Annotated in this window: 71 protein-coding genes, 1 tRNA gene and 32 pseudogenes (1 of these 104 running past the window's edge); 47 read left to right on the top strand and 57 right to left on the bottom strand. The window is 62.4% G+C overall.

Features of this window, described 5'->3' with window-relative positions; translation table 11 throughout:
• The 9 genes and pseudogenes from ACFQJD_RS08580 to ACFQJD_RS08540 form a co-directional block, all read right to left on the bottom strand.
• Positions 1-1,136: pseudogene (locus ACFQJD_RS08580) on the bottom strand (amidase); it reaches 300 nt to the left of the window's first position.
• Between the two features lie 82 nt (positions 1,137-1,218).
• Entirely contained in the window at positions 1,219-2,196 is a 978-nt protein-coding gene (locus tag ACFQJD_RS08575) for an isocitrate/isopropylmalate dehydrogenase family protein (protein WP_379797562.1), read from the bottom strand.
• Positions 2,193-2,806 (bottom strand): annotated as a pseudogene (gene leuD / locus ACFQJD_RS08570) (3-isopropylmalate dehydratase small subunit). Before leuD ends, ACFQJD_RS08575 begins: the two are co-directional and overlap by 4 nt.
• Positions 2,796-4,223 carry a 3-isopropylmalate dehydratase large subunit gene (gene leuC / locus ACFQJD_RS08565; protein WP_379797560.1) on the bottom strand — a complete coding sequence of 476 codons (1,428 nt, stop codon included), beginning with the start codon at positions 4,221-4,223 and terminating at the stop codon, positions 2,796-2,798. Before leuC ends, leuD begins: the two are co-directional and overlap by 11 nt.
• On the bottom strand, positions 4,216-4,473 hold the full coding sequence (locus tag ACFQJD_RS08560; RefSeq protein WP_379797558.1) for a hypothetical protein: 258 nt from the start codon (positions 4,471-4,473) through the stop codon (positions 4,216-4,218). The genes leuC and ACFQJD_RS08560 overlap by 8 nt, the downstream gene beginning before the upstream one ends.
• Positions 4,466-5,506, bottom strand: coding sequence for a ketol-acid reductoisomerase (gene ilvC / locus ACFQJD_RS08555; protein ID WP_379797555.1), 1,041 nt, complete (start codon positions 5,504-5,506; stop codon positions 4,466-4,468). Before ilvC ends, ACFQJD_RS08560 begins: the two co-directional genes overlap by 8 nt.
• A 3-nt stretch (positions 5,507-5,509) precedes the next feature.
• Complete coding sequence (gene ilvN, locus ACFQJD_RS08550) at positions 5,510-6,100, bottom strand: acetolactate synthase small subunit (protein WP_379797553.1); 591 nt, start codon at positions 6,098-6,100, stop codon at positions 5,510-5,512.
• A gap of 31 nt (positions 6,101-6,131) precedes the next feature.
• Positions 6,132-7,890, bottom strand: a pseudogene (ilvB, locus tag ACFQJD_RS08545) (biosynthetic-type acetolactate synthase large subunit).
• A 308-nt stretch (positions 7,891-8,198) separates the two neighbouring features.
• Entirely contained in the window at positions 8,199-9,437 is a 1,239-nt protein-coding gene (locus tag ACFQJD_RS08540) for a LeuA family protein (protein WP_379800459.1), read from the bottom strand.
• Positions 9,438-9,661: 224 nt separating this feature from the next.
• On the opposite strand from ACFQJD_RS08540, the gene ACFQJD_RS08535 reads away from it, so the two are divergent.
• Positions 9,662-9,958: a DUF5779 family protein gene (locus ACFQJD_RS08535; RefSeq protein ID WP_379797551.1), complete on the top strand. Its 297-nt coding sequence runs from the start codon at positions 9,662-9,664 to the stop codon at positions 9,956-9,958.
• Here ACFQJD_RS08535 and ACFQJD_RS08530 read toward each other — a convergent pair.
• Positions 9,945-10,647, bottom strand: a pseudogene (locus ACFQJD_RS08530) (VOC family protein). The gene ACFQJD_RS08535 and the pseudogene ACFQJD_RS08530 overlap by 14 nt on opposite strands.
• Positions 10,648-10,721: 74 nt before the next feature.
• On the opposite strand from ACFQJD_RS08530, the pseudogene ACFQJD_RS08525 reads away from it, so the two are divergent.
• Both ACFQJD_RS08525 and ACFQJD_RS08520 read left to right on the top strand, forming a co-directional pair.
• Positions 10,722-11,407, top strand: a pseudogene (locus ACFQJD_RS08525) (hypothetical protein).
• Positions 11,404-11,841 (top strand): hypothetical protein, encoded by a 438-nt coding sequence (locus tag ACFQJD_RS08520; protein ID WP_379797550.1) that lies wholly within the window; start codon positions 11,404-11,406, stop codon positions 11,839-11,841. Before ACFQJD_RS08525 ends, ACFQJD_RS08520 begins: the two are co-directional and overlap by 4 nt.
• Here ACFQJD_RS08520 and ACFQJD_RS08515 read toward each other — a convergent pair.
• Both ACFQJD_RS08515 and aglJ read right to left on the bottom strand, forming a co-directional pair.
• Positions 11,829-12,038, bottom strand: a complete 210-nt coding sequence (locus tag ACFQJD_RS08515; RefSeq protein ID WP_379797548.1) for a ribbon-helix-helix domain-containing protein — start codon at positions 12,036-12,038, stop codon at positions 11,829-11,831. The genes ACFQJD_RS08520 and ACFQJD_RS08515 overlap by 13 nt on opposite strands.
• A 385-nt stretch (positions 12,039-12,423) precedes the next feature.
• Positions 12,424-13,344, bottom strand: coding sequence for an S-layer glycoprotein N-glycosyltransferase AglJ (gene aglJ / locus ACFQJD_RS08510; protein ID WP_379797546.1), 921 nt, complete (start codon positions 13,342-13,344; stop codon positions 12,424-12,426).
• A 314-nt stretch (positions 13,345-13,658) separates the two neighbouring features.
• Here aglJ and ACFQJD_RS08505 point away from each other — a divergent pair, with 314 nt between their 5' ends.
• The 12 genes and pseudogenes from ACFQJD_RS08505 (at position 13,659) to ACFQJD_RS08450 (ending at position 26,258) form a co-directional block, all read left to right on the top strand.
• Positions 13,659-14,051, top strand: a complete 393-nt coding sequence (locus ACFQJD_RS08505) for a sugar phosphate nucleotidyltransferase (RefSeq protein WP_379797544.1) — start codon at positions 13,659-13,661, stop codon at positions 14,049-14,051.
• Complete coding sequence (locus ACFQJD_RS08500; RefSeq protein ID WP_379797542.1) at positions 14,042-14,827, top strand: sugar phosphate nucleotidyltransferase; 786 nt, start codon at positions 14,042-14,044, stop codon at positions 14,825-14,827. Before ACFQJD_RS08505 ends, ACFQJD_RS08500 begins: the two co-directional genes overlap by 10 nt.
• A pseudogene (gene glmS / locus ACFQJD_RS08495) lies at positions 14,827-16,621 on the top strand (glutamine--fructose-6-phosphate transaminase (isomerizing)). Before ACFQJD_RS08500 ends, glmS begins: the two are co-directional and overlap by 1 nt.
• Before the next feature lie 135 nt (positions 16,622-16,756).
• Entirely contained in the window at positions 16,757-17,680 is a 924-nt protein-coding gene (locus tag ACFQJD_RS08490) for a hypothetical protein (protein WP_379797540.1), read from the top strand.
• A 313-nt stretch (positions 17,681-17,993) separates the two neighbouring features.
• Entirely contained in the window at positions 17,994-18,629 is a 636-nt protein-coding gene (locus tag ACFQJD_RS08485) for an FkbM family methyltransferase (RefSeq protein WP_379797538.1), read from the top strand.
• Positions 18,630-18,748: 119 nt separating this feature from the next.
• Positions 18,749-20,221 (top strand): flippase, encoded by a 1,473-nt coding sequence (locus tag ACFQJD_RS08480; protein ID WP_379797536.1) that lies wholly within the window; start codon positions 18,749-18,751, stop codon positions 20,219-20,221.
• Between the two features lie 166 nt (positions 20,222-20,387).
• Positions 20,388-21,416: an SDR family NAD(P)-dependent oxidoreductase gene (locus ACFQJD_RS08475; RefSeq protein WP_379797534.1), complete on the top strand. Its 1,029-nt coding sequence runs from the start codon at positions 20,388-20,390 to the stop codon at positions 21,414-21,416.
• Positions 21,409-22,355: pseudogene (locus ACFQJD_RS08470) on the top strand (dTDP-glucose 4,6-dehydratase). Before ACFQJD_RS08475 ends, ACFQJD_RS08470 begins: the two are co-directional and overlap by 8 nt.
• A complete protein-coding gene (locus ACFQJD_RS08465; protein ID WP_379797532.1) occupies positions 22,352-23,539 on the top strand; it encodes a DegT/DnrJ/EryC1/StrS family aminotransferase in 1,188 nt (395 codons plus the stop codon). Before ACFQJD_RS08470 ends, ACFQJD_RS08465 begins: the two are co-directional and overlap by 4 nt.
• A gap of 100 nt (positions 23,540-23,639) precedes the next feature.
• Positions 23,640-24,391 (top strand): annotated as a pseudogene (locus ACFQJD_RS08460) (cytidylyltransferase domain-containing protein).
• Entirely contained in the window at positions 24,392-25,498 is a 1,107-nt protein-coding gene (locus ACFQJD_RS08455) for an N-acetylneuraminate synthase family protein (protein WP_379797530.1), read from the top strand.
• Between the two features lie 64 nt (positions 25,499-25,562).
• Entirely contained in the window at positions 25,563-26,258 is a 696-nt protein-coding gene (locus ACFQJD_RS08450; RefSeq protein WP_379797528.1) for a PIG-L deacetylase family protein, read from the top strand.
• Here ACFQJD_RS08450 and ACFQJD_RS08445 read toward each other — a convergent pair.
• From ACFQJD_RS08445 to ACFQJD_RS08435, 3 genes are all read right to left on the bottom strand, one after another.
• Complete coding sequence (locus tag ACFQJD_RS08445; protein WP_379800457.1) at positions 26,236-27,213, bottom strand: methionyl-tRNA formyltransferase; 978 nt, start codon at positions 27,211-27,213, stop codon at positions 26,236-26,238. The genes ACFQJD_RS08450 and ACFQJD_RS08445 overlap by 23 nt on opposite strands.
• A 294-nt stretch (positions 27,214-27,507) precedes the next feature.
• Positions 27,508-27,825 (bottom strand): hypothetical protein, encoded by a 318-nt coding sequence (locus tag ACFQJD_RS08440; RefSeq protein WP_379797526.1) that lies wholly within the window; start codon positions 27,823-27,825, stop codon positions 27,508-27,510.
• Positions 27,825-28,352 (bottom strand): hypothetical protein, encoded by a 528-nt coding sequence (locus tag ACFQJD_RS08435; protein ID WP_379797524.1) that lies wholly within the window; start codon positions 28,350-28,352, stop codon positions 27,825-27,827. The genes ACFQJD_RS08440 and ACFQJD_RS08435 overlap by 1 nt, the downstream gene beginning before the upstream one ends.
• Before the next feature lie 345 nt (positions 28,353-28,697).
• On the opposite strand from ACFQJD_RS08435, the gene ACFQJD_RS08430 reads away from it, so the two are divergent.
• The 4 genes and pseudogenes from ACFQJD_RS08430 to ACFQJD_RS08415 all read left to right on the top strand — a co-directional run bounded on the left by ACFQJD_RS08430 (position 28,698) and on the right by ACFQJD_RS08415 (position 32,657).
• Entirely contained in the window at positions 28,698-29,546 is an 849-nt protein-coding gene (locus ACFQJD_RS08430) for an LpxD N-terminal domain-containing protein (protein WP_379797522.1), read from the top strand.
• 205 nt (positions 29,547-29,751) lie between these two features.
• Positions 29,752-30,756 (top strand): sugar phosphate nucleotidyltransferase, encoded by a 1,005-nt coding sequence (locus ACFQJD_RS08425; RefSeq protein WP_379797520.1) that lies wholly within the window; start codon positions 29,752-29,754, stop codon positions 30,754-30,756.
• Positions 30,753-31,720: pseudogene (locus ACFQJD_RS08420) on the top strand (NAD-dependent epimerase/dehydratase family protein). Before ACFQJD_RS08425 ends, ACFQJD_RS08420 begins: the two are co-directional and overlap by 4 nt.
• Positions 31,713-32,657, top strand: coding sequence for a glycosyltransferase family protein (locus ACFQJD_RS08415; RefSeq protein WP_379797517.1), 945 nt, complete (start codon positions 31,713-31,715; stop codon positions 32,655-32,657). Before ACFQJD_RS08420 ends, ACFQJD_RS08415 begins: the two are co-directional and overlap by 8 nt.
• Here the strand turns inward: ACFQJD_RS08415 and ACFQJD_RS08410 are convergent.
• Positions 32,652-33,713, bottom strand: coding sequence for an NAD-dependent epimerase/dehydratase family protein (locus ACFQJD_RS08410; RefSeq protein WP_379797512.1), 1,062 nt, complete (start codon positions 33,711-33,713; stop codon positions 32,652-32,654). The genes ACFQJD_RS08415 and ACFQJD_RS08410 overlap by 6 nt on opposite strands.
• Positions 33,714-33,803: 90 nt before the next feature.
• Here ACFQJD_RS08410 and ACFQJD_RS08405 point away from each other — a divergent pair, with 90 nt between their 5' ends.
• A complete protein-coding gene (locus tag ACFQJD_RS08405) occupies positions 33,804-34,715 on the top strand; it encodes a hypothetical protein (RefSeq protein WP_379797510.1) in 912 nt (303 codons plus the stop codon).
• Here ACFQJD_RS08405 and ACFQJD_RS08400 read toward each other — a convergent pair whose 3' ends face one another.
• From ACFQJD_RS08400 to aglG, 3 genes are read right to left on the bottom strand one after another with little or no spacing between them, the layout of a single operon-like run.
• Entirely contained in the window at positions 34,716-35,147 is a 432-nt protein-coding gene (locus tag ACFQJD_RS08400; RefSeq protein WP_379797508.1) for a hypothetical protein, read from the bottom strand.
• Positions 35,144-36,310 carry a hypothetical protein gene (locus tag ACFQJD_RS08395; protein ID WP_379797506.1) on the bottom strand — a complete coding sequence of 389 codons (1,167 nt, stop codon included), beginning with the start codon at positions 36,308-36,310 and terminating at the stop codon, positions 35,144-35,146. The genes ACFQJD_RS08400 and ACFQJD_RS08395 overlap by 4 nt, the downstream gene beginning before the upstream one ends.
• Positions 36,307-37,248: a glucosyl-dolichyl phosphate glucuronosyltransferase gene (aglG, locus tag ACFQJD_RS08390; RefSeq protein WP_379797504.1), complete on the bottom strand. Its 942-nt coding sequence runs from the start codon at positions 37,246-37,248 to the stop codon at positions 36,307-36,309. Before aglG ends, ACFQJD_RS08395 begins: the two co-directional genes overlap by 4 nt.
• A gap of 108 nt (positions 37,249-37,356) precedes the next feature.
• On the opposite strand from aglG, the pseudogene ACFQJD_RS08385 reads away from it, so the two are divergent.
• Both ACFQJD_RS08385 and ACFQJD_RS08380 read left to right on the top strand, forming a co-directional pair.
• Positions 37,357-40,562: pseudogene (locus ACFQJD_RS08385) on the top strand (oligosaccharyl transferase, archaeosortase A system-associated).
• Between the two features lie 4 nt (positions 40,563-40,566).
• On the top strand, positions 40,567-41,523 hold the full coding sequence (locus ACFQJD_RS08380; RefSeq protein ID WP_379797502.1) for a DUF368 domain-containing protein: 957 nt from the start codon (positions 40,567-40,569) through the stop codon (positions 41,521-41,523).
• 1 nt (position 41,524) lies between these two features.
• Here ACFQJD_RS08380 and ACFQJD_RS08375 read toward each other — a convergent pair whose 3' ends face one another.
• Complete coding sequence (locus ACFQJD_RS08375; RefSeq protein ID WP_379797500.1) at positions 41,525-42,079, bottom strand: class I SAM-dependent methyltransferase; 555 nt, start codon at positions 42,077-42,079, stop codon at positions 41,525-41,527.
• A gap of 112 nt (positions 42,080-42,191) precedes the next feature.
• Between ACFQJD_RS08375 and ACFQJD_RS08370 the strand changes: the two genes are divergently transcribed.
• Together ACFQJD_RS08370 and cutA are read left to right on the top strand one after the other, a co-directional pair.
• On the top strand, positions 42,192-42,380 hold the full coding sequence (locus ACFQJD_RS08370; RefSeq protein ID WP_379797498.1) for an HEWD family protein: 189 nt from the start codon (positions 42,192-42,194) through the stop codon (positions 42,378-42,380).
• A complete protein-coding gene (cutA, locus tag ACFQJD_RS08365; RefSeq protein WP_379797495.1) occupies positions 42,380-42,688 on the top strand; it encodes a divalent-cation tolerance protein CutA in 309 nt (102 codons plus the stop codon). The genes ACFQJD_RS08370 and cutA overlap by 1 nt, the downstream gene beginning before the upstream one ends.
• 24 nt (positions 42,689-42,712) lie before the next feature.
• Here the strand turns inward: cutA and ACFQJD_RS08360 are convergent, their stop codons facing one another.
• Positions 42,713-43,378 (bottom strand): phosphoglycolate phosphatase, encoded by a 666-nt coding sequence (locus tag ACFQJD_RS08360; RefSeq protein ID WP_379797493.1) that lies wholly within the window; start codon positions 43,376-43,378, stop codon positions 42,713-42,715.
• A 67-nt stretch (positions 43,379-43,445) separates the two neighbouring features.
• A pseudogene (gene glpK / locus ACFQJD_RS08355) lies at positions 43,446-44,923 on the bottom strand (glycerol kinase GlpK).
• Here glpK and ACFQJD_RS08350 point away from each other — a divergent pair.
• The 3 pseudogenes from ACFQJD_RS08350 to aglM all read left to right on the top strand — a co-directional run.
• Positions 44,901-45,308, top strand: a pseudogene (locus ACFQJD_RS08350) (FAD-dependent oxidoreductase); the annotation flags it as partial. The pseudogenes glpK and ACFQJD_RS08350 overlap by 23 nt on opposite strands.
• A 46-nt stretch (positions 45,309-45,354) precedes the next feature.
• Positions 45,355-46,220, top strand: a pseudogene (locus ACFQJD_RS08345) (FAD-dependent oxidoreductase).
• 52 nt (positions 46,221-46,272) lie between these two features.
• A pseudogene (aglM, locus tag ACFQJD_RS08340) lies at positions 46,273-47,567 on the top strand (UDP-glucose 6-dehydrogenase AglM).
• Positions 47,568-47,597: 30 nt separating this feature from the next.
• On the opposite strand, the gene ACFQJD_RS08335 reads toward aglM, so the two are convergent.
• Positions 47,598-48,368: a DUF5915 domain-containing protein gene (locus ACFQJD_RS08335; protein WP_379800455.1), complete on the bottom strand. Its 771-nt coding sequence runs from the start codon at positions 48,366-48,368 to the stop codon at positions 47,598-47,600.
• Positions 48,323-50,759 (bottom strand): annotated as a pseudogene (ileS, locus tag ACFQJD_RS08330) (isoleucine--tRNA ligase); the annotation flags it as partial. The gene ACFQJD_RS08335 and the pseudogene ileS, both read right to left, overlap by 46 nt.
• A gap of 314 nt (positions 50,760-51,073) precedes the next feature.
• On the opposite strand from ileS, the gene ACFQJD_RS08325 reads away from it, so the two are divergent.
• Positions 51,074-51,433: a hypothetical protein gene (locus tag ACFQJD_RS08325; RefSeq protein WP_379797491.1), complete on the top strand. Its 360-nt coding sequence runs from the start codon at positions 51,074-51,076 to the stop codon at positions 51,431-51,433.
• Between the two features lie 6 nt (positions 51,434-51,439).
• Here the strand turns inward: ACFQJD_RS08325 and ACFQJD_RS08320 are convergent, their stop codons facing one another.
• The 11 genes and pseudogenes from ACFQJD_RS08320 to ACFQJD_RS08270 all read right to left on the bottom strand — a co-directional run bounded on the left by ACFQJD_RS08320 (position 51,440) and on the right by ACFQJD_RS08270 (position 59,141).
• Complete coding sequence (locus ACFQJD_RS08320) at positions 51,440-51,895, bottom strand: hypothetical protein (RefSeq protein WP_379797489.1); 456 nt, start codon at positions 51,893-51,895, stop codon at positions 51,440-51,442.
• Positions 51,896-51,935: 40 nt separating this feature from the next.
• The gene (locus ACFQJD_RS08315) at positions 51,936-52,433 is read right to left on the bottom strand and encodes an acyl-CoA thioesterase (protein WP_379797487.1); all 498 of its coding nucleotides are present in this window, start codon (positions 52,431-52,433) and stop codon (positions 51,936-51,938) included.
• Positions 52,434-52,488: 55 nt separating this feature from the next.
• Positions 52,489-52,950: a bifunctional nuclease family protein gene (locus ACFQJD_RS08310; protein WP_379797485.1), complete on the bottom strand. Its 462-nt coding sequence runs from the start codon at positions 52,948-52,950 to the stop codon at positions 52,489-52,491.
• A 329-nt stretch (positions 52,951-53,279) separates the two neighbouring features.
• Positions 53,280-53,771 (bottom strand): aspartate carbamoyltransferase regulatory subunit, encoded by a 492-nt coding sequence (gene pyrI, locus ACFQJD_RS08305; RefSeq protein WP_379797483.1) that lies wholly within the window; start codon positions 53,769-53,771, stop codon positions 53,280-53,282.
• Positions 53,768-54,668: pseudogene (gene pyrB / locus ACFQJD_RS08300) on the bottom strand (aspartate carbamoyltransferase). Before pyrB ends, pyrI begins: the two are co-directional and overlap by 4 nt.
• Positions 54,669-54,756: 88 nt before the next feature.
• A pseudogene (locus ACFQJD_RS08295) lies at positions 54,757-56,009 on the bottom strand (Glu/Leu/Phe/Val family dehydrogenase).
• Between the two features lie 72 nt (positions 56,010-56,081).
• Complete coding sequence (locus tag ACFQJD_RS08290; protein WP_379797481.1) at positions 56,082-56,936, bottom strand: HpcH/HpaI aldolase/citrate lyase family protein; 855 nt, start codon at positions 56,934-56,936, stop codon at positions 56,082-56,084.
• Between the two features lie 47 nt (positions 56,937-56,983).
• Complete coding sequence (locus ACFQJD_RS08285) at positions 56,984-57,130, bottom strand: hypothetical protein (RefSeq protein ID WP_379797478.1); 147 nt, start codon at positions 57,128-57,130, stop codon at positions 56,984-56,986.
• A complete protein-coding gene (locus tag ACFQJD_RS08280; RefSeq protein WP_379797476.1) occupies positions 57,127-57,375 on the bottom strand; it encodes a hypothetical protein in 249 nt (82 codons plus the stop codon). The genes ACFQJD_RS08285 and ACFQJD_RS08280 overlap by 4 nt, the downstream gene beginning before the upstream one ends.
• A gap of 123 nt (positions 57,376-57,498) precedes the next feature.
• A pseudogene (locus ACFQJD_RS08275) lies at positions 57,499-58,344 on the bottom strand (class 1 fructose-bisphosphatase).
• Complete coding sequence (locus tag ACFQJD_RS08270) at positions 58,344-59,141, bottom strand: class I fructose-bisphosphate aldolase (protein WP_379797474.1); 798 nt, start codon at positions 59,139-59,141, stop codon at positions 58,344-58,346. The pseudogene ACFQJD_RS08275 and the gene ACFQJD_RS08270 overlap by 1 nt, the downstream one beginning before the upstream one ends.
• A gap of 85 nt (positions 59,142-59,226) precedes the next feature.
• On the opposite strand from ACFQJD_RS08270, the gene ACFQJD_RS08265 reads away from it, so the two are divergent.
• The 5 genes and pseudogenes from ACFQJD_RS08265 (at position 59,227) to ACFQJD_RS08245 (ending at position 64,356) form a co-directional block, all read left to right on the top strand.
• Entirely contained in the window at positions 59,227-60,087 is an 861-nt protein-coding gene (locus ACFQJD_RS08265; RefSeq protein ID WP_379797472.1) for a 3-hydroxyacyl-CoA dehydrogenase family protein, read from the top strand.
• Between the two features lie 146 nt (positions 60,088-60,233).
• Positions 60,234-61,120, top strand: a pseudogene (locus tag ACFQJD_RS08260) (ATP-binding cassette domain-containing protein).
• Positions 61,117-62,898, top strand: a complete 1,782-nt coding sequence (locus tag ACFQJD_RS08255) for an ABC transporter permease (protein ID WP_379797470.1) — start codon at positions 61,117-61,119, stop codon at positions 62,896-62,898. The pseudogene ACFQJD_RS08260 and the gene ACFQJD_RS08255 overlap by 4 nt, the downstream one beginning before the upstream one ends.
• Positions 62,891-63,934, top strand: coding sequence for an ABC transporter permease (locus tag ACFQJD_RS08250; RefSeq protein WP_379797468.1), 1,044 nt, complete (start codon positions 62,891-62,893; stop codon positions 63,932-63,934). The genes ACFQJD_RS08255 and ACFQJD_RS08250 overlap by 8 nt, the downstream gene beginning before the upstream one ends.
• A 101-nt stretch (positions 63,935-64,035) precedes the next feature.
• On the top strand, positions 64,036-64,356 hold the full coding sequence (locus ACFQJD_RS08245) for a DUF5798 family protein (RefSeq protein ID WP_379797466.1): 321 nt from the start codon (positions 64,036-64,038) through the stop codon (positions 64,354-64,356).
• Here ACFQJD_RS08245 and ACFQJD_RS08240 read toward each other — a convergent pair.
• Both ACFQJD_RS08240 and ACFQJD_RS08235 read right to left on the bottom strand, forming a co-directional pair.
• Positions 64,357-64,778, bottom strand: a pseudogene (locus ACFQJD_RS08240) (CoA-binding protein). It lies immediately after the preceding gene.
• A 60-nt stretch (positions 64,779-64,838) separates the two neighbouring features.
• Positions 64,839-65,449: pseudogene (locus ACFQJD_RS08235) on the bottom strand (RAD55 family ATPase).
• Between the two features lie 209 nt (positions 65,450-65,658).
• On the opposite strand from ACFQJD_RS08235, the gene ACFQJD_RS08230 reads away from it, so the two are divergent.
• A tRNA-Arg gene (locus ACFQJD_RS08230) sits at positions 65,659-65,733 on the top strand.
• 612 nt (positions 65,734-66,345) lie between these two features.
• Here the strand turns inward: ACFQJD_RS08230 and ACFQJD_RS08225 are convergent.
• From ACFQJD_RS08225 to ACFQJD_RS08210, 4 genes are all read right to left on the bottom strand, one after another.
• Positions 66,346-66,810, bottom strand: a complete 465-nt coding sequence (locus tag ACFQJD_RS08225; protein WP_379797464.1) for a hypothetical protein — start codon at positions 66,808-66,810, stop codon at positions 66,346-66,348.
• Positions 66,811-66,989: 179 nt separating this feature from the next.
• Positions 66,990-69,107 carry a hypothetical protein gene (locus tag ACFQJD_RS08220; RefSeq protein WP_379797462.1) on the bottom strand — a complete coding sequence of 706 codons (2,118 nt, stop codon included), beginning with the start codon at positions 69,105-69,107 and terminating at the stop codon, positions 66,990-66,992.
• Complete coding sequence (locus ACFQJD_RS08215; protein ID WP_379797460.1) at positions 69,080-71,728, bottom strand: hypothetical protein; 2,649 nt, start codon at positions 71,726-71,728, stop codon at positions 69,080-69,082. The genes ACFQJD_RS08220 and ACFQJD_RS08215 overlap by 28 nt, the downstream gene beginning before the upstream one ends.
• 1,182 nt (positions 71,729-72,910) lie before the next feature.
• Positions 72,911-73,402 (bottom strand): hypothetical protein, encoded by a 492-nt coding sequence (locus ACFQJD_RS08210; RefSeq protein WP_379797458.1) that lies wholly within the window; start codon positions 73,400-73,402, stop codon positions 72,911-72,913.
• Between the two features lie 121 nt (positions 73,403-73,523).
• On the opposite strand from ACFQJD_RS08210, the pseudogene ACFQJD_RS08205 reads away from it, so the two are divergent.
• A pseudogene (locus tag ACFQJD_RS08205) lies at positions 73,524-74,107 on the top strand (helix-turn-helix domain-containing protein).
• A 3-nt stretch (positions 74,108-74,110) separates the two neighbouring features.
• Positions 74,111-74,650: a hypothetical protein gene (locus tag ACFQJD_RS08200; RefSeq protein WP_379797456.1), complete on the top strand. Its 540-nt coding sequence runs from the start codon at positions 74,111-74,113 to the stop codon at positions 74,648-74,650.
• A 29-nt stretch (positions 74,651-74,679) separates the two neighbouring features.
• On the opposite strand, the gene ACFQJD_RS08195 is transcribed toward ACFQJD_RS08200, so the two are convergent.
• On the bottom strand, positions 74,680-75,690 hold the full coding sequence (locus ACFQJD_RS08195) for a tyrosine-type recombinase/integrase (protein WP_379800453.1): 1,011 nt from the start codon (positions 75,688-75,690) through the stop codon (positions 74,680-74,682).
• Between the two features lie 579 nt (positions 75,691-76,269).
• Here ACFQJD_RS08195 and ACFQJD_RS08190 point away from each other — a divergent pair.
• Positions 76,270-77,285: pseudogene (locus ACFQJD_RS08190) on the top strand (LLM class flavin-dependent oxidoreductase).
• Positions 77,286-77,827: 542 nt separating this feature from the next.
• Here ACFQJD_RS08190 and ACFQJD_RS08185 read toward each other — a convergent pair.
• The 8 genes and pseudogenes from ACFQJD_RS08185 to ACFQJD_RS08150 form a co-directional block, all read right to left on the bottom strand.
• Positions 77,828-78,100, bottom strand: coding sequence for a CRISPR-associated endonuclease Cas1 (locus ACFQJD_RS08185; RefSeq protein WP_379800451.1), 273 nt, complete (start codon positions 78,098-78,100; stop codon positions 77,828-77,830).
• Between the two features lie 67 nt (positions 78,101-78,167).
• A complete protein-coding gene (locus ACFQJD_RS08180; RefSeq protein ID WP_379797455.1) occupies positions 78,168-81,074 on the bottom strand; it encodes a helicase-related protein in 2,907 nt (968 codons plus the stop codon).
• Positions 81,075-81,080: 6 nt separating this feature from the next.
• Positions 81,081-83,246: a BREX-5 system phosphatase PglZ gene (gene pglZ, locus ACFQJD_RS08175; RefSeq protein WP_379797453.1), complete on the bottom strand. Its 2,166-nt coding sequence runs from the start codon at positions 83,244-83,246 to the stop codon at positions 81,081-81,083.
• A gap of 2 nt (positions 83,247-83,248) precedes the next feature.
• Positions 83,249-87,563, bottom strand: a pseudogene (pglX, locus tag ACFQJD_RS08170) (BREX-5 system adenine-specific DNA-methyltransferase PglX).
• A 139-nt stretch (positions 87,564-87,702) separates the two neighbouring features.
• A pseudogene (locus ACFQJD_RS08165) lies at positions 87,703-91,582 on the bottom strand (hypothetical protein).
• Between the two features lie 10 nt (positions 91,583-91,592).
• A pseudogene (locus ACFQJD_RS08160) lies at positions 91,593-92,198 on the bottom strand (BREX protein BrxB domain-containing protein); the annotation flags it as partial.
• Positions 92,195-95,940: pseudogene (locus ACFQJD_RS08155) on the bottom strand (hypothetical protein). The pseudogenes ACFQJD_RS08160 and ACFQJD_RS08155, both read right to left, overlap by 4 nt.
• Positions 95,940-96,702 (bottom strand): annotated as a pseudogene (locus tag ACFQJD_RS08150) (hypothetical protein). The pseudogenes ACFQJD_RS08155 and ACFQJD_RS08150 overlap by 1 nt, the downstream one beginning before the upstream one ends.
• Positions 96,703-97,129: 427 nt before the next feature.
• Here ACFQJD_RS08150 and ACFQJD_RS08145 point away from each other — a divergent pair.
• The 3 genes from ACFQJD_RS08145 to ACFQJD_RS08135 all read left to right on the top strand — a co-directional run bounded on the left by ACFQJD_RS08145 (position 97,130) and on the right by ACFQJD_RS08135 (position 100,045).
• Positions 97,130-97,777 (top strand): helix-turn-helix domain-containing protein, encoded by a 648-nt coding sequence (locus tag ACFQJD_RS08145; RefSeq protein ID WP_379797451.1) that lies wholly within the window; start codon positions 97,130-97,132, stop codon positions 97,775-97,777.
• A 64-nt stretch (positions 97,778-97,841) separates the two neighbouring features.
• Complete coding sequence (locus tag ACFQJD_RS08140) at positions 97,842-98,648, top strand: response regulator (RefSeq protein WP_379797449.1); 807 nt, start codon at positions 97,842-97,844, stop codon at positions 98,646-98,648.
• 14 nt (positions 98,649-98,662) lie between these two features.
• On the top strand, positions 98,663-100,045 hold the full coding sequence (locus ACFQJD_RS08135) for a PAS domain-containing sensor histidine kinase (protein ID WP_379797447.1): 1,383 nt from the start codon (positions 98,663-98,665) through the stop codon (positions 100,043-100,045).
• Positions 100,046-100,063: 18 nt separating this feature from the next.
• Here ACFQJD_RS08135 and ACFQJD_RS08130 read toward each other — a convergent pair.
• The 4 genes and pseudogenes from ACFQJD_RS08130 to ACFQJD_RS08115 all read right to left on the bottom strand — a co-directional run bounded on the left by ACFQJD_RS08130 (position 100,064) and on the right by ACFQJD_RS08115 (position 107,387).
• Positions 100,064-100,884: pseudogene (locus ACFQJD_RS08130) on the bottom strand (IS5 family transposase).
• Between the two features lie 60 nt (positions 100,885-100,944).
• A pseudogene (locus tag ACFQJD_RS08125) lies at positions 100,945-103,856 on the bottom strand (UvrD-helicase domain-containing protein).
• Positions 103,853-106,436 (bottom strand): annotated as a pseudogene (locus ACFQJD_RS08120) (PD-(D/E)XK nuclease family protein). Before ACFQJD_RS08120 ends, ACFQJD_RS08125 begins: the two co-directional pseudogenes overlap by 4 nt.
• 390 nt (positions 106,437-106,826) lie before the next feature.
• Positions 106,827-107,387, bottom strand: a complete 561-nt coding sequence (locus tag ACFQJD_RS08115; RefSeq protein ID WP_379797445.1) for a DoxX family protein — start codon at positions 107,385-107,387, stop codon at positions 106,827-106,829.
• 114 nt (positions 107,388-107,501) lie between these two features.
• On the opposite strand from ACFQJD_RS08115, the gene ACFQJD_RS08110 reads away from it, so the two are divergent.
• The 4 genes from ACFQJD_RS08110 to ACFQJD_RS08095 all read left to right on the top strand — a co-directional run bounded on the left by ACFQJD_RS08110 (position 107,502) and on the right by ACFQJD_RS08095 (position 110,917).
• Positions 107,502-107,852 (top strand): ArsR/SmtB family transcription factor, encoded by a 351-nt coding sequence (locus tag ACFQJD_RS08110; RefSeq protein WP_379797443.1) that lies wholly within the window; start codon positions 107,502-107,504, stop codon positions 107,850-107,852.
• 3 nt (positions 107,853-107,855) lie between these two features.
• The gene (locus tag ACFQJD_RS08105; RefSeq protein WP_379797441.1) at positions 107,856-108,131 is read left to right on the top strand and encodes a DUF7521 family protein; all 276 of its coding nucleotides are present in this window, start codon (positions 107,856-107,858) and stop codon (positions 108,129-108,131) included.
• A gap of 159 nt (positions 108,132-108,290) precedes the next feature.
• A complete protein-coding gene (locus tag ACFQJD_RS08100) occupies positions 108,291-108,488 on the top strand; it encodes a heavy-metal-associated domain-containing protein (protein ID WP_379797439.1) in 198 nt (65 codons plus the stop codon).
• Between the two features lie 413 nt (positions 108,489-108,901).
• Complete coding sequence (locus ACFQJD_RS08095) at positions 108,902-110,917, top strand: heavy metal translocating P-type ATPase (protein ID WP_379797437.1); 2,016 nt, start codon at positions 108,902-108,904, stop codon at positions 110,915-110,917.
• A 321-nt stretch (positions 110,918-111,238) separates the two neighbouring features.
• Here the strand turns inward: ACFQJD_RS08095 and ACFQJD_RS08090 are convergent, their stop codons facing one another.
• Positions 111,239-112,126, bottom strand: coding sequence for a hypothetical protein (locus ACFQJD_RS08090; RefSeq protein ID WP_379797435.1), 888 nt, complete (start codon positions 112,124-112,126; stop codon positions 111,239-111,241).
• Positions 112,127-112,179: 53 nt separating this feature from the next.
• Positions 112,180-112,476: a PadR family transcriptional regulator gene (locus ACFQJD_RS08085; RefSeq protein ID WP_379797433.1), complete on the bottom strand. Its 297-nt coding sequence runs from the start codon at positions 112,474-112,476 to the stop codon at positions 112,180-112,182.
• 134 nt (positions 112,477-112,610) lie between these two features.
• On the opposite strand from ACFQJD_RS08085, the pseudogene ACFQJD_RS08080 reads away from it, so the two are divergent.
• Positions 112,611-112,763: pseudogene (locus ACFQJD_RS08080) on the top strand (DUF1931 domain-containing protein); the annotation flags it as partial.
• Between the two features lie 341 nt (positions 112,764-113,104).
• On the opposite strand, the gene ACFQJD_RS08075 reads toward ACFQJD_RS08080, so the two are convergent.
• Positions 113,105-113,902 carry a hypothetical protein gene (locus tag ACFQJD_RS08075; RefSeq protein WP_379797431.1) on the bottom strand — a complete coding sequence of 266 codons (798 nt, stop codon included), beginning with the start codon at positions 113,900-113,902 and terminating at the stop codon, positions 113,105-113,107.
• A 380-nt stretch (positions 113,903-114,282) separates the two neighbouring features.
• Between ACFQJD_RS08075 and ACFQJD_RS08070 the strand changes: the two genes are divergently transcribed.
• Together ACFQJD_RS08070 and ACFQJD_RS08065 are read left to right on the top strand one after the other, a co-directional pair.
• Entirely contained in the window at positions 114,283-114,681 is a 399-nt protein-coding gene (locus ACFQJD_RS08070) for a hypothetical protein (RefSeq protein WP_379797429.1), read from the top strand.
• A 38-nt stretch (positions 114,682-114,719) separates the two neighbouring features.
• A complete protein-coding gene (locus ACFQJD_RS08065; RefSeq protein WP_379797427.1) occupies positions 114,720-115,157 on the top strand; it encodes a hypothetical protein in 438 nt (145 codons plus the stop codon).
• Positions 115,158-115,343 lie beyond the last annotated feature (186 nt).

Genomic DNA, 115,343 nt, shown 5'->3' with positions numbered 1-115,343 from the left:
AAGCCCGTCGAAGACGTGGGTCCGGACCACGTCCGCTCGCTTGTACTCCCGGGTGCTCGGCTCGTCCGCGTCCATGATCAGATCGACGAGGTAGGGTCGAAGCCGGTCGCGGTCTTCGCCCCGGGGGTCGAAGCCCTGCTCTTCGAGGTTGTCGAACAGCGACTGCCAGCGGACGGTCGCCATCGTGTAGAACGCGTCCAGTATCTCCTCCTGTGTGTGGCCCAGGTCGGGATCGACCTCGTCGACCGTCGCTCCCGCCCGTTCGAAAGCGCTGATGGCGTCGTCCAGCACGTCCCGGACGGCCGGTTCGACGGGGTAAATACCCATGTCCGGACTGTACGCGATGGTGAGTTCGTCGATAGGACGGTCGACTGCCTCGTGATAGCTCGCTTGCGCAGGAACCGAGAAGGGATCGCGCGGGTGCTCCCCGCCATCACGTCGAGCGAGAGCGCCGCGTCCTCGACCGTTCGGGCCAGCGGTCCCTCGTGTGTCATCGGCGTGTGGCTCACGAACGCGTTCGGACGGTCGACGTTCGGCACCAGTCCGTACGTCGGCTTGAGTCCGTACACGCCGCAGAAGCTGGCCGGAATACGAATCGATCCCCCGGCGTCCGACCCCGGTGCGAGCGGAACCAGCGAGTCGGCGAGCGCCGCGGCAGCGCCGCCGGACGATCCACCGGACACGCGGTCGGGATCGAACGGCGTTCCGGTCGGGCCAGCGATCCGGTTGTCCGTCGTCGTTCCGAGTCCGAACTCCGGCGTGTTCGTCTTGCCGACGATCACCGCTCCCGCTCGCTTGAGACGTTCGACGAACGGTGAATCCGATTCGGCGACGCGGTCCTCGAAGAGCAACGACCCCGACGTCGTGCGGACGCCCGCGACGTCGTCGAGGTCCTTGATCGCCACCGGAACCCCGTGGAGCGGCCCGAGCGTGTCCCCGTTTTCGATCGCTCGTTCCGCATCCCGAGCCATCTCCTCGGCGAGTTCGTCGGTGATGGTGACGAAGGCGTTCGTCCTGTCGTTGCGCTCCCGGATTCGGTCGAGATGCGCTTCGACGACCTCTACGGGCGAACAGTCTCCGTCCCGTATTCGTCTCGCGAGTCCGGCGGCGGTCAGTCGAGTCAGTTGACTTCCCATACCGACCCCACTCAGAGACTACACAAAAAGATACGCACGGCCGCATCCGACAACGGTCCGTTTTCGGCGACGGGGCGTCGTCTCAGAGACGGTCGACGACGGCGTCGCCCACCTCGTCGGTGGTGGCGTCGCCGCCGAGGTCTGGCGTCCGCGGTCCGTCCGAGAGGACGCCCTCGACGGCGTCGCGCACGGCCTGACCCGCATCGTCGTAGTCGAGGAACTCCAGCAACATCGCACCGGAGAGGATGGTCGCCAGCGGATTGGCGACGCCCTCGCCCGCGATGTCGGGCGCACAGCCGTGGACCGGCTCGAAGATGCCGCGCTCGGAGCCGACGTTCGCACTCGGCAGCAAGCCGAGGCCGCCGACCAGCCCGGCCGCGAGGTCCGAGAGCATGTCGCCCGCGAGGTTCGGACAGACGAGGACGTCGTACTCCTCGGGGTTCATCGCGAGGAACATCGCCATCGCGTCCATCAACACCGGGTCGGTGTCGACGCCGCGTTGCTCGGCGACGTCCTGGACCGTCTCCTTGAACAGGCCGTCGGTGACGCGCATCACGTTCGACTTGTGGACGACGGTCAGTTCGTCGACCCCGCTCGTTTCGGCGTAGTCGCAGGCGAACTCGGCGAGGCGCTCCGACGCCGACTTCGTCACCAGACGGGTGAGCGTCGAGACGCCGTCGGTCAGGCGGTTCTCCATGCCGGCGTAGACGCCCTCCGTGTTCTCCCGGAGGATGACCAGATCCGTCTCCGGTTGGACCGCGTCGACGCCCGGATACGTCCGGGCGGGCCGGACGTTGACGAAGGCGTCCACCGCTCGGCGAAGCGGGATGATGACGTCGGCCGAGGTGTCGCCCGTCGCGCCGAACAGCGTCGCGTCCGCCTCCGTGACGGCGTCGTACGTCTCGTCGGGGAGCGGGTCGCCGGTGCGCGCTTTCACCGCGTCGCCCGCCTCGACTTCGACGTACTCGAAGTCCGCGACCGCGTCGAGGACGCGAATCGCCGGCGGGACGACTTCGTGGCCGATGCCGTCGCCCGGGATGACCGCGATCTGCTCCGTCATCGTTCGTCCACGTAGGGGAGGCTCGCGGCCGTCTCGTCGATCGCATCCATGTTCGATCGGAGGAGAGCAACGGTGTCCCAGATGCCCTTGACGAGCGCCTGACGCATCGACTCGTCGATGTCGACGTCGACCTCCTCGCCGTCGTAGACGAGGCGTTCGTTCTCCACGTCGAGTTCGATGCCGGCGCTCGGATCGGCCTCGACGAAGTCCTGCAGACTCTCGACCACGTCGGCGTCGGCGACGGCGGCCGGCATCCCCAGCGACTTGCAGTTGTCGGCGAAGATCTCGGCGAACGACTCGCCGACGATGGCCTCGACGCCCCAGCGTCGGAGCGCCCGCGGCGCGTGTTCCCGCGAGGAGCCACAGCCGAAGTTCTCGTTGACGACGAGGATGTTCGCCCCCGATACTCGTTGAACGGGTGGTCGTTGAGGTTCCCCTCCTCGTCGCGGCGCGCGTCGTAGAAGGCGTACTCGTCCAGCCCCTCCCACGTCGTCGACTTGAGGAAGCGCGCCGGGATGATCTGGTCGGTGTCGATGTCGTCGCCGCGGAGGGGACGCCCGTCCCCGTCACGCGATTGACCTTCATGTCGTCGTTGCCGCTCATCGGCCACCTCCGACGCCGTCGAAGTCGCGGACGTCCGTCACCGCGCCCTCGACGGCCGCGGCGGCGACCATCGCCGGACTCATCAGGATGGTCCGGCCGTCCTTGCTCCCCTGCCGACCGATGTAGTTGCGGTTGGACGAGGAAGCACAGCGCTCGTCGCCGTGCAGGGAGTCGTCGTTCATCGCGAGACACATCGAACAGCCGGCCTCGCGCCACTCGAAGCCGGCGTCCTCGAATATCTCGTCGACGCCGTCGGCTTCGAGTTTCTCCTTGACCGTCATCGACCCGGGGACGGCCAGGGCGCGCACGCCGTCGGCGACCTGCCGGCCCTCGACGACCGCCGCCGCCTCGCGGAAGTCGCTGACGCGCCCGTTCGTACAGGTGCCGATGAACGCCACGTCGACGTCGTAACCCTCCATCGTCTCACCGGGCGTGACGCCGGTGTGGGCCTGGGCGTTGCGGGCGGCGTCGCGCTCGTCTTCCGGTAGATCCGCCGGTGCCGGGACGGGTTCGCCGACGCCGACGGCCTGTCCGGGGTTGGTTCCCCACGTCACCATCGGCTCCAGGTCGTCGGCGTCGATCTCGACCACGTCGTCGTACTCGGCGTCCGGGTCGGTCCTGATGGACTCCCAGTACTCCTTTCGCTCCTCGAAGGCCTCGCCCTCGGGGACGTACTCGCGGCCGCGCAGGAACTCGTAGGTGGTCTCGTCGGGGTTGATGTAGCCCGCGCGAGCGCCGCCCTCGATGGACATGTTACAGACGGCCAGTCGGCCCTCCATGTCCAGTTGCTCGATGGCGGAGCCGCCGTACTCGTAGACGTAGCCGACGCCGCCGTCGACGCCGAGATCTCTGATGATCTTGAGGATGACGTCCTTCGAGTAGACGCCGTCCCCGAGCGTCCCGCTCACCTCGACGCGGCGGACGTCCGCTTTGTCGGCGGCGATGGTCTGTGAAGCGAGGACGTCGCGCACCTGACTCGTCCCGATGCCCATGGCGAACGCGCCGAACGCGCCGTGAGTAGCGGTGTGGGAGTCGCCACAGACGACGGTCATGCCCGGCTGGGTCAGTCCCAGTTCGGGGGCGACGACGTGAGCGATGCCCTGTTTATCCGAGTCGAGGCCGTAGAAGGTGATCCCGGACTCGGCGGTGTTGCGTTCGAGCGCCGTCAGCATCCCCTCGGCCGCCTCGTCTTCGAGCGGTCGGTCCCGCCCCTCGGAACGGGTCGGGACGATGTGGTCTACGGTCGCGACGTTGCGCTCGGGGTAGGGCACCTCGATGCCGCGTTCCCGGAGTTCCGAGAACGGCTGCGGGCTCGTCACCTCGTGGATCAGGTGGAGGCCGACGAACAGCTGGTCCTGCCCGTTCGGTAGTTCGCCCACCTTGTGTCGGTCCCACACCTTGTCGTACAGCGTTCCGCTACTCATCGGATACCTCTACGACGCGCTCTACGTGGCCGTCGGCGTCCTCGCCGCGGCCCCGTCCGCGTTCCCACACGTCGTTCGCGCCGTCCCCGTGCGGGGGCGTGTGGTCGACGTCTTTCATCTCGTCGGCCTCGCCTTCCGTCGGCCGCTCGCCGCCGTCGGCGACGGCGGGGACGCGGCGATACACCGCGCCGAACGTCTCGCCCGTGTGGGGGTGTGTGTGGCTCACCGCCTCCATCGTCTCGTCAGTCATCCGCCGGGGCCTCGGCTTGCTGCTCCTGTTCGTCCGCCCAGGAGAACAGCGCTCGCAGCCGTTCGCCGACCTCTTCGATGTCGTGGTTCTTCTCGGCGTGACGGAGCTGGGTGTAGTTCGGTCGGCCCGCCTGATTCTCCAGAATCCACTCGCGGGCGAAGGTCCCGTCCTGCACCGCTTCGAGGGTCTCCTCCATGTTCTCGCGGACGCCCTCGTCGACGATCTCGTCGCCCTGCGCGAGGCCGCCGTACTCGGCGGTGTCGGAGACCGAATCCCACATCGCGCCGAGGCCGTCCTCGTACATCAGATCGACGATGAGCTTCATCTCGTTGAGACACTCGAAGTAGGCCATCTCGGGGCTGTAGCCGGCGTCGACGAGCGTCTCGTAGCCCTGCTTGATGAGCGACGTGATGCCGCCACAGAGGACGGCCTGTTCGCCGAACAGGTCCGTCTCCGTCTCCTCGCGGAACGACGTCTCGACGACGCCCGCGCGGGTGCAGCCGATGGCCTGCGCGTACGCGAGGGCCTCGTCTGTCGCCTCGCCCGTGGCGTCCTGGTAGACGGCCAGCAGCGCCGGCGTCCCCTCGTCGGCGACGTAGTTCCGGCGCAGGAGGTGTCCCGGCGTCTTCGGCGCGATCATCGTCACGTCGACGTCCGCCGGGGGCTGGATCTGGTTGTAGTGGATGTTGAATCCGTGGGCGAACTGGAGCGTATCGCCCGCGTCGAGTTCGCCCTCGATGGCGTCGAACACCGACGGCTGGACCGTGTCGGGGACGAGCATCGAGACGACGTCTGCCTGTGCCGCCGCCTCGACGGGCGTGGCCACGCGCAGGCCGTCCTCCTCGGCCGCGGCCCGCGAGGAAGAGTCCTCGCGCAGGCCGACGACCACGTCGACGCCGCTGTCGGCGAGGTTCTGTGCGTGGGCGTGGCCCTGGCTGCCGTAGCCCAGAACGGCTACGGTCTTGTCGTCGATGTCGTCGCTGCTTGCGTCTTCGTCGTAATACACCGGCGTCGTGAATTCGCTTTCACTCATGGGTTATGTCGTCTTGCGTGTGCCGCGTTCGAGCGCGGCGGTCCCGGTTCGCACGATCTCGTGCACGCCGAACCGTTCGAACGCGTCGACCGCCGCGTCGATCTTCTGCTCGCTTCCCGTGATCTCGACCGTCACCGACTCCTGGGAGACGTCGACGGCCTTGCCGTCGTACATCTCCGCGACGGCACCGACCTGGTCGGGTGCCGACCCGTCCACCTTGATGAGCGCGAGTTCGCGCTCGATGGCGGACGGTTCGAGTTCGGTCACGGCGATGACCGGGACGAGCTTCTGTAGCTGTTTTTTCGCCTGTTCGATGCCCGGGTCGGTCTCCTCGACGACCAGCGTTATCCGGGCACGATCCTCGTCAGTGGTCGGACCGACCGTGAGACTTTCGATGTTGAACTGCCGTCGGGAGAACAGCCCCGACACCCGGGCGAGGACGCCCGGTTCGTGTTTCACCAGCGCCGAGAGCACCGCCTGCCGCTCCGGGGCTTTCGCCTCGATCTCCGGGTCGATGCGGATTCCCAGTTCGTTGCGGCGGCCCTCCGGATGGGGGCGTTCCTCCGGCGGCGGGCCCTGTAGTCCGTCGCTCATCGTCGGTCACCTCGCGTGTGTGCGCTCGTGGTCATAGTTGTTCCTCCGTGAGGGCGAACTTCGCGTTCGCGCCCCCGCTCGGCACCATCGGGTAGACGTTCTCCGCCGGATCGATGTGGAAGTCGATGACCGACGGACCGTCGTAGGCCACCGCCTCCTCGATGGCGTCCGCGACCTCGTCGTAGTCGTCGACGCGCCAGCCGCGCGCGCCGAACGCCTCGGCCAGTTTGTCGAACTCGGGGATCCAGTTGTAGTCGGCGGCCATGTGTCGGCCCTCGAAGAAGGCGTCCTGCCACTGGCGGACCATCGATGTACTCGTTGTTCAGGATGGCGACCGTGATATCGAGGTTCTCGCGAACCGCGACCGAGAGCTCCTGCATGGTCATCAAAAAGGAGCCGTCGCCGTCGACGCAGACGACGGTCCGGTCGTCGTCGGCCGCAAAGCGCGCGCCGATGGCCGCGGGCAGCCCGTAGCCCATCGTCCCCAGGCCGTGCGAGGAGATCCACTGGCGCGGCTCGCGGTAGGTCCAGTACTGCGCCGCCCACATCTGGTGTTGGCCGACGCCCGTCGTGACGATGGTGTCGTCGGGCGTCGCCTCGTCCAGCGTCTCGACGACGAACTGCGGTTTCAGCGGTTCGTCGTCCGGCGCGGCGTAGGTCATTGGATACTCCGACTTCCACGTCTGACACTGCTCGCGCCACTCGTCGGCGTCGGGCGCGGCGGTCAGTTCGTCGTCGATCTGTTCGACGACCCGCCCGGCGTCGCCGATGAGCGGGTAGTCCGCGTGGACGTTCTTCGAGATCTCGGCGGGGTCGATGTCGACGTGGACGATCTCCGCCTCGGGCGCGAACGTGTCGATGCCGCCCGTGAGTCGGTCGTCGAACCGGGTGCCGATGGCGACGAGCAGGTCGGTGTGCGTGATGGCCATATTGGCGTAGCCGGTGCCGTGCATTCCCGCCCACGACAGACAGAGGTCGTGGTCCTCGGGCATCGTCCCGATGCCGGGCATCGTCGTCACCACCGGAATCTCGTAGTCGATGGCCAGCTTGCGCGCCTGCTCGGAGGCACCGGCCTTGACGACGCCGCCGCCGAACAGGAGCAAGGGACGTTCCGCGTTTTCGATGGCGCGGGCCGCCTCCGCGACGGCTTCCTCGTCGGCCTCGGACTGTGGCGTGTACGTCTCCGGCGTTTGCGCCGGGCCGGGGTCGCGGTCCGTCTCCGCGTTGGTCACGTCTTTCGGCAAGTCGACCAGCGTCGGGCCGGGGCGTCCCGCGCCCGCGAGGGCGAACGCCTCGCCGACGTCGTCGCCGACGGTGTCGGCGGAGGACGCGAAGTAGTTGTTCTTCGTGATCGGCGCGGTGACGCCGGTGGTGTCCGTCTCCTGGAAGGCGTCGCTGCCGACCATGTCCGAGGGGACCTGTCCGGTCAGAGCGACGACGGCGTCGGAGTCCATGTTGGCGTCGGCCAGGCCCGTCACGAGGTTCGTCGCACCGGGGCCGGACGTGGCGAGACAGAGCCCCGGATCGCCGGAGACGACGTTGTACGCGTCGGCGGCGTGGGCGGCCCCCTGCTCGTGGGCCATCGTCACGTGGTCGATCTCCGAGTCGTAGAGGGCGTCGTAGACGGGCATGATCGCCCCGCCCTGGACGCCGAACATCACTTCGGCTCCGGCGTTTTCGAGCGCCCGGACGACGGACGTCGCGCCGGTCGTCACGGACGTCGGCGTCGATGCGGAGTCGGAGCCGGACGGTTCCGCTGCCTCGTGTGTGGGTGTGGGGTGTTCGCTCATCGGTAATTCTCCGTCGGTCGGTGTCGGTTCGTCGGTCGCTGTCTGGTTGTGTACTGCATGGTCCGGGGTGTGAAACGGCCGGTAAACGGTGCGGTCGGGGCGGAAGTGAGGTGGTGAGGGGCTGGCCGCCCCTACGATAATGAGGCTGCGTACGGCGGCGTCGCTGGTCGACCGCCGACCACGGACGCTCGCTCGCCGTCGCATCGTACTCGACATGTTCGCCTCTGAGAGTATAATCCTTTCCGTCCGACGCGGCCGTTTGGACCCCCGCCCGCCGCCCCCGCGTGGAGCGAACGGGCCGGAGGACATCAGGCGCTGACCTCCTCCCGGCGGGTCACGCCGATCTCGCGGGCGAACCGTCGCAGGTCGGCGACGGTCACGCGCTGTTTCTCCGCGCCGTAATCCTTGACGCGACGGGTGACCTCGCGCACTTCGTCGTCCGTGGGTTCGTAGCCCGAGTCCTCCAGCCGCTTGCGTACCGAGTGGGTCCCGGTGTGTTTGCCCAGTACGAACTCCCGGGTCGCACCGACCATCTCCGGCGTCATCACGCCCGGTTCGAACGTGTCCGTGTTCTCGATGACGCCCGCGGCGTGGATGCCGCTCTCGTGGGAGAACGCGTTGCGACCGACCACGGGCTTGTTCGCCGGCACCGGCATCTCGCTGTACTCCTCGACCATCCGGGAGAGCTCCGTGATGCGGGTCGTGTCGATGCCCGTGTCGACGTCGTACAGCGACTCGGCCGCCATGACCACTTCCTCGTAGGCGGCGTTGCCGGCGCGTTCGCCGATGCCGTTGACCGACACCTGCGCCTGCGTCGCACCGGCCTCGTAGCCGGCCATCGCGTTCGCGGTGGCCAGCCCGAAGTCGTCGTGTGCGTGGACGTCTACCTGTGCGTCCGTGTTTTCCCGAACCATCCGGACGAGGTCCATGAACCGCGTCGGCGTCGCGACCCCGCAGGTGTCGGGAATGTTGATCCAGTCGGTGCCTGCCTCGCTGACGGCCTCCACCACTTCGACGAGGAAATCGTCGTCGGTACGGGTGGCGTCCATCGGCGAGAACATACACTCGACGCCCGCTTCCTTGACGCGTTCGACGCTTTCGACGGCGCGTTCGACCGCCTCCTCGCGGGAGGCGTGCATCGAGTCCTGCAACTGCACGTCGCTCGTGCTCACGAAGACGTGAACGAGTTCGACGCCCGAGTCGAGGGCCGCCTCGATGTCCTTGTCGACGACGCGGGCCAGGCCACACGTCGTTCCGCTCGTCGCCTCAGCGATGTCGCGAACGGCCTCGAACTCCGCGTCCGAGTTCACCGGGAACCCCGCCTCGATGACGTGTGTCCCCATGTCGTCGAGCAGTTGCGCGATGTCGCGTTTCTCGTCGTAACTGAACGAGGTGCGCGGTGACTGCTCGCCGTCGCGAAGCGTCGTGTCGAAAATTCGTGCGGTGTCTATCTCACCGCTGCGGGCTAATGTGCCCTGGAAGAACTCGATCCGCCGGGGTATCCGACGTCTCCTCCATGTCGTTGGAAGACATTGTACCCAAAGCAAGCCCGGTTTCGCATATAAATCTGCCCCTTCGACAGTTGGTGTCAGCGCGCGGAGCGTCCCGGCGGCCCCGCGGCGTCGCGGCGATCGAGATTCGACGGCTGCTTCGGGACGTTCGATCGACGATTCGTGTGACGAACTCACACGAACTAGAGACGTTCCACCGGCGCTTAAGAATCCACCCCGCCGACCGAACGCTTTTCTCGACACCAGCCGAGAGACGTGACATGAGCGAATTCGACCTCGACCTCCGGGGCGCGGAGGAACAGCTCGAGAGCGACGAGGGGACGCCGGAGATCGTTCTCGGCGTCCTCGACGGGAGCACGGACCCCGCGGAGTGGGTCGAGACCGTCGAGAACGGGAACGCCCTCTGTCTCGCCATCGACGGCGACCTGAACCGACTCGCGTCCGGGTTCGCCCGCGAGGTCAAGGACGCGGGCGGGACGCTGATGCGCTTTCGGGGCTTTCTCATCGTGACGCCCGACGGCGTCAGCATCGACACCGACCGTCTCAGGAGAACGTGACGACGTGGCCGTCGCGGTCGCGGACGCGTCTCCCGCCCGCCGCTCGCTCCGATTCGATCGTCCACTCCGCGAACGCCTCCGCCGCCGCCTCGGGGTCGTCGGTCCGGAATCCCACGTCGACGTGGACGCCGCCGCGGGCGTCCGCGATCCCGAGTTGGGGCTCCCACAGTTCGAGGTCGATCGGTCCGCGCAGTCGTACCCGGCGTCGCTCCTCTCCCCGGTCCACGACCTCGAAGCCGAGTCCGCGGTACGCCGTCTCCGCCCGTTCGAGGTCCGCGACTTCGAGAACGAGTTCGAAGATGCCCGTCAATCCGCCGTCCGCCGCGTCGTCTCCTCGCCACCGGCGTCGGGTGCGCCGTCGCTGCCGATCTCGACGCAGTGTCCGTCGGGATCGTCGACGTAGAGCGAGCGGTACGCCCCGAAGTCGTACACCGCCGGATCGAGATCCGACAGTCGGTCCAGCCAGTCGTCGAACTCGTCGACCGGCGTCGTGAACGCGTAGTGGGTGTGGAGGCCACCGCGCGGGACGGTGGTCGGCCGGCGGAGAATCAGGTCCGTCTCGCCGACCCGGAACGCCAGTTCGGCGTCGCTCTCGCGAACCGGCGACAGACCGAGGCGACCGACGTAGAACGCTCGCGCGCGGTCGAGGTCGGCGACTTCGAGGGCGAGGAGTCGAGGCCGGTGAGCATGTCCGCCGATACGACACGGAGCGTATTATCAGTCGGGTCCACCTTTTATCCGTCCCCCGGCCTTCGGGTCGGACATGCCGTTTAAGGGCGGCGCGGAGAGCGTGACCGAAATCGACCGCTGGGACGGCGGAGTCGGCTGGTTCGCCCATCCCGACGAACGGATGGAACGCGCCAGCCACGCCCTCGTCGTCGACGGCGACGTGTGGGCCGTCGACCCGGTAGACGCCACGGGCGTTGACGAACTGCTCGCGGACCTCGGAGACGTGGCAGGCGTCGTCGTCTGTCTCGACCGACACAAGCGCGACGCGGCCGCCGTCGCGACCCGACACGACGTCCCCGTCACCGTCCCGGAGTGGATGACCGGCGTGGCGTCGCAACTCCACGCCCCGGTCGAACGCGTCGACGACGAACTCGGCGACACCGGCTACCGCGTCCTGCAGGTGCGGAAATCGACGCTCCCGCCGTGGCAGGAGGCCGCCCTCTACCACGAGTCGGCGGGCACCCTGCTCGTCCCGGAAGCCGTCGGAACGGCCCCGTTTTCCTCGCCGGGGGCGAACGCCTGGGCGTCCATCCGATGCTCCGCCTGTTCCCGCCCCGCGAGGCACTCGCCGGCCTCGACCCGGACCGCGTCCTCGTCGGCCACGGCGCTGGCGTCTTCACGGACGCGGCGGCCGCCCTCGACGACGCACTCGACGGCTCCCGGCGGCGGGCGCTCTCCCTCTACGCGAACGTCGCGCGGTCGTTCCTCTCGAACCGATGACGGAGTCCGCCCCCGCGACGGTGCACGCCACGAGCGGCCTCGCGGACGTCCTGCTCGACATGGCCGTCGACGCCGAACCCGACTCGACCAACGTCGTCCTCGGGTCGACGCCCGCCGACGAGTTCGACACCGACCTCGGCATCGACGCCGAGAAGCCGGTGTTGACGCATTTCTATCTCCCCGACGCCGGTCGGTCGGTCGAGGCCGTCTTCGGCGTCGACCTCGGCACGCCCGTCGGTCGCGGCCGGGCCCGCTTTCTCAGCCACCCGCAGGGACCGGACGGGCTGACCAAACGCGACGACCTCGCGGCCGTCGTCCTCCTCGCGGTGCCGCCGTGGGAGGCGATCCGCGCGTTCGATCGGCGCGGACGACGGCTCGATCTCCGGGTGTTGGACGCCGAACCGCCACGGGAGTCGCTCGACTACTCCAGGTAGCCCAGATCCACGAGCTGTTCCGCGATCTCCTCGAACTCGGCTTCCGTCAGGCGACCCTGTTTCTCGTGCTGGATGACGATGCTGCGGAGCAGAAAGCGGACGAGATCGCTCGTGCTCGAGAAACTCGTCCCCTCGATGGTCTCCTCGACGCGGACGGCGAGATCTTTCGGGATGGAGACGGTCGTGTAGTCGGTCACGTCTCACGACAGGCGGTCCCACGGCATAAACGCGCTGGATGGAGTTTTTGAAGGTGGAGTCCGTAGCGGGGTTCGATGGCAGTCAGGCCCCCCAGCAGGATTCGTCGGACCCCGAGTCGATAGAGTTCGGTATCGCCGCGCTCAACGCCCGTCTCGACGAGTCGGAGGTTCAGTTTCCGGCCACGAAAACCGAGATCATCCGCCAGCTAGACAACACGGACATCCCCTGCGACGCGTCGGGGCACACCGTTTCGCTCGCGGAGGCGTTCGAGTCGATTCCGAAGGATCGATTCGAAACCGAGACGGAACTGCTCGACGTCCTTCACCCGGTGTTCGAGGAGTACCGCGCCTCCGCGTCCGGGGGCTGTTCGGCCGGCTGCGGGCGCTACTCCCCTTTTAAATTTTCGAGTTCGTGCATCCGCTCGCGGTGCAGCGACAGGACGAGGTCCGCCAGCACGCCGAACATCAGCAACTGGACGCCGACGAGGACGCTGAAGGCGGCGACGACGGCGATCACCTCGTGTGAGACGGATCGCGTGACCCACTCGACGCCGACGTAGACGGCGAGGACGAGGCCGAACAGCGTCGAGACGCCGCCGACGCTCCCGAAGTAGAACAGGGGGTTGTTGGTCTTTGCCCGCCGGAACAGTTCGAGGAGAATGATGCCGCCGTCGCGGAACGGCCGGAGGTTGGTGTCGGACCCCGAGGGCCGGGGGAGATAAGTGACGGGGACGACGGCCGTCGGGATGTCGCGTTTGACACACTCGACGGACATCTCCGTCTCGATGCCGAACCCCTTCGCCGTGAGTCGCATCCGGTCGAACGACTCGCGAGCGAACGCGCGATAGCCCGAGAGGACGTCTTCGAGGTCGTCGCCGTGGATGGTGGCGAACGCGCGATTGATGAGGCGGTTGCCGACGCGGTTGAGTCGCGTCATCGCACCGGACCGCATGTCGGCGAAGCGGTTGCCGATGACGTGGTCGGCGTCGCCGGAGCGGAGCGGTTCGAGCAGTTCGTCGGCGTCTTCCGGGCGGTAGGTGCCGTCGCCGTCGACCAGCAGGACGTACGGGGTCTCCACGTACTCCGAGACGGCCTCGCGGACGGCCTGTCCCTTCCCCGATCCGGACTGTTCGACGACGCGTGCGCCCCGGTCGTCGGCGATCGACCGCGTCGCGTCCGTGGACCCGCCGTCGATTACGAGGACGTTCTCGAAGCCCGCCTCCCGGAACCCCTCGACGACATCGCCGATGGTCTCGGCCTCGTCGAGCGTCGGGACGAGGACACAGACGTCCGCGTAGTCGGCCATTACCGTTGGCGTGGACGCCGGGACGGCAAAAGGATTCCCTCTTCCGGTTACGGAGACGCCGACAACGCCCACCGACGACGCGCCTCGCGTGCGAACGAACCGGCGACGGGTCGCGTCCACTACACTCTTTTAACGCAGCGAGTACAGTTGCAGACGAATGAAGGTAGTCGTGCTGGCCGCAGGCGAGAGCGCTCGAACGCGACCGGCGACGCCCGCGAGGCCCGTCGCCGGCGACAGATCGGTTCTCGCGCGCGTCCCCGACGCCCGTCGGATCGCCGTCGACGACGTCGTCGCACGCGATAGGGGGTGTCTCTGTGAAGGCGATCATCATGGCCGCCGGCGAGGGCCGGCGGCTGGAACCGCTCACGAATCGCCGTCCGAAGCCGATGATTCCGGTCGGGAACCAGCCCGTGCTCGAATACGTCGTCGAGGCCGTCGCCGACGCCGGTATCGACGACATCGTCCTCGTCGTCGGCTACAAGCGCGACCGCATCCAGACGTACTTCGGCGACGGCAACGACTGGGGCGTGGACGTCTCCTACGCGGTACAGGAGAAGCAACTCGGCACGGGCCACGCCGTCCTGCAGGCCGAACCCCACGTCGACGGGGCGTTCGTCGTCCTGAACGGCGACCGGATCATCGAACCCGGCGTGGTCGAACAGGTGATCGACGCCCCCGCGAGGCGGGCGACGCCGTCATGGCCGTGACCCGGTCGAAACGCCCCGGCGACTACGGCGTCGTGACGACCGACGGCGACCGAGCGACGGACATCGCAGAGAAACCGGGTCCCCACGGCTCCGCCTCCGAGATCATCAACGCCGGCGTCTACGGGTTCGACGACTCCGTCTTCGCGGCGATCCGCGCGTGTGACGTCGGCCCGGACGGCGAACTGGCGATAACGAGCGCGCTCGACAGACTCATCTCCCGGGCGACGGTGCGGTGTGTCCGGTATCGCGGCCAGTGGGTCGACCTCACTCACCTCTGGGACGTCGTCAGCGTGAACGCCTCGGTCCTCGACTGGTTCGGGGCCGGGATCGCCGAAACGGCGACGGTAGAATCGGGTGCCGTCGTCGCGGACGCCGTCGACGTGGGCGGCGACGCCCGCATCGGGGCGAACGCGGCGCTGCGGCCGAACGTGACGCTCGGCGACAACGTCGTCGTCGGGTCCAACGCCGTCCTCTCGAACGCCGTCGTCTTCCCCGGCGCGGTCATCGACGACGGGGCCGTCGTTCGAGACGCCGTCGTCGGCGAGGACGCGCGCGTGGGCCCGAACACCACCGTCGTCGGGGGCGACGCGGACGTCGTCGTCGACGGAACGTACCACGAGGGGGTCACGTTCGGTGGCGTCCTCGGCGACTACGCGGACGTCGGCGGCGGCGTCCTCGTCGAACCGGGGACGAGACTCGGCGACGACGCGATCGTCGAGTCGGGGGCGACGCTCACCGGGGCGATCAGCCCCGAGACGGAGGTGCGACGGGGCTGATGTGTGGCATCATCGGCTACGTCGGCACGGAGCGCGCGCTCCCCGTCGTCGCCGACGGACTCCACCGACTGGAGTACCGTGGCTACGACTCGGCCGGCATCGCCCTCTGTGCGGACTCGCTCTCGATTTACAAGAGCACCGGCGTCGTCGACGACCTGACGCTCCCGGAGTCGTCCGCGGCCACCTGCGCCGTCGGCCACACCCGCTGGTCGACCCACGGCAAGCCGACGGACGCGAACGCCCACCCCCACACCGACTGTCACGGCGAAATCGCCGTCGTTCACAACGGCATCATCGACAACTACGAGTCGTTGAAAGCCGAGTTGGCGGATCACGCGTTCACCAGCGAGACGGACACCGAGGTCGTCCCGCACCTGATCGAGGAGGCGTGGAACGGCGGCGATCTGACGGCGGCCGTCGAATCCGTCGTCGACCGTCTCGACGGCAGTTTCGCCATCTGCGTTACCGCCGAGGGTGTGACGAAATCGTCGCCGCGCGACGGGACAGTCCGCTCGTCGTCGGCCACGGCGAGACGGGGTCGTTCGTCGCCAGCGACGTCCCGGCGTTCATCGAACACACGCGCCGCGTGAGCTATCTGGAGAACGGCGACGTGGCGACGCTGACACCCGACGACGTGGCCGTCACCAACGGCGGGGACCCGGTCGATCGACCGGTCGAAACCGTCACGTGGGACGCGGAGGCGGCCGAAAAAGGCGGCTACGACCACTACATGCTCAAGGAGATTCACGAGCAACCGCAGGCGCTTCGCCAGACGCTCTCGGGGCGTCTCGACGCCGTCAACGGCGAGGCCGACCTGGATCTCGACCTGCCCGAGGAGTACGTCCGGCCGCTGGAGGAGATACAGATCGTCGCCGCGGGGACGTCCTACCACGCCGGGATGTACGCCCGACGGTTGCTGGAGGAGTACGCCGACGTCCGCGTCTCGGTCGAAATCGCCAGCGAATACGAGGTGACCGGCGGCCGCGACCCCGAGCGGACGCTCGCCGTCGCCGTCACACAGAGCGGCGAGACGGCCGACACGCTCGACGCGATGCGGAAGGCCTCGCGGGCGGGAGCGCGGACGCTCGCCGTGACCAACACGGTCGGTTCGACGGCGGCACGGGAGGCCAACCACACCGTCTACATCCGGGCGGGACCGGAGATCGGCGTGGCCGCGACCAAGACGTTCGCCGCACAGGTCGTCACCCTCGGCCTCCTGACGGTCGAACTCGGGCGGGAGCGCCGGGCGCTCTCCACCGCGATGGCGAGCGATCTGCTGGAACGCCTCCGCGACGTTCCGGGAGCCATCCAGCAGACGTTAGACCGGGAAGCAGCGGTCCGAGAGGCGGCCGAGACGTACGCCGACGCCGACGCCTTCTTCTTCATCGGCCGGCGGTTCGGCTATCCAGTCGCGCTGGAGGGCGCGCTCAAACTGAAAGAGATTTCGTACGAACACGCCGAGGGGTTCGCCGGCGGCGAACTCAAACACGGACCGCTGGCGCTGGTAACCGAGGAGACGCCAGTCCTCGCCGTCTTGACCCGAGGGGCGAGCCGAGCGACCTCCTGAACAACGTCAAGGAGGTCGAGTCGCGCGGCGCGCCGGTCGTCGGATGCTCCTCGCTCCCGTCGGCGAGCAAGTATCTCGACGTCGAACTCGAAGTCGAGGCCCTCGGCGTCTTCGAACCGCTGGTCGCGAACGTCTATCTGCAGCTGTTTGCCTATCACGTCGCACGGCTGCGCGGGCGATCGATCGACAGGCCGCGGAATCTGGCGAAGAGCGTGACCGTGAAGTAACTGCGTCGGGCACGGCCGAACCTTGGTCTCATTTCCGGACGCGGTCCGTCCGTCGAGCGAGTTCGACGGTGTCTGCGAACTCGCCGAACGATCCGAGCCCAAAGGTTGAATACCGTCTTCACTGTTAGCGGGAATATGAGTAGCCCTGTTAGCAGCGGAATCAACTTCTCACGTTCCGCCATCAAATTCACGGACAAATGGGTTGGACGCGACCTCCTCAACCATTCGACGCGGTTTTCGGCCGTCCTCGGCGGGGCACTCGCTCGTAAACGGGCGAAGTTCTTCGCGGACGAAACGTTCTCGGGGACGAGCGAATACGCGCGCGAGCTGAAAACGAACGGAATCACCGAATTCGGCCAGCCGTTCGACGGGGATACGATCGATACGATCGCGGACAAGTTTGACGATCTCATCGAGGCCGGTGAATACACCTACACCCGTGGAACGGAGACGGAAGATTACAATTACGGTATCGACAGCACGGAGTTCGACTTTGCCGAACGACTCCCGGAGGTTGCACGGGTCGTCGATAGCCCCGTGTCCGATGTCCTCAAGCAGTACTATGGGACGTGGTTCAAACCAGTGAGGGTCAATATGTGGCGGAATCGCCACGTACCCCCGGAAGTCGTCGAGTCGTCGGAAGTGTTCTCGAACTACTGGCACGCCGACCCACACACGACCGACCACGTGAAACTGTTCGTCTACCTGACCGACGTTACAGAGGACCACGGCCCGTTCCACGCGATAACCACGGACGAGTCGAAGCGCGTCACGCGCTCGTACCGACGCGACCGAGACGGGATTCCAAACGGCTACGTCGAGGAGACGGTCGACGACGTTATCAAGTTCACCGGACCGAAAGGAAGTACCGCTCTGTGTAATACCCAGACGAACTTGCATCGCGCCGGTATTCCGGCTGAGGGGAACCACCGCGATCTCCTGCAGATGGTCTTCGCTCCAACCTCCGAACCGCTCTCGGACGGCTGGATCGACCGTCGAGAGAGCTACGCCTTCGACGGGAGCGACCATAACGGATTCAGACGCCTACTGCGATACTGATGGTAGGACATCGGAAATGGGTCAATTCGGGAGCAATCCGTGGTCGACGGAGCCAAATAACCCGCGATAGTATGCGAAGAAGACGAGTATGGCAGATTCCACCAAATCGCAGAACGATATGATCCATCTCTTCGATAGAATTAGAGTATTGACTCGGGCTCTCGGAATCGACCCCATGCTAATCCGCGCTCACGACGAAATCCGATACCGGACGCTCGATTCGTATACGGCTTCCTACCGTGGTATCGAAGCCGAATTCGTCGTCGAGAATTTGACGCAGTATCGACGAGCCCGTTCCATCAAAGAGCCACTGATGGAGACACTGTTCGACGAAATCCAGCCCAGCGACGTCGTCTGGGATGTCGGAGCGAACGTCGGTGGAATATCCACGTTCGTCGGTCAGTTGCTCGATGACGGTCGTCTCGTCGCGTTCGATCCTCTCCCAGCGAACGCCAACGCCCTCAGAGAGAATTTGGCTCGAAACGGCATCGATAGCCGCGTATTCGAGTACGCGTTGGGCGACGAAACCGGAGAGACCGAATTCGTCGTCTCGAAGACGCCCGCACCCGGCGATTCGCACGCCGTCGTTCCGAATCGACGTACGTCCGGATTCTGGCGCGACCGGACAGAAACGATTCCAGTGAACGTAATTCGAGGGGACGAGCTCATCGAGAAATACGACCTCGACGTTCCGAATCTGATAAAATTCGATATCGAGGGAGCGGAGTTGAACGCCATCCGCGGGCTGCGGGAGACGCTCTCCGACGATTCCTGTCGGACAGTAGTCTGTGAGGTCCACGCCTACCTGCTCGAGGATTACGGCGGGACTGCGGCGGAACTCGAAGACGAACTCGAACGGGCGGGATTCGAATTGGAACGCTTCGACGAACGGACTCAAATCGAGGATGGCGAACGTCTCCGTCTGTACCGACTCCTCGCGAAGAAGTGAGTACCGACTACCGTCGAGACGACGGAGTTCCGTGTCACGAAGGGTTCGGGCCGTAAGCGTACCGTTCGCGCCAGTCTATTTCACAACACTTTATCCGCCAGTGGCCCTCGGCTCGAGGGATGGCCGACGACTCCGGGTCGCTGTTCCGCGTTGTAGCCAAGGAAGGGACCTTCGTCTTCGTCGGCCGGATGTTCGAATTGGGTATCTCGTTCGTCGGCGCGGCAGTACTCGCGAACATCTTCGAGTCCGGGGAATACGGTGCGTTGATGCTCGGATTCTCTATCGTCGGAATGGTCTCTCAGTTCGTCGTCCTCGGGCTTGACTCCGCTATCGGTCGATACCTCCCACGATACGAGGACGCTGGGCGTCGGCGTAGCGTCCTCATCACGGCCTATCGTGTCGCGGTGCCGATCGCCGTACTAGTCGGTATGGCGACGGCGTTCGGAGCAGACTGGCTCGCTACCGCAGTCTTCCAGTCACCAGAAATTGCACCAATTCTCCGTATCTTCGGTCTCGCCATCCCGTTTGCGGCAGTTGTCCACCTGTCGATTGGAGCGATGCAGGGTACGAAGCAAGCGCTCCATAAGTCAATCGTCGAGAGCGTAACGCTACCCGGAACACGAGTGACGCTGGCACTCGTAGCGGTCGCCTTCGGCGGCGGCGTCGTCGGGGCGACGTACGGTTACGCGCTCTCGTTCGTCATCGCAGGCGCAGTGGGCACGTACTACGTCGTCAAGAACACGTCGCTGATCGCCGACGCCGACGTGAAGCCGATGTACACCGAACTTCTGCGTTTTTCAATTCCGTTAGTTCTGACCGCGATTATGGCACGGATTCTCGCAGATGTCGATACTATCATCCTCGGAATCGAGAGAACGCCGAGTGATGTCGGTATCTATCGGGTCGCGTACCCGATTGCCCAACTGCTCCAAATTGGCCTCTCGTCGGCGACGTTCATTCTCATCCCTGTCTTTTCCGAACTCGACAGTGATGAACAGGGCGAACGGATGAGGCGCGTCTATCAGGTCGTAACCAAGTGGATAGTCATCGGGACGCTCCCCCTGTTTATCGTGGTATTTCTATTCCCGGAACGGGTCATCAGCCTCACGTTCGGAGCGAAGTACGTCGCTGGTGCGACGGCCCTCTCCGTGCTGGCAGTGGGCTTCTTCCTCGACGGATTCATCGGGCCGAATAGCGTCGTCCTGACGGCCATCGGTAGAACGCGCGAAGTTGCGTACGACCACGTCGCAGGGGCTCTCCTGAACGTCGTTCTGAACCTCTGGCTCATTCCACAGTACGGCGTCCTTGGTGCAGCGGTTGCGACCACGATCTCGTATACCGTGATGAACGGACTCTACACGGTCCAAATGTACCGCAACTGGAATTCAGCCAATAACTGGTGCCCTGATGCGGCCGTTCGTCGCCGCCGCCGTAGCGATGGCTATCATCTACACTCTCGTCACCGAATTCCTTCCGACGAACGTTCTCGTCCTCGGTACGATGATGGCTGCCTATCTGATACTCTACTTCGTCATCGTCGTTCGATTCGGGGCCATCGAACAGGAGGAAGTCCGACTGGTACAGGACTTTGAGGACGCGTACGGCATCGACCTTGGGTGGATAAAATCGCTCACGAAGCGCCTCATGCGATGAAATCGCCACGTACATATGCTCTGTCCGAATTCGTGTTCGGCGTGAATCCCGGATACTCAATCCGACATTCCTAATTCAATCGCCACTAAATCGTTGCGTCAAGGAATGTTCGACGACAAGAACGTGCTGATTACGGGCGGTGCCGGTTCCGTCGGTCGCGTGTTGACGCGTCATCTCCTCGACCACGACCCGAACGTGATTCGCCTCTTCGACAACAGCGAACCGGCGCTCGCCGATCTCCGCGTCGAGTTCGACGACGACCGGTGTCGCTTCCTCGCGGGCGACGTCCGCGACAAGGACCGGCTCGCTCGGGCGATGCAAGACGTCGACATCGTCCTGCACACGGCGGCGATGAAACACGTCGACATCTCGGAGTACAACCCCTTCGAGGCGGTCAAGACCAACGTGATGGGCCTCCAGAACGTCATCGACACGGCCATCGACGCCGAAGTCGAGCGCGTGGTGTTCACCAGTAGCGACAAAGCCGTCGACCCCGCGAACACGATGGGGACGACGAAGCTCCTCGGGGAGAAGCTCATCACGGCCGGAAACAAGTATCGCGGCGACGTCGACCTGTCCCTCGCGTCCGTCCGCTTCGGCAACGTTCTCAACTCGTCGCAGTCCGTTATCCCCCTCTTTCACAAGCAGATTCGGGACGGCGGCCCGGTCAAGTTGACCGACCGGCGCATGACGAGGTTCTTCCTGTCGTTCGACGCCCTCGCGGAGCTGGTGTTGAGTGCCGTCGAGTTCACGCGAGGCGGCGAGGTGTTCGTTCGAAAGATGCCGGCGATCCGCATCGAGGACCTCGCCACGGCGATGATCGAGTGGCTCGCACCGATTTACGGCCACGATCCGGACGACGTCGAGATCGAGATCATCGGCAAGCGTCTGGGTGAAACCCTCGACGAGGAACTGATGACCGAGCGCGAGGCACAGCGGGCCTACGAGAGCGACGACTACTACGCGATTCCGCCGGAGACGAGCGAGCGCGACGGCTACCTCCACTACGAGGGCCTCGACCGATTCGACTCCGCCGACGACATCGTTCGGTCGTCCGGAGACGCCGAGACGCTGTCGAAAGACGAAATCGTAGCGATTCTTAAGCGGGAGATGGAAGTCCCTTCCAATGAGTGAACGTACCGTCGTCGTCACCGGTGCCGCGGGGTTCATCGGGCGCTGGGTCGTCGCGGAACTGCTCGACAGAGGGGTAACCGTCCGCGGTCTCGACGACTTCTCGAACGGCAGTCGCGAGAACGTCGCCGCCTTCGAGGACGACGACCGATTCTCGCTCGCCGAGGGCGACGTCTGTGACCCCGAAGCCGTCGCCGCCGTGTTCGACGACGACGTGGACGCCTGCATCCACCTCGCGGCCGAAATCGACGTCCAGGAGAGCCTCGACGCGCCGATGGACCACTTCGAGGCGAACGTCGTCGGCACCCAGAACGTCCTCGAAGCGTGCCGGAAACGGGGGACGCGTCTCGGCCTCGTCGGCACCTGCATGGTGTACGACATGCTCGACGCCGGTGAGGGCATCGACGAAGACCACCCGTCAAGCCCGCGTCGCCGTACGCCGGATCGAAACTCGCCGGCGAGAACATGGCCGAGTCGTACTATCACGGCTACGACCTACCCGTGACCATCCTCCGACCGTTCAACACCTACGGCCCGTACCAGAAGACGGGGATGGCCGGCGGCGTCGTCTCGATTTTCGTCGACCGGGATCTGAACGACGAGACGCTGAAGATATTCGGCGACGGGACACAGACCCGAGACCTCCTCTACGCGACCGACTGCGCCCGATTCATCGTCGACGGGACGTTCAGCGACGACGCCGTGGGCGAAGTCGTCAACGCCGGCACTGGCGAGGATATCTCCATCAACGACCTCGCCGACCTCGTCGCCACCGACGGCACCGACGTCGAACACGTCGAACACCACCACCCACAGAGCGAAGTCCAGCGACTCCGCTGTGATCCGAGTAAGGCCGAGGAACTGCTGGGATGGACGCCAGAGGTGTCGCTGGAAGAGGGCGTCGACCGGCTGCGGGCGTGGATGCGGGAACGCCAGCGATGACCGACCGGCCGGCGAAATACGGCGGCGATCCGATTCGCGAGGAAGTTCTCGGCTACGGGAGCCAGAGCATCACCGACGCTGAAAAGGAAGCGGTCGTCGAGGCGCTCGCCGGCGACTACATCACGCGAGGGCCGACCGTCGAACGGTTCGAGGAACGCGTCGCCGAGTTCGTCGGCGTCGACCACGCCGTCGCCGTCACGTCCGGGACGGCCGCCCTTCACCTCGCCGGTCTCGCGGCCGGATTCGGCCCCGGCGACGAAGTCGTCACGACGCCGTTGACGTTCGTCTCGACGGCTCACACCGCGACGTACGCCGGCGCGACTCCCGTTTTCGCCGACGTGAATCCGGAGACGCGGACGCTCGACCCCGACGCCGTCAGAGAGCGAATCACCCCCGAGACGGCCGGCATCGTCCCGATGCATTACGCGGGCTATCCCGCCGACATCGAGGCGTTTCTCGATATCGCCGACGAACACGACCTGACGCTGATCTGGGACGCCTGTCACGCCCTCGGCGGACGCTGGCAAGGTGAGCCACTCGGCGCGCAACCCGACCTGAGCGTCTTCAGTTTCCACCCCGTCAAGAACATCACCACTGCCGAGGGCGGGATGGTCGTCACTGACGACGCCGAACTCGCCGAACGCGTCCGCGACCTGCGGACGTTCGACATGCAGTACGACGTCCCCGGCCACGAGGACGAACCGTGGTACCAGGTCGTCGACGGCGTCGGCTACAACTACAACCTCACCGACATGCAGGCCGCGCTCGGCCTCGCGCAACTCGACCGACTCGACGAGTTCAAACGCCGCCGCGACGAGATTATCGCCCGCTACGACGAGGCGTTCGCGGAGATTCCGGGGCTTCGGACGCCGCCTACGTGTGAGGACGGCGACCCGATGTACCACCTCTACGCCGTCGAAATCCGGGACGGGTTCGGTTGTAGTCGTCGGGAGTTCGTGAACGCGATGCACGCGGAGAACGTCGGCGTGCAGGTCCACTACGTTCCGTTGCACTACCACCCGTTCTTCCAGCGGGAGTACGGCTACGAGCGTGGGATGTATCCCGAGACTGAGCGGGTTTACGAAGGATTGGTAAGTCTCCCGCTGTTCCCCGAGATGTCCACGGCGGACGTGGAGGGCGTGATTCGGGCGGTGCGGCAGATTCATAGCTACTTCCGCTCGTAACGACATCGGAACTCGACGCACTGTTCGCGACGGAGAGCCTCTTGTTGAGCAGTCGGTGGTACCGAAACTGTTTATCGACGTCATCCCGAAACGCCCGCCAATGGACGAGAAGGTGGTCGTGGTAATTCAGGCACGAATGGGGTCGACTCGGCTTCCCGGAAAAGTGATGCTACCATTGGCCGGTGACCACGTACTCACACACGACATCCGCCGGGCGAGTGCAGCCGAAACGGTGGACGAAGTTGTCGTTGCGACGTCCACAAAAAAGCGGACGACATCGTCGCCCGCTACGGTGATCGCGCTGGGGCGACCGTCTCGCGTGGCAGCGAGACGAACGTTCTCGATCGAATGTTCGAAGGGGCGACGGCAGCCGATGCGGACGTAGTTGTTCGCATCACCGCCGACTGTCCGCTCCTCGACCCCGAAACCGTTGATACTGTGGTGCGATGTCTGGTTGATGCTGATGCCGACTACGCCTCGAACACTCTCGACCGGACTTTTCCCCGCGGGCTCGATGTGGAAGCGTTCACTTACGCGGGTTTCGAACGCGTCCACGAAAGAGCGACGACGTCCGCACAACTCGAACACGTCACCCCGTACTACCACCAACATGACGACCAGTTCGACCTTGTGAACGTGTCGTCGAGTGACGTCTTTGGCGAGCCGTGGCTGCAAAACCGGACCAGCCTTCGACTGACGCTTGATGAAGCTGACGACTACGAACTGCTCAGAACAATTTACGAAAATCTCCCGTTTGACGGCGTCTTACCCATCCGCGAAGCGATTCGGTACGTCGACGAAGCGGGACTGGACGAGTTGAACGCAGACGTCGAACAGAAATCCGTCGGATAAGTGTTCGACGAATGGATGCCAGTGAGAGGGTTTTTCTTTGGCATCCACCCAGATTCAGCCATGGACGCGTTCCAAATCGGTGACCGATCTATCGGTCCCGACGAGCCGACGTTCGTTATCGCGGAGGCCGGGTCAAACCACAACGGCGACCTGGAGACGGCGAAGGAGCTCATCGACGTCGCAGTAGCGGCCGGAGCCGACGCGGTGAAGTTCCAGACGTTCAGGGCGACGGATATGTACGTCGAGGACAGTGGAAGCGTCGAATATCTTGACGACGGAACGATTTACGACCTCCTCGAATCTCTGGAGATGCCCTACGAGTGGATTCCAAAACTCCACGAATACTGTCGCAATCAAGAAATCTACTTCATGTCAACACCGTTTGACGAACGTTCGGCGGACGAACTAGCTGAATACGTCCCTGCGTGGAAAGTGGCATCGTACACCAGCAGCCACCATCCGTTCCTTCGATATCTAGCGGAGACGGACAAGCCGATCCTCATGTCGACCGGGGCACACGAACTCAATGAAATTGCAGAGTCGGTTGATGTTCTCGACAACGAGGACGTCACAGACCTCGTACTGTTACAGTGCGTTGCCGCGTATCCAGCCCCGCTTGAGGATATCAATGTACGGGTCATCGAGACACTTCGCGAGGAATTCGGCGTTCTGACGGGGCTTTCTGACCACACGCTTGACCCGGTTACTGCTCCCACAGCGGCTGTGTCGCTGGGAGCGAGTGTCGTCGAGAAGCATTTTACACTCGACAAGTCTATGGAGGGCCCAGACCACCAATTTGCTCTCGAACCGGATCAACTCGATGATATGGTAACGGCTATCCGCAACACTGAGACGGCCCTCGGTACCGCCGACAAATACGTCTTGAACGTCGAAGAGAAGTTACACGATCTCGCCCGTCGACGCGTTCACGCAACAACTGATATCGAAGCAGGCGACACACTTACTGAGGACAACGTCGGTGTACTCCGATCTGGTCGGCAGACAAATGGTCTACACCCGAAGTTCTACGACGAACTGCTGGGGAAAGTCGCAGAACGGCAAATTCCAAAAGATTCCGGGATTACTTGGGACGACGTGGAGAATTAAACTAGTCACAGATACTGGGTGAGCGGACCGTCAGATTTTATCCCTCGTCTTCGGTAGATATCGTATGACCGTACTGTGTATCGTCGCACATCCCGATGACGAGGTTCTCGGAGTCGGTGGAACCCTCGCCCGTCACGCCGAAGAGGGAGAGGACGTTCACATCTGTATTCTCTCTGACGGTGTTACGTCTCGATACGACGACACGAATGCTGCGACGGAGGAAATCGAGGATCGTCGGGGAAACGCTCGTCAAGCATGCGACGCTCTCGGTGCCACCGTGAACTTCTATGGCTTCCCCGACAATAGGTTCGACACTGTTCCATTACTCGACATCGTCCAGACTATCGAAAAAGAAATCAAGAGATGCGACCCAGACATCGTGTACACTCATCACTACGGCGATCTAAACGTCGACCATGAATTAGCGTGTCAAGCGACGGTCACCGCAACTCGACCACTTCAAAGTTCGAATATCGAACAGGTGCTTGCATTCGAGACATTGTCGGCCAGTGAGTGGTCGACTCCTGCGTCAGACAACGCATTTCAACCGACGATGTTCGTGGACGTGAGCAATCATCTCGACCGGAAAATAGCGGCCCTCACCAAGTACGAGAACGAACTACGAGCGTCGCCCCACCCACGTACGACCGAGACGGTTCGCGACAATGCAGCAGTCTGGGGGCAAAGAGCGGCGTCGACGCCGCAGAACCATTCGAATTGCTTCGTTCCATTCGACGTTACTCGTGAACGAATACTTTGAGATACCGCGTATCCGTTTGGGTGTTATCGACAGCGTAGGTCACTTCAATCATGTACGTTCCAGGCGTCGATCCGACATATGTAACTGTCTCTTCGTAGGTGTCGTCCAATGTTACCGCCTCTTCAAGTAGAGTTTTGTTATCAAATGTCACTGATACCTCGAGATCACGGCGCTCACTGACGTGACATAACAGGGTCATCCCGCCAACCTCTCCCACTTCGAGATTGGTATCGAACGACAACCCTCCGTCGGGCCCTCGGATTCCTGTATATGTCCAGTCCGGTGGCGCGTGATGACGCCCAAACCGACTACCCACAGTGAGTCCACTTTCGACGGCATACACGTCCGCCCACTGGGCCGGGGCGCGGTCTAGTTGGAGCCGTTCGATTCGGAACACACCGTCACCGGAGACAACGTCGATTCCACCCTTATCGGTGATAGAAAGAACTTCACCAGACCGACCGTCGGCGTTGTCGACGCGCACACACTCCCCTTCCCAGATTCGGAGTCGGTCACCATCATAGAACGTATACGCACCTGGGTAAGGTTGTGTCTGGGCTCGAACCCAATCGAACTGTGCGCTGGGAGATCGTGTCCAGTCGATGAGGCCATCCTGTGGTTGGCGACGGGGGCGATATGTCGCCGCTGACATGTCTTGAGGGGTTGCATCCACACTGTCCAGTTCGAGTGAGGGGCGGACTTCGTCAAGGATATCTCGGGCAGCAACCGCGAGTGTATCGAAAATCGTCCCGACATCATCTCGCGATTCGACCGGGATGGAACGCTGGGCGACGACTGCTCCCGCGTCAACTTTCGGCGTGTAGTGGAAAAACGAAAGCCAAATATCAGACGCACCATGGATGAGACTCCAGTTGACTGGTGCACCACCACGGCCTTCCGGCAATCGACTTGAGTGGAAGCCAAAAATCCTCTTTCCGGGAGTTCGAGTACGTATTCGTCAATTATCTGCCCCCATCCAGCACAGAGACACACATCAGGGTCAAGCGCGGCTATTCGACTCACGGTCTCCTCATCGTTGATATCCGTCGTCTTGATCAGTTCACAGTCCACACCTGAAATGAGATCGTGAACCGAGGTGTAATTCGCCTGTTGTCGGGCCATCTCGTCCGCGGGCATCACCGTTCCGACGACGTTCCAGCCAGTGTCAAGACAGAACGAGAGCACGTGTCGCGCGAAAGCGCGATTCCCGATGATGATGGTTCGCATATGTTGACGGGGGGAGGAGTGGTTATAAAAATGATTGCTCGGAAGTCGAAATAACGACGTCACAAACGTTTTTACTGCCGGTTGCGGGGACTATATTCTGTCCGTTTTCCCGGTATCGCCGTCGCTGGACCGGGTTATCAAGTAAATCGAACACTGCCGCTCGAATGTCGGCGACGGAGGTGTCAAATGGGAGAACCGTCGCGAGGTTCTTGTCGTTGAGTACGCTCGCAATATGACGCTGGTTCGCTGCCTGAACGACGGCGACCGCCGGTGTTCCGAGAGCGAGTAATTCGTAAACCGTGCTTCCGCACGCGGTTATTGCCAAGTCGGCATCGAACATCAATTCAGCAAATTCGGCGGGGTTTCGACGACAGAACAGCAGATTTCGACATCGGAAGCCATCCGTCGAATCTCATTGCCGTTCGAGAACCCTGGTCCAATGACGACAGTCAGGTTCGCCTCCAGTCCGTCAAGCGCACACATCGCCGTCGGTGTCATCCCGCGAATATCGCTTCCGCCCATTGTAATGAGCACCTCCGAAACCGTCTCGCGCCACGGTGGCGTCTCCTTGGCGAGGCGTGCCACCTCGTCCCGTAAGAGGAGGTATTCTGGTCCGAGATGCCACACTGGTTCAGGTTCGACGTAGTCGTACGTGAGTTCGTTTGCGTACAGATTCCCGTTCACGAACGCGTCAGCACAGATCGTATGTCGGGCGTCGTCCTGTGCTACGACGAGCGGGATCTGCTCCCGGACCGCACACTGGTAGTTCGTGTCGACGGGATAGGCGTCGGTGTAGGCCACGTCGGGGTTCGTCCGGCGTATCCAGTCGACGAATGGGCTCGGATCGTCCCGTACAGGGAGTGTCACCGTTTCGATGGGGACAGAGCAGACATCCCTGACTGCGGACGGCGTCGTCGTCGCGTAGGTTACGGTGTGTCCGCGAGAGTGTGCTTCCCTCGCGAGCGCGGTCGTCCGCACGAGGTGACCGTACCCGATATCCGACCCTCCATCTGCTCGTATCGTCAGGTGCACGAACGTCAGTTCGTTCGAGGTAGATATAATCCGACTGGTTCGGCCTTTTCCGATGAACAGGAAGGTGAACCACATGGCTGACGAATCTAAATTCTATCTATTGTTTTGGAATGAATCGCGGATACACTATCTTGGAACCCACCACGACACTTATTTGGGATGGAATTGGCATAATTGGATATGGCGTATGAGCCTATCCAAAAGTCGGAGGTAAGTTACGACTCGGAGTTTCTCGCCCAATACGTCTCCGGCGAACATTGTGGGAAAAATCGGCTCGTTACAAATATCAACTCTCTTGACCGGGCGGACGAGGGAGATTTGACGTTCTGCGCGTACGACGACGTGGAATATCTTTCTAATTCTTCTGCGTCTGTGATCATTACTGACCCCGACAAACCGGACGTAGCCGATAAAACGCTGATCAAAGTCGAAAATCCAAAAATCACGTTCTGGAAACTCGTCGACGAACTCTTTATCGCAGAGGTGACTGAGAGCATCGTACATTCGACTGCCGTCGTGGAAGACGGTGCTACGGTCGGCAACGGATGCATTATCGGTCCTCACACCTTCATCGGCGACAATGTAACGGTCGGAGACCGTTGTCGGATACAGGCCGGTACCTCAATCGGTGGTGAAGGATTCGGCTACGTTCGGGACGAGCCCGGACCGTATTACAAACAAATACACAAAGGCGGAGTCGTCATCGAAGACGACGTCGAAATCGGTTCAAACTGCTCGATAGACCGGTCCTTCTTCGGCGACACCATTATCGGGGCCGGAACGAAGTTGGATAATCTCGTTCATATTGCACACCGGGTCACTGTTGGCGAACATTGTTGGTTAGCCTACGGCGTCGGCATTTCGGGTGCGGTGGACGTCGGCTCCAACGTCAGGATCCATCCTAACGCCGCCGTCTCGATGCGTACGTCTATCGGCGATCGGGCGGTGGTCGCGATGAATTCGGGCGTCCTCGACGACGTCGAACCGGACACGACTGTCGTGGGGACGCCGGCTCAACCCGTCGATTAACGAGACCCATCTCCACTTTGGCATCCGATGGGACCGCCGGAGAGAGCCACCGTCTCCCGGCGTCGTACGGTCACGCAACGCAGAACCAGCGTGAATATCGCCCAACCCCCTTGTCGCCTTTCAGGCACGCTGATCAGCAGGATCAGTACCCCGTCGACTCCGTAATACGACAAGGGTTTTGTAGAGTCGCCCGTTGCTCCCGAGTATGAAGGCAGTCATCCCCGCGGCGGGCCAGGGGACGCGTCTCTACCCCCAGACCCACACGAAGCCGAAACCGATGGTTCGGGTCGCGGGTAAGCCGATTCTCGGGCACATTCTCGACGGGCTCGTGGAGAGTCCAATCGACGAAGCCGTCGTAGTCGTTGGCGTGATGAAAGACCACGTCATCGACTACGCACGGGAGAACTACGGCGACCGCCTCGATCTCTCGTTCGCCGAGCAGAATCAGACCGAAGGGCTCGGTCACTGTATCTACCAGACTCGCGATCTCGTGAGCGACGATCCCATCTGCATCGTCCTCGGTGACATGCTCTTCGACGGCGACTACGGCGACTTCCTCGTCGAACACGAACGCCTTGGCGACGTCGACGGGAGCATCGGCGTCAAGGTCGTCGAAGAGCCGTCGAACTACGGCGTCGTCACCGTCGAGGGCAACCGCATCGTCGAACTCGTCGAGAAACCGGAGCAGCCCGCTTCAAACCTCGCTATCAGCGGCATCTACTTCATCGAGGACACGAGCGGGCTGTTCGACGCACTCACCTATCTCATCGAGAACGACGTCCGGGGTGCGGGCGACGAGTACCAGCTGACCGACGCCCTCCAGCGCATGATCGAACAGGGGGCCGAATTCGGGATGTTCGAGGTAGAAGACTGGTACGACTGTGGCCGGCCGTCGACGCTATTGGAGGCCAACCGCGTCCTCCTCGAACGCACGGCGGAGCCGACCGAGACACCAACGGATACGAGCGTCGTCATCCCTCCGGTCGATATCGGTGAGGACGTCGAAATCCTCCGGAGCGTCGTGGGGCCCTACGTCAGTATCGACGACGGCGCTCGCATCGAAGACAGTCGCGTCGAGAACGGCATCATCGGCGGTGATTCGGATCTCAGTGCGGTCAACCTGTCGGAGACCATCGTCGGGAACAACTCTTCTGTCGTCGGGACGCCGACCCACCTGAACGTGGGTGATTCCAGTGAGGTTCACCTGTGACGACAGTCGTCACCGGCGGTGCGGGATTTATCGGTTCGCATCTCTGTGAGGCGCTTCTCGACGAGGGCCGGTCCGTGGTCTGTCTGGACAACCTCGGGAGCGGTCGGCACGAGAACGTCACTCAGTTCGAGGATCGGACGGAGTTCACGTTCCTTCGGGGGGACGTTCGCAACGACGTGATACCCCAACTCGAACGGGTCGGCGTGTCGCCGCCGGACGTCCGTCGGATCTACCACCTCGCCTCCCGTGCTTCGCCCGTCGATTTCGACGATTACCCGATGGAGATTCTGGAGACCAACGGGTTCGGAACACGAAACGTGCTCGAATTCGCCGCGGACGTCGGTGCTGCGTCGTCTACGCGAGTACGAGCGAGGTGTACGGAAACCCCGACGTACATCCTCAACCCCTCGATTACAACGGTAACGTAAACTTCCGCGGGGAACGGGCGTGCTACGACGAATCCAAGCGGTTCGGCGAGACGCTCTGTTCGCTCTACGAGGGAAAACGCGATGTCGACGTCCGAACCGTCCGCATCTTCAACACGTACGGGCCGCGGATGCGACCCGACGACGGCCGTGTCGTGCCGACGTTCGTCCGACAGGCGCTCGACGGTGCCGATCTGACCGTCTACGGCGACGGCACGCAGACGCGGAGTTTCATGTACATCGACGACTTGATTCGGGGCCTTCGTCGAATGATGGACCGATCGGGACTGGCCGGCGAAGTCGTGAATCTGGGTCACACGAACGAGATAACGATCAATCGACTGGCCGAGGTCGTCGCCGACCTGGTCGACCGGAACATCGACGTCGTCCACGAAGCGCTTCCGGAAGACGACCCACAACGCAGACAACCGGACCTCTCACACACCCGCGAACTACTCGATTGGAACCCGACGACGTCGCTCGAAACTGGACTCGACCGGACGATCGCGCACTTCCACGAGGCGGAGGTCGATGCGTAGTCCGGACGTCTCCGTCGCCGACGTCGTCGGGAAGTTACAGGACCTGCGAACCGGCTTCGACGCGTGGCGCGGGAAGCAGGTGCCCGGCGAGAACGTCTTCGACTTCCGTGGCCCCGAGACGGTCATCCAGTTCCACGGGCAAGGCCTCGGTGATATGATGATAATCCGCCAGTTCGGCCGCGCGTTCGCCGACTATCTGCGCGACGTGGGTGACCCCGAACTGGGGAAGGTCGTCGTCTCTTGTGGCGGTTACAAGGCGACGTTCAACCCGGAACCGGGCGACGTCAACTGCTACTGGTGGTGGTCGTTCGGCCCCAAGGACGACGAACCCGCCGAGTACCTCGATTTCTATCTCGACGAGGTTTCCGTGGAACCGGACGTCATCCTCTGCCTTTCGGAGCGGTGTAAGAAAGAGGCCTCTCAGCGCGGATTCGACACCGTTTATCTGCCCCTCGGCACGCAGGCGTTCGAGCCACTCGGCGTCGAGCGCTCGGGGCTTGGCTACGCGGGGAGTCGGTACCACAAAGACCGATCGAAATCCGAGCCGGTGCTCGGTCCCTACGGCGATCGCGACGATTTCGAATGGGTCTCGCATTTCGTCACGCCGACGCAGTTGAACCTCTGGTACAACACGAAGCTCGTCACGTTCGGCCTCACGAAAGAGGGGCAGCGACGGTGGGGGATGGTAAACAACCGCGTCTTCGAGACGTTAGCTTCGGGCACGCCGTTCATCCTCGAATCGCATCCGACGGTCGAGGACGTCTTGGGCTTCGAGTTCCCCTACCAGACCTCGTCGCGCGAGGAGACGCTCGAACTCACCACGGACGTTCTGGAGAATCCCGACCAGCACCTCGAACGGTTCCGGTCGTACGCCGAGACGGTCCGGGAAGAACACAGCTACGACGAGCGGGTTCGGACGCTCGTCTCGCACCTATAATCCGGCCTCACAGTCCTCGTGCCAGGAGAGGTAGCGAGACACCCCCTCCGAGAGGGATATTCGAGGCTCCCAGTCGAGCTCGTGTTTCGCGCGGTGTACGTCTGAGACGTAGACTTTCTGGTCGCCTTCACGCCACTCGTCGAACGTGATATCCGTCCGCTTGCCCGTCTGGTCTTCGAGCAGGTCGAGGAGTTCGAGCAGGCTCGTCGTGCGGTCGACACCACCACCGACGTTGTAGACGGTCGACTTTCCTTCCGGGTCCGAGAGGAACGCGTCGTACGCCCGGACGAGGTCTTCCACGTAGAGGACGTCACGAACCTGCTTGCCGTCCCCGAAGATGGTCAAGCCCTCGTCTCGAAGCGTGCTCAGGATGAAATGTGCCACCCAGCCTTGGTCTTCGTTCCCGAACTGTCGGGGACCGTAGATACAGCTCATCCGGAAGGCGGCGGCGTCGATTTCGTTCCGTTCGGCGTAGTCCTGGACGTAGAGATCGGCAGCGAGTTTCGAGACGCCATACGGGGTGTGTTCACACTGATCGATAGAGAGCGATTCGGGGACGCCGGCCTCGAAGTCGGGGTCGTCGTACCAGTACCGATCGCCCTCGTCGCGGATGGGGATCTCGTTGACGTTGTCGCCGTACACCTTGTTCGTCGACGCGAAGACGACGGCCGGATCGGAATCGGCCTTCCGTGCGCCTTCGAGGACGTTGAACGTGCCCTCGGCGTTCACCTCGAAGTCGGTCCGGGGATCGGACAGCGACGCCGTGACGGCGACCTGCCCGGCCGTGTGGACGACACCGTCGTGACCGGCGACGACGTCCTCTACGAACGCCGCGTCACGAACGTCTCCTTCGACGAGGTCGACGTCGGGATATTCGGACTGCAGATAGTTCCAGTTGTACGCTCCGGTTGCGCGGGCTTCGTCCGCTGTATCGAGCGTGTCTGCCCTGCTGAGGTTGTCGACGACGGTCACATCGGTGCCGCGTTCGGCGTAGAACTCGGCTACGTGGCTTCCCACGAACCCGGCCCCACCGGTTACGAGGATTCGGTCAGGCATCGTTGCTCTCTCTCGTCACCGATTACTTAGTTACCGCCCTTCGCTGGTATTCAAAAGGTTTTCGAGGGTGCTCACGACTCGATACGATAGATGAGTCGCGACGCAATCGAGATAGTCAAGGACGAGGTCTGGAAAGCGAGCGTCTTCGCGAGTCGACCACTCACGACGGTGAGAGAGCGGTTCGCGGACGCCGTCTTCGACGCTATCGGAACCGAGATTTTGGAGGAGCAGTGGGATCTACTCGTCGTCCTCGACGCCTGTCGTGCGGACGCGGCTCGAATCGTCTTCGACGAGTACGACTTCCTCGAAACCTTCGAGACGACGTTCATGAAGTCGAGTTCGTCCCGGGAGTTCATCGCGACCAACTTCCGCGACCGGTACCAGAACGAATTGGCACGGACGGCGTACGTCACGGGGAATCCCTTCTCGAACGATTATCTCCACGACGGCGACTTCGCCCTCCTCGACGAAGTCTGGCGCTACGAGTGGGACACCGATCGGGGGACGATCCCGCCTGACGCCATCACTGATGCCACCGTTCGTGCGTGCCGTAACGACGACTACGATCGAACGATCGCCCACTACATGCAGCCCCACTTCCCTTCGCTTACAGACCCGGACCTCGGATCGGCAGTCGATCCCGAGACCAACGTCTGGATCGACTCGGTCTGGGACCGTCTCGAAGCGGGCGACGTGAGTCGGGAACGCGTCTGGAACGCCTACGTCGACAACCTCCGGCACGTCCTCGACAGCGTGGAAGTGTTGCTCAGGAACGTCGACGCGGAGACCGTCGTCGTCACGGCGGACCACGGCAACGGTTTCGGCGAACACGGTATCTACGGACACCCGCGACTGCGAACGAGGCGAACCCTCAGAGAGGTACCGTGGATCGTCACCTCTGCAACCGACACGGGCGAGTACGAACCAGCATCTACTGCCGACGAAGTCGCCCTCACCGACGACGGGGTCGAAGAACGCCTCCGCGACCTCGGCTACCGCTAATCACTGGGTGGAGAGGATCGGCTCTCGGTTCAGTATCGACTCGACGATGTGGTCCCAGAGATCGTTCCCGGGCGTGAGTTCGTCGTGGTCGACGGGGCGGAGTTGGTACGACTGCGCCCCTTCGGTCGTGAAATAGGGAAACGCCACGTGTTTTCGAACGAACAGCAAGTGCGCGTATCGGCGCGCACGCTGCACAGTCTCGGGGGACGCTTCGAGAGCGTCGAGGTTTCTGAGAGTCGCCCGATACTCCTCGGGGTCGACGGGGTCGGTAGTGAATCCGCATCCGCGATAATGGGTATCCCCACCCACGACGACCGGGAGTCCCTCGTACGCCATCTCCAGTCCTACGGTCGACGTGTAGACGATGCCGACGTCGAGCTGGTCCACGAGTTCGTACGTGTCGACGTCCGTCGATGGCGGGAGCACGGTCACGTTCGGTGGCAGTCTCTCGTAGGTATTCTCTGCCACTCTCCGAGGCTCTCTTCGGTGCCGAACTTCGCCTCTGCCGGGTGGAGTTTCACCACGAGGTGAGCACCGTCTAACTCCCTGAAGCCCTCGATGGTGTCGTCGACCCAGTCGTAAACGTTGGGGTATGGCGCTTCGTCCGGGATCAGCGATGCATCCCAGAGGAGATTCGTGAACATCCCGACCAGTAGTTTGTCGTCGGATACGTCCACGGAGCGATTCGTTCCCGAGGAATACTGAATCGCACTCGTATCACCGGTCTTTCGACCCTCCATGATACGGTCGATTTCATCGCGTTCTTCCGCGCCGAGAGGCGTCGAGAGCGCTGATCCCACGACTTCCCGGTCCGTGAACTGTGGCTGTGTCGACCGGTTCTCGACGCGACCGAACAGGATCGACTCGTCTCGATAGCCGAGCATCTGACTGTATCCCGGAACGTCGTGTTCGTGGGCCGTGTCGGCGGGGATACCGCCCTGCACGTACGCAGGCTCGTTGACGATGACCGCCTCGACGTCCCGCGTCTCGACGAGGTGGTGACACGCGTCAGCCAGTCGGATGCTGCTTCGGAGGAAGGCATCGAAGGTGTCCGAAACGGATGCGTCGGACTGGTCGAGAGTGTACCGCTTGAGGTACTTTCGAGTCGAAGAAATCGCGTATCGTTCGAGGTCGAGACCCCGATAGCAGCCGGCGTCGTCGAGAATATTACCCTCGGGCAACGACCACGACGATGGAAGTGCGTCGCCGACAGAGAGCGTCTCCATCCCGAACAGGTGGGGTATCTTCCGCTGGTAGAAGCGGCTCAGTTCGACGGACTTGGCGTACGTCTCGTCAACTGTCGCCGCGGGCGAGATGTCGAAATCCCCCGCATCGACGAGAAGAATCGGCCGATATCCACGGGTCCTGAAGGCGTGCGCGATGATGCAAGCCCGATACGCCCAGGAGGCGTAGCCTGGAATCAGTGGAACGAGGATTTCGCCCCGACACGTCTGGTCTGCGAGCGTGAACTCGCGGATTCGGTCGTCGACGTCGGGAACGTGAAGGTCGCCGCTCACCGTAGCGTACGCCGAGAGGAGAGGTTGAGCGAAGCCAAGTCGCGACGCGACGGCAAGCAGGTCGTCCTCGAGCGTCATCTGTGGTTCGATTCCTCTACCAAATCCGGCGTCGCCAGCCCGTACAGATACCCTAACCCCACCGCGCCCGTAAAGACGAAGATCATCACCAGCTGCTCCAGTTTCGGCAGCGACGGCTCCCGAATCAGGCCCGTCACTCGCTCCGGGACGAATCCGAACATCAACTGCTTCAGATATTCGTTTTTGTCGTCTTTCGCCTCGGGCAGGATGAGATCCATGATGCGCTTGGAGTAGCCCTGCCAGAACGACCGGGAGATCAGCCAGAACGGATCGGCGCGGTAGTCGAACAGTTTGTGGTGGACGACGGCGTTCGTGTTGTAGACGACGCCCTTGCCGTACTCCTTCTCGATGCGGACGCAGACGGGCGCTTCGTGGGCCTGGATGTGCCTGTCGCCTTTCCGCCCCGTGTTCTCGTCGTAGCCGCCGACCGAGAGGAAGACGTCGCGCTCGTAGGAGATGTTGGAGCCGTAGGTGTTGCGGAGTTCCTCGCCGTGCTCGCCGAAGCCGCGTTCGTCACAGCCGACCAGCCAGTAGAACTCCTCGGGGAAGAAGTCGGGTTTCTCGACCTGCCAGTCGGGTTCGACTTTACCGCCGACGGCGACGGCGTCGGTCTCCTCGTACGTTTGCACGAGCCGTTCGATCCAGTCGGGTTCGGCGGTGGCATCGTCGTCGATCATGGCGACGACGTCGCCGGAGGCGATCTCCGCCCCCTTGGTCCGGCTGTAGGAGATGCCGCGGTTCTCGTCGTTGCAGTGGACGACGACGTTCTCCTCGTCGCCGAAGTCGTTCTCGACGCACTGGCAGACGGCCTCGTTGCCGTCGACGACGACGACGACTTCGAGCGGGTCGTAGGTCTGTTCGAGGACGCTCTCGACGGTCTCCGTGAAGACTTCGTACCGGTCCAGAGAATACGTACAGACGACGACAGAGACCTTCATCGCGCGGATGTACCAGTGAGACCCGAATAAGCGTTTTCGTTGCGTTCGACGGCGGCAGACGTGCGTAGATGGCAAGGTTTATGCTCGTTTTGGGATTCGGTTTGGGCGATGAGCGACGAGCAGAGACCAGAGTCGTCCTCCGTCGTCGATATCTTCTACGACTGGTATCACGTCCCCGTCCTCGCGGCGTTCGTAGCGGTGATGCTCGTCTTCCGCCTCCAGCGGTTCGACGCGTTCACCGTCGACGGGGCCGTGTACTTCTCGGGGAACGACGCGTGGTATCACCTCCGTCAAGTGAACTACACGGTCCGTCACTGGCCCTTTACGATGCCGTTCGATCCGTGGACCTACTTCCCGTTCGGGACGAACGCCGGCCAGTTCGGGACCATCTACGACCAGTTGATCGCGACGGCCGCCCTCGTCGTCGGGTTCGGAAGCCCCTCCGGCGACCTGATCGCGAAGACGTTGCTGGTCGCCCCGGCCGTCTTCGGGGCGCTGACCGCCGTGCCGGTCTATCTGGTGGGCAAGCGCCTGAGCAACCGCGTCGGCGGCCTGTTCAGCGCGGCCATCCTGATGCTCCTGCCGGGCGAGTTCCTCCAGCGCGGACTCGTTGGCTTTGCCGACCACAACGTCGCCGAGCCGTTCTTCCAGCTCTTTGCCGTCCTCGCGCTGATGGTCGCTCTGTCCGTCGCCGAACGCGAGAAACCCGTCTGGGAGCTCGTCGCCGACCGCGACCTCGAGGCGGTTCGCGACCCGCTGACGTGGAGCGTCGTCGCCGGCGTCGCCGTCGCCCTCTACATGTGGGCGTGGCCGCCGGGCGTCCTGCTCGTCGGCGTCTTCGGCGTCTACCTCGTCTACCAGCTGTCGAGCGACTACGTCACGGGCGGATCGCCCGAACCCGTCGCGTTCGTCGGCGTCGTGTCGATGGTCGTCACGACGGTACTGATGCTGATTCCGCTGGACAGGCTCGGGTTCGGGGCGACCGACTTCTCGCTGTTGCAGGTCGTCGTCCCGCTGCTCGTCGCCGCCGGGGCCGCGTTCATGGCGTTTCTCGCGCGCCAGTGGGACGAGCAGAACGCCGACCGGCGATTCTATCCGGTCGCCATCGTCGGCCTCATCGCTGTCGGCCTCGGCGGCCTCGCCGTATTGTTGCCGTCGATGTTCAACACCGTCGCCCACAACCTCCTCCGAACCATAGGATTCAGCGCCGGTGCCGAGACGCGCACCATCGCGGAGGCACAGCCCTACCTCGCGCCGGACACGCTCCAGCGCCTTCAGCTGACGCGCGTGAACCTCATCATCTCGGACTACGGCTTCACGCTCTTTACGGGCGTGCTGGCGGCCATCTGGCTGCTCGCCAAGCCGCTCGTCCGGGACGGCGAGTCGCGAAAGCTCGGCTACACGGTCGGCTCGCTGTTGCTCGTCGGTCTCCTCTATGCCGTGCCGGGCGTCTTCGGCTCCATCGCCGGCGCGTTCGGCACGGTTTCCGAGATCGTCGGCCTCGCACTCGTCGCGCTCGTCCTCCTCGGCGCGGTGGTACAGGTGCGCTACGAGGCGGAGAAACTGCTCGTGATCGTCTGGGCGGCGTTCATCGTCTCCGCCGCGTTCACGCAGGTCCGGTTCAACTACTACCTCGGCCCCACCGTCGCGGTGATGAACGCCTACCTCATCTACTCGATCGTCGACTACCTCGACGTGAGCGTCCCCTCGTTCTCGGCGGTCACCGACCTCGAGGGTATCAGGTGCTCGCCATCGTCGCGGTGATGTTGCTCGTCATCGCGCCGACGTTGCTCGTCCCGATGCAGATCCGGGACACCGGCAACGCCGCCGCCGACAGGAGCACGCCGGCGTGGCAGGCAGCCAATCAGACGTCGCCGGGCCCGGTCACCCAGTGGGACGGCTCGCTCCAGTGGCTGGAGTCGAACACGCCGGAACCGGGGACGCTCGGCGGTGCGAACAACGAACTTCCGTACTACGGGAAATACAGCAAGCCGGGCGACGGCGACTACGACTACCCCCAGGGCGCGTACGGCGTCATGTCGTGGTGGGACTACGGCCACTGGATTACGGTCCGCGGCCACCGCATCCCGAACGCCAATCCGTTCCAGCAGGGGGCCGCGGAGGCGGCGAACTTCCTCCTCGCACCCAACGAGACGCAGGCCAGCGAGGTCCTCCAGCGACAGAGCACCGAGGGCAACCAGACCCGGTACGTCATGGTCGACTGGCAGATGACGTCGCCGAACTCGAAGTTCGGCGCACCGATCGTCTGGTACGACGAGGGGAACGTCAGCCAGCGCGACTTCTTCCGACCGGTCTACTCCTCGGACCTGCGCGCGAACACGATGGTGAAATCCCAGCGGTATTACGAGAGCCTCATGATTCGGCTCTACCAGTACCACGGGAGCGCGATGCAGCCCCAGCCGATCGTCGCCGACTGGGAGCAACGAACCGTCGAACTCAGGAACGGACGGACGGTGACCGTCCGCGCCGCTCCCCAGGGCAACGAGTCGATGGTCAAACAGATGAACAACGTGAGCGAGGCCAGAGCGTACGTCCAGAACGACTCCACGTCCCAGATCGGTGGCGTCGGCCCGTATCCGAGCGAACGGGTGCCGGCACTGGAACACTACCGCCTCGTGAAGATGAGCGAGTCGTCGGCCAACGCGTCCACCCAGTACCAGCGGGCGAACCGGCGGACGTTCTACACGACGGGCGTCCCGCCGACGTCGCAGACGCTCCACTCGCCGGCCTGGGTGAAGACGTTCGAGCGCGTGCCCGGTGCGACGGTCACCGGTGGCGGCGTCGCGCCGAACTCGAGCGTCCGCGCGACGGTCGAGATGCGCGTCCCGGCACAGAACGAGACGTTCACCTATCAGCAGACGACGATGAGCGACGAGAACGGCGAGTGGTCGATGACGCTCCCGTACTCGACGACGGGCTACGACCAGTACGGCCCGGAGAACGGCTACACGAACGTGAGCGTCCGCGCGACCGGCCCGTACTACATCGAGTCGAGTCTCTCGGTCTCCAACGGATCGCTCGTGAAGTTCGCCTCCAACGTCACCGTCAGCGAGGGGCGCGTCAACGGCGACGTCGCCGACCCCAAGGAGGTCCAACTGGAGGAGACATCGCCGTTCGAGAGCATGAACGTCGGGAACACCTCGTCACAGAACGCGTCGAACTCGTCGGCGCTTCGCCCCGTCCCGGGAGCGGCGACGGGTGACCGCTCGCAGAGCGACTCGGGAGCGGCCGTCTCCCCCGACGCGAGCGTCGAGCGGATGGCTACCGACGCACGCCCCGCGACGCCGGCGTAGCCGGATGTCCGACGACTCTCGCCGCACCAGCTGGCTCGTCGTCTACCTCAAGGGCGTCTGCATGGGCGCGGCCGACTCCGTCCCCGGCGTCTCCGGCGGTACGATCGCCCTCATCACGGGCATCTACGAGCGGCTCATCGCCGCCGTCACCGCCGTCTCCGTCTCCCGCGTTCACCACGTCTTCGCGGGCGTCCTCCCCGGGCGTCGAGCAGACGCACGCCTGGCTTTCGCGGAGATGGACGGCCGCTTTCTGCTGACGCTCGTGACGGGCATCCTCACCGCCGTCGTCGTCCTGACGCGGGTCCTCGCCGTCGGCATCGACCAGTATCCGGTGGCGACGTACGGCTTCTTCTTCGGCCTCATCGCCGCTTCCGCCGTCGTCCTCGCCAGGGACGTGTCGGTCGACACGGCCGGGCGGATCGGGGCGGCACTCGCCGGCTTCGCGCTGGCGTTCGCCGCCTCCGGACAGGCCGGAACGGCGCTCGCAGCCAGCCTCCCCGTCACCGTCTTCGCCGGAGCCGTCGCCATCAGCGCGATGATACTCCCCGGCATCTCGGGGTCGCTGTTGCTCGTCGTTCTCGGCCAGTACGAACACATGGTCGACAGCCTGCACGCCTTCATCGACGGCGTGGTTGGGCTGTTCGGCGGCGGCGACGTCGCGGCCGTCGTCGGGCCCGGGATCACCGTCGGCGCGTTCGTCGGCGGCGCGTTCGTCGGCCTGTTCACGATCGCCCACGCCGTCCGGTGGGCCCTCCGGCGCTACCGCGAGGCGACGCTCGCGTTCCTCGTGAGCCTCGTCGTCGGCGCGCTCCGCGCGCCCGTAGTGAAAGTCGGCGCGGAACTCGCCGCGGACGGGCGAGCGTGGACGACGGAGGTGATCGTCGCGTTCGCCGTCGCGGGCGTCGTCGGTGCCGCCGCCGTCTTCGTCCTCGAACGCCACACCGCCGGAGTCCAGTACTGAGTCAGCGCCGGGCGACGCAGACGAACGTCTCGGTCCGGCTCTCGGCCCGCGCGATCTCGAAGCCGTGGTCGGCGAGCGACGACACCGCGTGACCCAGGTCGTAGCGTTCGTCGGGAGCGGGACCCTCCTCGCCGGGGCCGTCGGCGGACCAGTCCACGGTGACGAGGCGGCCGCCGGGGCGGACGACCCGAGCGAGTTCGGTCAGCGACTCGTCGCTCGCGAACTCGTGATAGGTCATCGTCGAGAACGCGGCGTCGAGTTCGTCGTCCGCGAACGGGAGCGCCGAGACGTCCGCCTCGACGAGTTCGACCGACTCGGGGACCCCTTTCTCGCGGTAGTGGGCGTGCATCGCTTCCTGGACGTCCACGGCGTACGTCGTCGCGACGTGGGGGGCGAAGTCGTCGGTGAAAAACCCCGTGCCGCTCCCCAGATCGGCGAGAACCATCTCCTCGTGCGGGGCGACGAGGGCGTACAGCTCCTCACAGGAACAGTAGCGGTAGCGCGCCTCGTCTTCGAGGACGTGCGCACGGTCGCTGTCGAACGTGTGAAACCCCATGTGACTGGAGTCGGCGTGCCCCGAGAAAAATCCCCCGTCGACGCCGGCCCAGCGTGCGAACGGACCACCCGCAAGCGCTACTATAATAGTCCTGCATCGCCCTCACGCGACTATGCCGGTACAACTTCGGAAACCGACCGAACGGGTCTGCGAGCGGTGCGGCCGAACGGAAATCTGGGACGAGGAGGCGAGTGCGTGGAAGATCGCGCGCGACGAGGCCGGCGACCGGGAAGCCGGCGACGTCTACTGCATCCACGAGTGGGACATCAACGGCGACTTCGTCCCGTTCGAAAACCGGTAATGCCGACGGCGTACGTCACGGCCCCGCCGGAGGCGGCCGCCGATATCGCTCGAACGCTCGTCGAGGAGCGCCTCGCCGCCTGCGTCAACCGCGTCCCCTGCGAGTCGACCTATCGCTGGGACGGCGCGGTCCACGACGACGACGAAGCGATCCTGTTCGTGAAGACGACGGACGCCGGCTACGACGCTCTCGAGGCCCGCCTGTCCGACCTCCACCCGCACGACGTCCCCTGCATCGAACGGCTGGACGAGACGGCCGTCGCCGCGCCCTTCGCCGAGTGGCGTGCCGCGGCCGTCGACGACGAGTGAGCGGTCGAGCGAACGCCGGGCGCGTCAGGCCAGCGTTTCGAGCGCCTCGATCGTTCCGTCCATGTACGACCCGTCGGTGACGACGTCCGCCGCGGACTTGGCCGTCGCGTCGGCGTTGGCCACCGCGAACGACCGCCCGACGACGTCGAACGTCGAGGCGTCGTTCTCGCTGTCGCCGACGGCGGCGAACGACTCGGGGTCGACGCCGAGCGTCTCCGCCACCGCCTCGACGCCGTCGCCCTTCTCGACGCCGGGGTTTTTCAGGTGGAAGGCGTAGCCCGTGTCGATCACGTCGAGATCGTACTCGGCGGCCACCTCGCGCAGCAACCGCTCGTCGGCATCGAGGTGGCAGGCGACTTCCGTCTCCCGCCAGCGGTTGACCGTGTCGGACTCGCCCCATCCCAGGTCCCCGCCGCGGTCGACGAACGCCGCCGCGGCCACCTTCGGCCGGTCGCCGTCCGTCGTGAGCGTGACGGCGTCCTCGGCGTAGACGACGCCGCCGTTCTCGGCGACGACCCGCTCGGGGATGCCGAGGAAGTGACAGAGCGCGACCGGGTAGGGGAACGCCTTCCCCGTGGCGAGGACGATCGGCGCGTCCCACGATCGGAGCAGTTCGAAGGCCCGCGGGTCGACTGCGCCCGCGGGCGTCGTCAACGTCCCGTCGATGTCGAGCACGAGCGGAGCGGTCATATCGGTCGTTGGCGGCGGGGAGGGAAATATCGTCGCGTTCGCGAGTCGGCCCGCGCTCGGTCGGTTCTCACTCGGCCCAGTCGAGCGACCGGTCGACGGCTTCCCGCCAGCGGTCGAACCGGAGCGACGGATCGGGGTCGGGGTCGAACACCCGATCCGCGCGCCACGTCTCCCGGAGGTCGGCCTCGCTCTCCCAGACGCCGGCTCCGAGTCCGGCGGCGAAGGCCGCGCCGAGCGCCGTCGTCTCGGTCTGTGCCGACCGACGGACGGGCACGCCGAGGGCGTCCGCCTGTATCCCACAGAGCGCGTCGTTGCGGGCCGCGCCGCCGTCGACGCGGAGGCCGGTGACGTCGCGGCCGCAGTCGGCCGCCATCGCGTCGAGCACCTCCCGCGTGCGGAAGGCGACGGCTTCGAGCGTCGCGCGGACGACGTGTTCGCGGCGCGTCCCCGGGTGAGTCCGACGAGCGTTCCCCGGGCGCGCTGGTTCCAGTGGGGCGCGCCGAGGCCGGAGAACGCCGGGACGAAGTAGACGCCGTCGGTCGAGTCGACCGAGCGGGCGAGGCGGTCCGTCTCCTCGGGGTCGGCGACGAGATTCACGTCGGCGAGCCACTCGACGGCCGCGCCGGTGACGAAGATCGACCCCTCCAGCGCGTACCGGGCGGGGTCGCCGGCGCGCTGGAAGGCGACGGTGGTGAGCAGACCGTGGTCGCTCGCGACGGCGTCGGTGCCGGTGTTGACGAGGACGAACGACCCCGTCCCGTAGGTGTTCTTGGCGTCGCCGGCGTCGAAGCAGGCGTGGCCGAACAGCGACGCCTGCTGGTCGCCGATGACGGCCGTGACGGGGATCTCCGCGCCGACGACGTCGGGGTCGGTCGTCCCGTAGCCGTCGGGGTCGACGGAGGGGCGGACCGTCGGGAGGACGGCCCGCGGCACGTCGAACTCCGCGAGGAGCGCGTCGTCCCACGCCAGGTCGTGGACGTCGAACAGCATCGTTCGCGAGGCGTTGGTCACGTCCGTCGCGTGGTCGCCCGTGAGGTTCGCCAGCAGCCACGAATCGACGGTCCCAAAGGAGAGGTCGCCGCGTTCGGCGCGTTCGCGGACCGCGGCGTCGTCGAGGAGCCACTCCAGTTTCGACGCCGAGAAGTAGGCGTCGGGTTCGAGCCCGGTCGTCTCGCGGATCCACGCCGACTTCCCCTCGGCTTCGAGGCGTTCGATCCGCTCGGTGGTCCGGCGGTCCTGCCAGACGATGGCGTTCGACACCGGCGTTCCCGTCTCGGTCTCCCAGAGCACCGTCGTCTCGCGCTGGTTCGTGAGGCCGATGGCCGACAGCCGTCCGGGATCGATCTCCGCTGCGTCGAGAGCGCGCCCGACGACGGCGCGCGTGTTCGTCCACAGCTCCTCGGGGTCGTGTTCGACCCACCCCGGCCGCGGGTACCGTTGCTCGTGTGTCTCGTAGGCGCTGGCGACGGCCCGGCCCGCCTCGTCGAAGACGACGAACCGCGTCCCGGTCGTCCCCTGGTCGATGGCCCCGACGTACGCCGTCATCCCCTTCGACTTCGGGCGCTCGGTCGTAAAGCTTCGTGGCCTCCGTGACCGACGCGGTAAAGGGACCGTCGTCCGAAGCGCCGCCATGGTTCGCTCGACGGACGTGCTCGTCATCGGCGGCGGGGCGACGGGAGTCGGCGTGGCCCGCGACCTCGCCCTGCGCGGCGTAGACGTGACGCTGGTCGAACGGTCGGGGCTCGCCGGCGGGACCACGGGTCGCTCGCACGGCCTCCTCCACAGCGGGGCGCGCTACGCCGAGACCGACCCCGAGGGCGCGACCGAGTGCCTCGCGGAGAACCGAATCCTCCGGTCCATCGCCGGCGCGTGCGTCCGCGAGACGGGGGTACTTCGTCCAACTCGACGCCGACGACCCGGACTACTTCGACGAGAAACGCGCGGCGTGTCGCGACCTCGGCATCGACGTCGAGACGGTGGGAAGCGACGCGCTCCGCGAGGCCGTCCCGGGCGTGACCGACCGGGCCGAACGCGCCATGCACGTCCCGGACGGCGTCATCTACCCGTCGCGTCTCGTCGCTGCGACGGCCGCCGACGCCCGGGAACACGGCGCGACGATCCACACGTACGCCCCCGTCGAGGACTTGCACGTCGGCGGCGGGCGCGTGACGGGGGCGACCGTCGGCGGCGACGCAGCGGGCCGATTCGAGGCCACGGCCGTCGTCAACGCGGCGGGCGCGTGGGCGGAGTCGTGTGCCGAACTCGCGGGCGTCGACGTTCCGATGCGGCCGACGCGCGGCGTGATGGTGGCTGTCGACTACCCCGACCTGAGCCGGTCCTCAATCGGTGCCGCCCGCCGGCCGACGGCGACATCGTGGTCCCGCACGACCGCGAGGCCGTCCTCGGGACGACCAGCGTCGCCGTCGACGACCCCGACGACGACCCCCGCGAGGAGTGGGAGGTCGAACGCGTCCGCGAGGAGTGCGCCGCGATGCTCCCCGCCGTCGCCGACGCGCCCGTGGGGCGCACCTACTGGGGAGTGCGACCGCTCTACGACCCCGACGAAGCGGCCCGCGACGGCCGGGGCGTCTCCCGTGACTTCTTCCTCCTCGATCACGCCGCCGACGGCGTCGACGGGTTCGTCAGCGTCGTGGGCGGCAAACTGACCACCCACCGGGCGATGGCGGAGGCGACGGCCGACCTCGTCTGTCGCCGTCTCGGCACCGACGCGCCCTGTCGCACCGCGACCGAGCCGCTCACCGCCGCTGCCGACCCCGACCGACTCGCCGAACTCGTCGCGGAGTTCGACGCGTGCGCCCCCGCGGACGGCGTGAGCGAGTGAGAACGGACGGAGACCCGAACCCTCAAATAGCGACCCACCCCACCGTCAGACGATGAACGTCGGTATCGTCGGCAGCGGCTACGTCGGGACGACGGTCGCCGCCTGCCTCGCCCACCTCGGACACGACGTGACGAACGTGGACGTCGACCGGTCGGTCGTCGAGGCCGTCGAGGACGGCCGCGCGCCGGTCGACGAACCCCGACTCGACGAACTGCTCGCCGAGTACGGCGGGAACCGCCTCCGGGCCACCACGGACTACGACGCGCTCTCGGACGCAGAACTGATCTTCGTCGCCCTGCCGACGCCGTCGAACGAGGACGGCAGCGTCGACACCAGCGTCGTCGAGGCGGGCGCGGAGTCGCTCGGTCCCGTCCTCGCCGAACGGGGGGACTACCCCACCGTCGTCGTCAAGAGCACGGTCGTTCCGGGTACGACTGCCGACCTGATTCGACCCGCGCTCGAACGCACGTCGGGCGCCGTCGCGGGCGAGGATTTCGGCGTCGCCGTGAACCCCGAGTTCCTCCGCGAGGGGAGCGCGGTCGACGACTTCCTCTCACCCGACAAACTCGTCTTCGGCACGGACGACGACGACCGCGCCGAGGACGCGCTTTGCGGCGTGTTCGCCCCGCTCGTCGACGCCGAGGACCCGCCCGTCGTCTCGACGGGCACCCGCGAGGCCGAGATGATCAAGTACGCCAACAACGCCTTCCTCGCCACGAAGGTCAGCCTCATCAACGAACTCGGGAACATCTGCAAGGAACACGGCGTCGACGCCTACGAGGTGGCGGAGGCGATCGGTCTGGACGACAGAATCAGCGAGCGGTTCCTCCGGAGCGGGCTCGGTTTCGGGGGAGCTGTTTCCCCAAAGACGTCGCCGCCATCATCGCCGCCGCGCGGGCGAAAGGCTACGACCCCGAACTCCTGCAGGCGGCGATGGACGTCAACGACAAACAGCCCCGGCGACTGCTCTCGCTCGTCGACCGCCACGTCGACGTGGCGGGCGAACGCGTCGCCGTCCTCGGACTCGCGTTCAAACCCCACACCGACGACGTACGCAACTCGCGGGCGATCGACGTGATCCGTGGACTGCGCGAACGCGGAGCCGAGGTCGTCGCCTACGACCCCGTCGCGAGCGAGAACATGCGCGACTACTTCCCCGACCTGACGTACGCCGACTCGGCGGCCGCCGCACTCGACGGTGCCGCGGCGGCCGTCGTCGCCACCGACTGGCCCGAGTTCGCCGACCTCGACTCGGAGTTCGACGCGATGGCGACGCCCGTCGTCGTCGACGGACGGCGCGTCGTCACCCGGCGCGAGGGGCTGGTGTACGAGGGGCTGACCTGGTGAGCGTCGGCCGGTCGCCTCCCGACAGCGCCCTCAGGACGCCCGCTGGTCCGCTTTCAGCCGCTCGATGCCGATCGTCACCGTGACGTCCTCGACGTCCCACTCCTCGAGGAGGTCGTCTGCGTCGGCGTCGAACTCGTCGGTCCGCGTCTCCTCGGCGATGAACTCCCGGTACCGATCGACGTACGCCGCGACCGTTTCGTCGTCGACGTCGATCCGGGTGCGAATGGGTTCGTCCACGTCCAGATCGAGCTGCTTGCGCATCTCCTGGATCCGGCGGACGACGTCGCGGGCGTACCCCTCGGCTTCGATGTCATCGGTGACCGACGTGTCGACGTAGACGGTGCCGCCCTCGAACGCCGCGCCGGTGACGTTTTCCGGGGTTCGGCGTGGAACGCCACCATCTCCTCGGTGAGGTGGTAGGTGTCGCCGTCGACGGTGACGGCGTAGGGCGTGTCGCCCTCGGCGTCGACCAGCTCGTCGCGGAACTTGCCGTCGACGGCCCGCATCACCTTCTGGGCGTCGCCGCCGAATTCGGGGCCGACGACGCCCATCTGCGGATCCGCGCGTTCGACGAGTTCGTCGAACGTCTCGACCACCGAAACCGACCGGGCGTTCACGCGGTCTTTCAGGAGTTCGGAGAGGGCGTCGACGGCGTCGGCGACGTCCTCGTCCTCGGTTTCGACGACCACTCGGGGGACGGGCCAGCGGAGTTTCCGCCCGGCCTGCTGGCGGGCGTTCGCCGCCGCCTCCTCCACGTCGCGGAGGACGTCCATCCGTGTTTCGAGCAGCGGGTCGTTCCACTCGGGGGCGACCTCGGGCGTCGGGAGGGCGTGGACCGTCGTTTCGCTCCCGTCGAGATGCTGGTACATCCGCTCCGCGAGGAACGGCGTGAACGGCGCGATGAGGCGGATCGCCTCGTCGAGGACGGTCGAGAGCGTCGCGTAGGCCCCGCGCTTGGAGGCCGAATCCTCCTCCTCCCACATCCGCTCGCGGATGGCCTTCACGTAGAAGCGGGAGACGTCTTCGGTCAGGAAGTCGAGGAGTTCGTTCAGCGCGTCGTGGACGGCGTACTCGTCCCAGGCGGCGTGATACTCGTCTTTCACCGACTGGAGGCGCGAGAGGACCCACTCGTCGACGACGTCGAGTTCGCCGTCGGACAGGTCGGCCTCGGCGGGGTCGTAGCCGTCGAGGGCCATATACGAGAGCGGGAACCGGAAGACGTTCCAGAAGATGTTGAGCGTCGACTGCATCTCCGCGAGGCCGTCCCAGTCGAACGCGAGGTCGACGCCGTGCTGGTCGTGGCTCAGGAGGTAGGCCCGGAGGGGGTCGCGCCCGAAGCGGTCGATGGCCTCCTGGGGCGTGACGATGTTGCCGAGCGATTTGGACATCTTCCGCCCCTCGCTGTCGTTGGCGAAGCCGTGCATCACCACCTCCCGGTACGGAATCTCGCCGAGCGCGGCCGTCCCCATTCCGAGCTGGGACCAGAACCATCCGCGGGTCTGGTCGTGGGCCTCGACGATGAGGTCCGCGGGCCAGAGTTTCTCGAACTCCCCCGTTCGAGGGGTAGTCGAGGGTCCCCCACGTCGCCACCGAGGAGTCGATCCAGACGTCGAAGACGTCCGGGACGCGTTCGTAGGTGGTGCCGCCCTCGGTGATGGTGATCGGATCGACCGACGGCCGGTGAAGGTCGACGGACTCGGGGTCGACCTCCTGGTCCGCGCGCTCCGCGAGTTCCTCGCGGGTGCCGACGACGACGACGTCGCTCGCGTCGGGGTCGTCCTCGCCTTCCGGCACCCAGATGGGCAGCGGGATGCCCCAGTAGCGCTGCCGGGAGACGTTCCAGTCGGGGGCGTCGGCGACGAAGTTCTCGAAGCGGCTGTCGCGCGCCCACTGCGGGTGCCACTCGCTGTCCTCGATGTTGTCGAGGAGTTCGTCTTTCACGTCGGTGACGGTGATGAACCACTGGTCGGTGGCGAGGAAGATGATGTCCGTGTCACACCGCCAGCACTGCCCGTAGCGGTGGCGGTGCGTGCCGGACGCGAGAAGCCGCCCCGCCGCCTCCAGGTCGTCGATTATGTCGTCGTTGGCGTCGCGGACGAACGTCCCCGCGTACGTCCCGGCCGCCTCGGTGAACTCGCCGTTCGAGGCGACAGGCGAGAACACGTCGAGGCCGAGTTCCTGCCCGCGTTCAAAGTCCTCCTGTCCGTGGCCGGGCGCAGAGTGGACCAGACCGGTCCGGTCGGCCTCGACGTAGTCGGCCGCGTAGACCTGTAGCGACCCCTCGAAGTCGGCGTGGTCAGGGACCTCTTCCGCGAGCGGGTGGTCGTACTCCCAGCCGACCATCTCCTCGCCGGCGTATTCGCCGACGACGTCGTACTCCTCGTACCGGCCCTCCTTGAGGACGTCCTCGACGCAGGGTTCGGCGACGTAGAGCACCTCGCGCTCGCCGTCTCGCTCGGCCTCGACGGCCTGATACGTCATCTCGGGGTCGACGGCGACGAACGTGTTCGCGGGAAGGGTCCACGGCGTCGTCGTCCAGATGACCAGCGACCCCTCCCTCTCTCGCAGTGGGAACTTCACGTAGATGGAGAGAGACTCGATCTCGTGGTACTCCACCTCGTTGTCGGCGATGCCGGTCTCGCACCGCGGACACTGGTTGATGGCGCGCTTGCCGCGCTCGACGAGGCCGTTCTCGTGAACGCGTTTGAACGCCCACCACGTCGCCTCCATATACTCCGGCGAGACGGTCTTGTAGGGGTCGGACCAGTCCATCCACGTCCCGATGGACTTGAAGTCCTCGTCCATGTTCTCGCGGTTGCGCTCGGCGAACGCCTTGCACTTCTCGATGAACGCCTCCATCCCGTACTCCTCGATGTCCTTCTTCGAGTCGAAGCCGAGTTCCTCCTCGACTTTCACCTCGATGGGGAGGCCGTGCATGTCGTAGCCGGGGCGGTCGGTCACGTCGTAGCCGGCCATCCGCTTGTACCGGATGATCGAGTCTTTCAGCGTCTTGTTCCACGCCGTCCCGAGGTGCATCTGGCCGCTCGTGTACGGCGGCCCGTCGACGAAGAAAAAGGGCGGGTCGTCGGCGTGGGCCTCCTTCGCGGCCTCGTACGCGTCGTGTTCGTCCCAGTACGACTCGACGCCGGACTCTACGTCCGACGGCGCGTACTGGTCTGCGACATCTTCCATACCCGACCCTATCTCTGCGCGTATATCAAAACGGTGGTCGTGCAGTCGGTCGTGTGGTGGTCGTGCAGTCGGTCGTGTGGTGGTCGTGCAGTCGGTCGTGTGGTGGTCGTGCAGTCGGTCGTGTGACGCGGCGTCGGTCGACCCGCTCGGCCGATCGCATCGAGCCCTGTGCCCGCGAAACGTGTGTCCGACCCAACCTTTTCGTGGGAGTGAGTACCACTGGGCGCTATGACCCCCGACCGAACGCCGGAAGCGCAGACGCGTCGCGTTTCGTGCACCGAGACGAGAGCCTGCCGTTCGAAACGGAGCGGGCCATGATTTTTCGACTGCTGAAACTGCCGTTTCGCCTCGCTGGCTTCGCGTTTTCGCTGGCGTTCGTCGGCGGGATGCTCGAGCTGTTCGGGCTGATGACGTACATGCTGTGGAGAGACGAGGCGGCGCTGGACCGCCTCATGGCCGGCGGCGTCAGTCTCCCCGAAGTCGTCCGCTTTCTGCAGGCCAGTCCCGACCGTATGCTCGTCGCCGGTGGGCTCGCAGTGGTGGCCTTTTTCCTCGTGCTGACCGGAGGATCGGGAGGCGGTCACGCGCACGTCGACGGCGACGTCGGCGGTGGCTTCGGTGGCGGGTTCGGAGGCGGTGGAGACGGCGGTGGCGGCGGCGACGGCGGCGAATGACCGCTCTCAGAAGTCTGGCAAGTCGTCGGGCGCTTCGTAGTCGGCCTCCCAGTCGATGTAGTCCTCTTTCAGTATCTCGCAGACGAGTTGGCCGAGTTCGGTCAGGCCGGCGTTGATGGACGACACCATCCCCCACGAGTCGAGGTCGGGATGGACGTCGCGTTCGCGCCAGTCCTCGGGGATGCCGGGAGCGTGGTAGCCCACCCTGTCGGCGAAGTCGTCCCAGAAGAAGTCGAAGCGCGAGACGAGATTCAGATCCTCGACGACGGCCCACTCGCGTTCGTCGACGTCCGCCTCGGCGGCCCACGTCTCGAACGCGTCCTCCCACGCGCCCTCGCGGAGGAGCGATTCGAGCTCGTCGCGCCGGTAGTCGGCGTCGGCGGCGACGGTGGCGTCCTCGTATTCGTTCGGGTCGACGGCGTTCAGCTCGGGCGGGGCGGGCGTCTCCACGTCGAGGGACATAGCCGAGAGAGACGGGCGGGCGGCAAAAGGCTGACGCGAATCAGACGTCCACGTCGGACGACTCCATGCGTTCGTAGAGCGCCGCCATCTGTTCGGCGCGTTCGTCGAGCGCCGCCTCCCGGAGCGAGCGCTCGCCCTGCGTGGGGCAGTTCAGGTCGGGTACCGGTGCCGGTTCGCCGTCGTCGCCGAGGGCGACGAACGTGAAAAACGATGCCGTGGTCTCGCGTTTCTCGCCGGTCCGGGGGTTCTCGGCGTACACGTCGACTTTCACCTCGACGCTCGTGCGGCCGGTGTCGTAGACGTACGCCTCGACGACGGCCACCTCGCCCAGGTCGATGGGGCTCTTGAAGTCGACGTGGTCCATCGACGCCGTCACGACCTGCCGGTTGGCGAACCGCATCCCGGCGATCGCTCCGCACACATCCATCCAGTGGAGAACCACGCCCCCGAGGGCGCGACCCAGATTGTTGGTGTCGTTCGGTAGGAGGAGTTCGGTCATCTCCGTGTGCGACTCGGCGAGCGTCGTCGTGTCTTCCATACCTCGTGGGTACGCGGCGGGCGACATGAAAGGCACCGATGTGGAACGAACGCGGTCAGAAATCGTCGTCGATCTCGTCGAACTGGTCCATCTCGAAGTCCGACGGCGGACGGCCGGCGGCGTCGAGTATCTCGTCGGAGACGCTGATCTCGCAGTCGACGCGGACCGCGAGCGCGATGGCGTCGCTGGGGCGGGCGTCGAAGACGTATTTCCGTGGCTGGCCGTCGTCGTACCGTTCGGCGTCGACTTTCGCGTAGAAGGTGCCGTCGGCGAGGTCGTCGATGCGGATGCCGTCGATAGCGCCGCCGAACTCGGTCAGTATCTCCACCAACAGGTCGTGTGTCAGCGGTCGTTCGAACGGTTCTCCCGTGAGGGCGAGCTGTATCGCCCGCGCCTGATCGGCCGTGATGATTATGGGGAGGTACTCGTCGCGGGCCGAGAGCACGACCGCCGGGACGTTCGATCCGTCATCGCTCGTCCCCACCCCGAGACCGATGACCTCGGCAGTGTGGTCCATGTCCTGTGAATTTCGACCGAAGTGTGAATAGCCTATCGGTGGGGTAGCGGGGAGCGGCGAACTCCCGTCGCCGCAGTCGCGTGCCGACGGCGGGATTCACCGATACAGCCGCGGCTCGACCCGGATTCGGTGGCCGCGCGTTTCGACGCCGGGCCCACTCCCGGTCACCGGCGCGGACTGTCGATTCGAGAAAGAGCGGTTCGTTACTCCTCGACTTCGACCTCGACCGGTTCGGTGTCGCCGGAGACGAGGACGTAGAGTACTGCGACGAGCGCCAGTGCGAGGATGAGTTTTGCCTTGCCGGACATATCCGGGGATTCGGCCGGGGGTTACAAAGTGATTTCGCCGGAGCGGCCGACGTCGATGTGTTCGGCGACGTCGTCCTCGCGGATGATGGTGTCACAGTAGATACACCGCACCCCGTCGGCGAGGACGTCGAACGTCGGATCGACGGGTTCGTCCTCGTTGGTGATGCAGTTGTGGTTCGGACACGAGAGGATGCCCGTGACCGACGTCGGGCGTTCGACCCGGTTTTTCTCGATCACCTCGTAGTCGCGGATAATGTTGATGGTTGCCTCGGGCGCGATGAGCGACAGGACGTCCACCTCGTCCTGGCTCAGTTCGCGGTCCTCGACTTTGACGACGTCTTTCAGCCCGAGTTTGTCGCTCGGGACGTTCATCCCGACGCTGACGCTCTCGCCGCCGCTGCCGTCGATGCCGAGGATCGCGAGGACGTTCAGCGCCTGGCCGGCGTTGACGTGGTCGATGACGGTGCCGTTTCGAATCTTGCTGACGCGGAGTTCGTGATCTGAGTCGCTCATAGCAGGTAATCCAGGAGGGCCATGCGAACCGGGACGCCGTTGTGCGCCTGTTCGAAGTACTTCGCCCGGGCGGTGTCGTCGACTTCGGGTGCGATCTCGTCGACCCGGGGAGCGGATGCATCACCGTGAGGTCGGATTTCGCCTCGGCGAGCACCTCGTTGTCGATCTGGTACTCGCCGGCGACGGCGCGGTACTCGCGTTCCTCCGGAAAGCGCTCGCGCTGGATGCGCGTCACGTAGAGGACGTCCAGCTCCGGTAACACCTCGTGGAGGTCGGTGTGTTCGCGCACCTGCGCGCCGGCCTCGTGGAGGTCGTATCTGACCTTTCGGGGGAGACGGAGGCTCTCGGGGCTGATGAACTGCTGGCGGACGTCGAAGTTCGTCAGCGCGTGTGCGAGCGAGTGGACCGTCCGACCGTATTTCAGGTCGCCCATGATGCCGACGGTGATGTCGTCGAGGCCGGCGTTCTCGCGGATGGTGTAGAGGTCCAGAAGCGTCTGGCTCGGATGCTGGCCCGCGCCGTCGCCGGCGTTGACGAGCGGGACGTCGACGAACTCGGAGGCCATCTTCGCCGATCCCTCGCTCGGATGGCGGAGGACGATGGCGTCGGCGTAGCCCTCGACGACACGCACCGTGTCGGCGAGGCTCTCGCCTTTCTTGACCGACGAGGACTCGACCGACCCCATGTCGATGGTGTCGCCGCCGAGGCGCTGGGCCGCCGTCTCGAAACTCAACTTCGTTCTGGTACTCGGTTCGAAAAACAGAGCGCGAGCACGGACCCGTCGTACCGGTCGCTGTAGGCCTCGGGGTCCGCATCGACCGCGGCCGCCCGGTCGAGCACCGCCTCGATGTCGCTCCGCGACAGCTGTGTCGCACTGATGAGGTGGTCCTGCTGCATTACCAGTGTGAGCCACCGGAACTACCTTGAAACCCCCGGCATTCGGTGGGGTGTGCGTCGTCGCCGCGGCGACGGTGGAGGCCGGTTCTCAGGGCCAGTTGCCGGCTTCTTCGAAGGCGTTGGCGACGCGCTGAATGGCGACGACGTAGGCCGCCGTCCGGAAGTTCGGCAGGTCGTGCGTCTCGAAGGCGTCCACGAGCGTCTCGAAGGCGTCGACGACGACGCCTTCGAGTTCGTCGTTGACGCGCTCTTCGGTCCAGGCGAAGCGCTGGCGGTTCTGCACCCACTCGAAGTAGGAGACGGTGACGCCGCCGGAGTTGGCGAGGATGTCCGGCACGACCAGCACGTCGCGGTCCGTGAGGACGTCGTCGGCGTCCGGCGTGAGCGGGCCGTTCGCCGCCTCGACGACGACGTCGGCCGACACATCTCGCGCCAGGTCGCCGTCGATGGCGTTCTCCAGGGCGGCCGGGATCAGGAGGTCGACGTCGAGGGTGAGCAGTTCCTCGTTGGTGAGCGTCCGTTCTGCGCCCTCGAAGCCGACGACCGTCCCCGTCTCGCGTTTGTGGTCTTTGGCCGCGACGGCGTCGAAGCCGTCCTCGGCGTAGATCGCGCCCTGCGAGTCGCTGGCGGCGACGACGGTCGCACCGAGATCCTCGACGAGTTCGGCCGCGATGGATCCGGCGTTGCCGTAACCCTGGACGGCCACGGTCGCGCCTTCCATGTCCTTACCGAGGTAGTCGAACGCCTCGCGCGCGGTGAGCATCGTCGACCGGCCGGTCGCCTCGACGCGGCCCTCGCTCCCGCCGCTCGAGAGGGCCTTTCCGGTGACGACGCCCGGGGCGGTAGTGTTTTCGAGCGTCTCGTAGGTGTCTTTGATCCAGTTCATCTCGCGCTGGCCGGTGTTGACGTCCGGCGCGGGGATGTCGCGGTCCTCGCCGATGAGGGGCGGAGTTCCTCGGCGAACGACCGCGTGACGCGTTCGAGTTCGCGCTCGGAGTACTCCGTCGGGTCGAGGGCGATGCCGCCTTTCCCGCCGCCGTAGGGGATGTCGACCGTGGCGCACTTGTACACCATCCACCCCGACAGCGCCATCACCTCGTCGCGGTCGACGGCCGGATGGTAGCGGATGCCGCCCTTGTACGGCCCTCGGTCGCCGTTGAACTGCGAGCGAAACGCCTCGAACCGTTCGAGCGTTCCGTCGTCCATCTCGACCGAGAGGTTCAGTTCGAGCACGCGCTCGGGGTGTTTGAGACGCTCCACGACGTCCTCGGAGACGTCGAGATGCGCCGCCGCGTCGTCGATCTGTTCCTGCAGGTTCTCGAACGGATTTGCGTCGGCCATATGGTGTTCACTCGGAGTCGGTCGTGTACAGTGTTTCGGATGTCGACGGCGAGAGATTCACCGCTTTGCCGCTCATCCTCCGTCTACGGTCGCGTCGGCCCGTTCGAGAAGTCGTTCGGCCTGGGCGACGAGCGGGGCGTCGATCATCTCGCCGTCGACTTCGAAGACGCCCCGCCCCTCTCGATCGGCCTCGTCGCGGGCGGCGAGCACCTCTCGGGCCCACTCGACCCGTTCGGGCGCGGGCGTGAACGCGTCGTTGACGACGCCGACCTGCGCCGGGTGGATGGCCGTCTTGCCGTCGTAACCGAACGTCGCCGCGGACGCCGCTTCCTCGGCGAGACCGTCCAGGTCCTCGAAGTCGGGGTAGACGGTGTCGATGGCGTCGACGCCGCCGGCGCGGGCTGCGAGGAGGACGTGCTGGCGGGCGTAGAGCAGTTCCGTCCCCGCCTGCGTCCGCGTCGCGCCGAGGTCCGCCGAGAGGTCTTCGGCCCCGAACACGAGGGCGTCCGTCGCGGCCGCCGCGGCGATGTCGCGGGCCGCGAGGACCCCCGCTGCGTTCTCGACGACGGCGAACACGGGGAGATCACGGCCAGCCTCCGCGGCGAGGGCGGCGGCCGTCTCCACGTCCGACGCCGCGGTCGCCTTCGGGATCACGAGGACGTCGAGGCGGACGTCCGCGCCCAGAATCGTCTCCAGGTCGTCCCTCGCGACGTCCGGGTCGTGGTTCACCCGGACGCCGACCTCGGCGTCCGGGTCGAAGTCGGCGTCCGCGAGGACGTCTCTGACAGCCCGCCGGGCGTCCGACTTCCGCGCCGGTGCCACCGCGTCTTCGAGGTCGAACACCAGAATGTCCGCCCCCGTTTCGGGGGCTTTCTTCATCATCTCCGGTCGGTCGCCGGGCGAGAAGAGCAGGCTTCTCCGTGCCATGGCGGACACACGGGGGCCGGCGGTTTGAAAGTACGCCGTCGAGCGACTCACAGCACGTAGGTGAGAATCGTCACTGCGTTGACGACCGTCACCGCCGTCCACGGGAACGCCAGGCCGAGCGGGATGAGTCCCCGAAACGGCCGGGCGACGAGCGCCCACCCGGTGAAGGCGACGCCGAGGGCCGCGGCCTTCAATCCACCAAGCGCGACGACGACGCCGTACCGCTCGACGAACGCCGCCGCGATCGGATTTCCTCGACGAGTCCGAGGTCGAGGCCGTAGGCGGTGAGCGCGACGTCGAGGACCACCGTCACGCCAACGACGGCCCACAGGAAACGCTCCGCGTCCGTCGCGGTCGCCGCGAGTCGGGCTATCCGTCCGTCGATGTCCGGACTGTCGAGCGTCGGAGCGTGTCTGTTCGAGGGAGTGTCCTGTGACATGGTCGGATCGTCGACTCGCGACGTCCGCCCCGACGACCGACACCCTCCTGAGTATTGACCCCTTGATTATTCTAATGGGTCGCTTGAGAACCGTTAGGCAGCGATTAAAATCCGGAACGGGCCTCAATCGAGCGTCCGTTCGAGGCGGTCGACGAGATCGGCGTTTCCGAGGTGGACCGGGACGCGCTGGTGGAGGTCCGTCGCCTCGACGTCGAGCAACGAGCGGGTGCCGTCCGAGGACCGCCCGCCCGCACACTCGACGACGTAGCCGACGGGGTTGCCCTCGAACTGCAGACGGAGTTTCCCGTTCGGGGCGGACGTGAGCGCCGGGTAGGCGAAGATGCCCCCGTAGGTCAACACCTGATTGACGTCGCCGATCATCGCCCCCGTAGCGGAGTTTGAGTTCGGATTCGACCTCGTCGGCGTAGGCGGCGAAGTCCTCGGGCCAGTCCGGTACGCGCCCGCCGAAGCCGTAGACGGTCGGGTCGTCGGGGAGCGCCACCGGATCGCGGAGGCGCTGCAGGTCACCGTCCTCGACGAGGTACTCTACCGTCGTCCCGCTCTCGGCCCACGCCATCGTCGTGATGGGGCCGTAGAGGACGTAGCCGGCGGAGACGAGTTCCCGCCCGTTCGCGGGCAGGGGGCGTCGTAGACGCCGACGATCGTTCCCATGACGTTGTTGGGTTCGAGGTTCGAGGAGCCGTCGAGCGGGTCGACGGCGACGGAGACGCCCTCGCCGACGTCGACCGTCCCTTCCCGTTCCTCGCTGGCGTAGGCACCGACGCCGTCGATCTCTCCCAGCCGCTCCTCGAGGAGCTGGTCGGCGTACTCGTCGGCGGCGAGGCGTCGCTCGCCGCTCGGATTCGTCTCGTCGCTTTTCTCGCGTCGGCCGGGGAGGCCGGCGCGGACGTCGGGTGCCGTCGCCGCGACGACGTTCCGAATCTCGGCGATTGTGGCGTCGAGCGCCATCAGTTCGAGGTCTCGGCCAGCGCTTCCCGCGTGGTCGCCCCCTCGAAGATGACGGCCTCGAGGGCGTCGAGGATTTCGGTCGGGTTCTCGCGCTGGAAGACGTTGCGTCCGACGGCGAGGCCGGCCGCGCCGGCGTCGACGGCGGACTCGACCGTCGAGAGGAACGCCTCGTCGCTGGTCTTGGACCCGCCGCTCATGACGACTTTCATGTCGCCGGCGTTTTGGACCGCCCACTCCATGGCCTCCGGCGAGCCCGGATATTTGATTTTCGCGATGTCGGCACCGAGTTCGAGGCCGATGCGGGAGGCGTAGGCGATGGTGTCGGGGCTGGTGTCGTTTTTGAGGCCCTGTCCGCGCGGATACGACCACATCACGACGCCCATGTCGTGTTCGCGGGCTTTCTCCTGTGCGCGACGGAACTCCTCGAACATCTCCACCTCGTGGTTGGAGCCGCTGTAGACGGTGAAACCGACGGCGTCGGCTCCGACCTCGGCGGCGTAGTCGACGGACCAGTTGACCGACGAGTCGGGTTCGCCCATCCAGAGGTTGCTCGTGCCGTTGAGCTTCGCCAGCAGCGTCACGTCGTCCTCGTAGGAGGGGTAGTACGCCTCGGCGACGCCCTTCTGAACGGCGAGCGCCGTCACGGCGTCGTGGGTGGCCACGTCGAACACCACGGACGGGTCCGTGGTCGCCGGCACGGGTTCGAAGTCGGCCGGACCGTGTTCGAGGCCGTGGTCGTACGCCACTATCAACGCCTTGCCGTCGCGGGTGATGGCCGAATCAGCACCGGGGAGCATACGTGAGACTCCGGCGATGACTAATATAAAAAATGTGGTCGGCGTCTCCGCTATTCTTACAACGCCCCACGATACAGGGAGTGGTATGCGAACGCTCGACGAAATCGAGACGGTAGGCGTCGTCGGTGCCGGGACGATGGGTAGCGGAATCGCGCAGGTGGCCGCGACCGCGGGCTACGACGTCGTCATGCGGGACGTCAAATCGGAGTTCGTCCAGCAGGGCTTCGACAGCATCGAAGACAGCCTCTCGCGGTTCGTCCGCAAAGAGCAGTTGACCCAGGAGGAGGCCGACGCGGCCCGCGAGCGCATCACGGGGACGACGGACCTCGACGACCTCGCGGACGCCGACTACGTCGTCGAGGCGGCCGTCGAGAAACTCGACGTCAAACGGGACATCTTCGCCGACCTGGACGAGGCCGTCCCCGACGACGTCGTGTTAGCGACCAACACCAGCACCCTCTCGATCACGACCATCGCCAGCGTCACCGACCGCCCCGAACTCGTCGTCGGCCTACATTTCATGAACCCCGCGCCCGTCATGAAGGGTCTCGAACTCGTCGTCGGCGAGAAGACGGCCGACGAGGTGGTCGACCTCTCGCACGCCCTCGCCGAGGACATGGGCAAAGAGACCTGGGAGTCCGACGACAAACCCGGGTTCGTCGTCAACCGCATCCTGATGCCGTGGCTCAACGAGGGCGTCCGCGCTTACGACCAAGGCGTCGCCTCGAAGGAAGACATCGACACGGGCATGAAACTCGGGACGAACGTCCCGATGGGTCCGCTCGAACTCTGTGACCACATCGGCCTCGACATCGTCCTCGACGCGAGTCAGACGCTCCACGACGAGCTCGGCGACCGGTACAAACCGGCCTACCTCCTCAAGCGGAAAGTCGACGCCGGCGACCTGGGCAAGAAGACCGGCCGGGGCTTCTACGAGTACGACTGACTCGCCCGGAGCGTTCGGACGGGCGTCCCGCGCCAGCGACGGCTTCGGGCGAAGGCCGGTCGGCATCGGGCCGTCGATGCCGGGCGAGTATCAGTCGTGATTCCGGGGCCGTCGGGCTTTTCACGCCGCCGCCCCTGTCCCCGACAATGATCGCCGTCGAGAACCTCCGGAAGACCTACGGCGACTTCCCCGCGGTCGCGGGGAGTACGTTCGCGGTCGACCGCGGGGAGATATTCGGCGTCGTCGGTCCCAACGGCGCGGGCAAGACGACGACGCTGAAGATGCTCGCCGGACTCGTCGAACCGACGGCCGGCACGGCACGGGTCGCGGGCTACGACGCCGGCGACCCCGAGATGCGGCGGACGCTCGGCTTCCTCCCCGAGGAGTCGCCCCTCTACGAGGACATGACGCCGCGTTCGTATCTCCGCTTTTTCGCCGACCTCTACGACGTGCCCCGCGAGGTGGCCGACGAGCGGACGGAGCGAACGCTCAACCGCCTCGAACTCGACCATCGAGAGCGGCGACTCGGCGACATGTCCAAGGGGATGAAGCGGAAAGTCGCCATCGCCCGGTCGCTGATCAACGACCCGGACGTCCTCGTCTACGACGAACCCGCGAGCGGTCTCGACCCCCTGACGACGAACTACGTCATCGAGTTCACTCGTGAACTGAGCGACCGGGGAAGACCGTCGTCTTCAGCGCGCACAACCTCTATCACGTCGAGAGCGTCTGTGACCGCGTCGTCATCATGAACCGCGGCGAAATCATCGCCCGCGGGACGGTCGCCGAGATCCGCGAGGAATACGGCGACGTCGAGTACCGAGTCTACACGACGGTTCCGGTGGCCGGCAGCGAACCGGACGGCGACCGCTACGTCACCGCCGTCGACGACGTGGACGCCGTGGAGTCGATCCGCGAGTCCGCCGTCGCCGACGGCGGGGACGTCATCGACATTCGGACGCAGGAGCCGAGCCTCGAAGAGATCTTTCTCGACCTCGCGGGCGGGACGGACGAACGGGGTTCCGCCACGTGACCGTCGCAGGCACCGCCCGGGCGCACGCCGCCCGAATCCTCCGCATCGCGCGCTGGGAGACGTTTCGGACCGCGTCCGTCGTGGACCGCCGGACGGCCATCGTGGGACTCGTCGCGCTCCTCCTCGCCGGCGGCGTCGCCGGCGCGACGGCCACCACCGGCGGCGTCGCCATCGACAGGGGTATCTATCGCGTCGGCGTCGCCGCGGACAGCCCGTATCACGCCCCGGTCGCCGACAGCACGGCCCTCGCCGCCCACCCGCCGGACCGGACCGCCTTCGAACGCGGGCGACTCGACGTCCTCGTCCGGGACGGCGAAATCCACGCCCGAGACACGCGGAAGGGCCAGGCCGCACTCGGTGCGTTCCGTGACGCGGTCCAGCGACACAACGCCCGTCTGATGAGCCAAGAGGAGAACCGGAGCGCCGCGTTTCCGGTGACGGTCACGCTGTTGTACACCACCCAGAACCGCGCGATCGTCGACGGCGGCACCGACGGCGGTGGCGGCGGCAGTGGCGGGAGTAGCGGCGGTGCGAGCGGGGCCGGCGGCGACGCGAGCGGGACCACCCCGGCCGGTGACGGGTCGATGGCCGTCCCCGACGTCGGCGGGACGGGGCTGTTCGCGACGCGAACGACCGGCTCACCGGCCGACATCTCGCCCCCGTTCCCGTTCGCGTCGCTGGTCCTTGCGTTCGCCTTCTTCGTGCCGATGAACTTCGTCATCCAGCCCTACGGGAGCACGATACTGAACGAACGCATCAACCGCCGTGGCGAGTTGCTCCTCGTGACGCCCGCGTCGCCGTCGGACATCGTCGCGGGCAAGACCCTGCCGTATTTCGGGCTCTTGGTCGCGGTGACGGCGCTCATCGCGGCCGCCATCGGCGGCGGCGTCGTCTCCGTCGGGGCCGTCGTCCCCCTCGCGGCGCTCTTTCTGGCCGCGACGTTCGTCGGCGCGATGTTCGCCCGGTCGTTCAAGGAACTCACCTTCGTCACCGTCACCGTCTCCGTCTTCCTCACCACCTACGCGTTCGTGCCGGCCATCTTCTCGAACGTCACCCCCATCGCCCTCATCTCGCCGCTGACGCTCGTCGTCCGCGACCTGCAGGGGACGGGCGTCACCGCCGCGCAGTACGCCTTCTCGACGGGGCCCATCTACCTCTCGGCGGCCGTCCTCTTTCTCCTCGGCGTCGGCGTCTACCGCGAGGAGGACATGTTCACCCAGCGACCCGTCCCGCTGAAGTTCCTCGACGCCCTCGACAGTCGGATCTCCGGGCCCTGGTCGATGGCGCTCCTGAGCGCGCTCTCGATTCCGTTCGTCTTCGTCGCCGAACTGCTCGCTATCGCCCTGTTTTTCGTGCTTCCCGTCTCCGTCTCCGTTCCGCCGCTCCTGTTCGTCGTCGCCGCCGTCGAGGAGGTCGCCAAGAGCCTCCCCGTCTACGCCGGCTTCGAGAAAGAGCGCTTCCCGCGCCTGCCACGGACCGCGCTCGTCCTCGGTGGGCTCTCCGGACTCGGCTTCTTCCTCGGCGAGAAACTGACCGCCGTCGTCCAGCTCGTCGGCCTGCCCGAACTCGCGCTCGGCCGGGCCGCCTTCGCTCCCGCCGGCGTCGGGCCGACGGCCGCCGTCGCGCTCCTGCTGGCCCCGCTCGCCCTCCACGCCGGGACGACGAGCATCTCGGCGCTCGGCGCGTCGAGGGGGCGCAACTGGTACGCCGGCGCGCTCGTCGTCGCGACGGGCGTCCACGCTGCCTACAACTTCGCGGTGGTGACAGCCCTTGGGTGACCCGCGACTCACCATCGCGCGGCGGGAACTGCAGGTCCTGCGCTCCGAGAAGACCATCGTCCTCGCGTTGCTCATCCAGTTGTTCATCGCGGCGTTTTCGTCGTTTCTCGTCGTCGGCCTCGTCTCGCTGTACGATCCGGGGAGCGTCGAGGGCTACACCGTCGACGCCGCGGTGACCGGCGACGCCCGCGACGAACTCCTCGCCGTCGCGCGCGAGACGGAGGGGCTGGACGCCCGGGAGTTCTCGTCCGCCGCCGCCGCGACGGACGCCTTCCACCGGGGCCGCGCCGACGTCGTCCTCGACGCGACGACCCGGGACGGGAGACTCGCCGTGACCGTCACCGCCCCCGATTCGAACGTGCGGACGACGGTCGTCGTCGTGACGGTGCGTGACCTCCTGCAGACGCTCGAACGGGTCGAACGGCGACAGCGGGCGGACTCTCTCACCGCGACGCCGCTCGATCTGCCGCCGCCGGCGACGACGAGCCCCTACTTCGGGTTCACCTACACCGTGTTGATCCCGCTGTTGCTCTTCCTCCCGGTGTTCATCAGCGGCTCCATCGCCGTCGACTCCGTCACCGAGGAGTTCGAACGCGGGACGCTCGAACTCCTGCGGGTCGCTCCCGTCTCGATGGTCGACATCGTCGACGGGAAGGTGTGGGCGGCGGCCGCGCTCGCGCCCGGACAGGCCGCCCTCTGGGTCGCCCTCCTCGAACTGAACGGGACGCACGTCGCCAACGCCGCCCCGTTGCTCGCACTCGTCGGTGGACTCGCGCTGTTCGTCGTCGCCCTCGGGACGACCGTCGCGCTGTTCGCCCCCGACCGGCGCTCCGCGCAGTTCCTCTACTCCGTGGGCATCCTCGTCGGCTTCGGCGGCGCGGCGCTCGTCCCGTTCAACCCCGTCAACGTCGTCGCCCGCCTCGCCATCGGCAGCGCCGGGACGACCGCGCTGGTGGCCGTTGGCGGCTACGTCGCTCTCGCCGCCGCGGCGTACGTCGGCCTCCGGCGACTCGTTCCGCGGGCGACGCTCCCCTGACGGGCGTCGGGGCGACAGGAACGCGCGTCGGGAGGCACGAACGGAGCGAAACGCACCGACGGAGCGGAACGCACACAAACCCTCCCGTCCACGGTACGGGTATGGGATTCGGAAGCACGGCGAAGAAGCTCCAGAAAGTCGCCGACACGGCCGAGGAACTCTACGGCCGTATCAACGACCTGAAAGAGCAGATGCGCGAGATGCAACAGACGGTCAACGGCACGAGCGACCGCGTCGAGCGCCTCGAACGAGAGATCCACGAGCAACGCGCCATCCTCGACCGACTGGCGGAAAACGAGGGCATCGACGTCGACGCCGTCACCGCCGACGTCCACATCACCGACGCCGAAGGCGACGGTGCCGGAAGCGACGCTGACGATGCCGGAAACGGCGGGTCGATGTCGGGAGCCGACGCCGCCTGATCAGTCGCCCAGCTGTTGATGGGTGACCTTGAGACAGCGGTCCTGGACGACGTCGAGGCCGGCCGCCTCCGCGCGGGCTGCCGCCTCGTCGTGGCGAATCCCGAGTTGTAACCAGAGAGCGTCGACGTCACCACGACTGTCGTGCCGGTCAGCACCTGGTCGACGATGTCCGGAACCTCCTCGCTCGGGCGGAAGACGTCGACGATGTCGATCGTCTCTTCGACGTCGTCGAGCGAATCGTAGGCCCGTTCGCCGAGAATCTCGTCGGCGTAGGGATTCACCGGAACGACGTCGAAGCCGTTCTCCTGAAGGTAGGCCGGCACGTCGTGTGCGGCTTTCCCCGGCGTCGACGAACAACCGACGACGGCGACCGTTCGGTGCTTCAGCAGTTCCCGGAGTTTCTCCGTAGACGTCACGGGCATACCCGTCCCTTGGTGGGAACAGTAATAGGTCACACGCCTCCGGTAGTCGAGCGTCCCCGCTCAGGCCCCGGGGACGTTGACGGTCGGTTCGCTGTCCTCGTGGGTGGTGATGATGCCGTCGAACAGTTGCTTGAGCGTGTTCAACGTCCGTTCGTCGTGGGCCGTCGAGTCGATGGTGTAGAGACCGACGCCGTCGGCGCTCTGGACGCGCCCCGTGAAGACGTGCAGGAACCGAAACACCGTCTGGAGGTCGGAGTACATCAACAGCGTCGACAGCGAGTGGAGGAGGATTCGGTTTCGCTCGATGTTCCGCTCCTCGTAGAACTCCTGTAACAGTTCGGAGAACTGGATCCCGATGCCCGTCATGTCCTCCGGTGACGACGTGTAGCGGATGCGGTCGGATTCGATGGCGTCGCTGACGCCCTGCTGTCGCGTCACGCAGTCGACGACGGCAACCGGGTTGTTCTCGTATGGGACGCGTTCGCCGAAATCCTGTAGAAATCGCTCGGCACTGTCGGTGTTGGTCACGATGATGACCCCTTCCCCTGACTGACGCCCGTAGCGAGGATGTCGAGAGCGAGTTCTCGTTTACCCGTGAGCGGGCTCCCTGCTATCAGAAGGTTCGTTCCCGGATCGACTTCGAGGTCGAGGGCGGGTCCGAGGTCATACATATCGTTCCCTCACTGAACCCGCGACGGCGATAGAGCACGTGGTCACGCAACTCCTCAACTCGCCGGAAATCATTAGATGATTTGAACATATCGTGACCCGGTATTATTCTTTTTGATTAGCGAAACGAACTTCCCTACTCGGAGCGATCTGGCGCATCCGACGGGCGAAACCAGTAGTTTAACAGGGGGCTACGCAGTAGAGTTCTACAGGGCGCTTAGCTCAGTCTGGACAGAGTGCTTGGCTTCGGACCAAGTTGCCGCGGGTTCAAATCCTGCAGCGCCCATTCGTTTTCCGAACGATCTAGATTCAACAGACGGCGTAGACTTCCTTTTAAAGAAGTCGCTCTTCGCGCGAAAGAGTCCGTTCCGATTCATCACGGGGGTCGTCGCCGTCATGCGGTTCGCCTGCATCTAAACCGTCGTTCGGGCGACAAAAAGGTATGGGTCGAGCTATCGTATTACCCACCTACTGTTTGGTGCGCGCGCTCTTGCGCACAAGTAGTGTTAATTTGACACCGATGAGCGTGTCGTAGAATTGTTCTCCGAGTCGCTGCGTGAGTTCCCGGCCAACGAGAGTATAGATTAATCATCGAATGATGAGAGCATCGTTCTATGGCGAACAGCAAAGAGCCGAACGAAGGTGAACTCCCATGTATGGTCTGCGGCGAATCTAAGAACTATCTCAATACGTCCCACATGGAGACTCACAATTCTGGGGAACCACAGACGATACAAGAATATCGAGACTGGGTCGCAGAAAAATCTGGACTTGCGCGTGACCACCCAGCTATCGATTCGAATCAATTACTTAAACCTCAGCTCTGGCGGAGGAACGAGCACCTCTTCGAAGGCTGGAGAGACTGGGAATGAGCAGATAAAATGGACAGGATACTCGTCTACTGGATCTTCATATTCATGTAGCCACCTTTCACGATATCCTCGAACTGCTGAGAACCGACGATATCATCTAGTTCAGACTCGGTCTCTATAACTTTCTCAGTGACAATCTCAGTCTCTTCCGGCCAATTTTTAGTTCCAGGTTCAGGAACCGCGACTAGGCGAATCACGTACGGGATGTTATCGTCGCGGATGAACGCCTTAGCTTGGCGGTACTCGTTCGTAGTCAACCTAAAGCTGAACGGAGGCGATGTTCCATCGACTGCCTTGATCTCGACAGGAGTGAACCACAAACCGTAGTCGTCCTGCCCTGTGTCTTTCGAGAGGGGCCCACGTGGGTCTATGACGTCGAATCCTGGCCCTCGCTCCATAGTGACGTTGATCAACCTGATTAGCGGTAGTTCCTTGAACTTCGCCCCGCCAGCGATCTTCGACCGCCAGTCCGTTACCGTGGTTTGATCCATCTCTTCAGGATTCTCTAAGATCGGGAGAAGGTCGGAAGACCACACGTTCTCGACATGCCATTTGTAGTTGAAATCTTGCTGATCAGAATGGAGTCGCCGAATACGCGACCTGAAGATAAAGAAGTCACTCCCAGGATAATCTTTGAGCCACTTCGAGACTCGGTCCAGTACACCGGCCATCACGTAGGCTTCCGCCTGTTGGCCTCTCCTCTGAATTGACTACTCCCACCCCCACTACCGCCACCGGTGGATACCGAAAGGGTAGGAGAAGACGCCTCCGGATTCGGGGATTCAACGACAGTGTTACCAGTAAAGCCCAGTCCAGAACCATCGTCACTCGTCTGTAGTGACGTTGCGAGTTCGGCGAACGCCCGTTCTTGGTGATCCTTTGCTCCCGTATCTGTGCCGACCTCAGGTATTTTCCCATCCTCAACGTAGGAATCGATGAGAGCACGCCAATCGAAGTCCACCTCAGCCATTTCTGACTCGATACTCTCACAGAACTCTTTCACGAGATCGTCCACTCGGTCGTTTATACAGACGTGAACGACAAACGGCGGGCATTCCAGAAGGTCGGCGTGTTCGTTAGGTAGAGATGCAGTCCATTCCTGGTGGCTATTGGAGTGGAGCTCTCGTAGACGGTCAACCCACATCTCGATATCAGTGAGCTCTGAAGTGTCTGTCTGCTCCCAGAGCTCGGCGACAGTACAGAACCGAGTGTACGCTTGCCGGGTGCTATTATCGAACGGTGGGCGTTCGAGAGTGACCCGGTGTTCGTCAAGCCACTCTATGATGACCTGTTCCGAGTTCCGATCAAGCTCGTGCCGCTCCAGTTCTCGAACCCAATGCGTAATCGAGTCCCCGAACAAACCAGCGGTAACGAAGGAGAGTTCTGCTGGGAGCGTATCCCAGAGATCCGTGATCGTGGTTTCTACCGGTGAGAGATCAATTTCGAAATCGTCGTTGCTAATCATCTCCGGTTGCTCACCTGTCGCAAGCCAGTCTCGAACTCCATTGACCGTCTTCGTATTCGCATCTTCCAAGGCTGTCAATAGCGGTTCGGTCTCAATTGCTGGCTCATCTAGTCGTCGTAGCAGATCGTTTAGTACAGCAGTGTCTCGTTCGACCGATTGGAGCGCATTCGACCCGAGGACACGCTTGACCGTTTCGATTGGGAAGGTTCGCTTCGACCAGCGATTCTCAAGTTCACTCACCGAAACGTCGTCTCGAAGAGCTTCACGGAAAGTAGCTACCTTCGTCGGCCGCTCGACGAGTAAAGCGAGCCCCATCGCTAATCCGTCGAGGGTGACACTCCCATCGTATTCATCTGCATTCAATATCAGAGCCTCCTGCCCCTCATCTGTTGCATAGAGCGCTGAGGTAGGATCTGAGAGTTGCCTTAGTGCATCGTCTGGGAAGGCCTCAGCGATGGCCATATTGGAAACAGCAGTCGAAATGTCCTCAGCGGTCGAAACAATCTCCTCTTCTTCTGTCCGTTCCGTTGATGCTACCAGGATATCGCGCCGCTCTGCGAGCGCTCGCCTGAAATCCGAGACTTCGTCACTGTACTGGCCAGTGACGATGCTCAGGTCGTCGTTTTCCAGATCGAAGATGAGTTTCGAGGCTTGTAGCTGTTGTATTCCGAGAGCAGAGGCTAGACGAGTGAACGGACCACTAGCAGTACGAGGAAGGATGTAGTAGCCTTCGTCTTCGACGGCCTGAGTTTCCCACGGCTTCGGTGACTGGTCTTGGTAGTAGCGAATCTGATCGGCATTCTTCTCGATCCAATCAATCGATGCAGCAACCCACTGGTCACCGTCACGGAGAGGGAGATGCTCCAACGCACCCCATGTGGGCTCGTCTTCCTCGTCGTCGATATTCTCTGGAAGCTGTTTCAGAACCGGCTGAAGGAGTTGCGTGTACGCCTGGTTCCAGTCGTTAATCCGTTCGCCAGGAATCCAAAGCTGCATCGTCCCCTCGTCTGGGAGCCCTCCGTCAACGAGTACCGACTGGAGCTTCTGCAGGCGTTCTGTCGCTCCAGTTACATCGAGTTCATCAACTGGTTGAACGCCAAATGTGCCAAGTAGTCCGTCGGAGAACCCACTATCATCTTCGATGTACGGGAACATCCGAGCGGCCTGCGCGCCACGGCGTGATTCCAGCCGAACCGCATACCGAAGACGGCCTGCCTGTTCCTCCCATTCTTGGGCAAGTTCATCATTCACCTCCACAACGGGTTCCCAGATATCGAGTTCTCGTAATTGCCAGTTCAGGAGGCTGGAACAGACTCCGTCCACGCGCGTCTCTTGTGTCCGTGGTTACACGACCAACCTGTCCGGAGCAAGGTTGTATCAAGGGCGTCACCGTGCCGGCGGAGGAGCTCCCGAACTGCATTGCCGTGTTCGCGTAGTGTTTCGATATCATCGATCCACACCCACGAAGCCAAGTTGACCTGGTCTAAGTCCCCACTCAGTTTCACCGTACACTTGCGAGAGTGGTCAGCACTGTGCTGCGGGTGATAATCGGGACTGGTGATCAGCTCGGTATAATCCGCGGTAGCTTCGAGAACCGACTGTAGATCGCGCACCGTATTGGGAACACCATTAGAGAAATCACTTGAGGTCCACTCTGTCGGGTTCCAGTGGTGACTCTGCCGCATCGACGGGTGATCGTCACCGTACATCCAGAGAAGTTGGACCCCCGGAAGTGTGGCGACGCCCAATAGCGCTAGGGTCCGGGCAAAGTCTAAATCCGAAACGTCACGCTTGATTTGTTTACGGAAGACGTCCCACGTAGTGGACTGTGGTTCAGGGCAAGACGGGGCAAGATACTCGCCAGTATCGAGTTCTTGCCATTCTTCGGTAGGGTCTCCCTCTTCTTCACTTGATGTTTCTCGTTCACGAATGCTCTGCCACCCGTCTCCGAGCACCGTGTCTGCAATTGGTCGTTTCCTATCCTCGTGGAGGTGGAGATCACACGCCCGGAGCTGGACACGTCGTCGGAGGTTCCCACGCTGATCACCCTCTTGCTGCGTGATCGCAGTTCGGAGATACTCAAGCGGGAAGAAAGCCCCTTCACTTGTCTGTAAGTCGCTCGATTCGGCCCCGAGACGGTCAACGATAGCAGCCAAGAACGCGAAGTCAATTGGTTCTACAACGTCGTGGCGACCATCGGCGAAGGTATCGAGTAACGAGCGGACGAAGCTCGGTATACCCTCGTACGCTCGAAGCCCCCATACGCGACCTGCTGTACTGAGGACGTGGTGCACGTCGGCAATATCCTGAACCTGCTCGTCCAAGAAGTACACAGTCATATTAGACGACTGTGGCGGCGTTGGCGGGCGCTCGACGTCACGGGACGCAGACGCTATATCCCAGATAACGGATCGAACCCGGCGGTGGGTTATTTCTCCGCCAGTTGGCGTTCGTCGCTGTTCCAGCGTGACGAGTGCTAGACGGTCGTCGGACTCGACATCCCGAATCTTGCACGGGAGGAGATAAACGCCGTCGAAGTGGTCAGCCAACTCGCTGAGTGTATCGTTCAGAGAACCATCGCCATCAGTAGATGCAGTCAGTATCGAAACTGTCCCTTCGAGTAACGATCTTGCTGCAGCAGCAGGGACTTCTATGGCTGGAGAGTCCTCCTCGCCCATCGAGAGCGACGTGTCAAGATGTTCCACCCAGCCAGTCAACACTGTCTTCGACACGGACTGTTCGTCGTCCGCTTGCAGAAGTGCCTTGACTCGGTCGGACCAATTCGATGGCAGGGAAAGCGTCGCCTCTAGTGCCTGCTCAGACGGGAGTGGTTGTTCAGCCCGTTGCTGGTCTCGATTTACTTCATTGAGGATGGTTCTAAAGGCGAGATAACCTTCCGTGACGGATTCATCCCAGTGGAGCAGTGTTTCTTCTGGTCGCTTCGGGCCTTCCTTCGTCGGTACGCATTCAGTCTGCGATAGGCGTCGGAGAAGTTGCTGTTTGAACCAATCGATTAACTCATCGGAAGACGGGTCTGACAACTCGTCGGTGTCAGGTACTGGAGGAAGTAATGCCCACGGTAGATGGTTACTGTATTGTGTTGATTTCGAGTTATCCGCTGACTCGGCGACCTCACGCCCGATGAGCTCCAGGAGGTCAAGACCTTCTTGGAGAACACGCTGGTTCGTGTCTGCGTTATTGGAGCTGAGTGATTTACGATTGGTTTCGACGCGGAAGCGTCCATGGAAACAGAACGGGAGATTAGCCGCATCTGTGCCTTCAATCGGGTAGAAGAGGTATAGTGGATAGGATTCAATCGGCGTCGGCTCGCCCTCGGTCGCTTTGTTCACCAGAATCGCAGTATGGTGCTCACGTGATTCCGCGAAGCGGAAATGGTCGAAGCTGTGGACTACCTCAGTTGTGTCATGTAGTCGAACTCGAACGTGGACTTCGTCGTGAGAAAGTTCATCAACAGCAGTAGTAGAATCAGTCTCACGAGTGATTTCCCATCGTTCTTCGATTGCTGAGTCGTCCCCGGCGTTCGATGCCCGTTCAAGGTGCAATTCCTCTATTCCACCGAGCTGAACGACTGTCTCCGGCTGTAATCCGCCTTCACCCTTTCCTGCCGAAAGGTACTCCCAAATTCGTTCAGGCCGATCTGCGATTGCTCCTTCGTCCTCGTCCGGAACAGGAATCCCGAACTCGGCAAGTTGTGACCGCCAGTTAGTATCTTCGTACCGGATGAAGACCGCAGTACGGAAACGCTCCTGATCACCGTTCGTCGGTGGTTCCGTGAGGAGTTCCCGGACCCGTTCTCGAACTGTATCCGTCGTTTCGTGGTTCGTCACCAGGGGGACGGGGAAGTTGAATAGAGGGAGCTTTGATACCGACTCGGAGAGCTCTTCTGTGAGCGGGATTTCGTCGCTCCTAGCACCGTCGGACAAGACATCTCCGAGATCAGAATCCGCGAGTTCGTCGGTGAGTCCAGGCAGATCAGTATCATGGCCTAGTCGATTCAAAAGTGAAGCTACCAGATACGCACGGCTGAGACGAACACCGAGAATCTCGTCAGAGGCGTCGTCAGGACGCGTGAATATCTCGAATGCGTCACCCGTAGCGAGGATAGACTTTAGTCCGACGCCTTTGTGTCCGATGGACTGGTCGTCGTCGTCTCCTTCCCGGTCTCGCCGATCATCGTTACTGCATCCTCGACCTGGGGATCGAAGAGGTCGAATCGGCTTCCAGTATTGGCGACTAAAACACCTTCATCGTAGACGCCGACGTGAACACGGCCTCGGTCAGATTCTCCGTTCCAGATCGCGTCACGAGCGTTCTGCAGCAGTTCGAGAATCTCCTCCCCTCGTGACCACCGGCAATCTTCCGTTCAGCGTTTCCGATGATGACTTTGTCCCGCAGGACGTTTGTCGCCTCCTCCGATGTTTCTGCGTCTTCGACGAGTTGGAGAAAACTTTGCCAGCGGTCTCGCCACCGTCCATGCAAACTGGGTTCCGTTAGCGTAGACATTAATGTCGGTTTGTCAGAATACCGACGAGGTCAATATCAAAGTTTCCCAAGTGGTATCGATTCACTCGGACAAGTCGGATCTTGTTACTTCAAGAATGGTGTGCGCCATATCGTACATACCGCACGGAGCGTAGTCCTGGAACTCCAGGTGTATTCTCCGTCCCGAATACCCTTTTTCGTAGAGCCGCTGGACTGCTGTGGCAGAGCCATCGTTGTCGCCAAGAAACGTCTCACAATCACGTTGAGGGGCGGGAATTCGCTCATATCGGAGGTCGTCATATTCCTCTGCCTTTTGCTCTGCTTGTTCGTACAGATCGATTCGACGCGCAAGATACGTGACAGGCTTCTCTGCTTCCCGAGCTGCCTAATCGCGTTCGTTGTTTTGCCGCTATTCGGGGAGCTTCTATGAGCACGGGCCCATCAACATCGGAGGCGGACTCAATCAGTTCACGTGTGTGGTCACGGACCGCGGAAAGGTCGCCAGCGTCAGTAGAATCAAGCATAGTAGGACGCTTCAGCACCTCCTCGAAACAATACGGTGACTGGTATCTTTGAGCGGAGCTACCTCATTCCACCAGTTGGCCCTGCCGAATGATACGTCATCAGGAATATGCATTATAGTCGAACCCGTATTCCGTATACTGTTCAATTAGATTGCACAAATCTGCACCTTCAACGAGTCGATGCCCGCTGTATAACTGCTCATCGACGGTTCTATCCGGGCCTACTCCCGTGGTCACGATAACCGATTTCCTCACTTTATAACCGTTTGATGTTTGCTTGAACCGATTCAAGTGAGCGTCCTCAATCACGTCCTCTCCATTGGTTTGACGTACATGTATGAATTCGAGCTCAACGTAGGGTTCCTCCTGGATAGCTAGAAGATGGACAGGAACCTCCACATCCGGATGCTGTGGGTCCTCACTCTGAGGTACAACGACCTCAATTGGATCGTCCTTAATTTCTAAGTCAACCTTGTCACCGGGCTCAACGACTATTGTCCGCCAGCCAGGACGTACCTCCCAGAGATCGGCGACAAGTTCAACCAATTCGTTTTGAGATAGTTTTCTTATTTCAGCAAGAGGAATCGGCATACGCCCTCAATTATCCCAGTCTCATAAATACTGTTCGCCTGCCGACTATAACTCCAGAATCTCTCCATAGCTACCCCCTGCACCCCAAGCGTTATTACTCAATACACGAATCATGTATTGTATGTCGAAGGCTACTGAGGGACCCGAGCGGGCGGTCAATGGTCTTCTATCGGTCGCCCAGCTTCAGAGGAGCCACGGCTGGCGCGCCTCTACACGTTCGTACTTCGGGAAGGTGAAGTCACGATTGACGATATTACCAGCAAGTTGGAGATGCCGCGGACGACCGCGTACTCAGATACGGGTACGCTTGTTGAGCTCGGTGTCCTGACTCGGGACGACGACCAGAAGACGCACACCTACTCGGCGGTCCCGATTACGCTCACGGCGACTCTCGATGGCGACGAGTACACGGTCACCCCTACGCTCGTTGCTGCGTTCGGTCGTTCCCCTCACGACCAGGATCTCGACCTCCTCACTGAGAAGTATGGGCTCGGGAAGTTGGCTGCCGCGCTCACCTACGCGATCCCATACACGAACGGGGAAATGTCGGAGCGTGTTGCTGCCCGTGAACTTGACCTTCAGTACGCGTTTGGCGTCGCCGTGCTACAGGCGCTCCGGGACGTAGTCCGTGATATGGAATCGGTAGACCCGTACTTCGAGGACATTCAGGACGCCCGCGAGCACCCACCAGCGACGGAGGAGTGATGGATGGCCGACGAGAGCGTGCCGTTTGACGACGTCGATGAGGCTGTTACGTGGATTGCGGATTCCGGGCTGTTCATCGCCTGCGGCCGCCAGCAGAACAACAAGTACACTGCTCTCGAACGATTCGCGCGCCGGAACGACATCACGTTCGTGATTCCACAGCGCGTCTACGACGAACTTGGCGGCGCACCTGACCGCAGTACGCCTGGGCAAACGCCGATCAACAGCGCCATCGACGCTGGGTGGGTAACGGTTGCCGACGAACCAGATTATACGGACAGCACGGTGTCGCGGGTGATGGACGATGTCCGGTCATACATCGCTACCTCCTCGAACCGTGACGAAGATCAGATCGAGAAAGCGGATACTGCACTCGGGGCCGTTGCCGTCGAACGCTTGAGCAACAATGATGCGGAGTTCGTCGTCGTCGTGACGACAGATACCGATGCAGGGAAAGGTGTCGTCGCTGCACTCACAGCGAATGGCTTCGAAGATCGCATCCAATTCAAAGATGGATTCGAGTTAATTGACGAGATCGTTTGACCTACAGGGCAGCGGAGTAGTGCTGCCCGTTAGAGGTTATCCAGGTACTCTCGCCGTTGCTCCATCTTTTCGCGCTTTGTCCGGCGGTCGTAGTGCTGTTCCAACACGGCCTTCGAGACATTTGCCCGATCCGATACGGCGTTTTCGGGAATCTCGCTGTTGAGCGAGTGCGTGATGCTCCCACGACGAATCGCGTGTGGGCTCACGCTCGACGGACAACTGAACGCAGCGTCTCGATCAGTCGCCTCACATTCCTCGGGATCGCGGTCATGTGGACACTCGTCGCCGTATTCACACGGCCGAGTCGCCCGATAACAGTATCCTCGAAGCGTGGTTCGGTGTGCCCGACCTTGGCACGACGCGAGTAACGGCTTGCGTCCTTGGTCGTCCGTTACGTCCGGGCGCTTGTCGGCGATCCAGTCATCGAGGAGTTCACAGAGCTGGTCAGACAGCGCCACGAGTCGCTCCCCGTCCTCCTTGTTCTTAATCGCCGTTCCCTGATCCGGACGGTGACACACGTCGAGGTACTGCTCGTCTGTGTGGTAGTCGTCGAGATCCAACGCGTGTGCGGCTCCAACGCGCATCATCGTGTGCCACAGTAAGGCGATTGTGACGTGGCCCAACGTCGCGTACTGGTACTTTTCGAGGTAGGCCAGCACCTTCGTGGCCTGCTCCGAGTCGAGCATGACGTCCCGGGTGTTCTGCTCTGGCGTCAGTGACGGAGAGCGAACCTTCGTGCTCAGGTCCTGCTCAGCTCCATCCACCTGCTCTAACCACCTGATGAAGACTCGGAGGGTGTCCATCTGCGTCTTCTCCGAGGCGAGTGAGAGGTCGCCCTCGTCGCGCCGCCACAGTCGGTAGCGGTGAAGTTGGCGACCGGTGAGCTCGTTGAGATTGTCGATACTTTGTTCGTCGCACCAGCGAACGAAGTGGCCGAGTCGAGACCGATGGGAGTAGATCGTCGCTTCGGTTAGTTCGTTCTCTCTGTCTGCGAGGTACAGTTCCAGTGCCGTCTCTGGGTCGATTGGTTCCAGTGACATAGATTCCAGTCGGGTAGCGAACCGGTCACCGACAATCGACTGGCCCGTAATGAGAGAACGAACGGGCTTGGCGCTGGGTCTGTTGAGGAAGTATCGCTCAGGGGGCGACTGAGGCCGGTTGAAACTCTCGTGTTCGAGAGGCGAACCGATGCCTGCAGCGCCCATTCGTTTTCCGAACGGATCACATTCGCACGACAGCGCGGCGTCACTTTTAAAGAAGGCGCCGAGCGCGAATTAGATTTCATTCGACTTTCGAACGGGGGTCGCCGCCATCACGCGATTCGCTAAGGTTTAGATAGCAGCGAACGGACATAAGAGTTGGGAGTTCAGCGACCGCGCGATCTGTGGCTCGCCTGCGAGTAGCAGTAACGAAAATCAGCAAGCACCCAGAAACGTCGAACCCCGGTTCGATTCCGCGATTGGATTAAAAGGACTCCCCGTCCTATTCGGTCGCGTTAAGTTAGTGGATGAGGCGGACGAGTTCCGAGTGTCTATGCCAGAATTCGACCGCCTCATCCATTAACTTAACGCGACCCCGAACACCGCCAATAATATTAAGCGCGGGTGGGTTTCTCTTGCATGAATCCCCCGACGGTGGGATTAAAACTCCCACAAGAGATGGTCGGTAGCCAGGTGCGCCCACGGAACCAGAGCGCAGGTGAGTGGGGAGTCAAGGCCGAGAACCTAAGCTACGATTCGATCTGGACCACCGAGGTGTGGGGTTCGGACGTATTCGTGGATCTCGCTGACGTGGCCTTCCGAACGGAGAAGATCCGCCCCGCGTCGGCGATCGCGAACGTCTACTCGCGATCACCGGCCGTCTTAGCCATGGCGGCCGCGTCCGTCGATCGATTCGCCGGCGGCCGAGCAATCCTTGGAGTTGGCGCTGCCACGCGAACGTCGTCGAAGACCTCCACGGGCTCAACTACGACCGACCTATCCGACGGTCACACGAGGCGATCGAACTAATCAAACTCCTGACCGACGGCGGAGAGGAGACAGTAGAGTACGATGGAAAGGTGTTCCAAGTGACCGGCCACCGACCGATCGAGTCCGATGTCCCCGTGTTCAACGCGGCCTTAGGGGACGCAAACCTGCGGGCAACCGGCCGCGTCGCCGATGGATGGATCCCCCACCTCGTTCCGCTCTCGTCGTTGGCCGACGAGTTCGAGACAGTGGCTGCGGCCGCCCGCAAAAGTGAGCGTGATTCAGACGAGATCGAAGTGGTTCCGCAGGTGCTCTCTGCTGTCGATGAGGATGTCGAACGAGCCCGGAATCAGATCCGGCAGTTCGTCGCGGACTACATCGGACGGTACGAGGCCTACTGCAACAAGATCAGCGAGACGTTCCCGGACAGGGCGCCGCGCATCGCGGACGTCTGGGACCCGGCCGATCCCGAGGATGCGGTCGCAATGGTTTCCGACGAGATGGTGGACGATCTCGGGGTCGCCGGTGATCCCGAAACCGCCCGCGAGCGACTTCGGGCGCTGATTGATGATCCGCTGATCGATCGCCCTATCGTCTACGTCCCGCCGCAGGCCGATAGCGATATCCTCGATCGGACGATCGAGGAGCTCGCGCCGGTGCAGTTGTAATCTCCGATCGTACTGGTTCTCCGGCGCTCCGAGAGCCGTCGCTGGCGCTACGCCGAGAACCACTTCACCGTGGCGTAGTCGACGGCACGCTGACGAACGTAGTTCAACAGCCCGTCCCCTTCCGAACGCTTCCGTCAGGAGTCCGGCCCGATCGCCTGTGAGGATGGGAGGCCGACGACCGATCGGAAAATGGTCGGAAAAAGAGGGTCCCCAGAAACGCCAGCGGCGAGAGCGACCATCGAAAACAGAACCGACGCCGGAAACACCCTCCGGTGTGCGAGGAACTGTTCGATCGGGAAATTCGCCAGGAGCGGAAGAGCTTCTCACACGACGTTCACAGACAGGCCCCCAGTCGAACCGTTCCGGAACGATGCTACGACCAGCGCGACGACGCCACGAACTCGCCAAACGTGAATCGGTCGATTCCTCGTCATCGGCGTCAAGCGTCGCAACGTCCCCGCTCCCGAGTTGGTCGAATTTCGTGATAGATTCGACCTCCGTATCCAGTTACTCTCCGATCCAGAGTTCGAGATTACGAAGGCCTATCGTAGCGTTACTGAGTGCTCGAAATACGGCAAGCACACACGAGCAACGACGTATGTTATTGATACCGATAGTATCGTTAGATACGAAGCCGTAAACCCGCGCTCGCCCGGCTCGTGTGCGAACCCCACCGTCGGATCGAGTGCGGTTTTCCGAATCGCAGAGACGCAGGTCGTGTACGTCGTCCCGTTCAGGAACGAGATGATGGCCTTGGCCTCGTTGGTTGGTGGATTATACCGTCGGTTCGTCAGCTCGAACGGATCGCGTAGAATCCGGGCGAAACAGCCCGTTCAATCGATGACGCTCGAATCAACGACCGGATTAGACGACTCGACGGCGCTACACCGGGAGAGCAAGACACAGGTTTTCGACTTCGGGTGCGAGTGAGATGACCTGGGCCTTCCGCTTCAGTTCCTTCCGCCTGTCTTCAATCCGCTGCTCGAGCTTGTTGAGCCGTTCCTGCTGCCCTCGAATGGCGATGTCCATATTCGACCCTGCTTCTGCCTTCCGCTCGTAGTCCGCGATGAACTCCTCGATCCGTTGGCGTTCGGCTTCGGCATACTCCTCGAGGTCATCCAGCTCTTGCTGGGTCTCCTCTCGGCGACGTTCGTGTAGTTCTTCCCGCAAGGATGCGACCTGCTGGCTGATGTAGCGGTCAGCCGCTTTCCGGAGCTGGTCCTGGCGCTGAATCAGCGACCGTATCCGGTCCGCGTCAGGCGATCCTTTGATACTGTCTCCCTGAACGACACGCTGACCCAGTCGCTGTCGGGGATCCTGGTAGTGGGCGTCGACATACACAGGAATCATGTCCTCGCGGATGACCTCCCCCGTTCCGTCCTCGAACTTCACGAGATAATTGTACGCTATTCCCGGCTCGTCGACGAACGGGAGGAGCTTTAGCCCGACGTCGCCGTGCTCACTATCCAGCACTCGCTGCATGAGTCGCTGAACCAGGTCGTCATCCGGGGACACGTAGTCGATGCCGTCGTGGTCCATCGCGAACTCTCGACTGAACGTGAACGGCCCGTATTCTTCGTCAGTTCCCTGCCGAAGGGAGCGAGGTAGCTCGGCCCTGTAGAGATTGCTCCCAGCCTTCTCGACATCACCACCAAGCGCCTCAACCCCGCGTTCGACGAACTCGTGGATGTCTGCCTCGGTCCCGTAGACGTCCTCGGACTCGTCCATGACCTCCTGGATCTTCTCCCGGCTCTCCTGATCGAACGTGCTCGTGTCGATGAGGCTGCGCTCGTACCACTCTTGGAGCGTGCGTTGGCGCTCGTCGATGAGTTCCTCGAGTTCCTCCTTCGTGGCACTCGCAGGTTCCTCGTTCCGGATGGACTCCATGATGAGCGAGTCGACGTCGATGTCGTCGAGCATCCCCAGGACGTCAGCGGTGTTGCCGAGTTTGCCCCGGATGTTCTCGACCTTGTTCTGGAGCAGCTCGAAAATCTCGCCCTCGCGAGTATCTTCGAACGTGAAGTTCCAGACCGTGACTTCCTTGTCCTGGCCGTAGCGGTGAAGGCGACCGATGCGCTGCTCGAGGCGGTTCGGGTTCCACGGCAGCTCGTAGTTCACCATGATGTGGCAGCTGTGCTGGAGGTCGATCCCCTCACTGGCTGCGTCGGTCGCGAAGAGCAGTCGGGACTGTCCGTGGTTGAACTCGTCCTCGATACGGGCACGTTCCTCCTTGTCGACGTCGCCGTGGATGACGAGGATCTCGTCGGCCCAGGGTTCGTCCTTCACGAGGTCGAGCAGGTAATCCAGCGTGTCCCGATACTCGGTGAACAGGAGGAGCTTCTCGTCGGGTTGCTCCTCGAGCAACTGCTGGATGTACCGACGCACTTTCTGGGCCTTGGAGTCGACGGAGATGCTCTCCGCGAGCGAGACGAGGTCGCGAAGCGTCTCGATCTCTTCTTCGAGTTGTGCGTCGCTCTCGGTGACGGTCAGCGCGGAGAGTTCCTCCTCAGCCTGTTGTTTATCCTCCTCGTCGAGGTCTTCGCCGTCGAGGTACGCGGACGCTTCTTCCGACAGACTGGTGGAGATCGACTGCTCGTCGACGAGGTCGCCCAAGCGACGACTCAGGGTCGCTTGGATAGCGCCGATGCTGCTGACGAGCCGCTTCTGCATGAGCGCCATCGCGAAGCCGACCGCGGGCTCGTTCAGTTTCTCGGATCGGTTGTAGACGTTCTGGACGTAGTCGGTAACGGCGCGGTAGAACTGCCGTTCCTCGTGGGTCATCTCCACGGGAATCGTGTTGACCTCGCGGTCGGGGAAGATGCGTTCGCCGTCGTCGTCGTACAGCGTCTGTTTCCCGCGGCGGATCACCACGCGGTCGACGGCTTCCTTCGAGAGGTCCTGGTCTTCGGCGACGAGGAACGGGTCGATGTACTCGACGAGCGAGCGGAACGCTTCGCCCTTGCCGTCGTGTGGCGTGGCGCTGAGGAGCAGCAGCGAGTCGGAGTTACCGGCGACCCGTTCGACCATCTTCGACGTCTTGCTCGGCGACTCTCCCCGCTTGGCGGCCTTGTGCGCCTCGTCGACCACCACGACGTCCCAGAACGCCTCCTCGAGTGCGGGTTGGAACTCCTCTTGACGGAGGAACGCCTGGCTCGTGACCATCTGCTGGTGGTCCTGGTCCCAGATGTTGGCTTCCTCACCCAGTCGGCGGCGTTCTCCCTCGACCCATTGCCGGTCGGCTGGCGTGAGGTCGATGTCGAAGAAGCGGTCCATGTCCCGAATCCACTTCTTCTGGAGGTGAGCGGGGACGACGAACAGGACGCGGTCGGCGCGGTTGCGAGCGGTGAGTTCCTTGAGGATGAGCCCCGCTTCGATGGTCTTCCCGAGGCCGACGTCGTCGGCGATGAGCGCGCGCTGGCGCAGCTTCTGCATCACCCAGTTGACCGCGGCGAGCTGGTAGGGTTCGAGGCGAACCAGCGAATTCGAGATGCTCAGCAGTTGGCCTTGCTCGTGGGCAATCTGAAGCTGGAGCGCCTGGGAACGCAGATCGAACCACTCGGCGGAGACAGCCTCGTGATCTGGATGTAGTTGGTCGGCTGACGCGGGACCAAGTTCGCCGAGCTGGTCGCCTTTCGGCTCGATTTCGACGTCGTCGATACAGACGGTCTTCACGCCCGCGTCCTCGACGTACGCCCGGAGGTAGTCGAGATCGCCGACCGAGTAGGTCTTGATGACCTCGGCAGCGGTACCGTTGAGGAGAATCGCGTCGCCGGAATCGAAGTCAGTCATGAGGAGTCACTCTTGCGTTATCGTGACGAAGTTCAACACGAACTCCTGGGGGAGGACACCACCATGGTAGAAGCGTGCGTCCGGGAGTCCTCGATTACGGAAGCGCTGGATCGGGTCGGCGAGGGCGCTAATCTTCGTGTCGTCGTCGAGGTACCCGAGATGCGTGTTTTCGTCGAGGAGGACGCCAGGTGCGTCCTCGTCGATGTCCTCTCCAGCGACCCACCGTCGGGTTACTTTCTCCGCTTCATCTGGCGGGTGGATGTCGTCGATGTCGACGCTCTGCGGGAGGGAGACGAAGCCGTGATCGGCGAGGATGTACGCACGATCGAACCCGTTGTTTCCGAGTTTCTCACGGATGATTCGGGTGAGAGCATCGATCCGGTCGCTGAACAGGGCCTCGAAATCGGTCAGTTCCTCTTCGCCGGCCTTATCGAGGTCGTTCCAATAGTAGGCGACGCGCGTCTCTCCCCATCCCGATTCGTAATCCTCGCTCTGCATAATGTAGCTCCAGCCGTCGTCTTTCAGCATCTTCTCGCGCTGGTAGTTGGTAATCTTGCGGCCGTTCCGTTCCGGGAAGAGTTCGCCGTCTTCCAGTTCGATGTTGAAGCTGAACTTGCTGCCCGGCGTCAGCGCCGCCTTCCCGAACTCGGTGTCGGAAGGGAGCGTCCCGACCCAGGCGGTCTCGTCGACCTCGAGGCTCGGGAGTTCGCGACGAATGGCTTCAGCCAGTCGGTGTGCGAGGTCGAATCGCAGCGCGTCGACGATGAACAGCGCGACGCTCTGGCCGCTCTGGAGGTGTTCTTGCTCCTGAGCGAAGAACTGGTGGGCGTAGTTTTCGCCGACGAACGGCGAGCCGGCCTCGATCTGGTCGACGACGAGGTCGCCGAGGTCGCCGAGGTAGTCGAGGTACTGTGACTCCGTCAGCGACGTGCGCAGGTCGTCGAGCCTCGCCGACGCGGGATGTTCTTCGGGGAGATCTCGTTCGGGCTCGCCCGAGACGATGAGGTTGAAGACGGCGTTGTCGATCTGCCAGGTGCCGTCGTCGACGTCGCCGTAGAGGTCGACGACGTCCGTCGTGTCGCCGCGTTCCTCCCACGTCCCGAGTTCGTGAGCGAGGTTCGCGACTTCGACGGCCTGCTCCCAGACCTTTGTCCACGGGACGTCGCCGTAGGTCGTTTCGAGACGCTGGTGGCGCTTCGACGCGCGACTCGCGCACGTCTCGTAGTCGCCGTCGTGGAAGGCCTGGGTCCACTCCTCGAACAGTTCGTGTTCGAGCGAGGCGTCGACGGGACAGTCGGCGAGCTCCCACGGGTCGTCGTAGGTGCGCAGGACATCGTGCCAGAAGCGGGCATCAGGGTCGAGGTAGACGTGCGCCAGCTCTTCGGCACGCTCGGGGTCGACCTTGCTCAACAGCGACTGAAGCTCGGGGCGAGAGATGCCGAGCCCCGAGCTCGGTTCGGGCCGATACTCGGCGTCGAGCAGCGACGCATCGAGGCCCTCCTCGACGAGCCACTCGGCGACCGCCCAGCGCCGCGTCCGCGTCACGAGCACGTCCTCGTCGGTGACGCCTTCGACGGCCGCGACGCCCTTGTCGACCAGCAGGTCGCGGATCTTCAGCAGGTCGTCGGTCTCGTCCGGGAGGTTCTCGGCACCGTGTTCGAGGACGAACTGCACCGGGTCGTCGTGGCCGTCGAGCACGATCTTCGTCTGGAGGCTCTGGAGCGTCGGCAGGCCGCCCTCGCCGTCGAGTTCCCGGAAGAGCGTCTTCGCGACCTGTTCGCGTTCGCTCTCGTCAGCCTCGTCGTACGCCGTTCGGAGCGAGGCCGCCTGGATGCGGTCGTTCTCGAAGCAGCGTGCGGCGAGCTTGCCGATGTGCGCTTCGACGACGCCGCCGGTGTTCTCGACGTCCCTGAACCAGTCCACGTCGTCGCCGTGGGCCTGGGGTACGTACCAGACGGTTCGGTCGCGGGGCGCGTCGGCGCGTAGCTCCAGCGGCGTCTGTTCGGCCGCGTGGAACGCACAGCCCAGCGAGTGGCTCACGCGCTCGACGATTTCTCGGAGGTAGCCACCGTCGTCCCACCAGAGCACGACCGGATTTTCGTCGGCCGCCTCGTCGATGGCCGTCTCGATGGCGTCTTCGGCGCATTGTGGGAGGGTTTTGGTTGCGGGCATGGTTACAGGACGTCGTCGTCGACGGTCTTCGGGACGATTTCGGCGTCGGCGAGCGGCGTGACGTTGATTTCGACGCCGTGCTTGTGGTTCGGCTGATAGCCTGCAGTCGTGATCTCCGAGAGCGCGCGGTCGGCCCAGTCGGAGGGGATGCGCTTGTCGACCGTCTGGCAGCGGTCGTCGATCTCCTCGGCCAGCGCCTTGAACTCAGCGAGCGGCGGAAGGTCGTCGACGCTCTCGACGTTCTCGTCGTCCGCGACTGCTTCGAGGTATTCTTCGTCGACGATCGAGGAATCATCGAGCCCCATCGCCAGTGAGGCGAGCAGGCGTTCGTCTTCAGTCAGATTGTCGTACGGCTGACCGTCCTCATCGACCAAGTCAGCACCCTCGCGCTCGAAGTAGTAGGTCATAAACAGGATACCCGTGCTGGAGTAGTGGTCAGAGCCCTTGAGCCGCCAATTGAAGTAGTCGAACAGGTCGGCTAAGTGTGCCTCGACAGGCTCATCGACGGGCCTGGCGTACTCCTCGCAGGCACGCTCGAGTTCTTCGAGGGCGTCGATCCACTCCTCGCGCCACTCGTCTACGGCGTTCCAGAAATTATCCGAGAACGTGTCCTGGAACCAGTCCTCGCTGTTGCGGTCGCGGAGTATCGCCAGCGTCTCGACGCGCTCCCGGGTCTCCTCGCGGAAGGCGGCGACCTTCGGGGCCAGTTCCTCGACGCGTCGGCGGTCCTCGTCGTCGAAGGCTCGTTCGTCAGTGCTGCCGAGGTCCTGAATCACGTCCTCGAAGACGGCAATTTGGTCGAGCCCGCTCGCACAGCGCTCGTACTGCTCGGCGGCCTCGGCCTGCTCACTCGCGGAAAGGGAGTCGTCGCTCCGGCGGCGGTTCGCGGCGCTACGAAGCTCGCGCAGTTCGGCCTTCCGCGATTCGAGATACTGGTTCGAGAGGCGGTCGAACAGCCCCGAGTCGAGGCTGTGGTAGTCGAGGAAGCACGCGAACCCCTCGCCGGTCGAGTCGGCGAGCAGGCGCTCGGTGGTGAGCTTCCAGACGATAGGCGTGTTCTCCATCGTGTTGACGTGGTAGTCGAACAGGTCGTCCTCTACGAACGCCCGGAGGTTGGGGTAGGCTTCTTCGGACGCGGACTCAGCGCCGAGGATGTCGTCGACTTCGACCAAGCGGTCCTCGGCGTGTTCTCCGTAGGCGTCCGCGAAGCGCTCGACGATGCGGTCCAGCATGTCGGCCTGGTCGTCGGTTCCGTGGAGCGGGACGATGCCGTCGGATTCCTCGCGAACGGCCTCCATCGCGAAGTGGTGGACGAGGTCTTTTACTTGGGTGTCGATGTTGTCGGGGATTTCGGGGACCGATTCCGGGTCGGGGACTTGGCGGTCTTCGGGGGATTCGGCGGTGCGGAGGAAGATTTCTTGGCGGATTTGTTCTTGGGTGGTTTTGGAAATATCGAGAAGGTGGTAGACAATCTCGTCAATCTGGTCGGAGAGATTTTCGATACGCTGTCTACGCCTTAGCTCCCGCTTGCGTGCCGAAACTGCTCCCTCAGTGATCGTGTCTTCTTTCTCGACTGTCGTTGCTTCTTCAACCAGATCAACTAACTCGGAATGTGGATGCTGATAGACTCCGTCGGGCCGTCCCATCGGCAGGAGTTCAGTCCCACCGTAGAACGGGCTTTTCGGGTCAGTAGAGCGCACCCGTGCGATCGTTTGATACAGTTCCCGGGAGAGCGCTGCCAACTGTTCCTCATCATCCAAGGAATTTTTCCATGGCAAACTGCCGACTTCTCCGGAATTCCAATGCCTCTCCGTTGTTAGCGACAGCATCAAGCAGTGGTATAGAGAGGAATTGAGTACCGCAAGCGTTTTCCATAAATTCCTATCGTCGCGGAGAATGAGCATATAGCCAGTATTACTGTACAATCCTCCTGACGGGAAGTAACCGAACCTCCGCCCCGTCCTTTTTATATACGTCCAAGTTAGCCCCTCTTTCGAATAGTGTTTCTCGTTTCTTGTCCGGAATTCGCTTGGCGATCGCTTTATCCTCTCTCCGGACTCTCCCCACTCTACAGTTTCATGTACCTGTGGGACCATCCATGCGACAGGACCGCCTTTTGATATGGGGCTGAACGTCCCGTAGTCCTCTATTTCCCAATGAAGCCGAATGAATCGATCATCGTCGCCAGTGGTGAGTCCCTGACGAGCGTAAGCGATTGAGTCACCGTCGATATCTGCTTGACCTGCATCAATTTTTAACTGCTCTCTGTGTAGTTCTCGAACTTCTTGCGGTATCGAATAGCAAATTGATGTTCCGGGGATGGAGGCAAACTCGCCTAGGTCCACCTCGAAGTGTCGCTTGACATCCTCCGTTTTACCGCCAAGGGTTTTGATGAATACTTCCTCTTTCTCTTTTGTATCAATATCGTGGAGGCGCAGGAACGTCCCCGTACTAGTTTCGTCCTCTACGTTCGTCCGTACCACGGTTCCAACTGTTCCAACAGTCGCATTGTCGAGGATTCCGTACCCAAATTCGGAAAGGAAATCAAATTGTCCTTGCTTTCCGACGAAGTCTTCTCGAAAATACTGATACTTATCCTTGAACATGAAACTCCAAGGGACAAGCATCCCGACCCGCCCAGACTTCTTCGTTATAGACTCACACACTTCGAAGAAGTTGATGTAGAACTCGGCAGCGTATTCGTAATTCTCCTCGACATATTCTTCTACCACATCCGGCATCCGATTCACGGACCCATACGGCGGATTCATCAGCGCCACGTCGTAGTCCTGCGCCAGAATATCCAACAGCCGAACGAAACTCCGCAGGTCCTGGGCCAAAAAGGAGTCCGACTCCCGATGCTCCTCGACGGCCTCGCGCAGACTGTGCAGGACTTGCCCGAGCGTGTGGCTCTCCCGTGGATCGTCGCCGAGCGTAATCTGCACGCCGCCGACGTCGCTGTCGTCCTCGAACAGGTCGCCGAGCGTCCCACGCACGTCGAGCAGGCTCCCGAGCCCATGGACTTCCTCGAAGGCGTCCAGAATACGCCGCAACGCGTTCTCGACTTCTTCGTCGTCGCCAGCGACCTCCTCGAACACCGTCTCGACGCCGTCGATCTCGGCAATCGTCGCGTCGGCGCAGACGATGCCGACCTCGGGCATCTCGAAGCCGTTCGCCCCCTCGGCTTCGGCGCGGCTCCGACCCTTCAGGTAGAGGTTGAACGCCGCGAGTTGGCAGGCGCGCATGTCCAGGTCGACGCCGTAGAGGTTGTGCTGGAGGATCTTCCGGGGATTTCCTCGTCAGGCAGGTCGGTTTCGGAACGCCAGATGCGCTCCAGCACGTCGAAGGCGTACAGCAGGAAGTGCCCGCTCCCACAGGCGGGGTCGATGACTCGAAGCTCTTCCGGGTGGTCGAAGTCGGTGGGCTCGCCCTCCTCTTCCGAAGGAACGAGGTAGGTACAGAAGTCGGCGATATCGGGGGACTCGTCGGGTGAAAGGGGTCGGTTCTTGCGTTCGTCGGGTGAGAGCCGCTCCTGGGTGTCGACGACGTCACCCAACTCGCCCGTGTGTTCGAGATAGAGCTTCCCGAGCGAGTTGTCAGTGAGCATCCGGACGACCCAGTGGGGCGTGTAGAACTGATTCGCCGGCGGGACGTCCTCGGGTTCGAGGCCCTCGCGGTCCCCTTGCGGCGCAGGTCGTCGAGCAGTTTGACGTTGTAATATTCGTAGACCCAGCCGAGCACGTCGTCGGCCCGCCAGACCTCGTCGGGGACCGAGTCGAGCATCCCGCAGAGGTCCGCGAACGTGTCGTCGTCGGGATCGATCAGGCTATAGGGAGACGAGCGGTCGAAGAGAATCTCGATTTCCTCGGCGAAGTCGTCGCAGGCGTCGTGATAGGCTTCGAGGATGGCTTCGTCCTCCAGCAAGAACTCATCGTGGACGAGCGTCTCGGCGGCGGGCGTCAGGCCGTTGTCCTTGAAGACGGTGACTTCCTCCTCGACGAAGCCCCGCACTTCCATGCAGCGCAGTGCAGCCAGGCGATTGACGATGGTGTAGCCCACGCCCGTGACGTACTGATCGAAGGCTTCAGACCAGGTTTCGTCGTCCGGCGCTTCGAGCTCGATCGCCTCTACGAGTTGCTGGGTGTCCTCGTCCAGCGAGTCGCCGTCCTCGGGCTCGTCGTCGAGCCCGTTCTGCGTGAGCTGGAACTCGACGTTGTCCTCGACGCGCTCGCGCATCTCGGTGACGACGGTTTCGAGATGTTCGCGCTCTGCCTTGTCCAGTTGGGCCTTTCGTTGGGAGAGAGAATCGCTTGCCATGGGCGATGAAAGGTATGCTATGCCCGAATCGGACGGGCATCTTTAAGTTGCCGATGGGGAGTCCCCGCCGCGAGACGATCATCCGGCGACCGGCGCGAGCGGCCAGGACTGCGTCCGACCGCTCGATCGTGATCCCCGCTCAGTCTTCGATCAACACGATACTGCCGTCCTCCAGCCCGTCGACCCGTTTCTTCACGTCCCGAATCCGCTCCAACACCGTCTTCGACTCCGAGAGAAGCTCGTCCACGCGTTCCTCACTCGGCCGCTCGTCGGCATCGACGACCGCCGTAACTTCATCCGTCACGTCGGCGTTCGGAAGCTCCTGACGCAGTTCCTCGGCGGCCGCCTGCAGTTCGGCCCAGACGCCGCCGTCCGGACCAGGCGGCTTCGGGTCCTCGGCACGCTCGACGAGCTGGCGCACACGTCGCTTCGTCGGTGGCCGCGAAGCGGCGAGCGCCGTCTCGACGGCCTCGGTCGTCGGTGAGTCCGGATGCTCCGCACGCAGTTCTCGCCCTGCCTCCTGTAGCTGCGACCAGAGGGTCGCACCACCAGCGTCGTCGAAGAGGTCGCGAATCTGCTCGTACGTCTCGGCCTGCTGCACGACGGAGGAGTCAACGAGGTCACGTTCCGACAGATCCCCACCGTCCCAGGCCGTCTCGAACACGGCTTCCAAATCGCCAAGCACGACGTCGTCGAACTCGTCGGTGGCTGCGTCGACGATTTCTCGAACGTCCTCCTCGTTCGACCGGAGCCACGTGCTCAGGTCGTCGCAGATTGCGCCAGGGTCAGATTCAGTGGTGGTGTCTCCCGTGATTCGCCGGTACTGCGCCGACGTTTCGTCGACGCGATGCCCTCAGCGTCCCGAAGCCGCGACTCGACCGTCGCAACACTGGGGACGGTTTTGCTCTCCGCCGTCGCCCGCATGCTGGTGGTGATCGACGCGTTCGGATAGAGCGACGCCATCGTGTCCAGCTCGTCGCTGAACCGTTCCCAGAGCGTCGTCCCGTCTTCCTCGACGCCGAAGAGCTCGCGGGCGTCCGCGAAGGTCTTCGCCTCCTCGAGCACCGCGTCGAGATCGTCGTCACTTCCCAGGTCGGACGTGGACAGTTCGTCACCACCGAGAGCGGGCTCGATCGTCGCCTCGAACGTACCGAGCGTTACGTCGAACTCTCTGTTCGCTCCCTTCAGCGTGCGTTTGACGGTCGCGCTGTTCTCGTCGACCCACCGGCCGAGTTCGCTCAGCCACTCGTCCGGCCCGTCCCCATCCGGCTCCTCCCCGAGTACAGCAGTGACGAGCTCTGTCACCGTCTTCGGGTCGATAATCTCGACGCCGAAGCGAACCTGGAGTGACGTCAGTCCGCCCTTGGTCCGGACCTGCCGACCGATGGCGGCAGGGTCGGTCACGTACTCGGTGTCCTGCTTGAGCGCGACGGACTCGTTGGAAGTCGCGAGCGTGATGAGGAGCGCCGCGATCGACTCCTGGGGAGTTCCGCGGTAGTCGCCGTTCGCCGTCCGGGTCTGCTGGAGGAGCGTCTCGACGTCGACTGACTTCTGTGATTCGTACGTGTCGGCGAATTCGCGACACCACCCGGTGTCTGCGATCTCGGCGCTGGCGGTGTCGACGCCGAGCATCGCGGCGTCCGCGTCCGAGAGCGGCCACTCACCGCTCCCGCGGAAGAACGTCGCCATCGACTTCGCGTCGTCGACCTCGACGAGCGGCCGCGAGAGCGTCTTCCGAGACGAGCCGAACACGGCGTCGACCTGGTCCTGGACGACGCCGCTCAACACGCTGGAGCGCGCGCCGCGGTGTTCGTGGACCGTGTACACCGATGCGTCCTCGAGAATCTCGGTCACCGAGGATTCGAGGCGGCGTTTGTCGGTGCGGTGTTCGCGCTCGAGTTCCGCGTGTGACTCGGTCTCTTCGTCCAGCACCTGTCCCATCCCGATGACGTTGCGAATCCGTTCGAGCATCGTCTCGGGCACGTCGATGGTGATCAGGACGTGCTCGCCACCATCGCGACCGTCATTTACGTCCTGCCACGTCTCGACCTGCTCGGAGACAGTGTCGGGATCGTCTGCCAGCACGCGAACCCGAAGCGCGTCGTACTCGGGCGACGGTGCCCGGTCGACCGGTTCGAGGATGGAGTAGTCGTAGCGAAGCGGAACGAGGCGCTCGTCGCCGACGTCGACCTCGTGGCGGCTCCCGTCGCTCCGGAAGAAGTCGTCGTTCTCGCGCAGCCGCGTCTCCAGCCACGCCGACAGCTGGTGCGGGGAAATCTTGGCGGCTTTGTCCTGCGCGCGACTGAGGATGCTCTCCTGTTCCTCGGAGACGAGTGTGTACACTTCGTCTCCCTCGTCGTTCGTCTCGGTGAGGACTTTCTGCTTGTCGACGAGCGTCTCCAGCCCCGACTCGGTTCGCTCGACGACGTCGTCGACGGACGCCGTGACGTCGTCGACCATCAGCCGACCGAGGTTTTCGGGCGTCGAGGGGACGGCGGGCGTCTGATTCAGGAGGTAGAGCCCCTTCGCGAGGCGCACCTCCCAGGCGTCCTCGTCGCCGTCGAACGTGGGCACGAGCGTGTTGTCGATTATCTCCTGGACCCACAGCGGGAGGTACGTCGTCTCCTCGACCAGCAGGTCGAACAGGACGTCCCACGTGACGAGCGAGCCCTCCTCTTTCGACGCCCACCCGAACTTGGTGAACAGCGATCTGACCAGGACGAGTAATGCTCGCCCTTGGATGTAGTCTCGGTCGGTCGAGCGGCCCTGCGTAATGAGTTCCTGCATCACCGCCCGCAGGAGCGACAGGTCGTACTCGCGGAACGGGTAGGATTCAATTGGGTCTGGGTCCGCGCTCGTCACCGACGAGTACGTCTGGAGTGTGAGATCGGGCATCGACGCCACTAGCGACTCGACACGCTCTCTGCCCTCGGGATCGGACTTCTGGAGCCACCGCTTCCGGACGATGATCTCCGTGTCTGCTCCTTCGAGCGGGACCTGTTGGTGTGTCCAGTGATCTTCAGGGGGCTCACCGACGAGACTCTCGCGCGTATCCGGGAGCGAATACTGCCCGGTGGTGACGACAACGGGGTTCGGGCCACGTTGGAGCGCTTCCATCGTCTCCTCGAACTCGCGGTAGCGATGGCGACTGTCGCCGACGAAAAGGGCAACCTCGTCCAGGCCCAGCAGCAACTCGGTCTGCTTGCTCCCGTCGTTCAGGGCGTCGATCGCCGTCTCGACGCGCGAAACGAGATCCTCGGGGTCGAACGCCTCGGGCTCGACGTCCTCTTCTGCAGTTTCGATCGAGGTCTTCACGCCCGAACGGGTGTTCAACTCCGTCCCGGACGTCTCTGGCATCGTCGGCAACGCCTCGTAGAACCAACTCCGGAGCGAGGCTCGTTCGTCGAGTACGTCGTCGAACGTCTTTCCGTCGTGCTCGAGATCCTGGAGCGCGTCCCAGACGCCGTCGTCCCCGCGAGAGTTCGAGGGGGGCTCGCGGAGGTCCGCTCCGCGGTGTACTCCATATCGAGCGTCCAGGCCCACTCGAGCAGCCAGTTCGGGTCGGTCGGATACCCGAGTTCGCGTCCGATCGCCTCGAAGACGAGGAACGGCAGCGGGGGCTCTTTCGACGCGTCGCGGTCGAGGAGATTGAGGAAGACCGGCTTGAGTCGGTCGACGTGCGAGTCAGTAATGGACCGCTGGAGTTCATCGAAACCTGGCCACTGTTCGGCCAGCCTGTCACCCAGGTAGGCGAACTCGGACTCGTCGTCGGCGAGGAGGCCGACCAGCTTCAGGAGGTGGGTCTTCCCCGAGCCGAACGTCGCGTGAATGTAGAGGAATCGTGCAGCCTCACCGGGATGTGTCTGAATAGTCTCGCCGAGTTCCCTGAGAACCCGCTCGGCGCTATCCGTTTCGTAGAACTCCCGGACGTCGGTCTCGGCCCGTTCGCGGGCGTTGACTTTCTGTACTTCTTCGAGTTGTCGAGTCGGATCGCTGTGGAAGAGCCCGTCGATAGTCATTGGAGATGCACCCCTGAATTGGGTTGTCAATCTGGTGGGCCGGGTAGTAGTGCCGCGATTCGCCGCCGAAGAAGCTCAGCTTCCCGCCGACGACGTCCCCGGGGAACGGGATACCGACCGTGGACTTGACGTTCCGTCGGTCGAGTTCGTCGAGCAGTTCTGACGCACGCGTGAACGGATACAGACTGCCGAGGTTGAGCAGGAGCACCACGTGGCTCTGGGTCTCCAGTTGTGCTTCACCGAGCTCGTGCTCGATCATCCCCTGAACGAGCTCTTCGGCGAGCTGGTCCTGCATCGTCTCCTCGGTACGTTCGCCTGACGACGTCTCGTCGTCGAGGGTGGCCAGGGGATCGCCCAGATCGACGAGGAGTTTGTACACGTCGGTCTGGGGGAGGAGTTCGTCGAGCCAGATTGGCTGAACAGTGACGTTGTCGGGGATCTCTGGTGGTTCCGTTCGACCGGCCGCCCAGGTCTCGAGGCGATCTGCTACCTGGTGCTCGACCGCCGGGTCGACGGCAGCGATAACGAACGGATTACGAATCCCGTGTTGCCCCTGCGCGAACGTCCGCAGTTTCTCCTTGAACTCGCGGTACGGTGACGAACTACCTTGGCTCATCGAATAATCACCCCTTCGTCCGTCTCCTCGATTGCAAGTTCTCGTTGTTCGACAAGACGCTCCAAGCGGCGATTCAGCTTCTGTCGGTCGTCCGGTACGATACCGATTTGATCGATGTCGTCGGGCGTTCGATTATCGACGATCGATGACAGTTCGTCGAGCCGGCCATCCAACTCAGCCGGACTGTGCTCGACCGCGTCGGCGAGGCGCTCTAACTGCGCTACGTCGTCCGTCACCTCGACGATCACGTCCGAATCCACATCACTCGACAACGCCGTGATGGCGTTCTCGATGGTTTCGTACCACTGCTGGAGGTGGCGCATCGGCGTGATGTATTCGCCTTCGAAGGCGATGTGGACGCCCGCGGGGAGCTCAGTCGCCGGCAGCACCCACGGATGCGCCTCGATACGATTGACCAGTTCACGCAGGCCGCGTTCGTCAACGAACGCGTTCCACGACCGGTCAAGCTCGGGAGCGAGATCGGGAACTAACTCCCCGGAGAGTGTACTCCACCCATCGGTCGTCCACCACCCGCCGTCGAACGACGAAACTGCAGACGAGCGAGACTCGAGAGCAGATCGAGCGTCCTCGTCAACCCAGTCGAACTGGCGGTTCCAAATCGTTAGTACCGCGTCAAGTTGTTGCAGCGTCGAAAGACGGCGGTTCCAGACGTCGGTTACCTCTTCGACCCACTCCCGTATCTCGTTCGTCTCGTCGATGACGCCCTCGATACCGTCGCCTTGTGATTTGACGGTCGAAATGCGGTCATCGGTAGCATCGATTCGCTCGGTCAACTCGTCGGTAAACGCATCGAGTAATCCAGCGACTTCGTCAGTTCGAACGTCCGTGTCGGCGACCAAGGTAACGTCTTCGCGAATCCCAGCGAGTTTCGATCGAATCCGCTGATTGGCCGCTTGGAGGTTGATGAGGCCATCTGCAACGGTTTCCGTCGTTTCTTTGAATCCGCCCTCTTCCAGAAGTTTCCCGAGCGGCTTTCGGGGGAGCAGTTTCAGACGTGTCGTCGAGAGACCGTCGAGGTCGAGTACGGCCTCGTCTGCTAGCGTGTTGCCGTCTTCGTCCATGGGAACGAGCCGCCCTTTTCGACAGAATCCCCAGACGATGGCACAGAGAGCGGGACGAGCTTCGTCGTAGAACGGCTTCTTATCGACGATGCCGTCGAGGACCGTATTCATGTTGAGCCCCTCGTCGCGATCTTTCAGCTGTCGACCGGTGAGGGACATGACGTTCCGCTGGATCGTCTGTTTCCCTTGCCCTCCGTTCTGGTTCGACGAAGGAACCTGGATCGTTCGCGCCCACGTGGGCAGTGGTGAATCGCTGTCGAGTTCGCGTAGCTCGCGCAGTCGACTCTCGTCGACCTGGAGCATCATCGGATGGAAGTCGTCGGGGAAGGCGACATCGACCGTGGCCTGAATTGCTTTCGAGAGGCCGCCGATGTCCGTCCGGTCTTTCACGGTGTACGAACCGCTCATCATCGCGCTGGTCAGCTTGCTGCGGACGGCGCTCGCACGCTTCTCGAGGTCTCGCTCGACCGCGGGTGGCGCGTCGCGCGTCGCAATCGCATCGCGAAGCGCCCACCACTCGACCAGTCGTTTGCGGAGATCTTGGAGACCATCGGTGTCGATCTCCCAGTACAGCGTGTCCTCATCAGTTTGTTCAGAAGTGGTGTCTGGCCGAACCCCGTGGATAGCGACGTCGATATCCAAGCCGCCCTCGGATTCGATACTGGTCTCGAAGGTCGTTCCGTCGAGTTCGAAGTGGTACGAAACGGGGTACTCGTCGCCGGACTCACCGTACGGAACTGACTCGGGGAGAGACAGGGCCTGTGTGATGCGACTCCAGAGATGGTCGTCTAGTGTTTCGACGACGTCGTCCCAGTCTGGGGTTGCTTCGTTCTCCTCGGTCTCGTCGTAGATGAGACGTTCTTCCTGCGTCGCGAACCGATAGCGAGGCCCGCTCTCGTCCTGCGTCGGCCGGATGAATTTCTGAAGTCGATCCAGTGACTCCTCGACTCGGTTGGTCGTACTGATCCAGGACTGACCGTTCAGGTCGTCCATAACGGCGACCGCGATGTTCCCCTCGGTCAGGGGAACGATTTCGTGAACGTGCTGGAGCAAGAGCACCGCCTTCGCGACGTCGAGGTCGAATCCCTGAATCTCACTCTCGTCGTCGTCTACCTCGTCTGCGATGCCGGTCGTCTCTTCTGCACCCTCGACGACCCGCATGTCTTGCGGGAGAATTTCGCGCAGTTCAGGCTCGATTAGCTCGAAGAAGTCGACCAGCGAGATGATCTGGTCCTCCTCGTCTTCGTCGACCCAGTCGTCGAGCAACCCGTGCATGAGCGCAAGAATGGCTCGTGCAGTCCCCGAGAAGATGGACTTCGCCGGATCGTTTGCCTCCCGACGGAGGTTGAACAGGATTTCCAGGAACAGTGGCGCGTGATACGGGAGAAACGGGTAGAACTCGACGAGTTCCTCGTCGTCGATCGCGTCAAGTGGCGGCTTCGTGTTCTGCTTGATATCGTTGTAAACGAGCGATTCGGGGGTTTCACGTCAGCATCATCGAGGATGCGCCGAACCGCGTCTTCGCCCGTTTCTGACTTCTGGAAGAGCCGTCGTTTGGCGATGTCACCGACGTGTTTGCTCGGGAGCTGATACCGGTGTGGGAACCGGTCTTTGACGATACTGAAGTCGGCCCCGTGAGCCGCGAATTTCGGTTGGACGTCTTCGATCTTCGCCTGCGCCGTTGCGACGAGCTGGATGTCCCCACCACCGATGTCGTCGACGTTCTCCGCGAGCGTCTGAAGCTCGGTGAGTCGCTCGAAGTCGGTGCCGATGAAGAGACTCACTTCGTCGAGTAGGAGGACGAGCTTGACCGGGTCCTCTCGCTTATCTTCACGGGCTTGTCGGAGTGACTCCAGTCGACTGACGACTTCTTCTGGGTCAATATCCGAGGGTTGGAGGTCGGTGTAGCCGTCGCGCGTTCCCGTTACCTCTTCGAAGAGCTCTGGAAGGACGACATCGGAGAGCGCGCTGTACTGCTGGACGTCGGTCCAAAGGTCATCCGTTTCCCACTCGTATCGCGGCGACCTCGGCGTCACCCCATCGACGACTGCTGCTGCTCTATCTTGTCGCTCCGGCCATGCGTCGGTCGTCCGGTACCAGTCCTCGAAGTACGCGACATCCAGTTGGGACGACAGCCCAGTAGAGACGTTGTCATCGACGCCCGTGAGGATGGGGTTCTGGTGGGCGTGTCGAAGGACGATCTCACTGAAGCTGCGTTGCTTCTGTCCCTGGTATTTCAGCAAGTTCACCGAAACCGGGATGACGTGGTACTCGGAATGAACACGCTCCCAGCCGTCGCGCAACTTATCGAGATCGGCTCCGGTCGACGTGTCCGGCACGAGATCGGTCCAGACGTCGTCGTAACGACTCTGGACCCACTGGGTATCCACCAGCCCATCCAGAACTGTTAGCAGGTGGCTCTTCCCGCTCCCGTAGTAGCCATAGAGCCAGTAATTCGATCCCGTTCGCATATCCTCGGCTTCGCCGAGCAGTCGGTTGACGAAGTCCTCGAGGAAGCGCTGGGAGTCGGCCGTCACGTGGTACGAGTCGATGGCTTGCTTTCGATGTCTGTGTCCGTCCTCGGACTGGTCCTCGCGATCGATGCGTACCGATTCCTCGAAATCCTCGGGTAAGTCTTCGAACCACGTTTCGTCGACCATTATTCAGCCTCCTCTCGAGAGATCCATGAGTACGGCCCGTCTGCCGGCCGCAGTTGAAGACTTCCATGCAATTCGACGAATTCCCACGCGCCGGTCTCAGCCGCTCGGTTGTAGAGTTCCCCCACCGATCGCTCGGCTGGAACAGGTATCGGAGACCAATTGGTGACTCGAACCAGTCGTCTTCTCCTTCCTCGTACGAGTAGCCCATAGCGACGAGGAGTGGAACGTCTCCCAGCGATGGAGGGGCCCCGACGACAGTTTGTTGGCCCTCCAACACGCCGATCTCGCGCATAACCGATCGGAATCCCTCGCACCACCGCTCCGTGGTCGAGTCAGCGTAATCGTACGATGATCCGTCCGTGTATTCGAACTGATTCAGGAGAGTTGTGAGTGTCTCGTTCGAGAAATCGAGTGCGTCGGGATAGTCCGCCGAAAGTCGCTGGACGTATTCGTGGACCACATAGCGAACGAGCACGTCGTCAGCGACGAGATATGGGTAGAACACTTGGGATTTGTCTCGCGACGTCGCACAGGAATCCAATACGGCGGGGAGATCACGCGGGTTCGGAAGGCAGCGGGTGCGTTCTTGAACCGCGATGTGAGGACGCGGTATATCTTCTGTGAGCTACCCCTGGTGCTGCGGTTCGCGCGCCGCTCCTCGAACCAGACTTCCTCGACCTGGTTCCAGGTCCCGTATGCTCGGTATAGCTGGGCAAGTTCCTCTGCCCGCTCGGGTAAGAGGCCACACATGGTCAGGTCCATGTTGACCTCCTCAGGAGAGAATTCGCGGGTGAGAGATGGTGGTCCCTCCCCGCCGTCCGGGAGAGTGTTCATACGATGGATGAGTCAACCGACCTACTTTACTATTTGTCATTGCCCAGGCGAGGACGTGATGGGAAGGCACCAGTGGTAGTCCGAACACGGACACACCGTATTCGAAATGGGCTCCGATTGAAAGCTCAGAGTAACGATGACATCCGAAACGGACGGCTTCTGATCGGCCGTTATCGGGTAATCTCTTGGTCAGTGGTGGCTCTGTTGAAATCCTATTGATCCGATACCTTTCCCGCTGAAACAGCCGTTAGTTAGAACTGCATTCGGATTTATATTCTCGAATATTGTAGGAGACAAACATCGACGACATTGAATTAGCCAATACATCTTTTCAATGGTCGCCCATATATTGCCCATGGCAATTGAAGCGACGTTCACTGCGACTGACGGTGAATTTCCACTAGCTGCCGTCTTCGCAGAGTTTCCTACCGCCGAAATCGAATTAGACCGCGTCGTTCCAACGGATGAATTTATCATCCCGTATTTCTGGGTTCGGGATGTCGAAATCGAAAATATCTCGATGGAGAAAGTCACACACCCGGACATCCAAGACATACGTGTAGTTGATAATGTAAATGGAGAAGTGTTTATTCGTATCCACTGGGACTTGGCGCACGAGAGCGTCTTAACCGCAATTATCGAAACCAACGTGAACCTGATTTCTGCACTCGGGAAAGAAAACCAGTGGTCGTTCGAATTTCGGGCTGATTCCCAACAGGATCTCGCCGACTTCCAGTCATACTGTCGGGACCATAATATTCCTCTGGAACTTACGGAACTTCACGCACTCTCGCCGTTAGAATCGGGCCAAGAGTACGACCTGACCGAAGCACAGCGCGAAGCAATGACGGTCGCGTACACGCTCGGATATTATGATTCGCCGCGAGAGGCGACTCGGCAGGACGTCGCGGACGAACTGGGGATTTCACCGCAGGCTGTGGGGTCTCGGTTACGGAGAGGAACTCGACGATTAATCTCCAGAACGCTCATGCGACTTAAATAATAGTATATAAATACATTTCTGACGAAAAGGCAAGTCGCATCCCTCCAGCTCTCCTATTTAAGATATGCAACGTACGCTCAGAGGTGAGCAGAAGCCCCCAGCCGAAGCAGGACGACCTTCGGAAACGTTCCGCATCCTCCACGTCGATGACGAGCCCGACCTCTCGGAGATGGTCGGCATTTTCCTCGAGCGTGCAGATGATCGATTCGAGATTGTGCAGGCGAACAGCGCCAGCAACGGTCTGGACCATCTCTCCGAGCAGACGTTCGACTGCGTCATCTCCGATTACGATATGCCCGGCTGTAATGGCATCGAATTTCTCGAAGAGGTTCGAGACGAATTTCCCGATCTCCCGTTCATCCTGTTCACCGGAAAAGGCACCGAGGAAATTGCGAGTGACGCAATTTCGGCAGGAGTCACCGAGTACCTCCAGAAACAAACGGGGACGGATCAGTATACCGTGCTGGCCAATACCGTTTCGAACGCCATCGAGCATTACCGGGCTACTCAGGCGGTTCGACAACGTGAGCAACGGCTCCAAACTGTCCTTGATTGCGTAACGGATGCCATCGTCGAGGTGGATTCTGATTGGCGGTTCACCCTCGTCAATCAGCAGGCTGAGGAACTCTATGAGATGGATGAGGAGTATCTCCTCGGGCGGGATTTCTGGGAAGTCTTCAGCGAGGCGCTCGACACTCGATTCGAAGAGAAGTACCGACAGGTCATGGAAACACGGGAATCCACTTCGTTCATCGAATACTTCTCCCAGCTCGACGGTTGGTTCGACATCGACGTCTATCCGAAAAATGAGGGGGAATCGGGTTTTACTTCGCCGAAGTCACCGAACAACGCGAGCGCCAGCAGGAAATAGCACAGGCGAACGCCGTGCTCTCGACTCTATTCGAAACGCTTCCCGTTGGCGTCGTTGCAGAAGATTCCGACCGGAACGTGCTCGCGGTGAACGATCACCTGCTTGACCTCTTCGAGCTTCCCGGAGCGCCGGAAGATGTCCACGGTGCCGACTGTGTTCAGATGGCTGAGCAGGTCAGCGATATGTTCGTCGAATCCAACCGGTTCGTTGAACGGATCAATCAGCTGGTGTCCGACCGTGAACCGACGGATAACGAGCAATTAGTGTTCCATGATGACCGCATCTTCGAACGCGATTACCGACCAGTCGAACTTCCGGATGGAGATGGTCATTTGTGGGTCTATAAGGATATTAGCGAGCAGGACGAACAGCGACGACGATACGAGGCTGTCTTCAATCAGACCTATCAGTTCACTGGCTTGCTGGAGCCTGACGGAACAGTGCTTGAAGCGAACGACACTGTACTGGAGTTCGGCGGCCTTGACCGCGACGAGGTTGTCGGGCAAAATATGTGGGAGCTCCCGTTGTTCCAAAACTCCCAAGCGACCAGAGATCGGGCACAGTCCGCCGTTGAACGGGCGGCTGATGGAGACTTCGTCCATCACGAGCTGCGTCTCCAAGGGACCGACCGGGAGGCGATTATCGATTTCTCGGTACGTCCCGTGACCGACGAGCAAGGGAGTGTTCGATTTCTCGTCCCAGAAGGGCATGAAATCACGGACCGCAAAGAGCACGAGCGGGCTCTCCAGCGGGAACGGGATCGACTCGACGAGTTCGCAGGTGTTCTCAGCCACGACCTCCGGAATCCACTGAACCTCGCTGAAGCGCGATTAGAATTCGTACAAGAAGAGTGTGATAGCGAACATCTCCCTGTTATCGAGACAGCATTAGACCGCATGGATCGCCTTACTGAGGATGCCCTCTGGCTCGCCCGTGAAGGACGAGAAATCGGCTCGTTGGATGCGGTCGTACTTCACGATACGATAGACACCGCGTGGAACATCGTCGCTGATAATGCATCGCACGCTGAGTTACACTACGCAGATGACGGTTTCTCGACGGCCACAATTGAGGCAGACGATGACCGGCTTGGTCGACTCTTAGAAAATCTATTCCGAAACGCGATTGAACATGGTGGTAACGAGGTAACGGTTACCGTCGGTACAATGGACGATGGATTTTACGTCGAAGATGATGGTCCCGGTCTCCCCGAAGAGAGACGTGATAGCGTGTTTACTGCCGGCTATTCGGCTAGTGAAGATGGGACAGGTTTCGGACTATCCATTGTGAAACAAGTTGCCGAGGCACACGGCTGGGATGTCGGGCTGACGGAGAGTGAGGCCGGTGGGGCACGGTTCGACATTACCGGGGTTGAGACCACCTCGACTGATGAATAGAACCTCAGTATCTAACGTTCAGAGTATCTTGTCGATGTTATGGGTGAGACAGCCAACAGCGAGTTCACGGAACTGTTTCCACCAGTGGCGTGAGCGGACGAATGCGCCGTACTTGCGTTTGAGGCGGGAGTTTACTGTCTCGTTCTGACTGCGCTGACCGTAGAGGTCAGCATCCAGCCGAGCGTTCCACGCCTTATGAAGCGACGAAAATTCGCGGTGCTTGATAAGTGGACGAACACCAGTCTTACGGTCTAACGCACGGACTTTCTGGTCGTCGTACCCCTTGTCGCCGAGGAGAATCACTACTTCACCAGTATTCCGCTTGATGAGTGAGGGCGCGATCTGCGAGTCGTGTTTTCGTGTCGTCGTCACGTGTAAGTCGATGATTGCGTTCGACCTCGTGTCTACGAGGAGCGTGACTTTCAACTGCTGAATCGTCAACTTCGTTCGCTTCGTGTAGTGTTTCGAGGCGTGACTCCGGTCGAACCCCGAGGCGTCGATCCCGACGACGCCGTTGGTCGGGAGGAGTGTGATCGAGATGTTGAGCAGGACGCGCCAAACCGCCATACCGAGTCGATTGAACGCCTTACACAACGTCGAGGGGGAAGGAAGTTCCTCCAGTTCGATGGCTCTCCGAATCCGAGGCATCCGATAAGTTCGTCAAGTAGGGTTCGGTACGTCGTATTCTTCCGTACCTTGAGACAGAGCAAGACAATGTGCTGGTGAAGTGTGTACCGCTGTTTCGAGAACTTCGAAGAGTAGCGGGCAACAGCGCGCCGAGCCAAGTGATACGCCTGCTCAACGAACCGAAGCAACTGCGACTTCGGGAGGGTATGCATTTGGTCACACTACTGCTCGAACCTGTAACTCTCTGAGGATTTCAACAGAGCCTCAGTGGTCTATATCGACGATCTACTGGATTCTGCCACCAGGTCCCGAATATCGTCGAGCGAGAGGGGAGCAATGTCCCGGCGGGTATTTGTCTCCGTGTACAGGATGCTAGCTGCGATTTCACGGTTCGGGTAGACATCGCTAACGACGTGGTAGTAAACGCTCAGTTGCTTGCGGTACTCCGCTTCACCGTGCCGGCCGCGGTCGGTTTTGTAGTCGACGACCTCGACACGGTTCGGCGTCACGTGGACTAAGTCGACGGTTCCCGAGATGGTCACTCGCTCGCCGTCGACGGAGAGCGGAAGGTATGCGTCTTCTTCGATCAGTAACTCTCCGTCGAGACCGTCGATAAACCGCGCGACGTTCTCTTCGTCGCCGTTCCGTGGCTCGATGTCTTCACCGAGTGCGTACGCCTCGGCGAAGTCGTGTACCTGCGTGCCGAATTCGGTCCCACGACCGCCCTCCGCGCCCTCGAAGACGTCCTCAGAACGCTCCGCGTTCTGATGGGCTGCGGAAGGCGCCGGCGCCTCCCGAACGTCGTCGCGCATGAGCGTGTGCGGGGTGTGTCCTCGTGGCCCCTCTGGTACCGGAATAGTGACCTGCAGTGAGGTCTGTTCTGTTTCATCTCCAATCACGTCAGGAACTTCGGGAGTAATTGACTTCACCTCGACGGGGAGTTCTTCGATGAACGTGTTCGGGTCCTCGCCGGCGGTGAAGACGACGTGGCTCTCGGCGCGCGTGATGGCGACATAGAGGAGGCGGCGCTCCTCGTCGTAATCGCGAGGCAGACACTTTCGCAGGACGTCGGCCCGCCAGTTGTCGTAGACGTGGGGCATTCCGTGCGCATCCGCAGAGTACACCTTTCGCTGACGGAGACCGACGGGATCGTCGTAGGTGACGACGCCGCCACCACCGCCGCCCGGCGGGAAGCGCCCGCTGTTCATGTTCGCCAAGACGACGACGGGGTACTCGAGGCCCTTCGTGGCGTGAATCGTCTGAACCGTCACCGAGTTCGTCCCCGCGCCGGCGTGCACCTCGTGGGTACTGCCGGCTTCGATGCCGCGTTCGATGAACCGGATGAGGTCGCCACGCGTCTGTGTCGTCGCGTTGTGGACCGGCTGGAGCGTGTGGAGGACGACGTCGGCCGTCGGCCCGTCGTAGCCGTAGCGAGCGAACACGCGCCGCGCGACGCCGCCGAGTGTCTCCATTCCCTGAAGCTCTTCGCGGAACGCCGTCATGTTCTCGGGATACGCCTCGCGCTCGAGGATCGCGTCGATCTCGTCGAGCGTGTAACCCGCTCGCTCGAGCACGACCGCCCAGCCGCGGTCGATGTCGTCTTCGAGGATGCGCAGCCAGGCGAGCAGAAGCTTCGCCTGATCCGTTCGGAAGAGCTCGATACCACCCTCGTACGCCATCGGCAGGCCGTACGCCTCGGCGGTCCCCAGCAGCTCGCGCCCGAAGTCACGAGTGCGCGTCAGCACCGCGATGTCACCGTACTCCGGCGGCCGGAGATCGCCGTCTTCGCTCTCGACGCAGTACTCCTCGTTTCCGACGATCTCCTGGATCTTCGCCAGCACCGCCTCCTGCTCTTCGTCGCTCTGGACGGCTTCGATGGTGGTGTTCTCGTGGTCCGCGTTCGGCTGGAGCGAGACGACGCGATCGTCGACCGCCTCGACGTCGACGTCGTCGCGGTTCGCCGCGGGAACACGCAGGCCGTGTTCCGAGAAGTCGAGTATCTCCTGCGTGGAGCGGTAATTCTCGACGAGTTCGATGGTAGTGACGGGACGCGTGGGGAACGAGACGCGTTCGTGGTCGCTGTTCAGTTGGTCGACGAACCGATCGAGTCGGTCTTCGAACTCGACGATGTTGTCGACGTCGGCGTACTGAAAGCTGTAGATGCTCTGCTTCCAGTCCCCGACGACGCAGATGTTGTTCGTCCCCGCGAGCAAGAGTGCGAGTTTGAACTGGATCTCGCTGGAGTCCTGGAACTCGTCGATCGTCACGTATTCGAACGCGACGTCGTCGCGCAGCTCGTGATTTTCACAGAGCAGGACGAACGCGAACAGCTGGAGCATCCCGAAGTTCAGGTAGTTCCGCCGCAGCGCGAACCGGAGATACTCGTGGTAGACGTCGTGGACGAACTGCTTCAGTCCCCCCGATCCTCCTCGAAGACGAGCCCTGCAATATCGTCGGGCACCTGCTTGCCGCTGCCGCGAATCTCCGACTTCTCGGGTGCATCGGGCAGGTACGTCTTGTTCCGGCCGTAGCGACCGAGCTTCGACCGGAGCAGCGACTGCTTGCTCCCACCGTTCCGCGGCTCGTTCAGCTCGTCGAACTGTCGTTTGAACGCCGCGAAGTCACCGTCGAGGTGTCGCTCGCCGTCCCTGTACCACCCCTCGGCGTCGGGGAACACGCCTTTCGCGGCGAGTTGATTGATGAGGTCGAGCAACCCGTCCGGGTTCGAGAGCGCGCGGAAGACGTCGTCGTACTCGGGATGGTCGTCGCTGAATCGGTCGATGAACTCGCCGAACAACGCCTGTTCCACGAGTTCGTCCTCGATGATTCGCGTCGACCCGGTGACGCGGTCGTCGATGCCGAGATAGGTTGGCGCGGCGTGACCGTGCTCTTCGAGGACGTCGTGGCACAGCGAGTGGAACGTCTGGATCGGCGCGTCCGCGAGTTCGCGCATCCCGTAATGGCAGTGCCCGACGATGCGCTCTTTCATCTCGGCGGCCGCGTTGTTCGTGAACGTCACCAGCAGGACGTCCTCTGGGTCGACGTCGTCTTGTGAGACGATGTTGGCGTAGCGTCGCGTCACGGTGAACGTCTTGCCCGTTCCAGCGCCGGCGTCGACGAGGTGGAGGCCGTCCGTGCTGTCGATGAGTTCCCGTTGCTGGTCGTTCGGTTCGAGGTCGGTCATCGGTCACCCTCCAGGAGTAGGTCGCGGGTGTCCACGTAGCGGTAGTTCGGCTCGCCGCCGAGTCCCTCGACGGGGAAGCGCTCTTCCCCGGCGCGTCGTCGATTCAGCTCATCGAGACGCTCGTCGACGAACGCCTCGAACGCGTCGAGGTCGCCCTCGAAGAACGTCTGTCCGCGAACGCGCGTCAACTGGCGCATCGCCTGCTTGCAGCCCGACTCGACGTACTTGTAATCGCCAACGCAGTCTTTCATCCGTGCAGTCAGCGTCTGGCCGAACGACGAATCGATGAGTTCGTCGCTGTCGGTCGTCTCCGGGAGGGCTGTCTCGTCGAAGACCGCAGCGTACTCCTCGTAGTCCACTTGGGAGAGCGTCTTCTGACAGTTGTTCGAGCCGTCCTCGACGAGCTCGTCGAAGAACGCCTTCGAGCGGGCGTACTCGTCGAAGGGTATCGGGTAGTAGGCGACCGTCGTCAGCGTGTCGTCGAGGTCGACCTCGCCCGCGACGACGTCGTCGAGCGTCTCGAGGAAGTGGAAGAACGTGAATTCCAGTTGGTGGTCGGGGTACTGTGAGCGCCAGTGTGTGAGATACAGCAGTGACTGAAAGTTCGGCGAGTCGCTGGGCGGGTCGAGCGCTGAATTCTTGACGACTTGGGAGGCGCTCTTGCGACGACCGCTCTTGTGGTCGATCAGCTGCGACCGTGAGTGAACCAGGTCGATCTTGCCTTTCAGTCCCAGCTCGTCGTTCTCGAACCACCGTTCAGTGATGGACGAGTCGACGGGCCTGTCGAAGCGCTCGGCGAAGACGTTACTTCCCCAGGCACTTGTGGTAGTAAGGAACTCGCCGTCGACCGGCCTGTTCTCTTCGAAGAACGTGATGATCGTCTCCAAGCCGGCGCGGTATTTCGTCCGCCTGGTCGCCTCGTCGACCGACCGGACGAACGGCCGCGTCTCCTCGAGGATGTACTCCACGACGTCGTCTACGACGTCCTCGTCGACGAAGTCCGGATGGTGGATGTAGAACTCGGCGAAGTTGTGGAAGAGGTTCCCCTCCTTGAAGTAGTCCTTGTCGGGGCCGTCGACGAGTCTGCCGAAGAAGTGGTCGCGGGGGAATTGACGTACGTGCCGAGGCTCGACTGGCTGATAGTCGATACCTGGGTGGTGGTGGCGTCGACCGGTTCCTTCTCGAACCCACCACCGGAACGGTCGAACAGTCGCGTGTGCGTCTCCGAATCGAGGTCGCTGAAGCGTTCGAACTTCTCGTCGAGCAGTTCTTCGAAGTAGAGACACGGCGTCACCGGTGAGCCACCCTTCGCATCCTGGACGAGGTAGTACTGTTTCGTTCCGCTCTGGAGGAGGAGCTGGAACTGCTGGACGTTGCGCGTGTACTGAGCGTCCTGATCGACCCACGGTCGCCGTGGAGCCGAGTGCGTCCAGTCCTCGTCCAGTCCCAGGTAGAAGACGACCGGGCGGTCGACGTAGGCGGCCGACTTCGCGTCGGCGAGCAACACGCCCTCGTTCTCGCGATCGACCGGCACCTCGTAGCTCTGGAGGTAGAACACGAGCCGATCAACTGCACGCTCGGTTGCGCGTGTGTCGGCGATGCCGAGCGTCTCCAGTTCGTCACGGAACGCGTCGAGCCGGCGGTCCGCCCTGTTTTCGAATCTGTCGAGCGCCTCGGCGAAGGTCCGGCTCTCGATGCGCTCACAGAAGTCGACGACCCATTCGAGTTCGCGGTCGTCGAGTTCGTACAGCCGTTTCTCGTCGTGTTCGACGTCCAGCGAGACGTCGAGACGCGCGAGGAGCGGTCGGATCTCACCGACGCGAGTATCGGTGCCGCCGTGCGCGGCGCGAAGCAACTGGACGAACGTGCGGTGGTCGGGATGGTCGACGAACCCGGGGCCACCGTAGAACGGGACGTCGTCGGCTTCGAGAGCGGACTCGACGAGTGTAGAGAATTCACTCCCCGGTCGAGCACGACGGCGACGTCGGCGGCGTTCTCCTCGGTAACGGCGTCGGCGACCGTGTCGACGATGGCCGTCGCGGAGTCGAAGATGTGGAACGGTGGATGATCGAACGCCTGCTCCCCGAACGTGTCGTACGTATCGTAGTCGTTGGGGAGGACGGAGCGCTCCAGTTGCGTCAGTTGGTCGTCGCCGACGACGGCGACGCTCTGATCGGCGTCGATGCTGTATTCGGTGAGCCGCTGCGACGTCGTGTCGAGGTCAGCGATGTACTCGACCGCTTGGCGTGTGGCGTCGTCGACGTACGCATCGTAGTCGAGGATCGCGCCCAAGTGGCCACGATGCTCCCAACACTGGAGGATGTTCCCGATTGCGTACGCGCCGTGCTTCCAGTCCAAGTCGGTCTGTTCGACGAGCTCCAAGAAGGCGATACGATCCTCGGCTTCTTCCCGTCGACCCGCGGCGAGACGGCGGGGAGTAATCGCGAACGAGCCGAGATGTGGCCGGTCGATGCGGCGGTTCAACGCGCTGGCCAGCGGCGCGTCCGGTACCACGACGAGGTCGTATCCGGCGACTTCCTCGTAGAGGTCGTCGATCGGTTTGGCCCGAGGAAATGACACGACGGAAAGAGCCGGCTGTCAACTAATAAAGGTTCATAGAGCGAGAGGATTCCCCTCGACGAATCCAGATCCGTATTCGTCCGCAGAATTGCGGATTCGGGTATCCCTACTCGGCTTGGACTCGTTGCAGCACGAGCCTCGTCTGTGGCGTACCAAGTCGTTTTTCTCGGTAAACGAGGCCGATTCCGGCAAGTCGACCGAGGACCGACCCGACTTCTTCCCGGTCATCGTCGTTTCCCTGATCGCCGAAAGGTGAGCCGTCCATCTCGGTCGATTTCCCGCCGCCGACGACAAGGACAGTGCTCCGACGGCGACGAGGCTCAGAGCACGAACACCGCGTGAGTGAGTCGGATTTCGCATCGTTGTACTTCTGAAGAGCGCTCGGCGTGGTTAGCCGAGGACGTATTCGAGGGCGGGGTAGCGCTCGACGAGCGCCTCGCCGCCGATTTCGTACTGCTCGATGTACTGGTCGAGTCCGAGGATGCGGCCCGCGCCGAACGCGGCGACCGCGAGGAACACGAGCATGTACGCGAAGTCGCCGTTGATGAATCCGTGGGCCATCTCCCAGTTCCCGAAGTAGAACATGAGCATCATGAGCGCGCCGAAGAACGCCGCGAGGCGAACGAACGCGCCGACCAGGAGGCCGAGGCCGATGAACAGCTCGCCCCACGGGACGGCAACGTTCGCGAACTCGACGAACCACGGCGTGCTCCCCATCCACGCGAACATCCCTGCGAGCGGGTTGCCGTTCGTCGCGGCGACGTTCGACAGGTAGCCGCCGGCGGCGAACTCGCCGGTGATCTTCGTGAAGCCGGAGTAGGCGAACGCATAGCCCATCATGAGCCGGAGCGCGAGCACGAACCACGCGCTGAGGCTGTGGACTTTCCCGCCAACGGTCAGGCCGCCGACTCTGCTCTCGAGCTGGTTCATGCCGGAGTCGAGTGTGGACATAATTATTGCACCTTCAACTATCAGTAGGCTGGGAGAGACGATATAATAGCGAGCCGGCGTTCTGAGTCAGAAAATCGGCGGGCTATATTACGCTCCTGTCGTGAGTACGTGAGTGTGACCGAGGAGCCCGAACCGTCGGAAGTCTTCGCCATACTCGACGACGAGTACGCTCGCGACATCCTCGTCGCAACGAAGACCGACCGGCTGTCCGCAAAGGAACTCAGCGAGGAATGTGACATGTCACGTCCGACCGTCTCGCGCCGTGTCACGCGCCTCGTTGAGCAGGGCCTTCTCGAGGAGTACACGCACGTCAACCCTGGAGGACGGCACTACAGCGAGTACGAGGCACGCCTCGAACGCGTCGAAGTCCTCCTCCAAGAGCACGGGTTCGACATCAACATCGACGTCCGGCCGGACCCCGCCGACCGGATCACGTCCATCTTCGAGGAGATGCGGGGGGACTGACTCATGGAACACACGCTATTCGTCATTGGCAAACTATTCACCACCGCGCTGGCGCTGGTTATTGCCTACCAGGCCTATCGCGGATACCAACGGCATCACACGCAGTTACTCCTGTACGTCGCCACCGGCTTCGCGCTGGTTGGACTTGGCGGCCTCCTTGAAGGCGTTCTCTTCGAACTCCTCCAGGTGTCGATCTTCGAAGCAGGATTCGTCGCAGCACTCGTGACCGCAGCCGGGATGCTGTCGATCCTCTACGCCCTGTATGCCCCGAATCCCTGAGGATTCGGGACGTTCATGCGAAAAGCGGCCTCTGCGCGTCGTTCCCGGTTCGAAGATTGTGGCTACAGACACCACTTTGAATCCAAAGTTTGACCCCTAAGATACCCGTACCATCGAAAGAGAAATCCGCTAAAGAGAGGGGGACGTAAGTAGCCCTGTATGTCGACGACCATCACCGTGGAAGGAATGTCGTGCGGTCACTGTGAGCAGACGGTCGAAGAGGCCCTCGAAGAGGTCTCCGGTGTGACTGACGTGACCGTCGATAGGAAGAGCGAACAGGCAAGCGTTGATGGTGAGGTAGATGTCACGGCCCTCGTGAAGGCCGCCGAAGACGCAGGGTACACCGCTCACGCCTGAGTATCGTGAGCTGCAGATAGCACGGACCACTTCGAGACCACAGCTACCCGTTGTCTTCTGAGTGTACCTATGCTGTTCCTGCTGTACGATTTTAGGGGGCGAAGATTCAGGAAGCCGGCGAATCCACCTCAAGAGAGAACATGACCCATGGACGACCACAAAGATACAAATGAGAATCCCTCGGGAGGGGAACACCAGCAGGACGACAGCAGTCACCAGCACGAACACGGCGAGCACGATGAAGGGCCGCCGAGGCTGACGAGCAACGGGTAGAACAGGAGCTACTGGAGGAGGAGGCTCACGCTTCTGCGGCGAGTGAGACGGCGCCCCACGAGCAGCACGAGCACACCGGCCACGAGGGCGAAGGGCACGGCCACGGTTCCCACGAGGGACACGGCGAGGGTCACGGTGGGATGCACGAAGGCCACGAGCAGATGTTCCGCCGGCGCTTTTTCGTCTCGACGCTCCTGTCGATTCCCGTCCTTCTGTACAGCGAAATGCTACAGGAGTGGCTTGGGTTCTCCGTCCCCGCGTTCCCGGGCAGCGAATGGATCAACCCTGTCTTTGCGGTCATCGTCTTCGCGTACGGTGGGGTGCCGTTCCTCCAGATGGCGGTGCCGGAGCTGAAAGACCGGGCACCGGGGATGATGACGCTCATCTCGATGGCGATTACCGTCGCGTTCGTCTACAGCCTTGCGAGCGTGGTGTTCCCGACGCAGTCGGCGTTCTTCTGGGAGCTCGTCACGCTGATCGATATCATGCTCCTGGGCCACTGGATCGAGATGCGGTCGGTGCGCCGGGCCTCGAGCGCGGTCGACGAGCTGGCGAAACTGATGCCCGATACCGCCGAGCGTATCACTGACGGTGGAGAGATCGAGGAAGTCCCGGTGAGCGAACTCGAGGAAGACGACCTCGTGCTCGTCCGGCCTGGCGCGAGCGTGCCCGCCGATGGCGTCGTCGATGAGGGTGATTCGGACGTCAACGAGTCGATGATCACCGGCGAGTCCAAACCCGTCTCGAAGGTGCCTGGCGACGAGGTCATCGGCGGCACCATCAACGGCGACGGGAGTCTCCGCGTGCGCGTAGGTGCGACGGGCGAGGAGACAACGCTCGCGGGTATCATGCGGCTCGTCGAGGAAGCCCAGCAGAGCAAGTCCAAGACGCAGGTGTTGGCCGATCGCGCGGCCGGCTGGCTGTTCTACGTCGCGCTCGGGGCGGCAATCGTGACCGCAATCGCGTGGACGCTCGCGGTCTCGTTCGATGCAACCGTCATCGAGCGTGTCGTCACAGTACTTGTCATCGCCTGCCCACACGCACTCGGGCTCGCCATCCCTCTCGTGGTCGCGATTAATACCTCGCTCGCCGCTCGGAACGGGATGCTCGTTCGCGACCGCATCGCGATGGAGGACTCACGGAATCTGGACGCGATCATCTTCGACAAGACGGGGACGCTCACCGAAGGCGAGCACGGCGTCGTCGGCATGGCGACCGTCGACGGCGTCGATGAGGACGACGCGCTCGCGCTGGCGGCGGCGGTCGAGAGCGACTCCGAACACATGATCGCGCGAGCGATTCGCGAGGCAGCTGACGAACGTGATCTATCCACTCCTGAGGCAACCGATTTCGAAGCGATCAAAGGCCGAGGGGTTTGCGCGAAGGTAGATGGAAACGAGGTGTACGTCGGCGGGCCGAACCTGTTAACCCAACTCGATAGCGAGATACCCGACCATCTCCAGCGCTTCGCTGACGAGGCCGGCCAGAAGGCCCAGACAGTGGTGTATCTCGTTCGGGATGAAGAGCTGATCGCCGCGTTCGCAATGGCCGACGTTATCCGCGAGGAGAGTTTCCGCGTCGTCGACGCGCTCCACGATCTGGGCATCGAGGTGGCGATGCTGACTGGGGACTCCCAGGACGTCGCCAACGCTGTCGCCGACGAACTGGGCATCGACACGGTGTTCGCGGAGGTCCTCCCCGAAGACAAGGACAAGAAAGTCCAGGAACTCCAGGATCAGGGGAAGCTCGTGGGGATGGTCGGCGACGGTGTGAACGACGCGCCGGCGCTGACGCGGGCCGACGTCGGCATCGCGATCGGGAGCGGCACCGACGTCGCGGTCCAGTCGGCCGACGTCATCCTCGTCCAGAACAACCCGATGGACGTCGTTCGGCTGGTGAAACTCAGTAAGGCGAGCTACCGGAAGATGCAGGAGAACATCGTCTGGGCCGCCGGCTACAACGTGTTCGCGATTCCGCTCGCAGCAGGCGTGTTGGCACCGATCGGGATTCTGCTGTCTCCCGCTGTGGGTGCGCTTCTGATGTCGTTGAGTACAGTAATCGTCGCGATCAACGCCCAGCTGCTCCGCCGCGTGGACCTGTCCATCCCCGAGCTTCCAAGCGGGACACCGGCGACTGACGCACAACCTGCAGACTGAAACGCTCCCGATCGCTCCGGAGCTTCTTTCAATTGAGTTCGGTTGGTGGACAGCAAATGGCGACACTGCGTAATTTCGGTGGGTATCGCTATGCAGTCACCGATTCCACAGTTTTCCCGAGGGGTACGTAGTTCGGTATACACAGACGCTTCCTCTGATGGGCTACATTGCTGCGCCAGCACTAGGTTTATACCGTTAGACGGATTTCTTTATAGTATGAGCCTCGAAGAGACAGTTGACTACCTCGCCGAGGAACTCGACCTCGAGCGAAGTGAACACGTCCGTGAGGTTGGTCAGTCAGTCGCCGAACTTCGCGACTGATCAGAACATTTCTCTGAAGTCCCGTTCGACGAGTCCGTCTTCCAAATACGTGATGAACTCTTGTTTCGTTGGTCCTTGACGGTCGAGCAGATAGTCCCGTTCTGCTCGTTCGAGAACTGACTGCGCGAAGTCCGTACAGTGGGATTCATGGTGCTCAGCGTATTTCGAAAGGGCTTCTCGCCAGTGCATATCCAGCTCGAACTCGGCTAATCGGATTTGGATCCCGTCTTTCCGTTCGACGAGGTCGACGTCCAGGTCTTCGAGTTGCTTGAAACGGAGGTTGTTCCGGCGGACCGTGATGAGCCGCTTGGAATCGACGATGTAGGGATTGACCCACTTTCGCCAGGTATCGTCGTCGACGTGTATTCGTGGCATCTCAAAATCCGGGTCCACACTCTCAATACAGAACTGCAGCATCGCAATGCCAGTTCGATGATTCGCATTCGGGAGGGAATGTCGGAGAATCAAATTCGACATCACTTCCCCAGCGACGGTCGGGAGTGGTGCTCCCCAGGATACGTGATCGAGTGCCTGCTGGATCTTTTGTGGTTCGAACTCCTTGTAGAGCCGAAACTCATTCTCATCTCGAACATCGACAGCTGCTTCGAGCAATTCCACTAATCGGAATGTGACAACTTGGCCAGCACGAGGGAGATCACGAATACGGTCGCTCAGCCATTCCTGATCGAAGTCGATGTCTTGGGCTGATTCGATCTCTGAATCGCCTTCGTAGAGCACATAGACTGGTGTTTCGAAGGGGTACCCGATGAGCTTTGTCGACTCGTCGGATTGCACTCGCTGAGACCGGATCTCTGCTACCGATGCCGAGCTAAATTTGAGTGAGAAATTCTCGGCCTGTGGGTGGTGATAGAAGACGAGCCGAGCCATCTCACCGTGTGTTCGTGGGAAGTGGGTAAAGCAGTCCCGCTTTTATAATGGTTCTACGACGGAGTGGGTACGTTCACATCTTCTAAATACTGGCTTTCCCACTCACGTCGCGCCTCGATCTCCCGCAATCCGCGTTGCGTGACCGTGTACACGTTAGTCCGCTTGTCGAGTTCACCCTTCTCGAGCAGTCCTTTGTTGACGAGATCGTCGAGATTCGGATAGAGGCGGCCGTGGTTGATCTCCTGCTCGTAGTAGTCGTCGAGTTCGTCCTTGATTGCGAGCCCGTGTGGTTCCTCGAGCCCGGTGGTTACGTACAAGATGTCCCGCTGGAACCCAGTTAGATCGCGCATCTATCTGTTCCCTATTTTTGAGGGGTAGCATATGTTTTCTCTGGTACCCAGAGGCGAACTCGGTATGAATGGTCAGTCAGACCACATTAAAACTTCGAACCTTTATATAGTGGACGGGAAAAGTCCGCGATGGAATGTCTGACCTAATCGTCAAAGCAGCCGTGAAGGATGCACTCTCGGACCACAACGTCTCGGCAGATTTCTACGACGCTCTCAACGAAGAGGTCGCCGAACTGCTCGACGACGCCGCAGAGCGTGCCGAGGCCAACATCCCTCGACGAACCGTTTGCCACGAGCTCATCACCCAGCTCACGCGGTCGGCATCACCAGTGGAGCCAAACCGCGATGCCCCAGCCAGTGAGCCAGACACGTCCGCCGTGAAACCAGTTCAAGAATTCCGGACACCGTAGACCAACTTCTTAACCAACACTTCGGGCCCTGTCTACACTTTGTTGGTTAATACTCTTGCTAGCGAGATCCCTTTATTCAGAAAAGGTGCTAAACTTGGACGACTAAATCGGTGAGTAGGACAACATAGTTCTCATTAACGTCTTACCGGGAGAGTTTGGAGTCAGTCGAATTTAACAAAACCGTAGTTGGGTTATAAGCAGTTTTTGCAGTCATGCCGTCAGAATTCCTCTTGGACCCATGTTGGTCGAGATATGGAGACAGTTCCGCTCTTCTGGAGTTCGAAACTGTGTCTAATTGTTTCCTCTTCTCCACCAAGACTCACTTCTCGCTCGATAAATGCACTATGAACGGTGCTCTCAAAATCCATTCTGACTTTCCCATTCAGATTTTTGGATTCTCGATCTAGGTACTCTATATCCATCGCCTCTAAGTCAGCTGATTTCAGATCGAACTCCAAGAGTTTCTCCCCTTTCGTTTCAATGACCTGTTCTGGGGTATAGTCTCCGAATTTAATCATGCCCGAAACTTGTCTGGAACCATTTATATTTGTTAACGTATTAGCTGAAATGAACTTCACTCCGTTGGGAAATTCTTCATTGAGAAACCCGCCCGACGCGTGAAAATTTTTGAACGATTTGTCCGTAGCTGATTTATAGAACTTAGTATTTCCAGTGGCACTCGATTTGAAATAAATATCTGATCCGTTAATAAACACACCATATTCCTCTGTGGGGTGTTTAATGCTTCTAAAGTGCCTCTTTTGCTTCAGGCTACTTTGATATCTTGACTTTGTGTGCCCCGGATTCGATTTTTCAAAAATAATCTTGTAGCCATTATTGGAGATGGATGACCGGGTCGCTTGTAGAACTTCAGCTGGGTCATCTATCCCTTCTTTAGATGTCCCAGGTGGATACTCACTTTCCGCCAGATCCGGACTTCCAATACCAAAACAACCAGCAGTCGATGCGGCAACTAACGCTCCACTCTGAATCAAGAGCTTCCGTCTGGAGGTCATTCTTAAGACACGAGAGTATAAGATGACTTAATCGTGATGAATCAGACCTTCTATACTGACAAGTTACACTTTGTTTCTCTGTAACATATAAATAAAGTCTGTGATCACTGATCATGCATCTTTTATGTTCTCACATATCGACTCGGTAGCATATGGACGACGGATCACACAACCATTGGCATACCGGGCGGAGAGAGACGTTACGGACGATAGGCGGCGCGGCAGCAACGGTCAGTCTGAGTGGATGTCTTGGGATTCTGGGCGAAAAAGAGCGAGACGTTTCGCTGGAACCGACCAATTGGATCACGCCGTCAAGCATTGACCGTGCAGTCGCCTCCGGCTATGCTGACTTCAGCAGTATTTATCGCTCTGTTAATTAGATGGCCGACGTCACATGGAAAGCGTTCACAGATTGGTACGGACAGCCCGCACCCCAGCCCGGAAACAGCTCCACGTATCCGCTGGTACCAAAAGACGTGATCGCTGGCGGGAGCCCATTCGTCGTTGACCAGGACAGTGACTTATGGCACTACAGCAAGGATATCCCGGCGATGGCAGCCGTCACTATCCAATCAGGATATGACGAGGAGCCACTAAAACATCTGACCATCTACGAGTTACCCGATTCAGCAACGAAAAAAGAGCTGAAGGAGTACCTGTCGAATCACGGAAGAAATTTCAAACAGATCGACTCGGTCTCGGTGACGAACTCCCTGAACGTATACAACGAAGCTGGAGCGTTCACCAGCAGTACCTGTGCCCTGAAGACGGGGTCCTAGTCAATCAGATCGGGAGCCTGGCCGACAACACGGGCAACGTGAACTACAGCCATCTGGTCGGGGCTGTTGAGCGTGCCGGGACGTCGATTGAACTCGGCGACCACCCTGTCAGCCAGCTTGTGGAGATGGACATGGTGCATACGTACGAGTTCACTGATGAGGCCTCTATCGAAGCAGTGTCGAAATCCATTGGCATCGACTTTGCAAATCAGAAGAAAGTGGAGCTCTACACCTTCGAAGACCAATCGGCAGCAGCGCAATCTCGGGATCGATTTGGGATCACGAACGAAGCCGCCCTGAGCATCAAGACAGATAGCCAGAAAGCAAACAAATTCATCTGGGATTCCAACGCAGTCAAGTATCAGAACGTACGCACAGCGGGGCGAGGAGTCAGTATCGAGGCCGACATCACGGACCTTCCACAAGCGATCACTGACGGGAACATTATTTGGTCGTCTCGATTCGGCGTCTTGTGACTGCTGGTGTCAGATATGGCCCCATTGTGTCATCAGTGAACAGGAGTTTCCGTCTCGGAGCTGAATAAAACCAACATTGAGAAACTGCTGACAATGTTCTGCCTGAATTCACACCCACAACCCCGTCAGCCGCCAGTCCGTGAGTCAAAGTATCCTGACGACCAGTCGACTCGGTGACCGACTGAC

The organism is Haloplanus sp. GCM10025708 (assembly GCF_042663985.1).
Classification (GTDB): domain Archaea; phylum Halobacteriota; class Halobacteria; order Halobacteriales; family Haloferacaceae; genus Salinirarus; species Salinirarus marinus.
The sequence above is the reverse complement of the archived record's forward strand: the minus strand, read 5'-3'. Positions and strand labels throughout refer to the sequence as shown.

Excerpts from the sequence above, each read along its gene's own strand:
- ACFQJD_RS08575 (WP_379797562.1), bottom strand. The coding sequence starts at position 2,196 with ATGACGGAGCAGATCGCGGTCATCCCGGGCGACGGCATCGGCCACGAA.
- leuC (WP_379797560.1), bottom strand. The coding sequence starts at position 4,223 with ATGAGTAGCGGAACGCTGTACGACAAGGTGTGGGACCGACACAAGGTG.
- ACFQJD_RS08560 (WP_379797558.1), bottom strand. The coding sequence starts at position 4,473 with ATGACTGACGAGACGATGGAGGCGGTGAGCCACACACACCCCCACACG.
- ilvC (WP_379797555.1), bottom strand. The coding sequence starts at position 5,506 with ATGAGTGAAAGCGAATTCACGACGCCGGTGTATTACGACGAAGACGCA.
- ilvN (WP_379797553.1), bottom strand. The coding sequence starts at position 6,100 with ATGAGCGACGGACTACAGGGCCCGCCGCCGGAGGAACGCCCCCATCCG.
- ACFQJD_RS08535 (WP_379797551.1), top strand. The coding sequence starts at position 9,662 with ATGAGCGAATTCGACCTCGACCTCCGGGGCGCGGAGGAACAGCTCGAG.
- ACFQJD_RS08520 (WP_379797550.1), top strand. The coding sequence starts at position 11,404 with ATGACGGAGTCCGCCCCCGCGACGGTGCACGCCACGAGCGGCCTCGCG.
- aglJ (WP_379797546.1), bottom strand. The coding sequence starts at position 13,344 with ATGGCCGACTACGCGGACGTCTGTGTCCTCGTCCCGACGCTCGACGAG.
- ACFQJD_RS08500 (WP_379797542.1), top strand. The coding sequence starts at position 14,042 with ATGGCCGTGACCCGGTCGAAACGCCCCGGCGACTACGGCGTCGTGACG.
- ACFQJD_RS08490 (WP_379797540.1), top strand. The coding sequence starts at position 16,757 with ATGAGTAGCCCTGTTAGCAGCGGAATCAACTTCTCACGTTCCGCCATC.
- ACFQJD_RS08485 (WP_379797538.1), top strand. The coding sequence starts at position 17,994 with ATGGAGACACTGTTCGACGAAATCCAGCCCAGCGACGTCGTCTGGGAT.
- ACFQJD_RS08480 (WP_379797536.1), top strand. The coding sequence starts at position 18,749 with ATGGCCGACGACTCCGGGTCGCTGTTCCGCGTTGTAGCCAAGGAAGGG.
- ACFQJD_RS08475 (WP_379797534.1), top strand. The coding sequence starts at position 20,388 with ATGTTCGACGACAAGAACGTGCTGATTACGGGCGGTGCCGGTTCCGTC.
- ACFQJD_RS08465 (WP_379797532.1), top strand. The coding sequence starts at position 22,352 with ATGACCGACCGGCCGGCGAAATACGGCGGCGATCCGATTCGCGAGGAA.
- ACFQJD_RS08450 (WP_379797528.1), top strand. The coding sequence starts at position 25,563 with ATGACCGTACTGTGTATCGTCGCACATCCCGATGACGAGGTTCTCGGA.
- ACFQJD_RS08440 (WP_379797526.1), bottom strand. The coding sequence starts at position 27,825 with ATGTTCGATGCCGACTTGGCAATAACCGCGTGCGGAAGCACGGTTTAC.
- ACFQJD_RS08430 (WP_379797522.1), top strand. The coding sequence starts at position 28,698 with ATGGCGTATGAGCCTATCCAAAAGTCGGAGGTAAGTTACGACTCGGAG.
- ACFQJD_RS08425 (WP_379797520.1), top strand. The coding sequence starts at position 29,752 with ATGAAGGCAGTCATCCCCGCGGCGGGCCAGGGGACGCGTCTCTACCCC.
- ACFQJD_RS08415 (WP_379797517.1), top strand. The coding sequence starts at position 31,713 with ATGCGTAGTCCGGACGTCTCCGTCGCCGACGTCGTCGGGAAGTTACAG.
- ACFQJD_RS08410 (WP_379797512.1), bottom strand. The coding sequence starts at position 33,713 with ATGCCTGACCGAATCCTCGTAACCGGTGGGGCCGGGTTCGTGGGAAGC.
- ACFQJD_RS08405 (WP_379797510.1), top strand. The coding sequence starts at position 33,804 with ATGAGTCGCGACGCAATCGAGATAGTCAAGGACGAGGTCTGGAAAGCG.
- ACFQJD_RS08395 (WP_379797506.1), bottom strand. The coding sequence starts at position 36,310 with ATGACGCTCGAGGACGACCTGCTTGCCGTCGCGTCGCGACTTGGCTTC.
- aglG (WP_379797504.1), bottom strand. The coding sequence starts at position 37,248 with ATGAAGGTCTCTGTCGTCGTCTGTACGTATTCTCTGGACCGGTACGAA.
- ACFQJD_RS08380 (WP_379797502.1), top strand. The coding sequence starts at position 40,567 with ATGTCCGACGACTCTCGCCGCACCAGCTGGCTCGTCGTCTACCTCAAG.
- ACFQJD_RS08375 (WP_379797500.1), bottom strand. The coding sequence starts at position 42,079 with ATGGGGTTTCACACGTTCGACAGCGACCGTGCGCACGTCCTCGAAGAC.
- ACFQJD_RS08370 (WP_379797498.1), top strand. The coding sequence starts at position 42,192 with ATGCCGGTACAACTTCGGAAACCGACCGAACGGGTCTGCGAGCGGTGC.
- cutA (WP_379797495.1), top strand. The coding sequence starts at position 42,380 with ATGCCGACGGCGTACGTCACGGCCCCGCCGGAGGCGGCCGCCGATATC.
- ACFQJD_RS08360 (WP_379797493.1), bottom strand. The coding sequence starts at position 43,378 with ATGACCGCTCCGCTCGTGCTCGACATCGACGGGACGTTGACGACGCCC.
- ACFQJD_RS08325 (WP_379797491.1), top strand. The coding sequence starts at position 51,074 with ATGATTTTTCGACTGCTGAAACTGCCGTTTCGCCTCGCTGGCTTCGCG.
- ACFQJD_RS08320 (WP_379797489.1), bottom strand. The coding sequence starts at position 51,895 with ATGTCCCTCGACGTGGAGACGCCCGCCCCGCCCGAGCTGAACGCCGTC.
- ACFQJD_RS08315 (WP_379797487.1), bottom strand. The coding sequence starts at position 52,433 with ATGGAAGACACGACGACGCTCGCCGAGTCGCACACGGAGATGACCGAA.
- ACFQJD_RS08310 (WP_379797485.1), bottom strand. The coding sequence starts at position 52,950 with ATGGACCACACTGCCGAGGTCATCGGTCTCGGGGTGGGGACGAGCGAT.
- pyrI (WP_379797483.1), bottom strand. The coding sequence starts at position 53,771 with ATGAGCGACTCAGATCACGAACTCCGCGTCAGCAAGATTCGAAACGGC.
- ACFQJD_RS08290 (WP_379797481.1), bottom strand. The coding sequence starts at position 56,936 with ATGGCACGGAGAAGCCTGCTCTTCTCGCCCGGCGACCGACCGGAGATG.
- ACFQJD_RS08280 (WP_379797476.1), bottom strand. The coding sequence starts at position 57,375 with ATGTCACAGGACACTCCCTCGAACAGACACGCTCCGACGCTCGACAGT.
- ACFQJD_RS08270 (WP_379797474.1), bottom strand. The coding sequence starts at position 59,141 with ATGCTCCCCGGTGCTGATTCGGCCATCACCCGCGACGGCAAGGCGTTG.
- ACFQJD_RS08265 (WP_379797472.1), top strand. The coding sequence starts at position 59,227 with ATGCGAACGCTCGACGAAATCGAGACGGTAGGCGTCGTCGGTGCCGGG.
- ACFQJD_RS08245 (WP_379797466.1), top strand. The coding sequence starts at position 64,036 with ATGGGATTCGGAAGCACGGCGAAGAAGCTCCAGAAAGTCGCCGACACG.
- ACFQJD_RS08225 (WP_379797464.1), bottom strand. The coding sequence starts at position 66,810 with ATGGATCAAACCACGGTAACGGACTGGCGGTCGAAGATCGCTGGCGGG.
- ACFQJD_RS08210 (WP_379797458.1), bottom strand. The coding sequence starts at position 73,402 with ATGCCGATTCCTCTTGCTGAAATAAGAAAACTATCTCAAAACGAATTG.
- ACFQJD_RS08200 (WP_379797456.1), top strand. The coding sequence starts at position 74,111 with ATGGCCGACGAGAGCGTGCCGTTTGACGACGTCGATGAGGCTGTTACG.
- ACFQJD_RS08195 (WP_379800453.1), bottom strand. The coding sequence starts at position 75,690 with ATGTCACTGGAACCAATCGACCCAGAGACGGCACTGGAACTGTACCTC.
- ACFQJD_RS08180 (WP_379797455.1), bottom strand. The coding sequence starts at position 81,074 with ATGACTGACTTCGATTCCGGCGACGCGATTCTCCTCAACGGTACCGCT.
- pglZ (WP_379797453.1), bottom strand. The coding sequence starts at position 83,246 with ATGCCCGCAACCAAAACCCTCCCACAATGCGCCGAAGACGCCATCGAG.
- ACFQJD_RS08145 (WP_379797451.1), top strand. The coding sequence starts at position 97,130 with ATGGCAATTGAAGCGACGTTCACTGCGACTGACGGTGAATTTCCACTA.
- ACFQJD_RS08140 (WP_379797449.1), top strand. The coding sequence starts at position 97,842 with ATGCAACGTACGCTCAGAGGTGAGCAGAAGCCCCCAGCCGAAGCAGGA.
- ACFQJD_RS08115 (WP_379797445.1), bottom strand. The coding sequence starts at position 107,387 with ATGTCCACACTCGACTCCGGCATGAACCAGCTCGAGAGCAGAGTCGGC.
- ACFQJD_RS08105 (WP_379797441.1), top strand. The coding sequence starts at position 107,856 with ATGGAACACACGCTATTCGTCATTGGCAAACTATTCACCACCGCGCTG.
- ACFQJD_RS08100 (WP_379797439.1), top strand. The coding sequence starts at position 108,291 with ATGTCGACGACCATCACCGTGGAAGGAATGTCGTGCGGTCACTGTGAG.
- ACFQJD_RS08095 (WP_379797437.1), top strand. The coding sequence starts at position 108,902 with ATGCACGAAGGCCACGAGCAGATGTTCCGCCGGCGCTTTTTCGTCTCG.
- ACFQJD_RS08090 (WP_379797435.1), bottom strand. The coding sequence starts at position 112,126 with ATGGCTCGGCTCGTCTTCTATCACCACCCACAGGCCGAGAATTTCTCA.
- ACFQJD_RS08085 (WP_379797433.1), bottom strand. The coding sequence starts at position 112,476 with ATGCGCGATCTAACTGGGTTCCAGCGGGACATCTTGTACGTAACCACC.
- ACFQJD_RS08075 (WP_379797431.1), bottom strand. The coding sequence starts at position 113,902 with ATGACCTCCAGACGGAAGCTCTTGATTCAGAGTGGAGCGTTAGTTGCC.
- ACFQJD_RS08070 (WP_379797429.1), top strand. The coding sequence starts at position 114,283 with ATGGCCGACGTCACATGGAAAGCGTTCACAGATTGGTACGGACAGCCC.